The sequence below is a fragment of the Exilibacterium tricleocarpae genome (assembly GCF_007004655.1).
Taxonomy (GTDB): Bacteria; Pseudomonadota; Gammaproteobacteria; order Pseudomonadales; family Cellvibrionaceae; genus Exilibacterium; species Exilibacterium tricleocarpae.
The window spans coordinates 1-115,343 of sequence record NZ_ML660103.1; the positions used below are offsets into that span (position 1 = coordinate 1).

A 115,343-nucleotide genomic window follows, 5' to 3' on the forward strand; every position below is an offset into this window, starting at 1 on the left:
TCACCTGTATGTTCGGTATTTTTACATTTCCCCTCTGTATTGGCAGGAGATGTTCAATAATTTTGAATTGTGCTTTCGTGATTTCCATAGGCGCACATTCTATCAAAATTAGTGTGAACAGGCCCTAGCAGTTATTGCTGCTATTGACTGACGGCCGTGCTGTTTTTCTCCAATTTCTGCCACCCTTTCTGGTCCGGCGTTACTTGAAGTGCCTTGCCGATACTCTTTTTATTAAAAAAAGTCCCAGTCAAGAACGATATTTCTTTAAGCAAGACTGTGCCAATTGACCGGTCTGCCGCTGGGTGGAGCTTTCAGAAACACGCCGTAAACCCATCCCTGGGGGCTTCACGACAGCATCCCTGCTGTCGAGAGTTTCTGAAAGCTCCACCCAGCGGCAGACCTACCACCGGTATTTTGATCGAGATCAGTAAAGATAGCGCGGGGCTCGATGAATGGCACAAACTTTGTGAAGGAAGTGCCAATCACTTGTGTACTGATATTACCGTCACTGGGGTGGTAGGTCCTTGTCGAAAGTCGGGGTTATGGGTTCGGGACTTTCTGAGGCATGGATGCCGAAGAAAGCCCCATGGACGGGTTTACGCGTGTCCCGAACCCATAACCCCGGCTTTCGGCAAGGGCCGGCTTCCGAGGCATAAACTTCGCATCAACCAAAAACTAAAGTCCCTCCAAATACATAAGCTGGTGTATTGACCACTAAATCTTCTCACCGAAAAGCAGTTTGGTGTCTTTAAACTGGGCCGGCCTCAATGGGAGAATAGCCCGGTGAGACTCAAGTGCCACCGCGGTGAAAATATTGTCCGGCCAGAGCACTGGTTTCATTTCCGCCGAAAAATCCCGATAATACCGTTTTCGGATAGAGGACAATCTCATGCCGGCTCCACATCCCGTCTGTTAGCCAGAAAATGAAAGCCGTTGATCTGCCTCCCGATTACTATCTATCCAATTTTTTGTCGCTGGTGAATTTCGTTGCAGACCGGTACACGAGTTTGCTGTCCCCGGGGGAAAAAACGTTTTACGACAGTTTCCAGTCCGTCGACCCCGACGCGCAAAAACTCTATGTGCGCTTACTGTCCAGAAAAGGGCAATTATTTCGCCGCAGTAAACTGAGCTACAGCGAAATCGACTCGATAGAAACCGCGGCGCAGATACTGGCCGGTGCCGGCCTGCTGGACATCGACCCGGTTGTCGAACCCGCGGTATTGGTGCCGCTTTTTTCCAAGGCCGAGTTGCTGGCGTTGTGTGTGGAGCGTGGGGAACTAAAAACATTCAGGACCCTGGGGCGGGGCGCTTTGGAAAAGGCGCTGCTGGTACAAGCAGAATCCGTGGGGCTGCGCCTGTCCGGGGCCGACACCGTATACCGGATCAACGGCGAGGAGGCGTTCACGACGTTCAAACTCTGCTACTTCGGCAACCTGCGCCAGGACCTGACCGACTATGTGCTGCGCGACCTCGGGCTGCAGACCTACGAACGCTATTCGCTCGAACAGCGGCATTTACTGTTTCAGTCCCGCGCCCAGATAGAGCGCCACCTCCAGTATTACCGCTGTGCAGAGCAGCTCGATACCGTCATCGGTGCGGACGCCGATACCCTGGTCGACTTCCATGCCGGTTTGCCCGCCAAAGACCGTGCCGACAAAACCCTGAGCCGGCGCCTGGACCGCCTGACCTTGACACTGGCCCGGCAGTTGGAGCGGCTCGATGCCCTGGATCAGGCCGACATGCTCTATCGCGCCTGCGAGCGCCCCCCGGCGCGGGAGCGGCGTGCCCGCCTGGCCGCGAAGCAGGGCCGGCCGGCGGCGGCCCTGGCGTTTTGCCGCGATATACTGGCGGCGCCCCGCAGCGAGGAAGAGCTGACATTTGCCGGCGCCTTCGGTTACCGTATCGCCCGCCGCCACGGCGATGACTGGCCCCAGCCGCCGGCTTACCAGGTGCCCACCAAAACCGTCGTGCTGGCAGCCGGGCCGGCATCGGTGGAATGGGCGGCGGCGGAGTACCTGGCCGCTGAAGGACGCTGCTTCTATGTCGAAAACACACTGTTCAATGGCGTACTCGGCCTGTTTATCTGGGATATTGTGTTTGCACCGGTGGCCGGCGCGTTTTTCAATCCCTTCCAGACGGCGCCCGGGGATTTTTACGAGCCAGACTTTCACATCGCCCGGGCAGAGTTGCTGCAGGCGCGCTTTGAACAGTTGTCCGGCCCGGCGTTTACCGATACCGTAAAGCGCAACTTCCGGCACAAGCGCGGTATTGCCAACCCGCTGGTGGCCTGGCAATACCTGTCGGAGGAACTGATTGATCTCGCCCTGACACGCATTCCCGCCGCCCACTGGGAGAAAATCTTTCGCCGCCAACTGGCCGAGCTGCGCAACAATCGCGCCGGGCTGCCGGACCTGGTGCTATTTCCCCCGGACAGCGGCTATGAGCTGGTGGAAGTAAAAGGGCCGGGGGACCGCCTGCAAAAAAATCAGCTGCGCTGGATGTGTTTCTTTGCTGAACACAACATTGCCCACCGGGTGCTGGCGGTCGAGTGGGGTGACTGTGCCTGATATGCCCGCCGACACCCTGGCGCTGTCGGTCAGGCAGTTGGTGGAGTTTACCTGCCGGCGCGGCGACTTGCTGTCGTCGGCGGCGGCAGGGCCGAGTGCCCAGGAAGGAATCAAGGCACACAGTCGTTTGCAAAAACAACGACCCGCGGAGAGTCTCGCCGAATACCCCGTCGAGGTCACTATCGAGCGCCGCGGGTACCGGCTGCGGCTCGGTGGGCGGCTGGACTTGCTGCATCCGCAGCACACGCCGCCATTGCTGGAAGAGATAAAAACGACCTACAGTCCGCCGGCGGAGCTGGCCGACAGTCAGCGCTTTCTGCACTGGTCGCAGCTTAAGGTCTACGGCTACTGCTATCTTCGGCAACACAACGAGGCGCCTGCCACCCTGGACCTGGGCATGGTTTGGTACGACCTGCTGGCGGATCGGGTGCACCGGCAACAGCAGACTGCCGACCGCGCTGCCCTGGAGGCGTTCTGTCTGCCCCTGATCGACGCCTACCTGGACTGGCACGAGTTGATCGCGCGCCGGCGTGCGCAAATGCTCGACAGCGCCGCCCGGCTGGCGTTTCCGTTTCCGGACTACCGCCGCGGCCAGCGCCAGCTCGCCGTCGCAGTGTTCCGCAGCCTGCGCGACAGCGACAGCTTGCTGGCCGAGGCGCCCACGGGTATTGGCAAGACTGTCAGCAGTGTGTTCCCGGCTGTTAAGGTCATGGGTGAGAAACATATCGATCAAGTAACTTACCTGACCGCCAAGAAACAGGGGCGGGCGGTGGTGGCAGACTGCCTGGCGTTGTTGCGCCGTGGCGGCCTGCAGATGACCGCGCTGGTGTTGCAGGCCAAAAACGATATCTGCGAGTGTCGCAACGGCGGCTGCGAGCGCGATGGCGAGGGCAACTGTCCGCTGCTGCTCGGATTTTACGACCGACTGCCGACGGCGCGGCGGGCACTGCTGGAACAGGACGTTATCGACAGCGCCGCCGTGCGCCGCAGCGCCGCTGAACACCGGCTGTGTCCGTTCGAGTTGTCGTTGCAGTTACTGCCCTGGGTGCAGTTTGTGGTAGCCGATTTCAACTATGTCTTTGATCCGCTGGTGGGTCTCACCTATTTTCGCGATTCCGGGGGCTGGAATAAAGAGTTGCCGCACAATAAGTCTCGCCAGAGCGGCGCCGGCGAGCACCGCATCGGCCTGCTGGTGGACGAGGCCCACAACCTGGTCGAGCGATCGCGGGATATGTACTCGGTGCAGTTTTCCCGCGCTGATGTGCAGCGTATCGCACTGCTGTGTAAATCCTCTCACCCCCGCCTGGAGCGCGCGGTCAAAGGTGTGGCCCGCGCCATCAGTCGCTGGGCGAAGCCGCTGCCGGCCGGCACCTCCGTGACTGCCGAAAAGCCCCAGACCCTGACTCGCGCCGTCGAGAAGGTGAAAGCTGTTATCGACCTGTTGTCGCAACAGGGCGTGCGTTTTCCAGATGCCTTCGGTGAGTGGGTGCCGGAAATCTACCGCTATCTGAAGGTGGATGCGCTGGAGGACACCGTTTATCGCACCGTGACGGAACGGCAGCCGGCGCGCCGGGGTGATATCTGCGTGACCCGCAAGTGCCTGGATGCGAGCCGCTTTTTGACCGATATCTATGCGCGGTTTCATGGCGGTGTGCTGTTTTCCGGCACCTTGCGGCCGGCGTTTTTTTTCCGCCGGGTATTGGGCCTGCAACCGCAGACCGGTTACCTGACCCTGCCGTCGCCGTTTACCCCCGACCAGCAGGGGGTTTTTGTCTGCGAGTACATCGATACCCGCTATAGACACCGCGCTGCCGGGGTGGAGGGGATTGTGCTGTTGATTGCGGCGGCCTGCCAGTCCCGCCGGGGCAACTACCTGGTGTTTTTTCCCTCCTATCAGTACCTCGATCAGGTGTTTGCGGGTTTTGTCGCACGCTACCCCGATACGGCGGTCGTCAGGCAGGCGCCGGCTGCCAGCGACGCGTCCCGGGCCCGGTTTCTGGCTCATTTCGAGGGTGCCGGCGCCACTGTAGGGTTCGCCATCACGGGTGGTATCTACGGCGAGGCGGTGGACTACGTGGGCGATCGGTTGACCGGCGTCATCGCAGTGGGGGTAGGTTTGCCGCAGATTAATCCGCAGCGGCAACTGATCCGGGACTATTACCAGGGCGAAGGACTGGACGGCTTCGACTATGCCTACCGCTACCCGGGTATGACGCGGGTATTGCAGACCGCCGGGCGGGTGATCCGGCGGGAGACCGACCGGGGTATAATCCTGCTGGCGGACCACCGTTTCAGTGAACCCTTTTACCGGCACTTGTTTCCCGGGCACTGGCACCCGCAGCGCTGTCGCGACCAGACGCAGCTCGAGGCGGCACTGGCCGGTTTCTGGTGTGACGACAGCGGCGATGGGAGCCACAACCGCGATTGAATTAATCGCGGCGGGCGGACTCTACAGTGCATGGAAAACCGAAATGGTAAGAACCGGCCGCCGTACACAAACCAGCGGACTGATGCAGTCAGTATGAGCAGATTTTCCCTACCGGACCGCGATTGCTCGACACCCAACCGGTTTGGGGCCGCGGTCCTTGGCGGCTGTTTACTGTGGCTGTGTCAGGCCGCGCTCGCGGTGGCGGCGGTCCAAGGGGACGATCAACAGGAACCCCAGCAGACACCGCCCGCTTACTACCACACGGCGATTGCCGAGATTGAATCCGAGTTCGGACCCTATGCTGCGGACCTGAGTGAGCCGCTGCAAGGACTGGCCGCGACCTTGGCGCAGCAGGGCGATTACCGGGGTGCCGGCAGGGCTTACCGGCGGGCGATTCACCTGACCCGTATCAACGAAGGGCTGTATTCCAGTCGCCAGATTCCCCTGTTACAGGCATTGGTGACGGTGGATCAAAGTGCCGGGCGCTGGGACCGCGCCAACGATGGCTACGGCCACATGACCTGGCTCTATCGCCAGGCGTTCTCCCGCGGTGAGCGTCTGGATTATGCCGGGGGCCTGGGGCGGATCAGTGACTGGCATCTGGCGGTGGTGGGTCTGGACGCGGCGGCCCAACGCCACACTCACCTGCGGCGCGCCAATGAGATCAATCAACTGGCGCTCAGGGCGGCCCAACGGCAGTACGGCAACCTGGACGATCCCCGCCTGGTGCCCGTGCTCTACCGCTTGGCGTTGTCCCACTACTACCTGGCGCTGGCGCTGGCACGGGATGTGAAAGCCAATGCGCTGCTGCGGGAGTCCGATTTGCAGCGGGTTCCGCGCGATCGCAGCGGGCTTTTCGAAAACCGGATCGATACTGATACGGCGGAAGTGAACCGGCACTTGCAGAGTGGGCGCCAGGCGCTACAGCGCATCCAGTCCATTTACGGGCAGTCGTTGCGACCGACCGCGGCGCAGGCTGAGGCTATGACGCTGGTTTACCTGGCCGACTGGGAACTGCTGTCGGCACGGGTCAGAAGCTTTACGCGTTCCACCTATCTGCGCGGCAGTGTGGTGCGGCAGTCGATCAGTTATGGTTCAGTAAAAAAAGCCGTGCAGCAGTACAACGGCGCCCATCGGCAGTTGCTGGCGCTCGGCCTTGAACCGGCGGCGCTGCGCCAATTTTTCAGTCGCCCGGCGGCGCTGCCGGCGCCGGTTTTCTCGCCGCTGCCCGATACGCCCGCCGGCCCGGGTGACAGTGAGTCATCGCCGGGCAGCGCTATGCAATTCGTCAGTTGGGTGCCGGCGTTGCGCGGCGTCAGTTACCCGGGCGCCAGTCTGCTGTTGCCGACCCAGCGGCGACTGGTGCAGGCGACTGCCTCGCTCGATGTCGATGCGCTGGGCAGGGCCGCCCGCATCGAGTTTACCCAGCGCGACGACGGGGTGCGGATACCCTCGCGGGCGCGGGAAGAAATCAAAGCTATTCAGTTCCGCCCCGCCATTGTCGATGAGGCCGCCACCCGCAGCTCGGCGGTTACGCTGCATTATAAGTTTTCAAGCGGCTAAAGCACCCCGCAGATTTTCCTCGTTTGGATAGTGATCGGGGGACGGGCAAAATCCGCGTAATATGACTGTAACAATTACCTCCCTACCATAGCGTATTTACTTATCTGCCACAGCGCGGTGTAGAATACAGTCCTTTGCCCGGCGGGTATTCCGATCACTTCAAGCAGAGCAGTTTTTATGACAAGCAGCGGCAACGCCCGTGAAGCCTTCGGTCTGACGATTCTCAAAAACAACCACAAAGATATTCGGCGCCTGCGGCAAGAGACCGGCGCTGCTGAAATTCACGGCAATAAATTTTGGAAATCCAGCTTTTTGCTGATGGACTACCTGCAGGAGAGCCGCCCCAGGCAACGGTTGAAGATACTGGAAATCGGCTGCGGCTGGGGCCTTGGTGGGATTTTTTGCGCAAAACACTTCGCCGCCCGTGTCACGTCGCTCGATGCCGACGCCTCGGTATTTCCGTACCTGTTGCACCATGCCGATATCAACGGCGTAAAAGTGGAGACCTGGCGCAGCCGTTACGAAAACGTCAGGCGGGTCGACCTGTCCCGGTTTGATATGGTGATCGGGGCGGATATCTGTTTTTGGGATTCCATGGTCGATCCGCTGTTCAATCTGGTGCGGCGGGCACATCAGGCCGGCGTTGGGCGGATCGTGTTGAGCGATCCGGGGCGGCCGACTTTCCGCACCGTGGCGCAGCGCTGCGTCGACAAACTCGAGGCCGATTACCAGGCCTGGCACGTGCCGGCGCCGCACAATACCTCGGGCCTGATCCTGGAGGTATGACCTGCGGTTGTGATTGCTGCGGTCTGACTACTCAGAGCCGGGGCCTCAACCGCGGTAGTCGGCCTCTCGTTTCCAGTCGAAGTGGGAGCGGATAAAATCGCGCAGGCGCGGCTGCACTTCACTGCGAAAACGGCGGCCGTTGAAAACGCCGTAGTGGCCCACCCCCGGCTGCACATAATCAAAGCGTTTGGCGGCGGGAATATTGCCACACAGATCGTGTGCCGCCTGGGTTTGGCCGATGCCGGAAATATCGTCCTTTTCCCCTTCCACCGTCATCAGTGCCACGTCGGTAATGGCGCCGGGCTGCACCAGTTCGCCACGGTGTCGAAACACGCCGCGAGCCAGGTGGTGATCCTGAAACACCTCGCGAATAGTCTGCAGGTAAAACTCCTCGGTGAGGTCCAGCACTGCCAGGTACTCGTCGTAGAACTCGCGGTGTTTTTGAATACTGTCGCAGTCACCCTCCACCAGGTGGTTGAAATAATCTTCGTGGGCCTCCAGATGCGAGCGCGGGTTCATGGTGATAAACCCGCCCAGTTGCAGAAACCCCGGATAGACGCGGCGCATCACACCGGGGTTGGGCCATGGCACACTGTAAATCATATTTTGCTCAAACCAGGCGTAGGAGCGCTCCATGGCCAGCTTGTTAGGCACCGTCGGCGAGCGGCGGGTATCGATGGGCGACCCCATAAACGTCATGGTGGCGGGTCGATTCGGGTCTTGCGCTGCGGCCATCAGAGAGACCGCGGCCAGCACCGGCGGCCCGGGTTGGCAAATGCCGATCACATGGGCCGCGGGTCCGAGGTGATGCAGCATGTCGATAACGTAGTCGACATAGTCGTTGAGATCGAAACGGCCCAACCCCACCGGGACATTGCGGGCATCCTCCCAATCGGTGACATAGACCTCGTGCTCCGGCAGCATTGCCTCCACGGTGCCGCGCAGCAGTGTGGCGTAGTGGCCGGACAGCGGCGCCACCAGCAATACCCGCGGATCGTAGCGCCGGTGTCCGTGGGCGGCCAGCAGATCTTTCTTTTTACGCTTGAAGTGGAGCAGGCGGCAGAAGTCATTTTCCCAAACCACTTTCTCTTTGACCCGCACCGGGTAACCGTTGATGCGGGTCTGGTCTATGCCCCAATCGGGTTTGCCGTAGCGGCGGGTCACAGACAGAAAGAAGTTACTGGTGGCGGCCGAAAAGCGACCTGGTACCGAGTAGGCGGCGGGGTTAAAGGGCAGGCTGAGCAGATTGGCGTTGGTCTTGGCCAACACCCGCAGCGGCCGCACAGCCGCGTGACTGAGTTCATAAAGGTGGTAAAGCATAGGCAATTATCCGGCTATGCCCCAAAATCAAAATGCACCGTTTTGGCGCATGGGCAGTTGGGTCAAGAAGTCAACTGGGACTCCGGTTTATGCTGCACTGCAACAAAACAAGGGTGAGTATGGCAATCTTTGTCGTTGTGCGCAAACCTTTCGTGGGAGGTCTCTCCGCAAGCCCTTATCTGGGGTCTTGGCTACTGCTTTATGGGGCTTCTGTGGGCCTGCTTCGAATTGTACTGTGTCGATGCACGGTTCCAGGCTAGCGGCCATACTCGCAGCGCGCCATTGAGGCTTCACCGGTACCCGGGCTCCAAGGGGCGATCGGCACGGCAGATACAGAGTTTTTTGGTGAACCTTCAATAACCCGCTCGCTGTAAACCAGGTAAACAACGCTGTTACGTTTGGTATCGCAAAACCGCACGACTTGCAGCTTTTTGAAAATGAGCGATCGTCGCTCGCGAAATACGGGTTCGCCATACTCTAAGCTGCCCTGGATAACGATGGGTCCGACTTGGCGACAATCGAGTGAAGCATCCGACGTATCCTCTGCCACGCCGATAGCACCCTTATAGCCACCGGTCTTGGCCCGACTCAGATAACAAGCCACACCCGCTATCTTCGGATCGTCGAAAACTTCGAGCCTGATGGAATCATCAGGCGACAACAGCCTGAATTTAGTGTCCACACTGCCGATCTGCTCGGCCGATAGCACGGTGCTAAACAATAGCAACGCGGCAATTATCACACCGGGTCCAACTGCAATCATACGGTAAACCTCGACAAGCCTCTGATTGATCAAACTATACTGTAGTGGTCAGGTTTAGACTACCAACCTGTTTTATGGCTTGGACTTCGCATGATGCTTGGGGGGAGGCGTATCGGGGTGGGGTGACTATGGGAGATTTTGCCTGGTGTTTACCGACTGGCCTTCAGTGCGTCGTAGGCGGCTTTTACGGCGGCGAAGGTCTCGGCGTTGCCGCCCTTGTCGGGATGCGTGCGCGCTGCCAACTCGCGAAACCGTCGCTGCACCCGCGGCCAGGGTTCGGCGCCTTCGAGGCCGAGGGTGGCGTAAGGGTCGCTGACCGCTTCGGTTTTTTCAAAACGACGCCAAAAACGCTGGAGATAGTCTGCCACTGTATCCGGCGTAGCTGTGTAAAAGTTTGCCAGGTCCAGATAAAAGTCAGCCACCTGCTGCTGTGCCGCGACATTGAGCGTTTTAGTCTCAGCGTCCTCGGCGGCAGCCAGGGAAATCTCGACCGGCGCGATATGGAGCCACAGTTTGCGGGTGGAAAAATGCTGTCGCAGTTCGTACAGGCTGTGTTGCACGATAAAGTGCTTTTGAAACAGGGCCAGCGTGCTGTCGCCGGCCCATGGATAAACCTTCTCCGCCACCAGCAGTTGCACCAGTTCATATTCGGCGCACCGGCGCCGTTGCTCCAGATAGTTCCGTATCAGTCGGCGACAGTGCGCCAGCACCGCTGTAGTCAACGGTTGCTGTGCGCCTGCGGGGGCATGGGTTTGCGTCTCGGGTGGCTCGTAACTATCGATGGTGCCCTCGTTTATTCAGCCAGTTTCTCCAGGTAGTCAACCACAGCACTGCGTTCGACCGTGTGGTTGTCGCGGGCGCCGGCCCGGCGTACCTTGACGATTGCCTGGCGTTGTTCCCGGGCGCCCGCCAGCAGTAACACCGGTACGCGCAGTTGCGTTAAACGGCGAATTTTACGGCCCAGGCTCTCCTCGCCAAACGCGTTTTCGACCCTGAACGCCCGTGTTTCCAGTTCCCGGGACAATTGTTCGACGTAGGATAGCGACTCCCGGTCGACGTTGGCAACCGCCACCTGCACCGGGGCCACCCAAAACGGCAGTGCGCCACCGCTGGCTTCCAACATAATCCCCACCCAGCGCTCCAGCGACCCGAGGATCGCCTGGTGCAAAATGACAGGCGTCTGCTCGGGCGCCGCATCGCGGTAGCGCAGGCCGAATTTTACCGGCAAATTGAAGTCTAGCTGGATGGTGCCGCATTGCCACTGGCGCCCCTGGCCGTCGCTCAGACTCAGCTCCAGCTTGGGGCCGTAGAAGGCGCCTTCGCCGATCTGCGTTTGCGGGGCCAGGCCGGCACCGGCGCTGGCGTCGGCCAGGAGCTGTTCGGCGCGGCGCCACAGGGCTGCGCTGCCAAGGCTCTGTTGCGGTCGGGTCGACAGTTTGACACTCAACTGATCGTAGCCGTAAGCGCGGTAGACCTTTGTTACCCGGTCGAAAAAAGCCCGCACCTCCGCTGTCACATGCTCCCAACTGCAAAACACATGGGCGTCGTCCTGGGTGAACTGGCGCAGTCGCATACAGCCGCTAAGAGCGCCCGAGGCCTCGTTTCTGTGGACCAGGCCAAATTCAAAGAGCCGGTAAGGCAGCTTGCGGTAGCTGTGCACTCCGTGTTTGAACGACATAATATGGGCCGGGCAGGACATGGGTTTGAGGGCGTACTCAGCGGGTTGCGACGCCGCCAGTGCGCCGCCGACAAACATGTTGTCGGCAAACTTGTCCCAGTGGCCGGACTGCTGCCAAAGCTCCCGCTTCAGCAATTGCGGTGTCTTGATTTCATGAAAACCGCCGGCGCGGTAATGCGCGCGGATATGCTGCTCGATGGTGCGATAAAGCTGCCAACCCCTGGGGCGCCAAAACACCATGCCCGGTGCTGCGGCATCGAAGTGAAATAAATCCAGGCGCTTACCGATTTGCCGGTGGTCGCCCTCGATATGACTGGACTGTAACATGATTATGCCTCTTTGGTTTTAACGTTAGCGAGTGCCCGTCGCAAAAACCGGAGGCGTCGATAAAGAAAAACCCTCTGGCTTTCGCTCAGAGGGTTTTCAGTTAACTGGTCAATTCAACCTATCCACTACCCTCCAAACACGGCTCCGGTGGTGGTAGTGGTGGTGAATTGACGAGCTATTGATAAGTTCATAAGGTTTAAAATTTTTTACCGGTAAGCTTAGGAGTTGTTCGTAAGCCTAGTCCATCTATTCGTAAGCCTAAGGCTGTTTGTTTACGAGCTAAAAAGTTATCGCAATACACCGGCCCTGTCAACGGCGCTCGCCGCTGTGTTCGCCGGTTTTTTTCTTTTTCGGCCTGGCGCGGGGTTTGGCCGCGGCGCGCGGGTTCTCCGCCTGCCATTTGCGCAGGTTGAGCGGCCGCCCGGCGACACGGGCTTTTTTCAGTATCGCCAGAATTTCCTTCGGCATGCCCTTGGGCAGGTCCACCGTGGCGTAGCGGTCATGGATGGCAATATGGCCGATATACTGGCTGTCGAGGTCCGCTTCGTTGGCAATACAGCCGACGATATGGCCCGGTTTGGCGCCGTGGTCGCGGCCCACATCGAGCCGGTAGCGGTCCATATCTTTCTCCAGTGGGCGTTCAGCCGGTGCGCGGCGGTTGTCCCCGCCGCGGCCGTCGCCGTCTTCCCGAGTGCGTTTGGGGCGTGCGGGCAGCTCCTTCAGCAGCAACGGTGTTCCATCCTGGGCGATCAGGGCCAGGGCGGCGGCGACGTGCAGGGGATTTAACTGCTGTTCCTCCACCACGTCCTCGATCAGTGGCATAAACTCATCCAGCTGCTCGCTGGTCACCGTCTCGGTAATGCGCTGTTTGAAATCGGCGATCCGTTTCTGGTTGATATCCGCCGTGGAAGGTAGCGACATCGGCGTAATACTTTTATTGGTCGCTTTTTCGATGGCCCGCAGCAGGCGCTTTTCCCGCGGCGCCACAAACAAAATGGCCTCGCCGTTGCGACCGGCCCGCCCGGTGCGCCCAATGCGGTGGATATAGGCTTCGGTGTCATAGGGAATATCGTAGTTGATCACATGGGTGATACGGTCCACATCGAGGCCGCGGGCGGCGACATCGGTGGCCACCAGAATATCGACCTTGCCGGCTTTCAACTGATTCAGCGTTTGCTCGCGCTGGCTCTGGGCGATATCGCCGTTGAGCGGGGCGGCGCCGTAACCCCGGGCCCGCAGCCGTTCCGCCAGTTCCTGGGTGGCGATCTTGGTGCGCACGAAAATGATCACCGCATCGAAGTCCTCGGCCTCCAGGATGCGGGTCAGGGCATCGAGCTTATTGACACCGGTGACCGTCCAATAGCGCTGGGCGATGCGCTCGGTGGTTGCGGTCTTGACCTTGATGGTGATTTCTTCCGGCTCGCGCAGATGCGCTTTGGCGATGCGTTTGATCGCACTCGGCATGGTGGCGGAGAACAGAGCTGTCTGGCGCTGCGCGGGGGTTTGCTCGAGAATCCATTCGACGTCGTCGATAAAGCCCATACGCAGCATTTCATCGGCCTCGTCCAGCACCAGGTGGCGGATACGGGACAGGTCCAGGGTACCGCGGCGCATATGGTCCATCACCCTGCCCGGGGTGCCCACCACCAGTTGGGCGCCGCGGCGCAACTGTTTGATCTGGCCGCGGTAATCGGCGCCGCCATAGATCGGCACCACATGAAAATCGCGCATATGGCTGGCGTAGGACTGGCAGGCTTCGGCCACTTGTATAGCCAGCTCCCGGGTGGGGGCCAGAATCAGGCCCTGGGTGGCCGGGTCGGCGATATCGATCTTCGACAGCAGTGGCAGGGCGAACGCGGCAGTCTTGCCGGTACCGGTCTGCGCCTGGCCCAGCAGGTCGCGGCCCGCCAGCAGCGGCGGGATGGTGCGCGCCTGTATCGGCGAGGGCATTTCATAGCCGATTTTGCGCAGCGCGGGCAGCAGGGCATCGGCGAGGCCGAGCGCGTCGAAGCCAATGGCAACGGTCTCTGTATTGTTCATTTACGGGTCCAAATGGGGCGAGCAAAACGCGGTAATGCAGGCGGGCTGGGTCGCAGTGTAAAAAAGCGGCGGTAGTATACCGCAGGCGGCAGGTTATGTCTGGTTAAATTGAAGCCGTCAGGCCCGGTGTGACGGCCAGTCTTTTGCCGGGCAATTATATTTGGCGCGCTAGAGGGTGGATTTTTCTCTCTTGTACTGTATATTAATACAGTTATTGTAAAGCGCGTTAACTGAAAGCCCGGGAGGAGTTATGAACCGTCTGCGCAAACTGACCATCCTGGCGGATGCGGCGAAGTATGATGCTTCCTGCGCCAGCAGCGGGTCGGTGAAACGGGATTCGAGCGGCGGCAGGGGGGTCGGTTCCACCACCGGCATGGGCATCTGTCACAGCTACGCGCCGGACGGCCGCTGTATCTCGCTGCTGAAACTGTTGCTGACCAACTTTTGTATCTACGAGTGCAGCTACTGTATCAACCGGGCATCCAGCAATGTGCAGCGGGCCCGCTTCAGTGTCGAGGAGGTTGTCGACCTGACTCTGGACTTTTATAAGCGCAACTATATCGAGGGGCTGTTTCTGAGTTCAGGCATTATCCGTTCGGCGGATTACACCATGGAGCAACTGGTACGGGTCGCCCGCTGCTTGCGGGAAACGCATGATTTTCGCGGCTATATTCATTTAAAGACCATTCCCGACGCCAGCCCCGCACTGATCGAGCAGGCCGGTCTCTATGCCGACCGTTTGAGTATCAATATCGAGCTGCCCTCGGTGCATTCGCTGGCGCGTTTCGCGCCGGAAAAAAGTCTGCTGACCATCCGCAAGTCCATGGGACAAGTGCGCGAACATATCGATGAAGCGAAAGAAAGTCGCCACCGGCGGCGCCGGCGACGGGCCGCCGCTTCTACATTTCACTACTCCCCCGCCGGCCAGAGCACGCAAATGATTGTCGGCGCGGACGACTCCACCGACAGCGATATCCTCAGCCTCTCGCACAACCTCTACCGCACTTACGATATGCGCCGCGTCTACTATTCGGCGTTTAGCCCCATTCCCGATGCCGCGCAGACGCTACCGGCCAGGCCGCCGCCGTTGTTGCGGGAACACCGCCTGTATCAGGCCGACTGGCTGTTGCGGTTTTACGGATTCGGTATTGGTGAAATTGTCGAGACCGACCGCTCCGGCACCGGTATGCTGGACCTGGATGTCGACCCGAAGCTCGCCTGGGCGCTGCGTCACCGCGACCTGTTTCCGGTCAATGTCAACCGGGCACCGTTGGAGACATTGTTGCGGGTGCCGGGTATCGGCGCCATCGGTGCGGGGCGGATCGTACAGGCGCGGCAATTCTCCAGCTTGCGCTTTAAAGACCTGGCCAAGTGCGGTTTATCGACCGGGAAAATTGCCCCGTTTGTTGAAACTGCAGATCATCATCCCTCCCTGACGGTGCTGGAAGACCAGGATTTGAAACAGCGCTTTATGCGCGGGGCGTCGCCGCAATTGACGTTATTTAGCTAGACCATGTTTTATACCTGCCGGGCGTCGCGAGGTGAGGGTTGAAGTGCCGCCGGAGTAGTGCTTCGCCGACGTGCTATAACCGGTGCCTAGGCCGGACGTTTCAGGTGCCTGAAAGCGCGTGATATTAATCACCGGTAGCCTTTTAAGGATTTGTATTAAGGGCTTACATCGTCAAGGTTATCGGCAGGACATGTATTGTCGCCAAGGTGTTTACCATGTTTGTTCTCGAGGTTGACAGCTTTGCCCGGTGGCGCCAACAGGCGCGGGAACTGTTGAAGCGGGCGGTGGTGCCGGAGCAGATCGCCTGGCGCCAGGCAGGCCAGGCGGTTTTGGACTTTGGCGCCGGCGCGGGGGATTTCCTGAGCTTGCCGGTTCGAGATGCCAGCCCTAAAGTGCCGCAGCGCTTTTTAGCCCTGGCCGAGGAGGTGGCGTGTTTTGACGACGAGCGGCGCTGGTCCATGCTCTACCGGCTGGCTTGGCGGCTGGTATTTGAGGACCGACGCCTGCTGGATCTGAAAGTGGATGATCAGGTGGCCTGCCTGTATAGAATGCAAAAGTCGGTGGCCCGGGACAAGCATAAAATGAAAGCGTTCGTCAGGTTTCAACGCCTGGAGACCGAATTGGGCAGCGGTGAGCACGCCGCGCATTTTATCGCCTGGTTTGAACCGCAGCACCTTATCCTGCCGGCGCTGGCCCCTTTCTTTGTCAAACGGTTTACCACCATGCGCTGGTCCATTTTGACACCCCGGGCCTGCGCGCATTGGGACCTGCAACAACTGACGTTGACCGCGGGCGCGCAACGGCGGCGCGATACCGGTGATGATATTGAGCAGTTGTGGCTGCAATATTACAAGAGCATTTTCAATCCCGCGCGGTTGAAACTGAAAGCCATGCAGGCGGAAATGCCGAAAAAATACTGGCGCAACTTACCCGAGGCACCGTTGATTGGCGAACTTCAGCGCGATGCCCAACGCCGGGTAGATAAGATGCTCGACGACGGTTACTCGCAGACGCCCGGCAAAGCCGTGCAATCGCAGTATCTGCGCGCCCAGCAGCAGCGCTTGCGTAACAGGTAGAGCCGCCGTGCAAGCGACGCCGGCGCCGATCTTGGTATCCGGGTGGTGTTGAAGCTGCTCAGGCATCATCCACCCACTATCTCTATCAACTACGTCAAATAACGTAGCCCCTTGCGCCATTGAACGAATAGGCGCCACTGCCTCCGTGCTGAATAATGACCGGCGAATTCCAACAATAGAGGGCTGGGCATGCACAATAATAAACACCGTGGTCTGAGGTCCCTGCCGACTTTGGCGGCGAGTGCGGGGTTGGTTTGTCTGTCGATGGTCGCCGGTCCCGTCGCGGCGGGCAAGCGGCTGGACCTGGATGATACCCGCTGGATCAGTGTGGGTGCGGGACTGCGCGCCGCTTACACATCGGTCGAAGACGGCGCGCCGAGCGGCGATGCCCGCAGCAATGATTTCGACGTGCAGAATATGCGCCTCTATTTCAGCGGCCAGCTCCACGAAAATATCAAGTTTACCTTCAATACCGATGAAATCTTTTCCGATGGCCCGGTAGATGTGCTCGATGCCATTGCCCAATTTGAATTCTCCAAAGGGTTCAACCTGTGGGTGGGGCGTATGCTGACCCCGGCCGACCGCATCGAAATGAACGGCCCTTTCTACGGACTTACCTGGAATCAATACACCCAGCCGCTGTATCCGTCCGACCAGGGTGGCGCGGCGGGTACCTATGGCCGCGACGACGGTATTACGCTGTGGGGGGCGGCAGGCAAGTTTCAGTATGCGATCGGTGCGTTCGATGGTGTGCAGGGGTTCGGCAATCACGACGATGAGCTGCTGTTTGCGGGCCGGTTCGCCTACAACTTCCTCAATATGGAGGATAACCCCGCCTATTACACCAGCAGTACCTACTACGGCGGTCTCGGCAATGTGTTGACACTCGGGCTCAGTTTCCAGAGCCAGTCCGGCGCTACCGGCAGTTTTGCCGAATCGGGAGATTTCAGCGGCTATACCGTCGATCTGTTGTCGGAAACCGCTCTGGATAGCGGCGCTGTGGTGACGGTGGAGGCTGAGTATAAAGACTTCGATGCCGACTTCACCCTCGCCACACTGCCGGCCGGCGGTGGCGGATGTTTTTGCCTGTTTGACGGCGATTCCTACTTTGTCACGGCGGCTTATCTGTTTGCACAGGAAACGGGCGTCGGCAAGTTGCAGCCTTATGTGCGGGTAGTGGAAAACAGCCCGACCGACGCCGCTGACAGCGACTTGACCGAGGTCGGGCTGAACTATGTGATATCCGGCCACAACGCGCGTCTCAACTTCAATTACAGCAGTGGCGACGCCAATATCACCGGTTACCCGGGCGCCGACGTCGACAGTTTCTCCTTCGGTGTGCAGTGGCAGATTTAGATATCTTTTTTAGTCGATTATCAGGGGACTTTCTATGAAACCGAACAACTGGGCTATAAAACCGAAGAAACTAGCCACGAAACTGAATAAGCTGGCCTCAAAGATGGCGGTGGCACTATCGAGCTGTCTACTCAGCGTCGTTGTCTGTGCCGCCGACACCATCAAAGTCGGTGTGCTTCACTCGCTGTCGGGCACCATGGCAATCAGTGAGACGACGCTGAAAGACACTGTCTTGATGATGGTGGAGGCGCAAAATAAAAAGGGCGGGCTGCTCGGTAAAAAACTCGAGGCCGTGGTGGTGGACCCGGCTTCCAACTGGCCGTTGTTCGCCGAAAAAACTCGAGAGCTGCTGACCAAGCACCAGGTGGATGTGATTTTCGGTTGCTGGACGTCGGTATCGCGAAAGTCGGTTCTGCCAGTCGTCGAAGAGCTTAACGGCCTGCTGTTTTACCCGGTGCAGTACGAGGGAGAGGAATCCTCGAAAAATGTCTTCTACACCGGCGCGGCGCCCAATCAGCAGGCGATTCCCGCCGTCGACTATTTAAAGCAGGAATTGGAAGTGGAGCGCTGGGTGCTCGCCGGGACCGACTACGTGTACCCGCGCACTACCAATAAAATTCTCGAGGCTTACTTGAAAGCCAGCGGCGTCAGTGAGAAGGACATCATGATCAACTACACGCCTTTCGGGCATTCCGACTGGCAGAGCATTGTTGCCGAGATCAAAAAGTTCGGCGGTGCCGGCAAGAAAACCGCAGTGGTTTCCACCATCAATGGCGATGCCAACGTGCCTTTCTACAAAGAGCTGGGTAACCAGGGTATAGCTGCCGAGGATATCCCCGTGGTGGCCTTTTCGGTAGGTGAGGAGGAGCTGTCGGGCATAGATACCAAGCCCCTGGTCGGCCATCTCGCGGCCTGGAACTACTTTCAAAGTGTCGAGAGTGCTGCCAATGCCGATTTTATCAAACAGTGGAAAGCCTATATCAAGGACGACAAGCGGGTGACCAACGATCCTATGGAGGCGACTTACATCGGTTTCAATTTGTGGGCGGCGGCGGTTGAAAAAGCCGGCACTACCGCAGTGGACACGGTGGCAAAGGCGATGATCGGTATGACGGCGCCGAACCTGACCGGCACCACCGCGGTGATGAACCGCAATCACCATTTGTCCAAACCGGTGTTGATCGGTGAAATCCAGGACGACGGGCAGTTCGAAGTGGTGTGGGAAACCGAGTGGGTGGTACCGGGCGATGCCTGGTCCGATTACCTGCCCGGTTCGCGGGATATCGTGGCCGACTGGGTGGCGCCGATCAAATGCGGCAATTTCAATACCAAAACCGCCAAGTGTTCCGGCCAGAATTACTAGTGCTTTGGCTGATAAAGATTTTCATCCAAAACGGGTGTTGGTTTCCTTAGCTGACACGGTCTCGATCAGGCGCCCCCCTGCTCGAGACCTCAGTGCTAACGATGTGAAATTGTTTTCTGGTCGAAGCACTAATAGCCGTTGATCCGTTCGGCCCCTGTGCGCTTGAAAACGGCGCCCCCGTAAACGATGACCTTGCAAAAGCGAATAATGCAAAAGCAGATTTTACAAAATACCGCCCTATGGGCCATTGTGCTGGTTTTGATCGGTTACGTGTTTTGCCGGCCTGTGTATGGGGAAGGTGAGGCAGTCGAGTTGCCGGCGCTGGCGCAGCAGCTCGCCGGTGTCAAATTAAAGGAATTGCCGAACCTTGTCGGGCAACTGGAGGTGGCGGGTAAAACAGCCGTTGTACCTTTGTTTGAAGCCCTGCTCAACGGCGATTTATATTACCGCAAGGTCGATCGCCTGGTGGTGATCGCGCGCTTGTCGCCGGCTGGTGACTATCAGCTCCGCGATGCCCTGCTGGTAACACCCCTGGGGCGCGCAGAGAAGAAAGCGCTGAAAAAGATAAGAATCAGCAACCGGGTGCGGTCCGGCCTGCGCGACGCTATCGCGCGACTGACGCTGTTCAGCGATGATCCGACGCTGCGGCGCCCGGCGGTAGCAAACCTGTTCAACCGGCTCGACGACGACAGCGTAGCGCTGTTGCAAAGCGCCGCAGCGCGGGAAACCGATACCGATATTCTCGCCACCATCGAGCGGGCGCTGGCCCTGCATACACTGCTGGTCTCGCCCGATATCCCGGCCCAATTGCAGGCCCTGGACAAACTTGACGGCAGTCTCGAACCGGTGGTCCGCAATCGGCTGGCAGCGCTGCTGGAGAGCACAGAGAACACCGGTGCAACCCGGGACCCGGCGGTTATTCGCAAAGCCGCGGCCGTGCTGCACAGTATTCACGCAGACATCGAGTTTTATGAATTTTTAGAGACGCTGTTTTTCGGCTTGAGTCTCGGCTCGGTGTTGCTGCTGGTGGCGACCGGGCTGGCCATCACTTTCGGGGTGATGGGCGTGATCAATATGGCCCACGGCGAGCTGATTATGCTGGGTGCCTATACCACCTACGTTGTGCAACTGCTGATGCCCGACCATATCGGTTACTCGCTGCTGGTAGCGGTACCGGCGGCGTTTTTGGTGTCGGCCGCGACAGGTATTGTTATTGAGCGGTCGGTCATCCGTTTTTTGCACGGCCGGCCGCTGGAAACGCTGCTGGCCACATTCGGCATCAGCCTGCTATTGCAACAAACGGTGCGCAGCGTGTTTTCTCCGCTGAACCGGCAGGTTGAATCGCCGTCCTGGTTGAGCGGCTCGCTGGAGCTAAACGCGGTGTTCTCACTGACTTACAATCGTCTTTATATCCTGGTGTTTGCACTGTTGGTGTTTGTGGCGTTGTTGTTGGTATTGAAGCGAACGTCGCTGGGCCTGCAGGTACGGGCGGTTGCGCAAAACCGGGAGATGGCCAAAGCCATGGGCATTCGCACCGACTGGGTCGACGCGCTCACATTCGGGCTGGGTTCGGGTATTGCCGGCATTGCCGGTGTGGCCTTGAGCCAGTTGACCAATGTTGGCCCCAATCTGGGGCAGGCTTATATTATCGATTCGTTTATGGTGGTTGTTTTCGGCGGCGTGGGCAATTTGTGGGGCACCCTGGTCGGCAGTTTTTCCCTCGGTATCGTCAATAAATTTCTGGAGCCGGCCACCGGCGCGGTACTGGCCAATATTCTGGTATTGGTGTTCATCATCTTGTTTATACAAAAGCGCCCGCGCGGATTGTTTCCGCAGCGGGGGCGGGCGGGGCAGTCGTGATCACCGGCGGCAATATTTTCACAGTCGCTACTCTGCGCGCCCAGACGGCGCTGTTTGTCGCCGTGTTGTTTGGGGTAACCCTGTATGCCTCGGTGTGCAATTTACTCTTACCGCAGGACTCTGTTTTTTACGTCAGTACTTACACCGTCACCTTGATGGGCAAGTACCTGTGTTACGCGCTGCTGGCGCTGGCCGTGGATGTGATCTGGGGCTACTGTGGCATTTTGAGCCTTGGCCACGGCGCGTTTTTTGCGCTTGGCGGCTATGTGATGGGTATGTATTTGATGCGCCAGATCGGCGATCGCGGCGTCTACGGCAATTCGGAGCTGCCGGATTTTATGGTGTTTTTAAACTGGCAGGAGCTGCCCTGGTACTGGTGCGGCCTCGATCACTTCTGGCTTGCCGCGCTGCTGGTGTTGCTGGTGCCGGGGTTGCTCGCGTTTGGGTTTGGTTGGCTGGCATTTCGCTCGCGGGTGGCGGGCGTCTACCTGTCGATTATGACCCAGGCGCTGACCTATGCGCTGATGCTGGCGTTCTTTCGCAATGAAATGGGGTTTGGCGGCAACAACGGTTTGACCGACTTTAAAGATATACTGGGTTTCGATTTGCAGGCCGATACCACCCGCGTGGCCCTGATGTTGTGTTCGGCCCTGGCATTGGGGACGGCCTATCTGGCGAGCCGGCTGATTCTGGCATCGAAGTTTGGACGGGTGATCCTGGCGATTCGCGATGCCGAGGACCGCGCCCGCTTTCTCGGTTTCCGCACCCAGGACTACAAGGTCTGGCTGTTCGTTTACTCCGCACTGCTGGCGGCGCTGGCCGGCGCGCTCTACGTCCCGCAGGTGGGAATTATCAACCCCGGCGAGTTCTCCCCGCTCAACTCTATTGAAGTGGTGGTGTGGGTAGCCGTCGGCGGCCGCGGCACACTTTACGGCGCTGTGGTCGGCGCGCTGTTGGTCAACTACGCCAAGACCCGTTTTACCGGTGTGATGCCGGAAGCCTGGTTGTTTGCCCTCGGGTCACTGTTTGTGCTGGTTACCGTGTGTCTGCCGAAAGGGCTGGCCGGCCTGTTGTCCCGGCTCGGATCGCGGCGGCGTCGATTGGCGGCGGTGGACGCGTGAACGCCACACAACGGCGCCGCGCGCCGCGCATGCTCGAAGACTTGCGGCAACTGCTGCGCCGCGATCAGGTCTGGCCATTTCTGCTGGAACCCGTGCCACCGGCAATCGATGTATCGCATCGGATGATTCTCTATGTCGAAGGCCTGACCGTCAGCTTTGACGGCTTTAAAGCGCTTAACGACCTCAACCTGTATCTGGAGGATGGCGAACTGCGTTGCCTGATCGGGGCCAACGGTGCCGGTAAAACCACCTTGATGGATGTGATCACCGGCAAGACCCGCCCCGATGCCGGCGCGGTGTTTTTCGGCCAGACCCTGAATCTGCTGGAGCGGTCGGAGGCGGACATCGCGGCCCTGGGCGTCGGTCGTAAATTTCAAAAGCCCAGTGTGTTCGAGGCGCAGACGGTATACGCCAATCTTGAATTGGCGATGAAAATGAACAAAGGCATCTGGCCGACACTGCTGGCACGGCTCACCCCCGAACAGCGCGATCGTATCGATCAGGTGCTGGAGATTGTCGGTTTGGACCATCGCCGCGGGCTGGCCGCGGGCGCCCTGTCCCACGGCCAGAAACAGTGGCTGGAAATCGGTATGCTGCTGATTGCCGAACCGCGCCTGTTGTTGATTGACGAACCGGTGGCGGGCATGACTGCCCAGGAGACCGAACGCACGGCGCAGCTATTGACGTCGCTGGCCGGTGAGCACACGGTGGTGGTGGTGGAACACGATATGGAATTTGTCCGCAGTATTGCCAAGACGGTAACGGTGCTGCATCAGGGGGCGGTATTGGCCGAGGGCAGTATGGCGCAGGTGCAGAGCAACCCGGCGGTCGTGGAAGTCTACCTGGGCGACAGCCAATGATTGCCGTCACCGGGCTAAACCAGCGCTACGGCGGCACCCAGATACTCTGGGATGTCGGCCTGGATATCGCGGCCGGCTCGGTGACCTGTATCATGGGTCGCAATGGTGTCGGCAAGACCACGTTACTGAAATGCCTGATGGGCCTGCTGCCGATTGCGTCGGGTCGGGTGCTGTTAAACGGTACCGATTTCACCCGCAAAAGCGCCGCCAGTCGCGCCCGTGCGGGGATTGGTTATGTGCCCCAGGGGCGCGATATTTTTCCGCTGTTGAGCGTGGAGGAAAATCTGCGGGTGGGGCTCGGCGCCCGCCGCGACAAAGCAAAACAGATTCCCGCGCGGATTTTCGAGTTGTTTCCGGTGTTGGACGAGATGCGCCGGCGGCGCGGCGGCGATTTATCCGGTGGCCAGCAGCAGCAACTCGCCATCGGGCGCGCCCTGGTGCTGGAGCCCCGGGTGCTGTTACTCGACGAGCCCAACGAGGGCATACAGCCCAATATCGTCAGGGAAATCGGCGACATTATTCTACAGCTCAATCGGCACGAGGGTTTGACGGTTATACTGGTCGAGCAAAAACTAGCCTTTGCCAAACGGGTCGGCCGGGACTTTCGTCTGCTGGAAAAAGGCAGAGTGGTTGCCGCGGGTCCGATGGACAATCTCAACGATGATCTAATTGCCAAGCACCTGGCGGTGTGATATCGGTATGCAGCCTACACAAGAGGGGAATAGCAATCATGTCGATAAAGGCTTTACACAGGTTACTTTGCTGGCTGGCGCTGTGGCTGCCGGCGGCTAGTGCGCTGGCACATCATACAGACGCTGACAGTTTTCGCCATCCCGGTGCGGCTATCGGCTTCGACGGGGGCTTTTGGTGGTTGCTCGGGGCTGCTGCGCTGGCGCTGCTGTGGTTGATTCGCCACATCTGGCGCCGGCGCCGTGTCGACGGCGGTGGCGATGACCGCGGGCGTTAACATCGCCGGCGGCGAGGCGGTTGGGCAATGTTGGCCGGCGTCGCTGGAGTTGGTACTGACGGCCGCCCCCGCCACGCGCCTGAGTCGCTGTCGTCACCGCGGCCCGCTCTACGTACAAAAACCTTTTTATCCGGAAGGTGCTGACTGGGCGCATATTTACTTATTGCATCCGCCGGGGGGCATTGTCTCCGGCGACAGCCTGGAGATCAGCGTGCAGGCGCAGGCGGGGGCGGGTGCGCTGTTGACCACGCCGGGGGCGGCCAGGGTCTATCGCGCCCGCGCTGCGCCGGCCCTGTCTGAACAGCGCCAAAGCGTCCGCCTGCGGGTCGACGACGGCGCGGCGCTGGAATGGTTGCCGATGGAGACGATCGTTTTCGACGGCGCCCGGGTGCGACTGGATACCCAAATAGAGTTGGCGTCGAAGGGTCGCTGTATAGCCTGGGAAATCACTTGCTTTGGCCTGCCGGCGAGCGGAGAATGGTTCCGCCGTGGTACGTTTACCCAACACTATCAGGTGTCGCGCGACGGGCGTCCACTGTTTGTCGATCATCTGGCGCTGGCGGAAAATCGCGCTCGCTTTTTGGCCGCCAAGGCCGGCATGGGGGGACAGCCGGTGACCGGTTTCCTGTTGGCGGGACCCGTCGACGAGTCGTCGGTGCCACCTGAACAATTACAGGCGTTGCGCCAGGTGCCGGCGGCGCTGGCATTGCCGGACGCCGGTAGTATAACCCTGGTGAACGGATTTTATGTGGGCCGCTATCTCGGCGCCAGTGCCGCCGGTGCGCGGCGCCTGTTTATGGCCTGGTGGCAGTTATTGCGCCCGTTGCTGTTGCGGCGCGATGCCTGCGCCCCGCGCATCTGGTGCACCTGATCGGTGCACACTTTTTTGAGAACAGCTTGATCGTTATTTGACGATAGCAACACTGGCAGGTGAATTCCATGGAACTGTTACCGAGAGAGAAAGACAAGTTGTTGGTGTTTGCCGCCGCCCTGCTGGCCGAGCGGCGCCTTAAGCGGGGCTTGAAACTCAACTATCCGGAAGCTGTGGCCTACCTGACACTGGAAATTATGGAGGGGGCTCGCGACGGCAAATCGGTGGCCGAGTTGATGAGTGACGGGAAGGAGATTCTCAGCGCCGATCAGGTAATGGATGAAGTGCCGGCGCTGATTCCCGAAGTGCAGGTTGAGGCCACGTTTCCCGATGGTACCAAGTTAGTTACGGTGCATAACCCGATTAGCTAGTGAGGTTAGACTGGAGTGGCATTTCTTGAGTAAATTTGTGCTAATTGACCAGATCTGACTCTGGCAGAAGCCTTCAGAAACACGCTGTGAACCCATCCATGGGAGCTTCCCGACAGCATCCCTGCTGTCGAGAGTTTCTGAAGGCTTCCGCCAGAGCCAGATCTTCCTTCAGCACGCTTGATCGAAGTCGGTAGTAGTGGGGCGGTGATCGATAAAATAGTGCAAATACGCTCAAAGAAATGTCATTCGAGCTAGATTGGAATGGTACTTATTTAAGAAGGTTTGCAACAGTTTATTGATTTCTTCCTCAGTCGTGTTTGTCTCGATTAAGAACACTGAGGGTAGGTCTGCCTCGGGTTGGGGCTTTCAGAAACTCTCGACAGCAGGGATGCTGTCGGGAAGTCCCCATGGATGGGTTCACGACGTGTTTCTGAAAGCCCCAACCCGAGGCAGACCGATCAATTGGCACTCCTTTACGAAAGTAAATACTATTTAGATCAAACCGATCAATTGGCACCATGTCCCTTAAAAAGTGACACTCAAGCCCGGCCAACAAAACATAAAAGGAGCAGCGCCCACCATGATTCCCGGAGAAATACTTGTCGGCGCGGGTGATATCCCGTTGAACGAAGGTCTGGACACGCTCAGCCTGCGAGTGGAGAACACCGGCGACCGACCGGTGCAGGTGGGTTCGCATTATCACTTCTACGAGGTCAACCCGGCGCTGCGCTTCGCGCGCGACAAGACGCGGGGATTTCGTCTCAATATTGCTGCCGGCACGGCCGTGCGCTTCGAACCGGGCCAGGATCGCGACGTTGAACTGGTGGCGTTTGGCGGTGCGCGGCGGGTGTACGGTTTTCGCGGCGCGGTGATGGGGCCGCTCGATCCCGGGCCGGTAAACGGGGGAGACGGCGATCATGACTAAACTGGATCGACACACCTATGCCGCCATGTTCGGGCCCACCACCGGTGACCGCGTGCGCCTTGGCGACACCGCCCTGATTATCGAGGTGGAGCAGGACATGACCCGCTACGGCGACGAGGTGAAGTTCGGCGGCGGTAAAGTCATTCGCGACGGTATGGGGCAGAGCCAGCGCAGTTGCGCCGACACCGTCGACACGGTGATCACCAATGCGTTGATACTCGATCACTGGGGTATTGTCAAAGCGGATATCGGCCTCAAGCACGGTCGTATAGCGGCTATCGGTAAAGCGGGCAACCCCGATGTTCAGGACGGTGTCACCATCGCCATAGGTCCGGGCACCGAGGTGATTGCCGGGGAGGGGCAGATTGTTACCGCCGGCGCCGTCGATGCGCATATTCATTTTATCTGCCCCCAGCAGATCGAAGAGGCGCTGATGTCGGGGGTAACCACCATGCTCGGCGGCGGTACCGGGCCGGCGACCGGCACCAATGCCACCACCTGCACGCCGGGGCCGTGGAATATCGGCAAGATGTTACAGGCGACCGACAACCTGCCGATGAACTTCGGCTTCCTGGGCAAGGGCAATGCCAGCCTGCCGGTGGCGCTTGAAGAACAAATGCTCGGCGGCGCTTGCGGCTTAAAACTGCACGAGGACTGGGGTACCACGCCGGCGGCGATCGACAACTGCCTGAATGTCGCCGAACAGTTTGACGTGCAGGTGGCGATCCATACCGACACCCTCAACGAATCGGGCTTTGTCGACGATACCCTGGCGGCGTTCAAGGGGCGCGCCATTCACACCTATCACACCGAGGGCGCCGGCGGCGGCCACGCGCCGGATATCATTAAAGCCTGTGCCGAGCCCAATGTGTTGCCGTCGTCGACCAACCCGACCCGGCCCTACACCCGCAACACGGTGGATGAACACCTGGATATGTTGATGGTCTGCCACCACCTGGATACCACCATTCCCGAGGATGTGGCCTTTGCCGATTCCCGCATTCGCAAAGAGACCATTGCCGCGGAGGATATTTTTCACGACCTCGGCGCCTTCAGTATGATCGCCTCCGACTCCCAGGCCATGGGGCGGGTCGGCGAGGTGATCACCCGCACCTGGCAGACCGCGCACAAGATGAAAACCCAGCGCGGTGCGCTGGCGCAGGACAATGAGCGGATGGATAACTTCCGCGCCCGTCGCTATGTCGCCAAGTACACCATCAACCCGGCGATCACTCACGGTATCGACAGTGAAGTGGGTTCGGTGGAGGTGGGCAAACTGGCCGATCTGGTGCTGTGGAAACCGGCGTTTTTCGGCATCAAACCCGCGCTGATTATCAAAGGCGGGTTTATCGCCGCCGCGCCCATGGGTGACGCCAACGCGTCCATACCCACGCCGCAACCGGTGCATTACCGCCCCATGTTCGGCAGCTTCGGCGAGGCTCCGCGCCAGACTGCGGTGACGTTTAGCTGTGCGGCGGCCATCGACGCGGATATTGGCGCCGCACTGGGTCTGGGCCGGCGCCTGGTGGCGTGTCGCAATACGCGGGCGATTACCAAACACACTATGATTCACAACGCCTGGATGCCGGTCATCACCGTCGACCCGCAGACTTATGAGGTACGGGCCGACGGCCAATTACTGACCTGCGAGCCGGCCGAGCGTCTGCCCCTGGCCCAGTTGTACAGTTTATTTTGAGGACCGCTTCAGGAGACAGTCATGCTGGAAGTGTTTGAACGCCTGGCGCCGGCCGCCGGTATCCCGGTGCACGACAGGCTGATGCTCGATCACCAGCAGCGGGAAAAGGGTCGCTTCAAAGCGACCGCTGCTTCCGGTGAGGAAGTGCGGGTATTTCTCGAGCGCGGTAAAACACTGGCGATCGGCGAGATACTGCGCAGCCGCTGCGGCAAAAACCTGACCGTCGTCGGTGCCGTTGAAACGGTGGCAACCGCATCCAGCCACGACTGGTTGGCGTTTTCCCGCGCCTGCTATCACCTGGGCAACCGCCACGTAAAACTGCAGATCGGGGAGCGCTGGCTGCGCCTCAAACCCGACCATGTATTGCAGGCGATGTTACTGAACCTGGGGTTGCAGGTGATCGAAGAAGACGCTGTTTTCGTCCCCGAGGCGGGTGCCTATGCACATACCGGTAACCACACCCATGCCGGCGGCCATGGCCATGACCATCACCACCACTGACACCGGGCTGCTGCGCCTGCTGCAATTGAGCAGTGCCGCGCTGCCGGTGGGCGGCTACGCGTTTTCCCAGGGACTCGAACAGGCGGTCGAGCGGGGCTGGGTGGACAGCGCCGGGAGCGCCCGGGAATGGCTGTCGGTACAATTGGCAGAATCCCTGGCGCGCGTCGATCTGCCACTGTTACTGCGGCAATGGCATGCGGTGACTACCGGCGACTTGCAGGCCCAGCAGCACTGGAACGCCTATGCCTTGGCCTGTCGGGAAACGGCAGAGCTGCGTTTGACGGACACGGCGATGGGAGAGGCTCTGCGCAAACTGTTGCGTCAGCTCGAGGCGCTGAACCCGGAACCTGCCGTCGAGACAATCAGCTTTGTGACAGCGTTTGCACTGGCCGCCGGGTATTGGGACCTGGAGCGCCGGGCCTGTTGTTGCGGGTTTGCGTGGTCATGGTTGGAAAACCAGGTGGCGGCCGCTACCAAACTGGTGCCGCTCGGGCAAACCAGTGCCCAGAGGATATTAGGCGCGTTGATCGCAGAGGTGCCGCAAGCCATCGACCTGGCGCTGTCGATCGAGGACGGCGAGATCGGCGCATCGCTGCCGGGCGTGGCCATGGCCAGTGCCGGGCATGAGGTGCAGTATTCCCGGTTGTTTCGGTCTTAGGGGGTGCCCTTCGGTCCGGTCACTGACAGATACCGGGGTTAAGGTGTTAGAAACGACACTTCCTTAAGTCGGGACCCTGCGGAGGCAGGCCCAATAGCGCTTACCTGGGCGCCTGCCTTTGGTTCTTAAGTGAAAAAGTGCCAATTGAACGGTCTGCCTCTGGGCAGTGCTTTCAGAAACACGCCGTAAACCCATCCCTGGGGGCTTCACGACAGCATCCCTGCTGTCGAGAGTTTCTGAAAACACTGCCCAGAGGCAGACCTCCCCTCGGTATTCTTAATCCAAATTGCCGAGATTCGAGCCGGCACAATAAGTTGGTGCAAGTCTTCTTAAGTACCACCAAAAGTAGGCGGTCACGTGAGGGCCATTCAGGTCAGATCATGAATTCGAAGTGAAATTACAACAGGACAAACACAATGAAACAAAAGCAAACACTCAGAGTCGGCGTCGGCGGCCCGGTGGGCTCCGGCAAGACAGCCTTACTGAAAGCCCTCTGCACCGCCATGCGCAACCACTACGATATTGCCGTGGTAACCAACGATATCTACACCAAGGAAGACGCTAAATTTTTAACTCAACACCAGGCACTCAGCGCCGACCGCATTATGGGCGTCGAAACCGGCGGCTGTCCCCACACCGCCATCCGCGAAGATGCCTCTATGAACCTGGCGGCCATCGAGGCGTTACAGCAGCGCCACGGCGAGCTGGATATCGTCTTCGTCGAAAGCGGCGGCGACAACCTCAGCGCGACCTTCAGTCCCGAACTGTCCGATTTGACGCTCTACGTTATCGATGTCTCCGCCGGCGACAAGATTCCGCGCAAGGGCGGCCCGGGCATTACCAAATCCGATTTGCTGATTATCAACAAGATCGATCTGGCGCCCATGGTGGGTGCCTCACTGGAGGTGATGGATCGCGACGCCACCACCATGCGCGGCGAGCGGCCATTTGTGTTTTCCAATTTGAAGTCGGGTGAGGGTTTGCAGGCCATCATCGACTTTATTATCGAGGAGGGGATGTTGCCGCCGTTATCGGTGGTGGCCTAACACGCGAATGGCGATTGCCGCCGCCGAGGTGCGATTGTCCACCTCCAGCTTGCGGAAAATCTGCTCCAGGTGTTTGTTGACGGTGCGCGGGCTGGTGGATAGTATTTGGCCGATCTCGCGGTTGGTCTTGCCGTTGCCGATCCAGTAGAGCACCTCGGATTCACGGCCGGTGACCGGCAGCGCCTGGCGCAACCGCTCGGCGCCGCTCTCGCCTTGGCCAGCCAAGAGTTCCAACAGCACCTCCGCCCCGCGGGTGTGTTCCACCAGGCGTACCTCCAGTGGTTGTTCGAGACCGGTCAGCGTCAACGCCTGGTTCGGTTGCGGATGGTGTCGCAGCCACCGCAGCAGCTGGGCCGGCAATTGTGTGTGCTGCCAGGTGTCGCCGGCGCCGGCGCGGGCAAACAGTTCCCTGACCTGGGGCGTTGCCCAGAGGGTGTGCCCGGCGCTGTCGATGGTAAACAGGTGGTGGCCGGTATGGTCCAGCGCACACTGGGCGCTGTTGGTCCGGCGCGCATTGTTGAGGTGCACGCGCATACGCGCCATCAGTTCATCCGGGTCGACCGGTTTGGTAAGGTAGTCGACACCGCCGGCATTCAGACCTTTTACAATACTCTCCGTATCGCTCAAACCGGTCATGAAAATAATGGGCACGTCGCACAGATCGGGATTGGCTTTCAAACGCTCACAGGTTTCAAAACCGTCCAGATGGGGCATGATGGCATCGAGCAGGATAATATCCGGTGTGATTTTCCCGGCGATGGTGATGGCCTGCTTGCCTTCGAGCGCCACCAGCACCGTTAACCCGGCGGTTTCCAGCGCGTCGTTGAGCATGCCCAACGTTTCCGGCGAGTCGTCGACCACCAGCACGATAGCCTGGTCGGGGGTGTCGGGTATCACGGCTTTGTCTCCAGCAGTTGGACTATCTTATCGAACTGAATGTGTTGTGCCAGGTGTTGCAGACGATCGATCAGGGCGGGTTCGCCGAGTTGCATATTCTCGATCAGGGCCAGTTGCTCCTTAAAGCCCTTGCGATAGCCGATTTCCGCAAAATCGCGCAATTTCGCGAAGCTCGGGTGGTTGGGCACCCGGATAGCCCCGCCACCGGCCACGGGTACGGGTACGGGGTCGATGCGCAGGGGCCGGCGGTCGTCGTAGGTCCAGGTCAACCTCAGCAAGTCGGCGAGTGTATCCAGTAGGTGTTGCAGTTTAATCGGTTTTACCAGGTAGGCATCGTGATGGGTGCCCGATGCGTCGCTGCCGGGGTCGCCGGCGGCGAGACTGTTGTGGCGTTCCTGGGCATCGGCGGAGATCATCACAACAGGTGCTTTGACGCCCCGTTGCCGCAGTTGTCCGGCCAGGGTTATCCCGCTTATGCCGGGCATGGAGACGTCGATCAGGAACAGGTCGGGCGGGCACTGGCGCAGCAGGTCCAGGCAGGCCTCGGCATCGCAGGCCTCGGTTACCCCGAACCCCAGCGGGGTGAGCAGATCGTTGATCAGGCCGCGGTGAGTGGGTTCGTCATCGACCACTGCGATATTGCGGAGCGGTCCGGCGTAGCCTGTCACCGGGTTTTGTACCGGTGCCGGTATCCGCGGCGCGGCGACCGGTGACAACATCAGCATCAACGTAAAGCGGCTGCCGGTGCCCGGCGTGCTCTCGACGGCGATATCGCCGCCCATGATCTCCGCCAGCAGCCGCACGATCGTCAGGCCCAGGCCGGTGCCGGGAACATGGGGTACCCCGGGCTTGCGCACGCGCTCGAAAGGGTTGAACACACGCTGCAAATCCTCCGCGGCAATGCCCACGCCGGTGTCGGTCACCGTAAACTCCGCGACGTGACTGCGATAGCGGACCGCAAATTCAACGCTGCCCCGACAGGTGTATTTAACGGCATTGGACAGCAGGTTAATCAACACCTGGCGCAAGCGTTTTTCGTCGGCGATGACAAACCTCGGCAGCGCCGGTGCGCCCTGGTTGCCGGTACTGCCGCTGCCGATATTGTCTTTGAAAACGATGGACTTGGCCTGTGCCTGCAGGCGAAACATCTGCACCAGTTGCGCCAGCAATGCGTGCAGGTCGACCTGATCGCGGTGAATGTCCAGGCGGCCGGCTTCGATTTTGGAGATATCCAGCAGTCCCTCGATCAGGTCTGCCAGGTGCTCGCCGCTGCGCCGGATAACGTCGATCGCGTCTCGGCGTGCAGCCGGAATCGCATTGTCGCGGCCGAGCAGTTGGGCGTAGCCGAGAATCGACTGCAACGGTGTGCGCAACTCGTGGCTGATACCGGTCAGGTAACGGCTTTTCGCCTGGTTGGCCGCCTCGGCAAAATCCTTGGCCCGTTGCAGTTCCCGGTCGGTTTTGCGATGCGCCTCTATCTCCCGTACCAACAATCGGTTTTGCCGGTTGGATTCGTCCTGCGCCACCACGCGGCTCTCATGGGCCAGTAAAAACAGCCAGGCCAGCACGCCGGAGACTATCATCAGCACGAAAAACAGCGTCCAGAGCAGGTCCGCCAGCAGGCCGGCAAACGCCTGTTGCTGGGGGTTGATGTGGTAGTAAACCAGCGCCAGCAGCGCACCGTTGAGCAGGCAGATCATACTGAGAATAGCGAGGAAGTGGCCGAGCCGGGAATCGATCGCCGTCACGGCGCGGCGTGGCAGCAGACGCTGCAGAAGCTGCGCGATCTGGTTGGAAAAACGGCCATGGGGTTTACAGCTATCGCGGCAGCGCGCGTCGAGCGAACAACACAGTGAACAGATGGGGCCCCGATAGGCCGGGCACTGACTGATATCTTCCTGCTCGAAATGATTTTCGCAAATACAACACTGCCGGGTGTCGGTATTGTCGCAATCAGGCGCCGGCGACCGCGCGATATAGTAGCGCCCGCCGGTGAGCAGGGCGATCAGCGGCACCATCACAAAGGTGACGGCCAGGGTTATGAAATGGGCTAAAGCCTGAGACGTTGTGCCAAAGGCGCCCAGGTAGCACAGCAGGCCGAGGCCGGAGGCCGCCGCCATCGAACCCACCCCGACCGGGTTGATGTCGTACAGGTGGGCGCGTTTAAACTCGAGCAGCGCCGGACTGAGCCCGAATTTTTTGTTGATCATCAGATCGGCCGACAGCGAGCCGAGCCAACTGATGGCGATGATCGCGAACATGCCGAGAATATTTTCCAGCGCCCGATAGATGCCCAACTCCATCAACAGCAGGGCGATGGCGACATTAAACACCAGCCAGACCACCCGGCCCGGGTGGCTGTGGGTCAGGCGGGAAAAAAAATTCGACCAGGCGATGGAACCCGCATACGCATTGGTGACGTTGATTTTCATCTGCGAAATAATCACCATCACGCCGGCCAGCACCAGGGCCGGGGTGGGGGATTGGGTCATGTAGTTGGTAAGGTAGCTGAAGGCGGTTTGATACATTTGGGTGGGATCGGCGGCAAGTGCCATCGGCATGCCCTGTGTAAACGCCAGATAGGCGAGAAAGGACCCAAACAGCATCTTGACGATACCGATAAAAATCCACCCCGGACCGGCTGCGATCAACGCCGTCCACCAGCGCAGCGGCGCCGTGGTGTCTTTGGGTGGCAGGAAGCGCAGGTAGTCCACCTGTTCACCGATTTGCGCGATCATGGCGAACAGCACCGCCGAAGCCGCACCAAACAGGAGCAGGTCAAAGCCGGCGTGATCACTTTCGGTTCCCCGGTATTGGGTCCAGTCGGCAACGCTGTCGATCTCGGCGTAGACCACGGCGCCGAGCGCCAGGCATTGCAGCAGCAGCCACAACGGCTGGGTGCCGACCTGGAATTTACTGATAAACGTAATACCGTGGGTCACTATCGGGATCACGGCCAGGGCGCAAATGACATAGCCGATGGTCACAGGCAGACCGAACAATGCCTTTAATGCCATGGCCAGGATAGCAGCTTCAATGGCGAAAAAGATAAACGTGAAGGAGGCGTATATCAGCGAGGTAATGGTGGAACCGAGGTAGCCAAAGCCGGCACCGCGGGTTAGCAGGTCGATGTCCAGACCGTGTTTGGCGGCGTGATAGCTGATGGGAAAGCCGACGACAAAAATAACCGCGCCTACAGTAAGCATGGCCACCAGGGCGTTCACAAAACCGTAGTTAAGCGTAATGGCGCCGCCGATGGCCTCCAGGGCGAGAAAAGCCGTGGCGCCGAGCGCCGTAGTCGCCACCTGCCCGGAGCTCCAGCGGCGGGCTTTCTTGGCGGTAAAGCGCAGCGCGTAGTCTTCCAGGGTCTGGTTGGCGACCCACTGATTGTATTGGCGTCTGACCCGAAATATCTGTTGCGCTGCGCGCGTTGTCGTGGTGATCGCTAGCCTCCGGTGTTAACCGCGCCGGCCAGACCACGCCGGTGAAAAAATTTCTATCGAGTTTCCTTTGATAGCCCAATGCAACTTCCGGGCCGTTGCCGTTGGGATTGCACTTCAACGTGTTATTTCCTGGAGCAAAAGATGTTTTTCTGACCAAAAACTGCGCACGTATTGACGGCTTTTCAGGTGCTGTTGTGTCACTGCTGTTGCTTCGGAAAGGCGTGGATTTGAGTTGTGGAGATTTAGAAATGCTATTGAAATCAATCACTTTTATTGCGAGCCGGCGTGTTTAATGGTTTTTGTACCTATGGCATAAGCGTGTTGGTACCACTTTTGCTAAGAAGCGGTTAACTCTGATTTAAAACTTCACAAACTGTAGAGGTGTTAACCATGAAACTGACGAAAAAACTGCCCATTGTTTTCACGTTTTTATTAACCGCCGCCGGCGCTGCGGACGTCTTCGCATCATCGTGCGCCAAACAACGCATGCCCGACGCCCCGGCCATCCCGCCGGGAGAAGCGGCTACGGTACGGGAAATGTATGAAGCGCAGAACCATGTCAAAGCTTATATTAAAAGCGTCGAGAAACATTTGAATTGCGTCGCCAGTTCCTCTTTGTACAACGAGAGACTGGAGCAGGTTCAAAATGTAGCCGCTGCTTACAACCAGGCAGTGCGCGTATTCAAAGCCAAACACGCCAGCTTGTAGCATTCGCCACCGCGGGCTGATGGCGCCGGCGCGGCGGTGTAACAACCGCGCGCGCCGGGCTGTTGCGTTGAGGCGCTGTGCTGCGTCTCTATCCCTGCGGTTCAGACTCCGTCTCCGGGAGATTGTCAATAAACGTCGTCACTTCTGCTGCCGTGCGGCAGGCGGCTTTTAGTTCCGCCAGCACTGCCGTATGCTGATCGCTGCCTGCGACCTGGCCGGTTTTGCGGCTGATTGCCGCACTGGCAAAGGCCAGGGCCGTTGACGAGGACAGGTAGTGGCAACGTTCGTCGCTGCAGGACGGTAACGGAATCGACTCGGCCTTTGGTTTACTTGCATCGAAACTATTGGTAAACACGTGTTCGAATGTCGGTGCGGCGAAGGTGCGTCGGCCCAGATCATAGTTGTCGTTACCCGCCGGATTGTTGTAGGGAATACCTTTCCACTTGCACAGTGTTGCCAGAATCGATGTGTGGTCAAACGGCAGTTCCTGGGCGCAGCCGGCGGGATCGGGTCGAATGACGGTGCTGTTTTCGATATAAGGCGAGATCAATAAAAACGGCACTCTGACGCCGAACCGATCGAAGCCGAAGGTACTCGGGCTGTCGTCCGGCCTGGCCGCGCCGCGTGGTGGCGGGACGTGATCGTAGGTGCCCCCATGCTCGTCGAAATTGACAATCAACAGCGTATTTTTCCATTTCGGGCTGTTGCGTACCGCTTTGTAAATCTTGTGCAGAAATTTCTCGCCCTCCAGCAAACTGGTGGGCGGGTGGTAACTCGACACATCGGTGAGCAATCGCTCCCCGATAAAAACCGGCTCCAGGTAACTCAACGACGGCAGGGTACCGGCGGCGGCATCGGCAAGAAAAGTACCCCCAGTCGGGTCGCCCTCTTCACCGATACCGGCAAAATGGAGGCCGTCTTCTGAAAACTGCTGTAACGGTTTATACATATACCGGGTGTAAGCCTGTTCCCGCAGGGAGCACACCCAGTCGTGTGGGTAGTAGATTTTCCAGGTGGCGCTGTTGGGATGGGTTTTGTTCCACTCTTCAAAGGCGTTGAAAATGGTGGTTTTTGTCTCGAGTGTTTTGCCGCAGGCGCTCAGGTTGTTTATTCGGCCGAGGGAGGTTCCGGCCAGGCTGAAAGCGCGGTTGGGGTTGGTTTGGCTCGGCACTGAGCAAAAGTAGTCATCGGAGACGGCAAACGCTTTGGCGAGGTGGTGGAGCACCGGAACCTCGTGTTTGGTATTGCACTGGAGGATTTCATCCGCACCGGCGTCGCCGCGATGTTGCTGCCAGTTTAGCCAAAACCCCTGCATTTGGTATTGTCTCGGCAAGTCGGTGTTGTGCATAGTGCCGAAAATTTGTCGGGTCACCGGGTCGAACGCTTCTCCCGGGTCTTTCGACGGGGTGCAGCAGTATTGGCCGGAGGCTTTCTCGATACGCTTCCAGGGGCCGGTGTAAGCCGCGGGATTATCGTAAAAGCTGGCACTTGCAGGCAGTTGCGGCAGTGGCGACGGCAGGCCTTGGAAGGGTTTGAAGGGACTTTTGGGTATATAGTTGATCCTGTCATCGGGGCCGTACAAAAAGCCCAGCATATGGTCGAAACCGCGGTTTTCGAACATCACATAGACGACGTGGTGGATGTTTTCCTGCATAAGTTGCAATGCATTGCTGTTAGTCATAACACTATCCTTTTTTAATTATAGTTTTGCCTTTCCAACAACTGCACATCATAAAGGCGATGGTTTTTATATTTCTACTCATCTACTGTTTACGCTGCCGGCATTGAAGGCGCACGCAGCTTTCGGTCACCGGCAGGTGTCAGTGACTCAACGATAGCATGGCTTTGCAACAAAGTATCGAGACTATAGGCGAAGGGCCGGCGGGGATGGGGCGGCGTACTTGAATTAACCCCTGCGGGCTTGAAAGCGAAGACTATATATTCACTCTATATAATCTGTTTTACTCCGGCGTGGGGGCGTAGCACTCGGCCGGTGCCGCTCTGTTGTCAGGGTGAGAGACATTTTAACGTTTTTTAAACGGCGTGAATCCGTCGCCGAGATCGGCGCCAGGCCCGGCCTGCGTTCGCGGCGTTTTTCTCTTGCCGATATTCTTTTGGTCCCGCGCCCGCTGCTTGGGTTTTTTGGCGGTTGTTTTTTTATCGGCTTTCTTTTTCTTGCTGCCCGCAGACTTGCCGGAAGCCTTTACTTTTTTCGGGCCCTTGTAGCTGCCTTCCAATCCCTGAATCTTTCGCGGTTCTAACTTTTGATCCAGGTAGCGCTCGATGCCGGCTTTCAGGTTCCACTCCCGCGCCTCCACCAGCGAGATGGCCAGGCCATGTTCGCCGGCCCGGCCGGTGCGCCCGACGCGGTGGATATAATCGTCACCGCTGCGGGCAAACTCGTAGTTGATCACCAGCTCTACGCCTTTGATATCCAATCCCCGCGCGGCCACATCTGTCGCCACCAAGACATCGATCTGGCCGCGCCGGAACCGATCCAGCATGCGATTGCGTTCGACTTGCTCCATATCCCCGTGCAGCGCGCCGACCCGATGCTGGTGATAAGCCATCAGGCCCCGCAGGCGACTGGCCTGGGTTTTGGTATTGGTAAACACCAGGGCTTTGGCGAACTGTTCGCGGGCCAGCAGCCAGTTGAGCAACTGGTCCTTATGACGTTCACTGTCAGCCAGCACGACCTGGTGACGAATGTGCTCGGCGTCCATACGGGCGCTGTTGAGACTGATTTTGTGCGGGTCGTTTAAAACCTGCGCGGCCATGGCCGCCACCTGTTTGCCGGACAGGGTGGCAGAGAAAAGCAGGGTCTGGCGGTGCTTGCTGCACTGCTTTACCACTGCCAGCACGTCGTCGGCGAATCCCATATCCAGCATGCGGTCGGCCTCGTCGACCACCAGAACTGCCAACTCGTTGAAGTCGGCGTTATTGCGTTGGACATGCTCCAGCAGGCGGCCGGGAGTGGCGATGATAATGTCGGGGTCCTTGCGAAACACGGCGCGCTGGTAGGTGAAGTCGGCGCCACCGGTGATCGCCTCGGCCCGCAATCCGGTACCGGCGGCAAGTTGTTTGGTATGTTTCAGTACCTGCCGGGCGAGTTCACGGGTGGGTGACAGGATCAGTGCCCGCGTGCCGGTGGCCGGGGCGGTGGTGGTCAGCAGCCGGTGCAGTGTCGGCAGCATATAGGCGGCGGTTTTGCCGCTGCCGGTGGCGGCGCTAACCATCATATCGCGCCCGCCGGCAGCGGCGGGTAGGACCTGGCGCTGCACTGGGGTTGGCTGCTCGAAGCCCAGCGCTGCCAGTGCTTTCAATAATCTCGGATCGAGTGCCAGCGTTTCAAACCCGGCGCTCTCCGGGTTGTCGGTGTTGCTGTCGGTAGTACTATCGTTCATGAGCGGCCGCCTTGTCATACTTGCGCCGGTAGTAGTGCAGTGAGGCAAACGCGGCACCGACATAGATCAGGTCGATAGCGACCGCTTTGATAAAAACGTAAGACAGGCCCACGTCGGCACTCCGATTCAGATAAATCAGCACTGCGACATAAACGGCCGCCAGGCAGTGATAAGGATACTTTCTACAGCGCCTCGCCACGATATTGCCGCTGTAGATATCGGGCAGGGCCGCCGGAATGGAGGTGAGAACCTGGTAGCTGGTCAGGCTGTAAATGCCTTGTAAATAGACGGCACTCTCGCTCCGTGACAGGGCAAACAAGGTGGTCGAGATGTTGACGGCAAGCCAGTAGAGTTCCGACAGGATAACCGTCGCCGCCAGTGCCAGCAGAAATACGACAGGCAGCGGGTAGTACCTGGGTCGCCCGGCCAGCAGTGCCGACGCCTTTTTGCCGGAGTCCGGGGTGGCGTAAATATCGGGCTCTTTCAGGTCGGTCATCGAATCGCCACTAGGAATGGCCAGGTACTGTGGCACCATGGCCGCGCGGGATAAGCGCTATCGGCCAATATTCCTGATTGCTACTTTTCATATCTGCACCACTATCCTTCACAGGATGGTTTTTGTTAACCAGCGCTCTTTATAAGCATGGCTACCCTCGGTAGATTTGGCTACCCTTTTTAGATAGGCCGCCCTCGACTCGCGGCGGTATCGGAGCCGCTCAATGGCGCCGGTAACCGTAACGCCGACCAATAGCAATACACGCGAATGTGGATTATTCTTGATTTGGCAAGACGCCACCCCGATAACCGGGGCGGCCAGCCGGCCTATAGTAGCGATGAAACTCAGAAGCAGCAATATCCACAAGCTCAAACAGACGACTTACGATGTGTTGATTGTCGGTGGCGGTATCAACGGGGCCGTCTCCGCCGCCGCGCTGGCGGCCAGGGGGGTCAAGGTCGCGCTTATCGACAAGGCGGATTTTGCCGGCTGCACCAGCTCCAATTCATCGAATCTCGCCTGGGGCGGTATCAAGTATCTCGAGAGCCATGAGTACCTGCTGGTGAACGGGTTGTGCAAAAGCCGCAACCATCTGATGCGAAGTTACCCTTCGACTGTCAGGGAGATTCGCTTTCTCACCAGTATCCAGCGCGGCTTTCGCCTGCCTGCCGCGTTCGTGTTTCTCGGTACCCTGGTCTACTGGGTATTCGGGCGGTTTTTTACCCGACCGCCGCGTTATCTGTCGCGCCGCGCCATCAAACAGAGGGAAGCGGCGGTCAATACCGACCAGGTGGCGGGCGGTTTCGAGTATTCAGACAGCTATCTCTATGACAACGATGCGCGGTTTGTCTATAACTTTATCCGCTCGGCGATGAACTACGGTTGTATTGCGGCGAATTACGTGGAGTCGGTCGCTGCCCGATTCGAGGCGGGCTCGTGGCAGGTCACGGCCCGTGACACTATTTCCGGTGAGACTTTTGACCTGCGCGCCCGCGTCCTGGTCAATGCCTGCGGGCCCTTTGTCGACCGCCACAACGAGATGACCGGCGAGGAGACAGAACATCACCACCTGTTTTCCAAAGGGATACACCTTATCGTTGACCGCATTACTGAAAGCCAGCGGATACTGGCGTTCTTCGCCAGTGACGGCCGCCTGTTTTTCGTTATTCCCATGGGGCCGAAAACCTGCATCGGTACCACCGATACACAAGTCGACAGTCCTGACACCCGGGTGACAGAAGCGGACCGGCAGTTTGTGCTCGACAATGCCAATCGCCTGCTCAACCTGCCCGGACCGCTGACCGCAGGCGACATTATTGCCGAGCGCTGTGGCGTGCGCCCGCTGGCGCAGAAGGGACGGGGCGGCGTGGCCGACTGGATACAGCTCTCGCGCAAACATGCCGTCGACGTCAACGCCGCCACCCGCCATATCAGTATCTTCGGTGGCAAGTTGACCGACTGTCTTAACGTGGGGGAGGAGATCACGGGTATTGTCGAGCGCTTTGGCATTGCCGCGCCTTACCCCCGCCAGCGCTGGTACGGTGAAGCGGATGATTCTGTTAAACAGGAGTTTCTCCACCAGGCGCGCCTGATGGGGTTGGATGCGATGACGCCGGCATCGTCGTCAGAGCCCTTGACCGAGAGATTGTGGCGCCGTTACGGGCGCAGTGCCATCGGTATGCTGGAGACTATCCGGCAGGACCCGGCGGAGGCCGAACTGTTGATTGAAAACGCCGAGTACCTGCGCTGCGAAATTCGCCAGGCGGCCAGATTTGAAATGATCACCAAACTGGAAGATTTTTTGCGGCGGCGTTCAAAGATTGCGCAGGTGGTCAGACACCGGGATATTATTGCGGCGCCGGGCCTGAAAGAAGCCTGTGTGATTCTGTTCGGCGAGCAGGCTGAGGAGAAACTGCAGGAATATATTGATACAACGGGTTGAACCGTACCGGACCCACCAGTGTCGTCTCACCACCTTCAGAAAAATTCCAGCCAATTACTAACAACCGGGAGTGTGTATGAGTAAAAGTCTGTTTTGGAAAATGATGGACGGCGAGCTGCCGCTGCCGGCGGCTGCCCTGACTCTCGGCGCAACTATTACGCATATCTCCCGCGATGAAGGCACGATTACCGTCGAGTTTGAGGGTAAACCGGAATTCGCCAATCCCGTCGGCACTATTCAGGGCGGCTTTTTGGCGGCGATGCTGGATGACACTATGGGGCCGGCTTTGACCGCCACCTTGCCGGCCGGTGAGTTTGCTCCCACGCTGGAGTTGAAAACCAGTTTTTTCGCGCCCGCGACTGTGGGTAAACTGGTAGGCTACGGCAGGGTTGTCGCCAGGGGCGGCAGCGTTTGCTTTCTCGAAGGTGAGTTGAAACAGGGCGATAAGCTGGTGGCCCGGGCCTCAGCCACAGCGATTATCAAGAAAATCAGCCGTTAGCGGGTGAGGCGCGGCTGGCAGGTATGGAGTTGCAGATGCGGGCAGAAGTCAAATATTGCCGTGAGGCCGACGAGTATGTAACAGAAGAGCGCTGCGCGATTTTGGAGGTGGCGAACGATGCCGCAGACCCGGCGCTGTCCATCGCCCGCGCCCGGGTCGAGCCGGGGGTAACGACAGCCTGGCACAAACTCTCCGGCGTTACCGAGCGCTACCTGATCGTGTCCGGTTGCGGCGAGGTCGAGTTGGGAGCGGCGGCACCGGCCGCCGTGGGCCCCGGCGATGTGGTGCGGATTCCGGCGGACACGGCCCAGCGTATCACCAACACCGGGGCGGTGGATTTGGTGTTCTACGCCATCTGCTCGCCGCGTTTCGAGCAGCAGTGTTATATAGCGCTGGAGTAGGGGAGACAGGACACAGTGAGATTGCGCCGTTTCCGCGAGGCTGATCCCGGCGCTGCGGTTGCGCCGGTGCTGCCGGTTGTTGGCGCCGATCTTTTATGACAGCATTCGGGGCTGACGAATGTTCAACCTGGTGTATTTCGACTTATCGCCGCATCACGGATCGTATCTGCATTGCGCACTGAAGGGCTTACCCTGTATTGGCTCGCGCTGGCCTGTTTGCTGCTGCAACTGTTGCCCGCCGAGGCTCGCCTGTGGCTTGAATTGCACCCGGCAACCTGGTGGCAGGGCGAATACTGGCGCCTGCTGACCGGCCACCTGGTGCACGCCGGTTGGTGGCACTGGCTGCTCAACGCCCTGGGCATCGCCGTGTTGCAACAGTTATTGGGGCCTTATCTGGCCGTGCGGCACTGGATGGCTTGTTGCCTGTTCAGTGCGGTATTTGTCAGCGTGGGGTTGGGGTTGATTTCCTCGTTGAGTTACTACCTCGGTTTTTCGGGTCTTCTGCACGCGCTTTTTATTTTCGCCGCGCTGCAGGCGCTTGCCCGCGAAAAAGTTGTCGCGCTCGCCGTGTTGGCCATTGTGCTCGGCAAGGTGGTGTTGGAACAGATCGCCGGCCCGGCCGAATCCAGTGCCCGTTTGATCGGTATTGCGGTGGCGACCGACGCCCACTGGCTGGGAGCGGTTGCCGGATTGTGTTTCTACCTGGCGCGGGCGCTGTGGTCGGGCCCGTTGAAGCTACAATTTCGGTGAGCGGATCACGATCATCTTCTCGACTTGCATATCCTCATAAGTGTAGGGAATCCCACCGACGCCGTGGCCGGACTGCCTGAGTCCGGCAAACGGCATCCAGTCGACCCGAAACGCCGTGTGGTCGTTGACCATGACCGCCGCCGCGGCCAGGTGTCTGCTGGCGTGCATGGCGGTATCGATATCGCTGGTGAAGACCGATGCCTGAAAGGCGACGGGCAGACTGTTGGCCTGTTGCAGGGCCGTGTCGATATCCTCGTAAGCGTAGACGCAGATAACCGGGCCGAAAATTTCCTGGGTACTCACCTTGGCGGTGGCGGGCGGGTTTAATAAAATCGTCGGCGCAAAACTGTGCGCATCGATGCGTTTGCCGCCGCTCAACACTTCGGCGCCGCCGGCTACCGCCTCAGCGACCCACTGTTCGACCCGGTCGACCTCGGCACCGCGGATCAGTGGCCCGACGGTGGTATCGGCGGCGGCGGGATCGCCCACCACTGCAGCCTTTGCTTGTTGCGCGAGCTGATCAGCCAGGGTCCTGGCCACCGCCTGATGGGCAAACACCCGCTGCACCGATACGCAGACCTGGCCGGCGTGATAGAGACCGCCTTTGGCCAGCAGCGGCACAGCGCTGCCCAAATCCGCATCCGGCGCCACAATAACCGGCGCCGCGCCGCCGTGTTCGAGGGCGCAGCGGGTGCCGGGCGCCAGTTTCGAGCGCAGCATCCAACCGATTTTAGCCGAACCGATAAAACTGAAAAAAGCGACTCGGGGATCGGTTACCAACTGCTCCGCCACTCCGTGATCGGTGGTGAGCACGGCCTGACACCAGCCGTCCGGCAGGCCGGCCTCGCGCAACAACTCCAGCAGCGCAAAGCACGACAGCGGTGTGTCCTCCGCCGGTTTGACGATTACCGGGCAGCCACTGGCGATGGCCGGACCGATCTGGTGCACGATCAGGTTGAGCGGGTGATTGAACGCGCTGACCGCCACCACCACCCCGATGGGTTCGCGGGTGGTAAACGCCAGCCGGTTGGCGGAGGCGGGATTGAGTCGCATCGGGATTTCCCTACCGGATTCTGTGCGAATGCACTCAATGCAGTTTTTGATACCGTCAATAGCCCTGTCTACCTCGACACGGGTATCGATCAGGGGCTTGCCACCCTCACTGACGGCGATGGCGGCCAGGTGCTGGGCCCGCTCCGCCATCAATACCGCGGTTTTTTCCAGTATGGCAATGCGTTGGTGGGCGTCCAGCCATTGGTTTTTATCCGCAAACAGCGCACTGGCGATGCTCAGCGCCGTTTCGATGCCGGCGCTGTCCAGTGTCTCCACCCGTCCGACCTCGGCGCCGTCGTAGGGTGATGTGACCGTTACGTTACCGGCAGCGGTGGCGCCGGCGACCGTTACCGCGAATTCCATAGCCTGGCTCCGGGGTGGTGTGTTTGTGAGGGGGATAAGTTTGCCTGAGTATCGGCTGCAGGTATAGCTACAGAAGCAGTGAACTGCCCCAGCGGGGCAGGATGATGACCTGGGTGCCGGCTACCGACTCGGCGGCACCCAGGATAAAGTCCATCTCGACGGTGAAATCGTTGATCAACAGGTTCATGGGTTGCAGCGGTGTGCTGTAGGGCAGGGTGAAGTCGTCCCAGTGGATGGGAATCACCCGGCTGGCGCCGACCGCAGCAACGGTCTCCCGGTAATAGGCTTCACGGTAGGCGGCTGACTGTTTGCTCAAACCACCGATACCCAGGAATACGGTATCGGCCTGAATACCTTGCAACAACCCCGGCACGTAACCGGCGCTGCCCTGAACCAGCAGATTGCCCTCCGGGTGCTCAATCACCACGGCAAAGCTGCCGCCTTCTTTATAGTCGCCCAGGGCGGCCGGGTGTTGGAGCGGCTGTTCAATGGACTTGCCGTGGCCGCTGATGCGCGCGATCAGGCGCGGCATGGGCGCGTGTTTCGACACCAGCAGGGTGACGGTGAAACGGCCGAAGCGCAGCGGTTCGCCGGATCGCGGCACGCGGATTTGATGCTCGGGCAGCCCCCAGCCGCGGCCGATATTGGCGGTCGATTCCGAGCCCACCAGCAGCGCGCCGGTCTGGCGCGCCACTTCGGGTGCATCCATGGCGTGATCGTGGTGGGAGTGGACCGGGATGACGGCGGCCAGGCTGGTGATCCCGGCCTGGCGCAGCGCCCGGGTAATCAATTGTCTGTCCGGTGCCAGGCCGGCGAACAGCAGGGTGCCGAGGTCCGGTCGGGTGAAAAAACCATCTGTCATCAGGGCTGTCTCACCGTCGCTGATCAGCAGGGTGCTGGTGCCGAAGTAAGTCACTTCGAGTTGCGCGCCGGGCGGCGCGGCCGCGGCGCCGTCCCGGTGCGGGGCAAAGTACTCGCGGTAGTGATTCAGGTCGGGGCGTTGTCGCCACTGGTCGGCACTCCAGGCAACGGCTAAAACCAGGGCGGCGGCGAGAGTGATAAGAATGGGTTTTACCATGATCGTGTTAGTTTTCCGCTCTGTAGTTAAAAAATGTAGTTAAAAAATGTAATCAAACACTGTCACCAGCTACAACCGTCACCAGCTACCGGCACTGGCCAGGCCCTGTTCATCTTACCTGTGGCTGCACAGTGTACCGCTCTCCTGCGCTCTGCAGTAGTCGGTCTTGCACTGTCGGACAAACAAAAAAACCGCCGTACCGTGACCGGCCGTATGAGCAGCGCAGGTATACTAAAATAGCGTGCCCGATGGCAACAGAGCGGCCCTGTTGCCGCCGGCTTGCGCGTTGCCGAACGCGCAACTGTGTTGCATTAACGTCGTGTTCGCGGTTACTGTAATTACATATGGATACCCTATTAACATCTGCCATAGCTTTTGCCCTGTCTCAGGTAGTCCTGAGTGGTTTGTTGTTACTCGGCCACAACCGCTGGGCTGTGCAAGAGCGTCTTTACGGCCTGTTGTTGATCGCCATCACCAGTTATCTGCTCTGGCCGGTCACCCGCGATACCCAACTGGTTTTTTTGATGGAGCCGTTGCAAACGGCCGTGCCGGGCTTATTCTGGCTGTTCAGTGCGAGCCTGTTTGACGATCACTTTCGGTTGAAAAAGTGGCAAGTAACGCTGGTGGCCATCACCATCTTGTGCCCGAGCCTGGGGGAATGGCTGCTGCGACGTTATGGCGTAGACTGGCGGCTGGTGCTGGTGGAGCTGCCGCAGTTACTGGAGTTCGTGCTGCTGGGTTTGGCGCTGCTGGTGGTGGCCCGGCACTGGCGGGTGGACCTGATCGAACCGCGGCGGCACCTGCGCCTCTGGTTTTGCGGCCTCAACGGCTGTTATATCCTGGTGTTGATTTTTCTGCGCGAGATAGTGTTTCCCGAATCCGAGCGCCTGGCTTCGCTGCAGTACCTGCCGGTGGGCGGTATTCTGCTTGCCACCAATGCCCTGTTGCTGGAATACAAGTCATCCATCTGGACCCGGTCCACTGCCGAGGTGGTGGCAGCGCCGGCGGTGGCGGTGGAACCCGGTTTTGACGAGGAATCCCCCGAGTTGATCGGCACGCTGTTGAAACTGATGGAGACCGAGGCAGTGTACCGGGAGATGGGCCTGACCATCGGGCAACTGGCCGCGCGGATGAAACTGCCGGAGTATCGGCTGCGCCGCGCCATCAATGCCGGTCTCGGCTATCGCAATTTTAACGACTTTCTCAATCACTACCGCATCCGCGAGGCATCGCGCCGCCTGGGTGACCCGGGACAGGCGGATATCCCGGTGCTGACGATCGCCCTGGACACCGGATTTCGCTCGCTCAGTTCCTTCAATAAGGCGTTCAAGCAGACCTTCAAAGAGACGCCCACGGCTTATCGCCGCAGTCACGCTCAAGGCTGACCGGCGTATACGGCGGCGCATCACCGCGGTAATGCCGACGAATTCCGAACAAGCTGTCGGAATAGTACAAATGCCGACGAATTCTAAGAATGCGTAAGCAATTTGCCTCGAAAGTCCCATAATGCGGCCGAAAACCATCAGCCACGGCCTTGGGCGGGCGGCAGTTACGGAGGGTGAAATATGCCGGGCAGTACCGGAAACCGATTGCGCTTAGTGAAAATGATTGTCCTGATTTGCGGCCTGGGCCCCGCCACGGGATGGGCGCAGAAAGAGGCGCCCGGGGTCGAACAGGTGTTTGCCACCTGCGCGGTCTGCCACGGCCAGCGGGCTGAAGGCAAACGGGCGCTGCAGGCGCCGGGCCTGACGGCGCTGAGTGCGGCGTACATCGCTCGACAACTGCGCAATTTTGCCGCCGGCACGCGCGGCGCGCACCCCGAGGACACCCACGGCGCCCAGATGGCTGCGGCGGTGAGCCAACTCGGAGAGGGTCCGGTGCTGGAGCGGCTGGCGACTTATATCGCCGCGCTGCCGGCGGTGACTCCGGAGGCCACCGTCAGTGGCGATTTGAAGCGCGGCAAGGACTTTTACTCCATGGTCTGCGGCAGTTGTCACGGACCTGCGGCCGAGGGTAATGTTAAGTTGCAGGCACCGGCCCTGGCCGGCACCGACGACTGGTATCTGGTGCGGCAACTTGAGCATTTTCGCGCCGGTATCCGCGGCGGCGAGGGTGCCGATGCCCTGGATGTGCAGATGCGCTCCATGGCGCAGATCCTGCCCGATACGGCGGCGGTGCACAATGTGGTGGCCTATATCCAATCTCTGGTGGTTTCTCCATGAAGCGCTATTACGTGGCCAGAGTCACCGGTAGAGTTAAAACTATCGTGGTTAACACTTTTACAGCCAAAACCCTGGTTTTTAAAACCCTGGTGTTCAACCCCCTCAGTATTGTTAAAACCGTTATTGCCCCAGTGCTGCCCGGTGGCGTTGTCGCCGTCGCCTGGATGTTACCGGTGCTGTCCAGTGCGGCTGCGACAACGGTCGCAGCGCCCGCAGGCGGGCCGGCGGCAGTGCCGGAGCTGGCGCAGCACTGTCCCCCCGGATTTGAATTGCGGGCGGACAACGGCTGTTATCTGCGCAGTTTTTACCGCGACCTGCCGTCGTTGCAAAACGCCGGCGTCGGCGGCCCGCAGACCGGACTGCCGGCGCTGCGCGAGGGTTTTTCGCCGCAGCAGATCGATCTCGGGCGGCTGCTGTTTTTCGACCCGCTGTTGTCGGCCGACCACACGATTGCGTGTGCCAGTTGTCACCAGCCGCACCTGGGGTTTGCCGATGGCCGCGGCCGCAGTGTGGGGATCGGGGGGCAGGTGGTCTCGAGAAGTGCGCCGAGTCTCTGGAACGTGGGCCTGTTGAAGCGTTTTTTCTGGGACGGACGTGCCACCAGTCTCGAACAACAGGCGGTGGGACCGCTGTTCGCTGCCGATGAAATGGGCAACTCGCCGGCGCGTTTGCAAACCGATTTGAATGGAACCCCCGCCTATGTGGCGCTGTTTCGGCAGGTCTTCGACACCGATACCATCGCGCTGGAGCAGGTGTACCTGGCGCTGGCCGCGTTTCAATCCTCGCTGATCTCGCTCAACAGCCGCTACGATCTTTATGCCCAGGGCTTCGAAGAGGCGCTGACGCCGGCGGAAACCGAAGGCATGAATATCTTTCGCTCATTTGTGGCGCGCTGTGCCGAATGTCATACGCCACCGCTGTTTACCAATCAGCAGATCGCGGTGTTGGGTACCCCGGAGCCGGAGGGGTTGACGCTGGATATAGGTGCCGAGGGCCCCAGCGGCGACCCGTCGCAGCGCGGCGGGTTTAAAGTCCCGTCGCTGCGCAATATCACTCTCACGGCGCCTTATATGCACTCCGGCCGTTTCGCCACGCTGCGCGAAGCCGTCGAGTTCTATAACAAAGGCCGCGGGCACGCTGTACCGGAGGGGGAGAAACTGAGCCTGCACTGGCATATCTGGGAGCCCCAACTCGAGGCTCGCGAGTTGGACCGGCTGGTTGATTTTCTCGGCGCCCTGACCGACGAAGGTTTTAAACCGGCCATTCCGGCAGCGGTGCCGTCGGGTTTGCCGGTGCCGGTTTTGAGTCACAGTAAGTCTGAACAACAGTAACAATGCGCAAACTGCAGTAACGAGGTAGGGACAGCAATGAAAAAGATAATCTTAGGTTTTGGTTGTTTGCTTGGGCTACTGGTGGCGGTGACCGTGCCGGCGGCGGAGATCAAAGTGAAAGACGGCGACTCGATTCAGGCCGCCGTGAAAAAGGCGCAGCCGGGTGACACCATTTTGGTGTACCCCGGCACCTACAACGAGAGCGTCTATATCGACAAAGACAGCATCACCGTCAGAGGCGTGATCGAAGAGGGGGAATGGCCGACCCTGGACGGCGAAAAGAAATTGAACGATGCGGTGTTGTACTCCGGTAACAATATCACCATCGAGCAGCTCAAAATCATTCGCTATAAAGGCAATGCGATTATGGGGCAGGCCGGCAACAATTATGTGATTCGTCACAACTGGGTCATCGATACCGGGGTTTACGGTATCTTTCCCCAGTTCGGCGAAAACGGCCTGATTGAATACAATGTGCTCAGTGGTATTGAAGATGCGGCCATCTATGTCGGCATGTGCGATCACGTCGATGTGCGTCACAATGAGGTTTTCAACAACGTGGCTGGTATCGAGATCGAAAATACCCGCCATGCGATTGTGGAAAACAACTATGTCCACAACAACACCGGCGGCATTCTCACCTTTATCACCCCGGGCCTGCCCATCAAGACCACCTATGATGTGATCATTCGCAACAACTTCGTCGTCAACAACAACACGCCCAACTTTGGCGTCGAGGGTTCCCTGGTGTCGAAAGTCCCGGCGGGCACCGGCATCATCGTGATGGCCGGCGATGATGTGGTGATCGAGGGCAATATCATCTCCGGCAACAACACCGCCGGTATCGTGATTACCGACCTGACCTTTGTCACCGATATCGCCAGCGATCCCGACTCGGAGCCGAATCCGGACCGCATCAAGATACTGCGCAACTTCATGGTCAACAACGGCGCCGAGCCGGTGGCGGCGGTGCGGGCGCTGGCGCTGACCCACTTCACCACCAAAGGGCCGGATGTGCTCGCCGACGGCTCGGCCAAAGACAAGGCCCGCGGCAGTTGTATCGTCGACAACAACAGCTACCGCACGTTCGGCTTGCGCCACTGGGGGGAGTGCGATGCGACTGCGACCACCGCCGCGATCCGCAGCCACCGCCTGGACAAACCCGTGCCGGCGCGCAAGATCACCAACGACGCCGATCGGGTTGAAAAACTCTATAACGGCATCTGTGCCGGTTGCCATGCCTACAACGTGCGCATGGTCGGACCGCCCACCCAGGTGATACAGGCCATTCACCGCAATAACCCCCAGGCGATTGCCGACTATATCGCCAAGCCGGTCAAGAAGCGGCCGGACTACCCGGAGATGCCGCCGCAGGATCACCTGTCGGCAGAGATTCGCTTTAAGGTTGCCGAGCATATGCTGAAGCTTGAGAAGTAAGGTGAAATAGAGTCTTACGTAAATGGCATTTCCTTAAGCCAATATTATGCTAATTGACCGGTCTGGCTCTGGCTAAAGCCTTCAGAAACACGGGCTATGCCCGGAGCGAGACCGTGTCGGCTAGGACACCAAAGTCTGTTTTAAGTGAAAACCTTCATTTGTCGAAGCACTAGCTTTAACGAATTACTCTCTGGAGTCATGCCGTCATCAACCGGACTTCAAGGCAATCGCAGAAGTCTCTTTGACATCCTCCATCACCGCATAACTGGTGGATTCATGGACGTCCGGTAAAGTCAGCAGAGTCTCCACCAGAAACTGGTGATACTCCGTCATATCGGCGACCCGGGCCTTGATCAGGTAGTCGAAGTTACCCGATACCAGAAAACACTCCTGCACCTCCGGCACGTTCTGGATCGCCTCCTTGAACTGGCGGAAGATATCCTTGGAGGAGCGCTGCAGGCGAATCTGCACAAAGACCACCAGGCCGGCGTTCAGTTTCTTCGGGTCCAGCACCGTGCTGTAGTTCTTGATAATGCCTTCGCGCTCCATGCGTTTGACCCGCTCCACACAGGGGGAGGTGCTGAGGCCGACCCGCTTGGCCAGCTCCGAGTAGGTGATGCGGGCATCCCGCTGCAATTCCCGCAATATATTGAGATCGATTCTATTGATATGTGTTTTTTCCATGATGCTGTTATATAGAGGTGGATTTTTCTGTTGAGATTTGCATTTTATAGAAAATATACTGCTAGAGGGGAAAAATAAAGAAAAAACACTGTGTCAGCAGCTCTATACTGGCGTCTATTGAATCCGCGATCCAGGAGAGCGACAGCGATGTTGATCGGTGTACCCAAAGAAATCAAAAATCACGAATATCGTATCGGCCTCACCCCTGCCGGGGTGCGCGAACTGGTCGCCAATGGCCACCAGGTGATGGTGGAAACCAAAGGCGGCGAAGGAGTCGGCATCAGCGATGAAGACTACACCCAGGCCGGTGCCAGTATCGCCCCGGATGCCGGGACCGTCTTTGCCCGGGCGGAGATGATCGTCAAGGTTAAAGAACCCCAGCCCCAGGAATGCCGGCAATTGCGCGCCGGCCAAACCCTTTTCACCTACCTGCACCTGGCCCCGGACCCCACCCAGACACAATTGCTGGTGGAATCAGGGGCAACCTGTATTGCCTACGAAACCATTACCGATGAGCGCGGCGGGTTGCCGCTGCTGGCGCCCATGTCCGAAGTGGCCGGGCGCATGTCGGTGCAGGAGGGGGCCCGCTGTCTGGAGAAGGCCGCGGGTGGCTCCGGTGTGCTGCTCGGTGGTGTGCCGGGGGTAGAGCCGGCCAGGGTGCTGGTTATCGGCGGCGGTGTGGTGGGTCTGAATGCGGCGCGTATTGCCGCCGGCATGGGGGCCCGGGTCACTATTCTCGATCGCAATATTAAGCGCCTGAAGGAAATTGATGATCTCTACGGCAGCCAGATAACCACCATCTACTCGACGCTGGACGCCCTGGAAAGGTACCTGGCGGAGGCAGACCTGGTAATTGGCGCCGTGCTGATCCCCGGCGCCGCGGCTCCCAAGCTGGTTAAGAAGTCGATGCTGTCATTGATGAAACCCGGCTCAGTGATGGTCGATGTGGCTATCGATCAGGGCGGCTGTTTTGAAACCAGTCGCGCCACCACTCACCAGGACCCGATTTACACCGTCGACGGCATCATTCACTACTGCGTCGCCAATATGCCCGGCGGGGTCGCCCGCACCGCCACCTTTGCCCTCACCAATGCGACGCTGCCCTATGTATTGGAGCTGGCCAACAAAGGACCCGGCCCGGCGCTACAGGGCAACCGACACCTGCTGAACGGTTTGAATGTCCACGAGGGGCTGGTGACGTGTGAAGGGGTAGCCGTGGCACTGGGCTACGACTATGTCGAGGCCGGCAGCGCACTGGCCAAGCACAAGTTGCAGAAGTCTGCATAGCGTTCACGGCCCGGCGACCACCGCCACGGCCGAGTACAGCTTCAACTGCTGTCGTAATTTTTAATGTCCTCCTAGGGTAAGTTCAGTTTTTTGGACTTACCTTTTTTTTGCAGCGCAGTTTTTTGCAATTCGGCTTTTCGTCCTTCAATCTTCCGTCCCGAATGGCGCTGCCTTAAGCAAATATGTGCTAACTACCTAGCGGCAAACCTACCGCCGATATTCTTAACCAAGATCGATCGGGACGGTGCGGGGGCTGATAAACCGCGCAAATTTGCTTAAGGCAGCGTTATTACTTCCGTCCCTCTTTTCTTTCGCGAATCGGCAGTCCGGTGCCGCCTTTGACCTCCTCAATCACCATGTAGGTGTGGGTCTGCGCCACACCCGGCAAATCCACCAGTTGGCTCAATACCTGGCGGTAGGTTTCCATGCCGGAAATCTGCAACTTGAGCAGATAGTCGAAACCGCCCGCCACCATATGGCACTCCATTACATCCGCAATGTCGACTACCGCCGCACGGAAGTTGTCGAAGACGTCGCCGGTGGTGCGGTCGAGGGTGACCTGGATAAACGCCGCGGTGCCCATGCCCAACAGGGTCGGGTTGAGCTTGGCTGCATAGCCCTCGATATAGCCGTCAGCCTCGAGCCGGCGCACCCGATCCAGGCAGGGGCTGGGGCTCAGGTTGACCTGGCGGGACAACTCCACGTTGGACATGCGGCCGTCGCTTTGCAGGGCGGCCAGTATGGCATAGTCGATTCTATCGAGATCACGGACAGGCATTCTTGTAAAATCCTGAATAATAGATAAAAGACAAAATAATATACGGCAAAATTACCAATAAAGCCAAATAATGCTGTGCCTGAGGACCTATAATTCCCACAATCAAATAGGCTGAATATAGGCACTTGAAATGCTGGTCGAACAAGAAACCCTCACTGTTGCGGCGCCGATCAGGCAGCGTATCCGGGCGCTGTATCGGGCCGATGAATCCGAGCTGTTAACTGACCTGGCGGAGCTGGCCCGGGTGGATGCCGGCGCCACCCGCCAGATAGGTGCCCGGGCCCGACAACTGGCCCAGGGAATTCGCCTGGCGCAGACGGGCAAGGGTGGTCTCGATGCGCTGTTGACGGAGTTCTCCCTGTCGACCGAAGAGGGGATTGTGCTGATGTGTCTGGCCGAGGCGCTGTTACGGGTGCCGGATTCACACAATGTCGACCAGTTGATTCGCGACAAGCTGAGCGCCGGCGACTGGGCGGCCCATCTCGGCAAAAGCGACTCACTGTTTGTCAACGCTTCGGCCTGGGGCCTGTTGCTCACCGGCAAGGTAGTGCAATTGAATCATACCGATGACCAGCGACAACTGACCCTGCTGCACCGCACACTGGGGCGCCTGGGCGAACCGGTGATTCGCCAGGCGGTGCGTTCCGCATTGCGGGTTATGGGCACCCAGTTTGTCCTTGGCACCCGCATTCAAACCGCTATGCAACGGGCCAGGAAACAGGAGGAACTGGGATTTCGCTATTCCTATGACATGCTGGGGGAGGGGGCTCGTACCGAGGCGGACGCGCAGCGCTATCTGCACAGTTATGCCGAGGCCATCGAACATATCGGCCGCGCCGCCGGGGGCCGCGGCCCTGTCGCCAGCCCCGGTATCTCGGTCAAACTGTCCGCCCTGCACCCGCGCTACGAGTTTGGCCAGCGCCGGCGGGTGATGGAAGAACTGGTGCCGCGGCTGAAGCAGTTGGCGTTGTTGGCGAAGGCCTGCGATATCGGGCTGACGGTGGACGCCGAAGAGGCGGACCGGCTCGAGTTGTCGCTGGAGGTCATCGAAGCGGTGTTTACCGATGCGGAGCTGGGTGCCTGGGAAGGGTTCGGGCTCGCTATCCAGGCCTATCAGAAACGCGCGGTCGCGGTGGTCGACTGGGCCAGGGAACTGGCCGTCTCGACGGGGCGACGATTGATGGTGCGCCTGGTGAAGGGCGCTTATTGGGATACCGAAATCAAACGGGCCCAGGTGGAGGGTGACAGTGACTATCCCGTATTCACGTCAAAACCCGCCACCGATGTCGCCTACCTGGCCTGCGCCAAAAAACTGTTGGCCTATCGCGATCACCTCTACCCGCAGTTCGCAACTCACAACGCCTACACCGTGGCCGCGATTTTGACTTACGACCGGGAGCGCACCGGTTACGAGTTTCAGCGCCTGCACGGGATGGGCGAAGCGCTGTTTGTGGATGTGATGAAAACCGACAACATTCCCTGCCGCATCTACGCGCCGGTGGGAGAACATGCCGATTTGCTCGCCTACCTGGTACGGCGCCTGCTGGAGAACGGCGCCAACACCTCGTTTGTCAATAATATTGTCGACAAGGCGGTGTCGATCGACTCCCTGTTGGTCGATCCGGTTGCTACGGTGGAGGCCTGGCCTGTCAAACGCAATACGGCCATTCCCCTGCCGGCCGATTTGTATGGCGTGGCACGGCGCAACTCCGCCGGCCTCGACCTGACGGATCCGGTAGCGGTGGCCGCCGCCGCGCAGGGTCTGGATCAATGGTGGCAGGCTAACAAACGCAAGCAGGGACCGTTGCAAGACGCGCCGGTGGCAATTACCAACCCCGCCGATCGCGACCAGCGGGTTGGCAGCCTGCACTACGACATTGCCGCGGACATAGCGCAGAAACTCGAGCGCGCCCACGCTGCGTTTGCGTCCTGGAATCAAACGGATGTGTCGGTACGCGCGACTGTCTTGCAGCGCCTGGCCGACGCTGTCGAGGAACACCGCGATACCTTTATGGGACTGTGTATCAAAGAGGCGGGTAAGACCGCCGATGACGGTGTTGCCGAAGTCCGTGAGGCTGTCGATTTCTGCCGCTATTACGCCGATCAGGCGCTGCAGCAGGTCGATATGCGCAGCGACAGCGGTCGCGGTGTCGTACTCTGCATCAGCCCCTGGAACTTTCCCCTGGCAATTTTTATCGGCCAGGTTGCCGCCGCGCTGGTGACGGGCAATACCGTTGTGGCCAAAGCGGCGGAACAAACCGGACTGATCGCCCTGGCGGTGTTCGAACTGATACAGCGCTGCGGTCTGCCCGCCGGTGTGCTGGAAGTGATCGTGGCGCCGGGGCGGGCGGTGGGCGAGCAGTTGGTACCCGATCCGCGCATTCAGGCGGTGATGTTTACCGGCTCCACCGGGGTGGCCAAGTGGTTGTCGAGCACCCTCGCCGGGCGCGCCGACGGGGGTATTCCCCTGATTGCCGAAACCGGGGGCCAGAATGCGATGCTGGTGGATTCCACTGCGCTGCCGGAACAGGTGGTGGACGACGTCATTCAATCGGCCTTCCACAGCGCCGGGCAGCGTTGCTCCGCGCTGCGGGTGTTGTTTTTACAGGAGGAAATTGCGGACAAGGTCACCAGCATGTTGATCGGGGCTATGGGCGAACTCGCCATCGGCGACCCCGCGGCCCTGGCCACCGACGTGGGGCCGGTGATCGATCAGCGCGCGCTCGAGCGGTTACAGCGTCACACCGAGCGACTCAGCCGTGAGGGCCGGCTGCACTATCGATGCGAATTGCCGGACGCTTGTCAGGCCGGCAGTTTTATTGCGCCGCATTTGTTTGAAATCGACAGCCTGGCGCAATTGCCGGAGGAAGTGTTCGGACCGGTGGTGCATATTATTCGATACCGCGCCGCGCAGCTCGATGAGGTTATCGAGCAGATAAACGGCTGCGGCTTTGGTTTGACGCTCGGGGTACACAGTCGCATTCAGGCGGTGCAGGCAAGAGTTGTCGCTGCCGCGGCCGTCGGCAATGTGTATGTCAACCGCAATATGGTGGGCGCCGTAGTGGGGGTGCAACCCTTTGGTGGCCGGGGCCTGTCCGGCACCGGGCCCAAAGCCGGTGGTCCCCATTATTTGAGCCGGCTGCTGTGCGCCGGGCCGCTGGCGTCGCCGCCGGCTCCTGCCGCAATGCAAGCCGGTGACGATGGCTCCGCGATCAGCCTGGCTGATGCAGCGGCCGTAAAATCGGATAAACCTTCTGTTCAGGCGGCCGATAAAGAACAGTGGCACAGTCTGCCGGTGTGGCAGCGCGCCGCCGTGCTGCGGGATTGGACCCGGCAGTGGGCGACCGCGGCACCGGTGGAACAGGAAACGGCGGGCGTCGCCCGACAGCTGCTGGCCCGGGCTGAAGCGCATTGGGCTACTGAGACGGTGTTGCCGGGACCTACCGGAGAGCTAAACCGCCTGTTCGTCGAGCCCCGCGGTGCACTGGTAGCCTACCTGGATAAGGCTGACCCGCTTGCCGGACTCTTGACGGCTGCGGTGGCGGCGCTGGTTACGGGCAACAGTCTGGTGTGCGTAACCGGCGCCGGCGTTGCGCGCGCGCTGCCGGCGGAATTATTTGCCGCAGTGCCGCAAAGTGTCCCCCTGACCTGGGTGGAAACGGAGGACGCGGCAGCGGACTTGTCTGTCCGCCTGGCACAGGGCAGTGTTATGGGCGTTGTGGTAAGTGCGGGTTCCCAGTGGCACCGGCCGCTGCGACAGGTGCTGGCGGATTGCGACGGCCCGCTGCTGCCGCTGATTGACGAGCCGGTAAGCCGCTTTTACTTACAGCGTTTCGTGCAGGAAAAAACCGTATCCGAGGATACCACGGCGGCCGGCGGCAATGCTTCGCTGATGACGCTCGGGGAATCCCACGAGGCACAACAGCCATTGCGGCAGGCAGTTTAGTCACAGCGGCTGCGAAACTGTGACCGGGTAGTGATTTTTTTTATGAAGGGTTTGCCGGGGCATACGTCTTCGGTAAACATGGGAGTAGATAGTAGGCTGCGCCGCCGCCGGCGGTTTTAGGCCCACACAATCGCAAGACGACGGATGGAGAAGATGTTAACCAAATACCGCGGGCACTATTCGCTGACAACGGTTTCCGAGCAGGGGGAGGTGGACAAGTGTTCCCGCTCGACCGAGTTCGAAGTGGATGAGTTTGAACACCCGGGCGCAAGGCTGCGCCGCATCGCCTATGCGGCGATGGAGAAATACAACGCGCTGGGCGTCAGCATCGGAGACTTCAGAGAGGTCACCTGATGACGCCCGACCCGCGCCAGGGGTCTGGCCCCCGGACCGCGCTGATGCCGCGAGGCGTCTACGTCGAAAAAGCGCCGGCAAAGGCCTGATCGGTCTTCGCCGCCATAATAAAGTCATTCTTGTGGAGCCCCTTGATCTTGTGGGTCCACCAGGTGACCGTTACCTTGCCCCATTCGGTCAGCAGCGCGGGGTGATGGGCCTCACTCTCGGCCAGGGCACCGATCTGATTGGTGAAAGCCAGCGCCCGCTCGAAATTCTCGAACGTAAAAAGCCGCTCTAACTGATCGATTCCGTCCCGGGTCTGCACCGACCAGTCCGGTAGCTGGCCGAGCAACCCCTCCCGTTCGCCCGCTTCCACCCGCGGAGCGCCGGCCCGGCAGGCTTCGCAACTTTGTTGATTGAGGTCCTGCATTGCATTTTCTCCTGGTTAGCTTTTCGTTGGATGACTGAGTCAATACCTGCCCGCCGCTCACCAGGGCCGGCACCAGGCCCGGGGGTGCTTCTCCCGATAGCTGTCGCTGTGCTGCTCGTCGCCCGCCAGATCGACCGGGACGATCTTATGGTTAAGGTGTTTCAGGTTCAGCCCGATACGGACGCGGTATGAGGCCGAAGAGCGAAAGTAGCTGTAGAGTTCCACCACTGTATCTCCAGTTGCCCTGCGTGGGCGGGCCAGTATAGCCTATCGGCGGTTTCTCCGGCAGTGGTGGAACTCGCTATCCGCTTTCAAAGCGTGCCGCGACGAATCTGGTCCAGTTCAATCGACTCGAACAGCGCCTGGAAGTTACCCTCGCCAAAACCCTCGTTCCCCTTGCGCTGAATGATCTCGAAAAAAATCGGACCGATAACATTTTTGGTAAAAATTTGCAGCAGTGTGCCCTGGCCCTCGGTGGGCGCGCCGTCGATCAACACCCGCAGCGCCCGCAGCCGCGCCAGGTCCTCGCCGTGACCCGCCACCCGCTCGTCGACCTTGTCGTAGTAGGTGTCCGGCGTATCCTGGAAATCCACGTGTTGCTGCGACAAGACCTCCACCATGGTGTAGATATCGTCGGTACCGAGGGCAATATGCTGGATACCTTCGCCCTGATACTCGTGCAGGTATTCCTCAATCTGGGACTTTTCGTCGGAGGATTCGTTAATGGGGATGCGAATTTTGCCGCAGGGGCTGGTCATGGCGCGGCTGGTCAGGCCGGTCAGCTTGCCCTCGATATCGAAATAGCGCACTTCGCGGAAGTTGAATATGCGTTCGTAGAAGCCCGCCCAGACATCCATATTGCCGCGATACACGTTGTGGGTCAGGTGATCGATATAGGTGAGCCCGGCATTAAAGGGCGCGGATTTTCCGGTCGACACGAAATCCACGTCATAAATGGTGCTGTCGCCATAGCGGTCGACCAGGTAAATGCGGCTGCCGCCGATGCCCTCGATACAGGGGATATTCAATTCCATCGGACCCGGATCGGTGGTGATAGGCGTGGCGCCCCGCTCGACTGCCTGGCGGTAGGCCGCCGCCGCGTCCTTGACCCGAAAGGCCATGGCGCAGGCGCAGGGGCCGTGAGCCTTGGCAAATTGCTGGGCAAAGCTGTCGGGCTCGGCATTGATAATAAAGTTGACATCGCCCTGCTGGTGGAGGGTGACGTCTTTGCTGCGGTGGCGCGCCACTTCCACAAAACCCAGTTGCTCAAACAGCGAGCGCAGCAACAGTGGTTCCGGGGCGGCGTATTCGACAAACTCAAAACCGTCGGTGTTCAGTGGGTTTTCAAAGAGATCGGCCATGATTTTCTCCTCATTACTCGACCGGCAGAGCGGGGCGGGTACACAGTTTCCCGGCTCTGGCGCCATATTTAGCCCTATACTTGGCAGGTTTTTATAGGTTCAGCCTATTAGTGACCCCAGGACCCTGCGCTCAGGGCTATAATCCTGCTCAGGACTTCACGCTGCTTACCGGGACCTAAGAGCCGGCAAAGCACTAAAAACACTAATCACTAATAAAGGTACTCGCTGTATAAGGTACCAACTAAGAAAGACACCAAGCCGGCTGTAGAAAGCCAGCAAGGTTACAGTTGAAACCAATATTAGTTACATGAGAAACTAATCGCAAGCCCCGGGGGAAAATATGTCTGACCAAGTGATCGATGAGCTGCATTTGGAGCACTTCTTACCGTACCGCCTCTCCATCTTGTCGAACCGGGTCAGCAACGCCATCGCCGCCGATTACGGCGAGCAGTTTGAAGTGACCATGCCGGCGTGGCGGGTGATGGCGATACTGGGGCGCTATCCGGGGCTGGTGGCGGCGGAGCTGGCGGAGCGCACCGCCATGGACAAGGTGGCCATCAGCAGGGCGGTGGCGCTGTTGCTCGAGAAGGGTTATATCACCCGGGATGAACACGGCAGTGACCGGCGTCGCTGGATTCTCAATCTGTCGGCCGCCGGTGAGGCTATCTACCGCCGTATCGTGCCGCTGGCAAAAGCCTACGAGCGGGACCTGATCGGCGGCCTGAGCGAGGCGGAAGTGGCCCTGTTACACGATATTCTCGACCGTATGAACGCCCGCGCCCTGGACTGGCTCGAGCGCGGCCTGGATGCGGAGGTCAGCGCCGGCCGTTAACCGCTTTGGATATTTCTGTGTGGTGGCTGAGGCAATCCAAGGCTGACCGGGGTGCAGCCGCCGGCGTCAGGCGAGCATCTATTCGCAAAGGTATTGACTATGTCCATCACCTACGGTGATTATTTGAAAATCAACGAACTGTTGGATTTACAACAGCCGTTGTCCCCGGGGCCGGAACACGACGAACTCCTGTTTATTGTTATCCATCAGACCTACGAACTCTGGTTCAAGCAGGTCATCCATGAACTCGATCACCTGACGGCGCTGTTCAATGCCGGCGAACGCAATCGCGCCCTGCATACGCTGAAGCGGGTCGATACCATTTTTCGCACGCTCACCCAACAGGTGGATATTCTCGAAACACTGACACCGCTCGAGTTTATGTCGTTTCGCGACCGCCTGCAGTCGGCCAGCGGTTTTCAGTCGGTGCAGTTTCGGGAATTGGAAATGCTGCTGGGGTTGAAAGAGCCGAAGAAGTTCGAGCATCTGCCCGCCGGCAGTGCCGAACGGGCACGGCTTGAACTGCGCTTCGATCGCCCGACGCTGTGGGACGCATTTTTGCGTTTTTTGCACAGCCTGAATTACCGCGTCCCCCAGGCGTCCCTGTCTCGCGATTTGACCCGGAGCGTCGAACCCAGTGCCGAGGTTCAAAAACTGTTGATCGAGGTGTATCGTAAGGACCCGTTAGTAGCCGAGATTTGCGAGGCACTGGTCGACCTGGACACCTCTCTGCAACAGTGGCGCTATCGCCACGTGAAAATGGTGGAGCGTACTATCGGCAGCAAAATCGGCACCGGCGGTTCCGCCGGCGCCGACTATCTCAAAACTACATTGTTCACACCCGTATGGCCGGATTTGTGGCATATCAGGGCGGAGTTCTGATGCAATACGATTTAAATCAATACCGGCAGCACCCCAATCGGCTGGCGCAGCACTACCGGCACTTCAACGTGGCCGAGCGGCTGCTGTTGACCGGGCACTCGCACCAGGCCTGGCCCGACTGCGGCCTGGCCGGACACCAGCAGGCCTGGCTCGATGCGGCCGAGTGGGTGGACGCCAAATGGGAGCGGGCCGCCGCCCGGGCCGCGGATGTCCGGCGGGGCTTTGCCGCGCTGTTGGACGACCGGGACGGGCATATCGCCCTGGGCCAGAATACGTTCGAGTTGGTGTTGCGGTTTCTCTCGGCGCTGGACCTGCGCAAGCGACCGCGGGTGGTGACCAGCGCCAACGAATTTCATACGTTGCGGCGTTTGCTGGGTCGCCTGGAGGAAGAGGGGCTTGAAGTCGTGCGCGTGCCCGCCGAACCCTTCGATAGCTTTATTGAGCGTTTGGCCGGCGAAGTCAACGATGCCACCGCCGCCGTTTTGTGTTCCCACGTTTTTTTCGATTCCGCTATTATCGCCGGTAATTTCTCCCCGGTCGCCGCCGCCTGTGAGCGGGTGGGCTGCGAGCTGTTGATCGATGCCTACCACAGTCTGAACGTGGTGCCCTTTGCCCTGGCGGAACACGGCCTCGAGCGGGCCTTTGTGGTGAGCGGCGGTTACAAATACTGCCAGCTTGGCGAGGGTAATTGCTTTTTGCGTTTTCCCCGCGACTGCACCCTGCGCCCGATCGCCACCGGCTGGTTCGGCGAATTCGAACAACTCGCCGAGGCCGGCGGCGGGCAGACTGCCTACGGCACGGGCCCGGAACGCTTTGCGGGGTCGACCTACGATCCGACCAGCCACTACCGGGCGGCGGAGGTGTTGCAGTTCTTTCGCAACGAGGGCTTGGTGCCGGCGCTGCTGAGACAGATTTCCCAGCACCAGGTGGGGGTATTGGCGGCGGAGTTTGAAGCACTCGATATCGACAGCAGCCTTGTCGATTTGCGCCACCGTGTCGAACTGGACCGGCGGGCAGGATTTCTCGCGTTGAACAGTCCGCAGGCCAAGCGCCTTCACCTGGGGTTGAAGGAGCGGGGTGTGATGACCGACCACCGCGGCGAGATCCTGCGGTTCGGACCCGCACCCTACCTCTCCGATCAGCAACTCACCGAAGCGATGGCCGCGCTGGGGGAAGTCGCTGGCAACCTCGGCAGACGTTGACGTTTTTTCTTCTGTTTATAATGGGTCAGTGAAGTGAATACCATAAAAATACTAACGACCGGCGGTACCATCGATAAAATCTACTTCGATGCCAACAGCGAGTTCCAGGTCGGCGATTCGCCGCTGCACGAATGTCTGTTGGAGGCCAATGTCACCTTCGACTACAGCATCGAATCGGTTCTGAAAAAAGACAGCCTCGAGATCACGGAGGCGGATCGGCAGCAGCTTCGACAGAAAGTCGCGGAGGCGACCGAGAGCCGCATACTGGTGACCCACGGCACCGACACCATGGTCGATACTGCCGTGGCGCTGGCGGGTATTGCCGGCAAAACCATCGTCCTCACCGGCGCCATGCAACCGGCGCGGTTGCGCTTTACCGACGCCATTTTCAACATCGGCTATGCAGTGGCCACCTTGCAGTTGTTGGGTGAGGGGGTCTATATCGCTATGAACGGCCAGGTATTTGATCCCGCCAATGTCAGGAAAAACCTGGCGGGCCAGCGATTTGAACCGGTGCGCCCGGGCTGATTGCCGGCGGGCGGCTCCTGGTGCGAGCGAGAGATCAAGGTTATGGCCATAGAGTTTCCCGAGACGTTTAATCTGGCTGACTACTACCTCAACCGGCGTATTGATGAAGGGATGGGTGCAAAAACCGCCGTGCTGTTCGGGCGCCGCGCCTACAGTTATGCCGAGGTGGCGCAGCGCACCGGGGCGCTGTCGCGCTATCTGCTGGATCTCGGCCTGCGACGCGATGAGCGGGTGTATATCGTGCTGCCGGATTCACCGGCATTTGTGTGGTCGCTGTTTGCAACCTGGAAGGCCGGCGCCGTGGTCGCCATGGGCAATCCGCTGGCGCCCGCCGCCGATCTCGCCTATGTGCTCGATTACATTCACGCGCGGGTGCTGATCACGGTACCGGCGGTGGCCGAGGCGCTGGCGCCGCAACTAAACGAACATCGGGACCTGGACGCGATCTTATTGGTACCTGATGTGGCCACCGGTGAAGATCCTGAAGAGTTGTTGATGTTGACGGCTTCGCTGAGAGAGGCCGCGGAGAGTAGCGGTATACTTGTCGGCACCCTCGCCGCAGCGGTAGCGGAGGGCGAGTCTTCAAGTCACCGGGCGCCGCTGGTACAGCGCGACGACATGGCTTGTTGGCTGTTTACCTCCGGTTCCACCGGGCGTCCCAAGGCCGCCATGCACAGCCATCGGGATTTTGCGTTCAATACCGAAGTTTACGCCAAGGCCACGCTCGGTTACCGGGCCGACGATATCACCGTGAGCGTGCCGCGGTTGTTTTTCGGTTACGCCACCGGCACTAACTTGTTGTTCCCGTTTGCGGTGGGGGCCACCGCGGCACTGTTCTCTGAACCGCCCGAGCCCCAGTCCCTGGCGCGGGCTATCGCCTTGTACCGGCCCTCCATTGTGACCAATGTGCCCACCATGCTGGGCAAGTTGCTGGCGTCGGCCCCCGATCTCGACTGGTCCAGTGTGCGCTTTCAATTGTCCGCCGGGGAGGCGTTGCCGCCGACTTTACTGGCGCGGTTTATGGAACATCACGGCACCGATATTTACGACGGCATCGGTTCGGCGGAAATGTTCCATATCTACTGCACCAATCGACCGGGGGATATCAAACCTGGTTCGCTGGGGCGGGTAGTGGCGGGGTATGAGCTGAAAGTGTTACCCACCGATGCCGAGGGACCGGGAGCTGCCGAAGTGACCCCCGGAGACACCGGCGTGCTCTGGGTGAAAGGCGACAGCGTGGCGCTGGGTTACTACGGCGACCGCGATAAAAGCTGGCGGACTTTTTACGGTCACTGGTGTCGCACGGGGGATTTATTCAGTTGTGACGCCGAGGGATATTTATGGTTTCGCGGTCGCGCCGACGATTTGTTCAAGGTAAATGGTCGCTGGATGGCGCCGCAGGAAGTGGAAGAGTGTCTGTTGCAGCATCCGGCGGTGGCTGCCTGTGCGGTGGTGCCGATACAAATTGACGGCCTGACCAAACCCAAGGCGCTGGTGGTGCGAACCGCCGCCTATGCCGAAGGCGATATCACGACGGAGTTACAACGGCATGTGCGGGATCATATCGCCAGGCACAAGTATCCCCGAGTGGTGGAATATGTTGCCGATTTGCCTAAAAACGATCGCGGCAAACTGGATCGAAAAGCGCTGAAGGCGGGGGCAACGGCGACATGAAAACTGATTTTTGCCTGACCGGTGTCACCACGGAAATGTTCGCCGACTGGGTTGTCGGTGACAAGCCGCTGGTGGTGTTACTGCCGATCGGCTCGGTGGAACCTCACGGACCTCATCTCGGATTACTGACCGACACGATTATTTCCCAGGCGAGTGCAGAGAGAGCGGCCGCGCGGCTCAACGCTCAGGATATTGTCGCCGTGATTGCCCCCGGTATCCCCTATGGTGTTACCGACTGTGCCGCCGGGTTCGCCGGCGCGGTGAGTATCCCCAAGTCGGCGTTAGTGGCTTATATCGAGGCTGTGATAAACGGCTTTCTCGCCAACGGCACGGATCATGTCTGCGTTATCAATAATCATCTCGAGCCCGATCAGTATGCGGCGGCCACCGAAGCGATGACGTCCTTTGGCCAGCGGGCGTCAGTGGCCTGTCCGTTGCAGCGGCGCTGGGCCAGGACCCTGTCCGACGAGTTTAAAAAGGGCGAGTGTCACGCCGGGCGTTATGAGACGGCGATTGTCCTGGCGGCGGACAGCCGGGGCGTGAAGCCGGGTGTGATGGCGGAGTTGCCGGAAGTGCCGGTCAGCCTGTCGGATCAACTGCGGGCGGGTGTCAACACCTTCAAAGAAATGGGCATGGCCCAAGCTTATGCGGGTGCGCCGGCGCTGGCTAGTGTGGAGGAGGGAGAAGCGCTGCTGGACAAATTGGCGGAGATGATCGTTACCGAGGTGCGGGAGGGGTTGTCGCTGCAGCCTTGACCGGTTGACTCTTCTGTTTCGGGGTTGATGGAAATGGCGCGGCTTCGAGCCGGTGCAGTGGGGGTTGATTTTCCGAGCGTGTAAACCCAGTTGGGCTTACAGGCTCGGAGAGTGATCCTCAGACTCGATTGTATATTAAAGTCTCGAGTGGCAATCAGCTATTTCTAAAAAGGTCTTCTATATATTTAAGTGTAATCGGTACGCCCGGGCCGCTCATGATTTCTCCTCCAAACCAAATACCTTGTTTTCCTTGTGCCCTGTGTAGTTTTTCTATCTTATCAAAGTCACCTACTTGAACAAACGGGCTATTCCATTTTACAACTCGCCATCCGTAAGGCTTAACTTGAGAGGGTGATATGTCGAATTTAAACTCTGTCGTGGCTTGATACCATTTGTCGTGAATGAACGTCTCGTCTATTTTTTCACGGTCAATGTCGTTGACCATTGTTAAGGACTGGAACATTGTATCTGCATGAAAGCACTTAAATAGTCCATATTTTGAGCCATCTTTTTTGACCTTGCTCGTTCCTATTTTATGCGGGTTATTATAGTCAAGGTAAATCCCTTTTTCTAAATACTTCAATTTTTCAGATTCCAGGTTACAGAAAGAGGTTAGCACATAATTATGCCTTTCAGATCTTATAGGCGCGACTAAGTCATTTATATAGTGGTACCTGAATTTTTTCAATTGTTGCATGGGTAAAGCCAAGACTACCTCATTAAAACCGGAAAACACCTCATTTTTATCATTGATCACATGATATTGCTCTTTTGCATCAGCATCTTTATCTATATCCACTATGGTCTGATTCAACATAATGTCTGCATTTTCAACATTATCAAGCAGTGATTGTAGGAAAATGTCATACCCGGTAGTCAGCATTAGAAATTTAAAGGGCAAAGCTGTGTGCTTATTTAACAAATCACTCTTGTCAATGAATGATCCCGCCAATTCCAGCAGTCTGTTTTTTGTGAAGAGCTTTTTAAGATAATTATAATTCGTATAACTATTTCTGGACGTAACTACAGAAAGCGCTTCTGCGCCCTCAATAGAGTTTCCAAAAATTGTAGAAAAGTAATCTATGGCCTTCGGATAGGTGGTCAATCCAAGCTGTTTGAAAAGATCATGGAAAGTTTGGTTGCGCTCAAAGCCATCAATGTTTTCTAAATCTATCATATTTGAATATTGATCGATATCAGAAAAATATTTGTAGATCCCTATTGCTTCTTTTAGCAATTGAAATTTTGATACTTTTTCAAAAAAAGGCGGGAGATCAGCTTTCTCGTTGTCTTTCAGGAAATGATAATCCCCTATGTCTTCTAATAACACATCCTTTTGTTTTAACAGATGATTCAAAGGAGAGTATATGCCAGGTTTGCCGAATTGATTGCAGGGGATAAACTTTGTGGTATAGTCCAAATATTGGCCTTTGTATTTCTCTGATGCGGCAAGGCCGCCCAGCTTGTTTGAACTTTCAAATAACACCACCTGGTTGTCTTTTTTTTCAGAAAGTTTGAGCGCAGAAAAGATGCCAAATGGTCCCCCTCCAATGACAGCGATTTTCTTCATAAGTATACCTTTAGGTCAGTGCGGGAGTTTGGTATCCCATTTGCATTCTCTTTGTTTGGCGGATGCCCAAAAACACTAATCACTTCTTTTTCTGTGGGTTCTCGGTAAACCGGTTTGCTATGGTTTTTATAGTACGCTCCGTAAAGAAGCATCGCAGGTCCCAAATTAAGTGGATAAGAGTATCCTAATTTTTTACCAATGCTGTCGACCAGCTTTAAGTAGTTCATAAGGTTTTTGATGTCAGAGATCACTCTTGCTAATTGAGGTTTGAAATCGTTTGTCTTAAAAAATCTCTTTAGCAGTTTCTGCTCTTGTTTCGTTTTTATTTTTACTTCATCATCAGTCATCCTTTTAGATAAGTATATAATGGCATGCTGTACAGCATGGTAACCATTGAGCATGCCCAAGCCTCGGAGGGCTATTGGCCCCATGAAGTACAGGCGAGGAAGTTTTTGATGGATGGAAAATTGGAAGAGGTGCTTGGCTTTTAAAATATCTACCTTTTCACCATTGGCTTTGAACTCCGGGTAATTTGGGGCTACCTCTGTACCAAAGCAAGCTATAATAGCGCTACACGATATTAATTTCTGCGTAGCATCACCCTTCCGCTGGATTACCACTTTATCTTTTTGCAGGGCCACTATTTCGCCCTGGGTAAATGGCACACTCCTTGCCACTTTTACCATGTCGTAATCTACTACTCCCAAATGATAGTCGGCTGCAGATGTTTCTGGATGCACATTGAGCATAAGATCGCTCAACCTTAAAAGACGCATACTGGTTTTAGGGAGAAAACCAAAGGCCAGGTGGCCGATCAGTGCTTTTAGTCTGTCAAATGGTTTTGATCGTCTGCCTTTTTTTCTATGATAGATGCCTTTATCATAGTTATACATCCAGTAAGTTTTCCGAGCCACCCACTCTACCGGAATGTCGTGGGCGACAAGGGTGTTTATAATATCATGGGCCGCTTTCGAGCCGCCTGCCACTACAACCGGACGATTCGATTTCTTTAATTTTTCTAGTGCTGCTTCACTTACATCGTGACTTGTATATATCGATCCCTCAAAATCGCTTGCCCCGGGAATATTTGGGAACTTTCTTGCCTTAAAGCCAAAACCACTTAGCATGACAAACTCGCCATCTTCAGTGTATTTCTCACCTGAGATCGCATTGCGCACGATACAGCGGACCTCTTTTTCAGAAATCTGATGGATTGTTTCCACTTGGCTGTTCAGCCTGATATCATCACCAAGCCCCGTATCGTCAACATACCTTTTCATGTACTCTACTACATCTGATGTCGGGACTCTGTCCAAAGGGTTTGAAACTATATCTTTAGGGAATGGATATCCAACAAACTCAATAGTGCTCGCAGCGGCGTGAGTGGTTAAGTGGCTGTAAGCAATACCTTTCGCCCAGGTTCCACCTATATTGGCGTTTTGATCGAAAATAACAACTTCACAGCCATACCTGTTTTTTAACATGGCTGCTGCCTGTATACCGGACCAGCCAGCCCCAATGATTAGCACTTTCATAAATTCCACTTCAAAAAGAGGGACGCCTGCAACTTAGCAACTCTAAGAGAATAATAGTTGAGTGACTGCATAACACGTCCGGAGAGCCGGCAATTGTCGTGTCTGTTCGGCAGATACCGCTGGATAATTATTTTTGTGCACTAAGTTGCTAAGTTGCAGGCGTCCCACCTAGGGTATCGAGCCTTGTAATCTTCTATAGGTGGCAGTTAGCCGATAAAGATTCCATGTAGGTGGTTATTTGGGAACTCTTATGGCTCGATGGCCACTTGTTTGTAGAACCTAATAGTATTACATCTTGTCAATGGAGAGAGCATATGCCTGATTTCCCAACCCGGACATCCTCCCCACCTCCGCTGTCGAGTCGGGTAAGAGCTGGTAAGCCTTCAAAAACCAAGGGTCATCCGTCGACATCGAAGTCACGAAGAAGGCCGTTAGTCCCAGAAAGGTCAGGCCCTTCCAGCCAGCTCTCCAATGAGCAGGCGAGCGGATACTCACAAACTGCTTTGGGATTGAGGCCCACGACCAATCCACTTGTGTTGACTGAGTCACCGTATGACAAAGAGGCTTTCAATAGATACATACAAACAGGTATGGATGCCAGGTACCGAACCGACGAGGGAAAAAGGGTTATAGAAGAACACAAGGCCAATCCCCAGCAGCATCCCGCGGTTTTCACGCATACAAAGTCTTTCGTGTACCCTCAAACAGAACCTCTGTTACCGTACAGCGATAGACAAAACAAGATTCATATCGATTCTCAGGACAGAGATGAAGCTTGGGCAAGAGCACACCAGCCAGGTGTGGGCACTATGGCAAGAGTTGTGGTGAATCCGCAAGTTAAACCCTATTATGATCCCGAGACAGGGCAAATGGAAGTCGCTACTTTTGATTCTGTGGAGGCTGCAATAGAGAATATTGGAGATGGAGATATCGGTGAGCACCATGAAATGGCACATGTTGCAGAAATCACCAACGGCACTGTGCTTCCGGGAACCATGCGCGGGTCAAAAGGCACAGTGATACCAGCCCGAGAATACACCCCATACCAGTCAGAGGTAAAATTCGCCGAACAAAGTGGACAAGATGCTCGCCCAAGCTACAACACGCCGTTTTCGCCCGAATTTATACAGAGAGAAGAGGATAACTATTCCGGAGAAGACGAATATTTCAGAGCTGATGCAGCCAGTTTCCTGCAACGGACTTGGGACCGTTTTGATGAATGAGTGTAGGAAGCGGGACGCCGATAACCATTAACGGTTTCAAAGTCAATTTACGCATCTTTATTGTCCCGGCCAAACGCTAAATAGCCACACAGATAACACTGATATCGACGGTTACGATATTGACGAGTAAAAACATCTCTGCATATCTTCTCTTTCATAACCGCAAGATGGTAGTTAAGTGTGCATTTTGTGGCCTGGTTCCTACCCGATAGGCCTCAATTGACGGATTATTCGATGAAATCACCGCCAATTTGAGGTCCCAATGAAATACTTTGTCAGCGCCTTTGCCCTTGCGGCCATGCTTAGCACCAGCGCCTGTGGTTATCTGCTCCACCCGGAACGGGTAGGGCAGAAGTCAGGCCGCATCGACCCCACCATTGTCCTGCTCGATGCGGCCGGACTGCTGATCGGTATCCTGCCCGGTGTAGTGGCCTTTGCGGTCGACTTTACCACCGGGGCGATCTACCTGCAGCCGGGGCAAAAATCGGCGATCGAACGGCATACAAGCCGGCCTGGCGATACGAGTGACCTCGAACTGGAACCTGTCGCAAAGGTCGACCTTACCCTCGATAGGCAGCGCATCGCACGGCAGCTTTCGCAACTGCTCGGGCAGCCGGTGGATGCCGATGCTATCGAGTTTTACAGACCCACCGATACCCATGCGGTAGTCATGGCCAGCAGAGGTCCGAACCGCCACCTGCTCTGACGTTTTATGTCACAGTAGGATTTGTCACCGCGGGCCCTCCGCAGGGAGCGCTGCGGTTGGCGGATCCGGCACCCAGGTGGGTCAGCGGTCCGAGTTGCTTACTCTCCCCCTTTCCCGGCATAATCAGCGCCGCTGTCTCAGCACAGGTGCACGAGCTTGAGTGCGGGCGCTGTGGTGGCGGTACCGGGAGTCTCGTGTTGCTACGGGAATTACCCGGAGTGCCATCACCGGTAAAGGATACTAAAGATGTTCAGTGATGAGAAAATACTGGATTCATGGCAAAAAAATGTCCAGCCCTGGACCACCGCCGTCAGGGATAAACAGATACCGAGCCGCAACCTGGTAACCGATGGTGCCATTGTCGATGCGGTGGCCGTCGCCGCGGGTCATACCGCGCTCGATATAGGCTGTGGCGAGGGCTGGCTGGTGCGAGAGCTGGCGGCCCGGGGGCTGTCGGTAACCGGACTCGATGCCGTGGCCGATCTGATTGCCCGGGCACGCCAGTGCAGCGATGAAGACTACCTTGTCCTGTCTTACGAAGCGCTGGCCCGCGAGGGGCTCGATCGGCGTTTCGATCTGGTGGTATGTAATTTTTCATTGTTGGGCGATAAATCGGTAGAAGGTGTCTTTGGCACTGTACCCGCGCTGCTCAATCCGGGCGGCAGCTTTATTGTCCAAACCATTCACCCGCTGGTTGCCTGTGGCGAGTACAGATACGAGGATGGTTGGCGCGAAGGCTCCTGGCAGGGATTCAGCGAGGACTTTACCGATCCGGCTCCCTGGTATTTCCGAACGCTCGAAAGCTGGGTGGCGATGTTCGGCAGGCACAACCTGGTATTGTCAAAGATTGCAGAGCCCCTGCACCCCGAAACCGGTAAGCCGGCGTCAATCCTGTTTACCGCGCAGTTGCGGCCTTGAAAACGCGCCGGCTTTGAAATCCTCCGGGCCTCACCCTTGACACCCCGGTGCTGAAAACCATTGACATTGAAAATATAGGTTGTCGCAAAATACCCCGAGCCGATTCCCCCGTGCCGGCTTTGACACCGACATTGGCACGCCCGGACCGTGCAAAACAATCGGTGCGTTGTTTTATAGCCCTGAAAAATTACCACAATTCCCTTTACTTCCAAAGAGTCTACCCGGTGGTTTAACAGTCACAAATTTGATTTCTATACTCGAGTCGTTTTAGACGTGGTTTCTAATAATCAAAAAATACCGACGCGAGGTGAGAAATGCAAAAATTAAATATCCCCGTAAAAAAATATCCGCTGCTTTTTTCGATCTTGACCGCCGCTGCCCTTACCACAGCGTCGGCCTCCTGGGCAGATACCCCGGCCCGCACCACGGCCGCCGGCGACAGTATTACCATGGCGTTTGCCGCCAACTGCAAGGGCAATGTATTTTTCTGGGAGCTGTTTTGCCTGCTCGGCGGCGATCAGCCCCGGCGCTCCTGGTTTGACGGCAATCGCAGTGAGGTCGACAGCGTACACGACAAATACAAACGCCTGGACCCAGGCATCACCGCCAACAAGAATGCCGCGGCCTCGGGATCGGAACTGCGCGGCGGCGGCAATAATTTTTCCGTTCAAGCCAATAACATCGTTGCCCAGACCAATACCCCGGACCATGTGGAAGTGCTGCTCGGCGGTAACGATATCTGCAACCGCGATTGCACCGACCCCGCCAATTGCGGCGATCCCCTCTACACCGAGGGCCAGTGGCGCAGTTCCGTGCAGGCCGGGCTCGATATTCTGGTGGCCGGCCTGCCCACGGGCTCCACCGTTTACTTCGGCAGCGTGCCGCGGGTGCAGGACCTGCGGGCGGCGGGGCTGGCCAAACAGGCCTCAACCATCAGGGTCAATTGTGAAAGTATCTGGAACACTTTCAATATTTGCGGCATCGCCACCAGCGGCGGCACTGTCAACGGTGAAGGTGTAGCGCAGCGGCTGGCGTCGATTGCCGCAACCCAGCGTCGTTACAATGAAATTCTGCTGGAGGAATCGAACGCCTATAACAGCAACAGTAACGGACGCAACCCCAGAGGCATTGAAGTGGTCGCCGATTATGTGGATGAAACCACACCCTCGACCGGTACCTTTCAGTTCAATAAAGATGATATTGACGGCGGTGACTGCTTCCACCCCAGTGTGCAGGGGCAAAATACGATTGCCGACCTGATGTGGAATGCCAATCCGGATAAGTAACCCTACTGCGGTAACCGGCGAGGTCTGGCCGGTTACCGCCGCTTACTCATCATCAGCTTGAATGTCGTATTGATACACCACCGGCAGGCCCCTGCGCATAACCACCGCCGTCACGCTGTCCTGTGTTCTCAAGGCTTCCCACAGCGGGTTGTGTCCGCTGTGCACCCACTGCTCGTTCACCATCATCAACACGTCGCCGGGTTCCATGCCCAGTAGCTGGTAGAACTCGTCCAGGTCCTGTTGCGAGAGTTTCATCAGGTTGTGGCCTTCGACCACATGCTCGCCCGTTTCAATTTGTTGTTCGAGTTGCAGCTGTTCCATCAGCTTATCGTCCACCCAGCGCCGCGCCAACGGCAGTATGGCGGTCGGGGCCGGCAGCACAGGCGCATCGTCGGCAGTTTCCTCCGGCGGGTTTTCAGCGTCGCTCCCGGCGGGCGCAGCGGTGCTCCGGTCGGTGGCGTAAAGGGATGTATTACCGGATCGCGAGGGGCTGTCGCCAGTATCGGTGACCCAGAGCTTGATCATCTCCAGCTTGCCGCGGTTATCGATGACGATAGCGCCGTGGTCGATCATATACAGTGTTACCTGCTGCATCAGCGTGTCGCCGATGCCAAAAAAATCCGCGCTGTTTTCGCCGATCTCCAGCAGCGCCCGGGACGCCGCCGGATCGTTGTTGACGCTCGAAGCGATCATCTTGATCGGCAGCTCAGAGAGGCCGAGCGCCTGGTGCAGTGTTTTGTTCGGGGTCAACCCCAGCGAAATCAATTCCCTGTCGATAATGTCCCGAAACATCTCCACCGGTTGTGGGCCGCGCAAATAAATACCGTTGACAAAAGAGGTCGGCACGCCCTTGACGCCAAGTCGGCGCGCCAGGGAGCGATCCGCCTCGATGCTGCCCCGGTGGCGCCCCGCGGTTAAGCAGTTGTCGAGGGCGGCGTGATCCATTTGCAGTTGGCCGGCGATATCGAGCACCTTGGCGCGGTCGATATGTGCCACCCGCGCCAGCAAATGGTCCTGATACTGCCACATGGCCTGTTGCTCGCCGGCGCAGCGAACGGCCTCGGCGAGCAGTGGTCCCTGTTTGTGGAAGTGTTGCGGAAAGTCGTAGTAAGCGATATTGACGAGGTCTTCATACTCTTGCAGTAAAGTGAGTAGCGTCGGTTGTAAACGCACGCAGTGGGCGGACTGGTAGCTGCAAAATACCGATAAGGTGACCGCGGCTGCCGCCGAGCCCCGCAGCGAGCGGGTCTTCCCGTCGAGGGTAATACGGGGCCGTTCGGGCGGCGTCAGGTGCAGCGTGGGAGCGATGCGCGAGCCGCGGGTGCCGGCGGTCTCCTCCAGCAACTTTTGCAGGCTCGCCCGCCGCAGTTGATAGATGGATTCCCTGAGATCATAGAGCTGAAACTGGATCGCCGCATCGACTTCTGTCAGCGTAATCAGCCGATCGCCGACGCGGGCGGCAATGTCGTGACCATTGTTGGCCGGGGTTGCCGGAGCCGGGGTAGCCGGCGCAGGCGTATCACTGCAACCGCTGAGCAGTGCCAGCACTGCCACAAAAAACAAAGAGGTGCCCGAGACACGATGGCTGCAAGCGTGACGGTTGTTGCTGCGAAGATTGCGGTGAAACAGGCGGCTGTTGTTCACAGTTTCTCCCCTTAATTATTATTATGACTGGAGTGAGTGTAGAACTGTTTGCGCCGAAGTGCGACCCCGTCCGGTAACCGCTGGGCGCGGGAGGCAGCCTGACCGGGCGCAGCCGTGGGTACGCCGCTCGTTGCGGATAGGGCTTGTGCTTTTTTTGTTGTATGATTTGCAACGTCTCCTCTTTTGCTTGCTAGTGTTAGCGCCGCTCCTGGCGTCCAAGTGAACAACTTATCCACACAAATTATCGGTGATTGCGATCGACTCGCGACACCTGACAGGTAGGTATCTCTTATGGCTATTACTTTGAAAATCAATGGCGCGGAACGCCAGGTCGAGGTGGAACCGGATACGCCACTGTTGTGGGTGATCCGCGATCATCTGCAGCTCACTGGTACCAAATTCGGCTGCGGTATTGCGCAGTGCGGTGCCTGTACCGTACATATGAGCGGCCAGGCCGTGCGTTCGTGTGTCATACCGGTGAGTGCTGCCGCCGGGCAGGAGATCACCACTATCGAAGGGCTGGGGTCAACAACCGCTGCGGCGGTGCAGGAGGCCTGGGAGGCGCTGTCGGTGGTGCAGTGCGGCTACTGCCAGTCGGGGCAGGTGATGTCGGCGACGGCGTTGTTGGAACAAAATGCCAATCCCAGCGATGCGGATATCGATCGATTTATGACGGGCAATATCTGCCGCTGTTCCACCTATGTGCGGATTCGCGCGGCGATTAAGCAGGCCGCGTCACAACTGGCGCAGGAGGCATAGATCATGAATGAGCGACAGCAAACGTCTATCAGCCGGCGGTCTTTTCTGCAAAAAACCGCTGGCGCCGGCGCCGGTCTGACGCTGGCGGTCTATCTCAGTGGCTGCAGTCGGGAGGAACCTGCGTCGACGCCACCGGCTTCGGCGACCGGCGCCGCCACGGCTGTGGAACCGCTGGTGGCCAACGCCTTTGTAAAAATCGGCACCGACAATCGCGTCACTGTGGTGATTAAACATTTGGAAATGGGGCAGGGGGTCTACACCGGCCTGGCCACGCTGGTGGCCGAAGAAATGGATGCCGACTGGGGACAAATCGTCGCCGCAAGCGCACCGGCGGATGCGACGCGTTATGCCAACCTTCACTGGGGCCCGGTACAGGGCACCGGCGGCAGCTCCGCCATTGCCAATGCCTACCTGCAGATGCGTGAGGCCGGTGCGGCGGCGCGGCAGATGCTGATCGGCGCGGCGGCAACCGCCTGGGAGGTACCCGCCGGCGAGATTGAGGTGGCGCGCGGGCAGGTCTCACACCGGCAGTCCGGCCGCCAGGCCAGTTTTGGCGAACTGGCTGAAGCTGCGGTGCGGCAGCCTGTACCTGAAAACGTAACGCTGAAAGACCCCGCCGCGTTCACACTGATCGGCCGCCACCTGTCACGTAAGGATGTGGGCAAGGTCGACGGTAGCGCCATCTTTACCCAGGATATTCAATTGGACGGCATGTTGACCGCGGTCGTGGCGCACCCGCCGGTCTTCGGCGCCCGTCTCAAAGGTTTTGACGACAGCGCTGCCCGCCAGGTCAAAGGTGTCGTCAATGTGGTACAGGTACCCACCGGTGTGGCGGTGCTTGCCGATACTTTCTGGCACGCCAAACGCGGGCGCGATGCCCTGCAATTGGAGTGGGATGACAGCGAGGCTTTCACCCGGAGTTCGGCTGATTTGATGATGCAGTACAAGGAGCTGGCAAAGCAACCCGGTGCCCCGGCGCGGGTGGAGGGTGATGTTGAGAAGGGTTTTGCCGGCGCCGCCAAGGTGCTCGAAGCCAGCTATGAATTCCCGTTTCTGGCCCACGCCACTATGGAGCCGATGAACTGCGTGGCACGGATAACCGGCAAGGGTGCGGAAATCTGGAACGGCTGCCAGCTCCAGACCGGTGATCAGATGGCGGTTGCCGCGGCGCTTGGGTGTCGGCCTGAAGACATCATCATTCACACGCTGCTGGCGGGCGGCAGCTTTGGCCGGCGCGCCAGCGGCGACGCGGACTATGTAATAGAGGCGGTGGAGATCGCCAAGGCCCACGGCCGGGATGTACCGGTGAAGTTGGTCTGGACCCGCGAGGACGATACCCGGGCCGGCTATTTCCGGCCGCTGTATTTTCATCACCTGAAGGCCGGTCTCGACCAGGACGGAAAGGTTGTCGCCTGGCAACACCGTATTGTCGGCCAGTCGATCCTGGATGGAACACCGTTTTCCGGCATGATTCGCGATGGCATCGACCTCTCTTCAGTCGAGGGCGCCCTGCATCTGCCTTACCATATCGACAATTTTTCGCTCGAACTCCACACCGTCGATGTCGGGGTGCCGGTGCTGTGGTGGCGCAGCGTCGGCTCCACCCATACGGCCTATGCAACCGAGACCTTTATCGACGAACTGGCCGCCGCCGCCGGGCGCGACCCGGTGGCGTTCCGTCTGCAGATGTTAGGTGAAGACCCCCGCTACGAAGCCGTGCTGAAGCTGGCCGCCGAGCGCGGTGGCTGGCAGTCGCCGCTGCCGGAGGGACGCGCCAGGGGCTTTGCGGTGCATAAATCTTTCGGTAGCTATGTGGCGCAATTGGCGGAGGTGTCAATTGCGGCGGACGGCGGCTATCGGGTTGATAAGGTAACCTGCGCTGTGGACTGCGGTGTGGCGGTCAACCCCGATGTTATTCGCGCGCAGATGGAGGGGGGTATCGGTTACGGTCTGTCGCCGACGCTGATAAGCGAAACCACGCTGGAGCAAGGCCAGGTGGTGGAAGCCAACTTCGACCGCTACCAGGTGGTGCGCATGGAGCATATGCCGGCAGTGGAGGTACATATCGTGCCATCCGCCGAGGCGCCCACCGGCGTCGGGGAGCCGGGCACGCCGGTGATTGGGCCGGCGGTGGCCAACGCACTATTTGCCGCCAGCGGCAAACCGCGCCACCGCCTGCCGTTGGGAATGAAGGTTTAGGGAAGCTTGGAGACTAACGCTCGACGAAGGCCCGCTCGATCACGTAGTGGGCCTGCTGGCCGTGGCGGGATTCCTGGAATCCCCTCGCGTCCAGGATCGCGCAGGTGTCTTTTAACATACTTGGGCTGCCGCAAATCATGAACCGGTCGTCGGCCGGATTGATTGGCGGCAGTCCCGCCGCCCGGGCCAGTTCGCCGCTTTCGAGGAGGTCGGTGAGGCGGCCCTGATTGCGGAACGGCTCCCGGGTCACCGTGGGGTAGTAGACCAGCTTCTCTCTGACCTCATCGCCAAAGAATTCATTTTGCGGCAGCTCGTTTTCGATATAGGCAGCATACGCCAGTTCGCTGGTGTAGCGCACACCGTGGGTCAACACCACCCGCTCGTAGCGCTCGTAGATCGCGGGGTCTTTGATAATACTCATAAACGGCGCCAGCCCCGTGCCGGTACTGATCAGGTAGAGGTGCCGCCCGGGCAGCAGGTGGTCGGCCACCAAGGTGCCGGTAGGTTTACTGCTCACTAGTATTTGGTCGCCGACAGCCACATTTTGCAGGCGCGAGGTCAGGGGGCCATCGGGCACTTTGATACTGAAAAACTCTAACTCGTCGTCGTAGTTGGCACTGGCGATACTGTAGGCCCGCATCAGCGGCTTGCCCTCCAGTTCCAGTCCCACCATCACAAAGTGGCCGTTTTCAAAACGCAAGCCGGTATTGCGGCTGGTTTTGAAACTGAACAGGGTATCGTTCCAGTGGTGGACACTGATGACGGTTTCTTTGTGCAGGCTGGCCATGGTTCGGTTATATCCTAATAGCTGACTCGAATAAGAGGATGGGTCACGATCTGTACTATACGCTATAACCACAAATCGGCAAAATAGGATATTCCGATTTGCCTTATCTATAAAAACGATTATGCATTTTACCCTGCGTCAATTGCAGATTTTCCTGGCCGCTGCCGACCACGAGAACATTACCCGGGCGGCGCAGTCGCTCGCCATGTCCCAGTCCGCTGCCAGCAGCGCGCTCAAGGAGCTGGAGCAGCAGTTCGATATTCAGTTGTTTGATCGGGTGGGCAAGCGGTTGCAGCTCAACGAATTGGGGCGTTTGATGCGTCCCAGGGCCGAGGCGCTGCTGGCGCGGGCCGCTGAACTGGAGGCGGCGCTGGCGCGCCACGCCGATGCCGGCCCGATCAAGGTGGGTGCCACGATGTCGATTGGCAACTACCTGGCGGTGGGTATCATGGCCGGGTATATGGCCCGCTATCCGGATGCCAAGGTGGAGCTGGCGGTTGCCAATACCGAGTCCATTGTCGCCAAGGTGGCCAATTTCGAGCTGGACCTGGGCTTGATCGAAGGTGAGTTCCAGCACCCGGAGCTGGAGGTCATACCCTGGCGGGACGATGAACTGGTGGTATTCAGTGCGCCGTCGCACCCGCTGGCGCAGCAGCCGGCACTGGCGGATACCGATTTGCTGGCGGTCAAATGGATTCTGCGCGAGCATGGCTCGGGCACCCGCCAGACTTTCGATCGGGCCATGCACGACCTGTTGCCCAATATGCATCTGCTGCTGGAACTCCAACACACGGAAGCGATCAAGCGCGCGGTGGAGGCGGGCCTGGGCGTGGGATGCATTTCGCGCATCACCCTGGAGGTGGCGTTTGCGCGCCGGACGCTGGTGCCGCTGAACGTGCCTGGCCGGGACCTGCGGCGGCGTTTTTATTTTATTCTGCACAAACAAAAGTACCGCAGCGCGGGGATCGATCACTGGCTGCGGTTGTGCCGGGAGATGACGCCTGCGGATAAGCTGATCGATGATCCCCGGTGTGCCCGCTAACGATCCAGTAGACTTGCCAAAAAATTGGTGCATGTTCGCTTAAGTCGGTGAGGCCATTAAGCTGTGAGGGTTAATGTGTGCTGGGAGAACACAGCTTGGACAATATTGCGTTCCAAACTTTTCCTGTGCCACTCCACGGCCCGGCGGGGGTGCGCTGTTCCGATCGGGCGCAAGGTGGCTGTTGCGTGCTGCGAGAAGTCTGCCTGGGTAGTTTAGCGCTCTAAACCTTTTCTGTGCCACTCCACGGCCCGGCGGGGGTGCGCTGTCCCGATCGGGCGCAAGCTTGCCTGTTGTCCCGGCGGCTGCGGAACTCAACCATTTTTTTGCTGCGCAAAAAAATTGGGATTCGAACAGTCCTCGCCTAAAAACGCCGGGACAACAGGCAAGCTTAAACGCGCCCTGATTGATCGGGACAGCGCACCCCCGCCGGGCCTTACCCTCTGCATACTTTATTTTGTATCGAGAAAACCCTAACAGGTAGGACAAAGTCTGTCTTGAGGGACGCCTGCAACTTAGCAACTAACTAAAATTTGCCGCTTTTTGCTAACCCGACGACATGCGCTTAAGTAGCAAAGTTGCAGGCGTCCCTTGTGGCTTGAAAAGTCCTCGCTCAAAAACGCCGGCGCGGCCCGTGCCGGGTGGCACGGATGCTGCCGGGACCACCACCAAAAGCAGGCGCTTTAAGCGAAGGTAGGCGCCCTAGGCGGAAAGCAGGCACCTTAAGTGAAAGTAGGCACCACAAGCGAAAACAGGCGCCTGAAGCGAGTGATATTAATATCTACACCTTTTTGTACAACGTGACCGCTTTGTAATCCCGGACCAGGTCAAAACCGATCGCCAGGCTATCCAGGTAAGCGCTGTTGCGCGCCGGTTCATCGTTGATGGTGTCTATCTGGATATGCTTCAAAGGGCGACTTGCCCGAAACAGCAGATGACGCAGCGCGACGAGGTACTGCGGTAGCTGCGGATCGTCCGGCGCCACCTTGAACGTCAGTTGCCGGCCGTTGCGCTGGGACACCAGTACCAGCTCGGTGCCGCGATACACCAGATGGTTTGAATCCAGCCGTTTCGGCAATTGCTCGCGCAGGCCGCGCAGGGCGCTGCCGCAAAAGGACACAGGGTCCTTGGCGTTGATCCAGTAGACGGCGTCCGCAGGCAATTGTCGTTGCAGCGCGCGCAACGCGGCGTGGGAGACAAACTGCGGGCCGGGGATACCTTCGAAGAAATAGCCCGACACCACCTCCCGGGACAACTCCATCAGGCGCAGCGAGCGAAACACGGCGCGCCACTGAAACAGCGGGTGTTCGTGCAACAGGAGTTCGCGAAACACTATGCCGTAGCGCTCGAGCAGTATCCGCACCCGGTCTTTATTGCGCTCCTGGACTGTGATCAGGTCCGCGTCCGCCGCGGGGTAGTCGAGGCGATACCAGTTGCCGACAAACGGCGAACTCTGCCGCCATTGGGAAAAGGCGCCGCGCTTCAGGGAACGGCGCCCGCCGGCGGACTTCGACCGGCCCGCGAACTGCTCGGCATCAGGGTAGCGAAACCTGGCGTCGATGCCTTTGCGAACCGCCGCAAAACCGTCGTTGGCAACCCGGCCGGCCCAGACCCACTGCCACAGCTTCGGTACCAGACGGGAGCCGGGCAGATCGGTTTTTTGTTGCAGGTGTTGCAGTTCATGGCGACTCAATACATCGGGAAACACCCGCTCCAGTTCGGTGTCCGCCGGCACGTCGCCGTCCTGCAGCAGATCCAGATCGCTGTCGAAACAAAAACCCAGGTGTTCTCTCGGCTGTCCCAGCCAGTGCAAATCCGCCTCCCGCAGAATATGGTCGAGTCGGTTGGGGTCGTAGTCGGGCAGGCGCGCCGGGAGCAGTTCCGTCTCCCACAGTGCGGCCGGCGCGAAGTAACAGGCCTGTCGTTGCAATACCTGGAACAGGCTATCGGTGGCGTCGATTTGAGTCGCAGCGGCATCGATGGGACCGCCCAAGTGTTGCCAGCGGGCCAGAAACAGGGGCAGGGCTTGCAATGGCAAGGGTTTGAAACTGGGGCGGGCGGCCCGTTTGGCCAGATGGAGCAAAATCTCAAAATTGTCGCTGTCGCAGAAGTGGACTGTCTCACTGTCTTCTACGAGTTCGCCGGCCACCAGCACCCCGGCGGTCGCCAGATCGCTCAGGATCACGGATAGGGGACCGTTTTCCAGCCCGAGTTTAGCACCTATGGTTTCGGCATCGAGCGGGCCGTAAAACTGTAGCCAATTGGTCATCATCACCGAGGCCAGTTCGTCGGCATCTTGGGGCCCGGAGGTCACTTCCGGGAGGGTGGTAGTGTCGATAGCTGTGTCCCGGTCAAGTGCCAACACTTGGTAGTTATTGTCGCGGTGGTAAAGGCCCCTGAGCAGCGCCGGCACCCTCTCCCGCGCTACCACCACTGCCGATGCAGCCGAGGCACCCTGCAAGCGCGCCAGCTTCGGTTCGACGGCGCCCAGCAGGGTTTGCGTTATGCCATCCGAATGGTCCGCAGCGATACGGGTCAGCAACTGTTGCCACTCCGGCAACGGAATGGCGACCCGCTCCTTGACCCAGTCCAGCAGGTCGATGTCAGTATCCGGGGCATAGCCCGCGGCCAGGCGCTGGCGCCGCTGCTGGAAATCCGCACACAGCTCTGCGCCGACCCGGGGCCGCAGGGTCGGGTTGAAAATCAAGTCTTGCAACAGGTCGTTGCGCAGATTGGAGACCTTGTCGGCTTTGGCCGAGTCGTCCATATACATGTACTGGTTGACCTGTTCCCAGGCGATATTTCTGGCCATGGGGCTGGGGGTTTTGGCGCGGGTGACGCTCCAGCGGATTTCGCCGCTGTCGAGTTCGAGCAGCAGTTGGCGCAGATGTTCCAGGTCGAATTCATCCTGCAGGCAATCGCGCCAGGTCTCCAGCAGGATGGGAAAGTCCGGATATTTCAGCACTGTGTCGAGCAGCTTTTGGGAGCGCAGGCGGCTGATCCACAGCGGCTGGCGCTGGTTGAACCTGCCCTTGCTGATCAGCAGGGCCCGGCCGGCACACTCGCGAAAACGCGCGCCGAAGAAACCCGATCCCTCCAGTCGCTGGCGCAACAACTGCTCAAGGCGATCGACCGTTACCAGCGTCAGCAGCGATTCGACCGCGACCGCATGCGGCAACTGCAACACCAGGCTTTCGTTGCTGGTGTAGATTTCCAGTTGTTCGCCGTATTGATTGCGCCAGGCCGCTTCCATCGCCATGGCCCAGGGCCGGTTTACCGCCGCGCCCCAACCGGTGTGAATCACCACCTGATTGGCTTCGCCGTAGCCGAGCAGGGAGCTGACGCTTTCGATCAACAGGTGGTGGCGGTGGGGCAGGTCGCAGCCGGTGTGCCGGCGCTGGCGCAGCAGGTAGTCGGTCACCGCCGTGGCGGCTGCCGGCGAGAGGGTGAACTCCTCGAGCAACCGCTCCCGCAAGGTGCCGTCCTGCAGCTCGCGGTTGGCGGTCTCCAGAAATGACGCTATGCGCTCGGAAAAGTAGAAGTTGCGGCTGATACTCTCCGCTTTCCAAAACGGCGGCGGTGTCGGCCCGGGTTTGCCCGGGCGCACGAAGACATCGTTGTGGGTAATTTTTTCGATGCGCCAGTACTGGGTGCCGAGGGTAAATGTCTGGCCGATTTTGGCCTCCCAGACAAATTCCTCATCCAACTCGCCGATGCGGGCCGAACCCTCGGCGTGGCGCAACTGGAAGTAACCCCGATTGGGTATCACGCCGCCGGACAGGTACAGCGACAGCAGCGCGCCCTTGCGCGCCTGAATCGTGTTATCGAGCCGGTCGATACTGACTTTGGCCTGCAGTTCGCGAATCCGGTGATCGGCGTAGCGCCCGGCCAGCATCGTGATCACCAGGTCGAACTGCTCGCGGGTCAACGGATGGTAGACGCTGCCGGCGCGCAGGTGGGCGTAGAGTTGGTCGATATCCCAGGTGGCGGTGCCGGTCATGGAAATGATCACCTGCGCCAGCACGTCCAGCGGACAGGTTATCGGTCGCGTCGGTTCGATGTCTCTGTCCTGCACCGCCCGGGCCAGTACCACCGCCTCCAGAAAATCCTGGGCGTGGGTCGGGTAGATCACGCCCCGGCTGACTTCCCCGACCTGATGCCCGGCGCGGCCGATACGCTGGATGGCAGCCGCCATAGAGCCGGCGGTCTCGATCAGCAGCACCTCGTCGAGGGTGCCGATATCGATCCCCATCTCCAGCGATGCGGTGGCGACTATGGCGGCCAACTCGCCGGCTTTGAGCTTTTGTTCCACCGCCTGGCGAATGGCCCGGGACAGCGAACCGTGATGGGCGTAAGCGAGGGTCTCACCGGCGGCGTGATTGATTTTATGGGTCAGTTTTTCGCACAGGGCGCGATTGTTGACGAAGATCAGGGTCGAGCGGTTGGCGCGGACCCGATCTAACAACTCTTCCGCCAGAGCCTCCCAGAGTTGCTTTTCCGCCGGGCGCTCGGCGATGGCCGCCGGGTAGCGGATAGCGACGCGATAGCGCTTCTCCAGGGTCGATTCGACAATGCTGATAGCGCGGCGCTGGTAGCGTGGCCGGGTGGCGTAGTCGGCCGCATCGGTATCGAGGCGATACCCCGCCACATACCCGGCAATTTCCTCCAGCGGTTTCACGGTGGCCGACAGGGCGATGCGCTGGAACTCGCCGGACAGGGCGACTAAACGCTCCACAGCGGAAAACAGGTAGGCGCCGCGCTTGTTGTCGATCACGGCGTGAACCTCGTCGACAATGACTGTGTCGAGATTGCCCAGCAGCGACAGGCCGCTTTTTGAACTGAGCAGCAGGTTTAGGCTTTCCGGCGTGGTAATCAGGATTTCCGGCGGTCGCCGAATCATCTGGCGGCGCTCGCCGGGTTCGGTATCGCCGCTGCGGGTCTGCACGCGGATACTGGGAAACGCCAACCCCGCGGCGCTGAAACGCCGGCTCAGCTCCTGTAGCGGCCGGCTCAGGTTGTTGCGGATATCGTTGTTCAGCGCCTTCAGCGGCGACACGTAGAGTATACGGGTGTGGCCGCTGTCGAGGTCGCCGGTGATAAAGCGGTTGAGTGCCCACAAAAAGGCGGTCAGCGTCTTGCCGCTGCCGGTCGGGGCACTGATCAGGCAGTGGTGACCGGCGGCGATAGGCGGCCAGGCTTTGGTCTGGATATCCGTCGGGCGGCCCAGTTGTTCGAACCACTGGGTGACAAGTGGGTGAAAATCGGGCAATTCCGGAGTCATTACCGCTGTTCTCCTTGACCTGGCGAGGTGTCCGGTGCGGGGCACAGAGTCGGTATTCTCCCGTTTACTTTGATCTCTATCAATCTCTCGCCCGCTTATTCGATCTATAAAGAACCTTTCAGATCACGCAACCGGAGAGGGAGAGAGGCGGATGTATAAAAACATTCTAACTGCAATCGATATTTCAGCGGAGAGCGAGCAGGTCCTGCAGGCCGCTAAACGGCTGGGCGACGTCTATGGTGCCGAGATTTCGGTCATCCATGTCGCCGATAACCCGAGAACCTTCTACCCCTCGGTTTACGGTGAGATTGCCGGCTACGATTTCACCTTTGACGAACAGACGTTTCGCCAGTCCCTGGTCGAGCGCGTCGCCAAGCTGGCGCAACCGTTCGGTATTGAGAGTGATCACGTCAGTGTTGAATTCGGCAGTGTGACCAATCAGGTGGTCGAGAAAGCCGCAAACCTGGGGACGGATTTGATCGTGCTCGGCAGCCACGGCCGCCACGGGATTCAGTTGTTGCTGGGCTCCACCGCCAATGGTGTGTTGCACCACGCCGAGTGTGATGTTCTGGCCGTCAGAGTCAAAGAAGACAGCTAGCGACAATCCATCCGCGGCGCCGGGTTACGGCGCCGCAGCGGCCTGGCCATTATGGCTGGGTGGCGGTGATCGGTTGTAACATCTTTTCCGGCTTCAAGATATCGTCGAGTGCTTCTGCCGACATAATGCCGTTTTCGAGGATCAGGTCCCGCACCGAGGCCTCAGTTTCTAACGCCTGTTTGGCGAGTTTGCTGGTGAGTTCATAGCCCAGATGCGGCGACAGCGCCGTGATCAGGGCCATGCTGTTATTCATCACCGCCAGGCAGTGATCCGTATTGGCGCTGATGCCGCGGATACAGCGTTCCTCCAGCATATCGATGGCGCGGGTCATCAGTTGTATCGAATCCAGCAGACTGTAAACGATCAGCGGCTCCATGGCGTTGAGCTGCAACTGTCCGGCCTCCGCCGCCATCGACACCGACAGGTCGTTGCCCATCACCCGGTAGGCGACCTGGTTGACCGCTTCGGGGATGACCGGATTGACCTTGCCGGGCATGATCGAGGAACCCGGCTGCACCGGCGGCAAGTTGATCTCGCCGAAGCCGCCGCGCGGCCCGCTGCTGAGCAGGCGCAGGTCGTTACAGAACTTCGACAGCTTGATGGCAATGCGGCGCAGCACGCCCGACAGCATCACAAAGGCGCCGGTATCGGAGGTGGCCTCGATTAAATCGGGAGCCAGCGTAAACGGCATGCCGGCGATGGCGGACAGTTTGGCCACCGCCAGATCGGCATAGCGGGAATCGGTATTGATACCGGTGCCGATGGCGGTGGCGCCCAGGTTGATTTCCCGGCCCAGGACCGCGACTTCGTGCAGGCGACTGATATCTTCCTGCAAGGTGGTGCGGCAGGCGTTGAATTCCTGGCCCAGGGTCATGGGCACGGCATCCTGCAACTGGGTGCGGCCGAGTTTCAGGACACCGGAAAATTCCTCGGCTTTTACCGCCAGCGTCTCGCTGATACGTTCCAGTGCGGAAATCAGCTCCGGGCAGGATAGCTGAATGGCGAGTTTGATCGCTGTCGGGTAGACGTCGTTGGTGGACTGCGACAGGTTGACGTGGTTGTTGGGGTGCAGTTTGTCATAGCTGCCGCGCTCGTGTCCCAGCAACTCCAGGGCGCGGTTGGCGATAACTTCATTGGCGTTCATATTGGTCGAGGTACCGGCGCCGCCCTGCACCATATCCACGAGGAACTGGTCGTGCAGTTGGCCGTCGATAATATCGTCGCAGGCGGCACTGATGGCGTTTACCAGGTCCGGCCCCAGGCCGCCCAGTTCGCCGTTGGCCTGGCAGCAGGCTTTTTTGACCATCGCCAGCGCCACCACCAGACGCGGGTAATGGTGGAGGGGCACGCCGGTAAGCTGGAAATTGTCCCGCGCCCGCAGGGTTTGAATACCGTAGTAGGCATCGGCGTCCACGGTTTTGCTGCCGAGGCTGTCATGTTCGAGTCGGGTAGATACCGCGTTTTCCATTTTCTTGGTTATCTCATCTGGTTACATCAAGGCCGTGCTGCGCGGGCGATTCTAGCACAATGGAGATCGACTGCGGGGTATCAATCCCCTTGACTTAAATTTTGTTATGAAAATAGGTAAACTGTCAGCCCGGGGTTCTTAAAAGTACCTAGACTTGAAGTTAATTGGCTGGATATCGTGGTTAGCCACGGAACTTTAAGCTAGTGCGTGCTAATTCGCCGGTCTGGCTCTGGAGCGGGCTTTCAGAAACACGCCGTAGACCCATCCATGGGGGCTCGCCTAAAGCGCCTACTTTTGGTCACGACAGCATCCCTGCTGTCGAGAGTTTCTGAAAGCCCGCTCCAGAGCCAGACCTACCCCGCGGTGTTCTTAACTGGTGCTTTGACCGGAAAGTATTTTCACTTCGGTGGCACTGAGGTCTCGAGCCGGGCCTAGCCCTTCGGGACCTTCGCCCGCAGGGATGCTGGCGTAGAGCCTACAAGGATGTATGCACGGCGTGTCCCGAAGGGCGAAGCCCCGCGCGAGACCCGGTCGGCGAAGGCCGCCAAAACCCGTTAATTAGGTGAAAACCTTTAATTTGTAAGTACTAGAACCAAAGCGACAAACACCGGTGGCGCAACGGCTCCCTAACCCTGCCGCCTGAGTACGATCCATACAATCCGAAAACACAGGAGCGCAATCTATATGTCCGTCGATAATGTCACCTATGGCGATACCTCTACCGTTACCGGAGGATTGCTGTCTGAAATCCGCGAGGACCAACAGGCCGGTGCACTCAAGGGGGCTCAATTGCTGGCTAAATGCCTGCGGGAAGAGGGCGTCGAGCTGTTGTTTGGTTATCCGGGCGGCGCCAACCTGGAGATTTTCGATGTCCTGCGCCAATACGATATCCGCTGCATCCGCGTCGAGCACGAGCAGGGGGCGGTGCATGCGGCCCAGGGCTATGCCAGGGCCACCGGCCGGGTTGGCGTTTGTCTGGCCACCTCCGGTCCCGGCGCCACCAACCTGGTGACCGGTATCGCCGACGCCAACAGCGATTCGACCCCGATCGTCGCCATCACCGGCAATGTGCCCAGTGGGCTGCTCGGCAAAAACGCGTTCCAGGAAGTGGATATCGTCGGTATCACACAACCCATCACCAAGCGCAGTTACCTGGTGGACCGGGTGCGGCGGATTCCGGAAGTGGTGCGCGAAGCGTTTGCCCTGGCCGGCGGCAACCGGCCCGGGCCGGTGTTGATCGATATCCCCAAAGATATTCAACAACACTATCCCAGGGACCCCGAGGGCAACTATCGCCCGCCGCGTATTCCCGCCGTTATCGAGGCGCCGGAGACGGTGGTGGCGGGGCTCACCGATACGCAACTGCAGGAGTGCGTGCGGCTGATCGCCGAGGCCCGCAGACCGGTGATTTATGCGGGCGGCGGCATTGTCAGCGCCGGTGTCGAGACGGCGTTGCTGGCGCTGGCCGAAAAGTTGGACTGCCCGGTGACCAACACCCTGATGGGTATCGGCTGTTTTCCTCCCGATCACGAACTGGCCCTGCATGTGTTGGGTATGCACGGCAGTAAGTACGCCAACACGGCCATCAATGAGGCCGACCTGGTGCTGGCCCTGGGTGTGCGCTTTGACGATCGGGTGACGGGCAAGGTCAGCGAATTTATCAAACACGGAAAAATTATTCATATCGATGTCGACCGCGACGAGTTGAACAAAAACAAGACGGTGACACTGCCGATTTGTGCGGACCTGGCCGTCGCCCTGGAACAACTGGTGCAGGCGGTGAATCCGGGTGATTTTGCCGAGTGGCGCCGCTATCTCGACCAGTTGCAACAAAGCTATCCGTTCAGCTATAGCGGCGGCACCGGACTCAGGCCGCAGTTTGCCATCGAAACCCTCAGCGATATGACCGCCGGCGAGGCCGTCGTCAGTCTCGGTGTCGGCCAACACCAGATGTGGGCGATGCAGTACTACCGGGCCTGTCGCACCCGCTCGTTTCTCAGCAGTTCGGGCTTCGGCACCATGGGCTATGGCCTGCCGGCGGCCATGGGCGCGAAAATGGGATGCCCGCAACGGCAGGTCATTGATATCGATGGCGACGGCAGTCTCAATATGACCATCCACGAACTCAGCACCTGTCATCGCTACGGTATCGGGGTCAAGGTGGTGGTGATCAATAACCAGTGGCTGGGTATGGTGCGCCAGTGGCAGGACATGATCTACGAGGGCCACCGCGCCCACTCGGCGTTGTCGGCGCCTGACCCGGCGCCGCGCGCCGCTGTCTACCCGGACTTTGTCACCATTGCCGCCGGCTACGGCGTCAAGGCCGAGCGGGTGACCGAGACCGGCGAGTTGGTGGCCGCCTTTGAGCGCATGCTGGCCGACCCCGATGAACCCTACCTGGTGGATATCGTGGTGGAGAGAGAGGAAAACGTGTTTCCCATGATACCCGCCGGTGCCACCTACAAAGACATCATCATGAGCGCCGAGGATTTGGCACGCGTGGGTAAAGATGAGCAGGGTGCTAATATTTAGCATCCTGTCAGGCAGATTATTGTGCCTAACTCGGTTGGGTTGTTGGGGCTCCCAGCCCCTCACCTCTGACCACTTTTACGGCAACGCAATTCTCACCGTTAAACCACCGCCGGGGCTGTTGTGCAGCGACAGCCTGCCGTCGTGGGCCTCGATAATTTCCTGGCACAGCGCCAACCCTAAGCCGGAACCCGAGGGTTTGGTCGAGTAAAACGGCACCAGGGCGCTCTCCATTACGGTCGATGACATGCCCGGCCCGCCATCGGAGACTTCCAGCACGGTGTGCTGCTGCTGGCGCGCAACGGCAAGGCCGATAGCCCCGGGCGGCGAACCCGACTCGTGGGCGTTTTTCAACAGGTTGACCACTACCTGCTGCAACTGCGAGACATCGACCTCCAAGGGCCAATCCGGCACCGGTGTACTCAGCGTAAAGCTGTATTGATCTTTGAGGCTGCGAATCCAAATGTCCCAGTCAATTGGGGATTTCTGCGGCAGCGGCAAACGCGCGAAACCGGCATAACGTTGAATAAAGTGGTGCAGGTGTTTGACGTTTTCCTCAATGCGCTCAAGTACGCCCTTCAACTGCTCGATCTTGCCCGTGTCGGCCAGCACTTTCGAGGAATGGGTCATGGAGGAGATCGGGGCCAGCGAGTTGTTGAGTTCGTGGCTGATAACCCGGATGACTTTTTTCCAGGTGGCGATTTCCTGGCGGTTAATCTGGCGGGTCAGGTCTTTGAACAGGTGCAGGTAGTGGTGCCGGGTGTGGAGGGTAAAGCGTCCGGTCGAATAGTGATAGGTGGTTTTGCCCTGCTCGCTGTCGAGCTGAAACAGGGTTTCGCGGTTGTCGTCCACCGCTTTGGTAAAAGCCTCGGGCAACTGTGCCGCGAGTGCCGGGAAGTGATTGCCCTCCAGCGGGCGGTGTTGCTTAACCAGTTTGCGGGCCGCCAGATTGGCGTAGACAATCACTCCGTGGTCATCGGTCAGCACGACGGCTATGGGCGAGTTCTGCATAACCTTATCGAGCAACAACTCTCGCTGGTAAATACTCTGGCGTTCGTTGCGCAGTTGGTCGAACACCTGGTTGAACAGCCGCGCCATGCGCTGTATTTCCGGCATTTGCGGGGTGGCGATGGAGACGCTGAAGTTTTGGTCTTTGAGGTTGAACAGGGCTATTTCCAGACTGGTAAGGTCCCGGGTGATCACCCGTCCCATCCAAATGGCGGCGCCCAGGGCGACGGCGAGCACTGCGATAAACGCCACCGGCAACAGCGCCGGGCGCCCGGCAAAGTAAGTCAACAGAATAAACGCCAGCAGGCTGGTGCCGAGCGTGATGACCGTCGCGAATACCACCAGGCGGGAGACAAAACTTTTTGTAATTGTCATGCTTCAGGTTTTCTTTTCCAGGCGCCGGTACAGGGCCTGGCGGCTGATGCCCAGTTGGCGCGCGGCCCTGGCGACCACACCGTCGTGGGCGTCCAGCACCTGCTGGATATACTCAAACGACAGGTCGCCCGCGCGAATGTCTCCGCCGCCGTCGCCGGGATCAGCATCGATCAAGCCGAAATCGGCAGCCTGCAACAGCGGCTGTTTGGCGAGCAGACAGGCCCGCTGCACGCTATTGTACAGTTCCCTGACGTTGCCCGGCCAGTTGTGCCGGCGCAGTGCCGCTGTCGCCCGGGTGGAAAGGCGGTAGTCCTTATCGGTGTCGAGGGCGGCGATAAACCGTTCCGCCAGCGGCAAAATATCCTCCCGCCGCTCGCTCAGCGGCGGCACCTTTAACTCCACTACGTTGAGGCGATAGTACAAGTCCTGGCGGAAGCGGCCGGCCGCGATAGCCGCGTCCAGATCCTCGTTGGTGGCGGTGATCACCCGCACGTCCACCCGCTGGGTCACCGAACTGCCGATACGCTCGAATTCGCCGCTCTGGAGCACCCGCAGCAATTTGTGCTGGCCCGCCAAAGGCAGGTTGCCGATTTCGTCCAAAAACAGCGTGCCCCCGTCGGCGGCCTCAAAGCGACCGATACGACGTTTGTCGCTGCCGGTAAAGGCGCCTTTTTCAGCGCCGAACAACTCCGCCTCGAGCAGATCGGCGGGCAGGGCACCGGCATTGACGCGGATAAAAGGCCCCTGGGCGCGGCGCGAATTGGCCTGTACGATTTCGGCGATTTTTTCTTTGCCGGCGCCGTTGGGGCCGGTGATCAGTATCGGCACTTCCGCCGGTGCCACCTGGATCGCCATATCCACCAGCCGGTGCATCAACGGGCTGGCAAAGGTGGTGCCGCACAGGTCGTGCTGCGCTTCCAGTTCCGAGCGCATCTGGTCGTGCACCGACTCTTTCTCGCGCAGGCGGCGGTTTTCCTGCTGCAACTCGGTAATTTCCAACAGGTTGGCGATGCTGACCAGCAGTTTGCCGTCCTCCCAGGGTTTGCCGATATAGTCGGCGGCACCGGCTTTGACCAGCTCCACTGCCATGCCCAGGTTGGTCCAGGCGGTCATCAGGATAATCGGCAGGTCCGGGTTGACGGTACGCAACTGGTAAAACAGTGCCTGGCCATCCTCGCCGGAGGTGGTGTCGGCGTGGAAGTTCATATCCTGGATAACCAGCCGGATATCCTCCCGGGCCACGACTTCCAGGGCTTCCTGCGGGCTGGCCGCGCTGAGGGTGTCGTAGTGATGGATACTGAGCAGTAGTGCCAGTGCTTCGCAAACTGCGGGGTTGTCGTCGACGATTAAAATCACAACGCCGGGCCTGTCGTACAGTGAGTATTCAAAACCGATTCCTTAACTCTGCATTATTTAATCGACCCCGACGCTACCTTTACCGAACTCGGTTAAAAATACCGGGGGTAGGTCTGCCTCTGGGTGGCGCTTTCAAAAACTCTCGACAGCAGGGATGCTGTCGGGAAGTCCCCAAGGATGGGTTCATCGAGGGGACGCCTAGTCCGTGTTTTTGAAAGCGCCACCCAGAGGCAGACCGGTTGATTGGCACCTTTTTGCTAAAGTACCACCACCACCAAAAGAGCACCGGGGTGAGAGTCATTGCCTCATTGCCCTATCGCCGCTCACTATCGGTCAAACACAAAACCCGGCTGCAGTACCTTATCACCAGCGACCGGACCTGTCAGTTGTCACCCGCTCTATACCGTACGGGTCGCCACGGCTGGCGATACGGTTGAAGCGCGCAGTGCCGGAAAGTAAGACGCCGACTGCCCGATCAGCAGTAGCAGCACCACGGTTGCCGCCACATACTCCAGGCCGATACGCGGCAGCTCGTAGCTCTGCATGAGGTACTGATTCAGAGCGATCGCCAGGGCGCAGCCGAGCGCGGCGCCGGCGCCGCTGATAAGACCGTTCTCCAGCAGGAAGTAGCCGAGAATGTCCACCTTCCTGGCGCCCAGCGCCCGCCGCGTGCCGATTTGTTTCTGGCGTCTGGCGACGGTGAAACTCACCAGTCCCGCGGTACCCAGGCCGGTGATCACCACCAGCAGGACGATAACGCATATCAATATAACCAGCATAGCCTGGTCGTCGGCATAGATCCTGTCGCGCATCTCCTTGACGGTGTGAATGCGGGAGATAACCCGGCGGTCGTTCAGCTTCAACAGATCGCGCTCCAGATTCTGTTTTAGTGCGGGAATGGCGTCGGACTCGGCCCGGATCACCAGGCGGGAAAAGAAGTCGTGGTTGTAGACCGGCAACAACCCGGCCATCTCTGCTTCCTCCTCCGAGCCGTGGACCCAATAGCTCTGCAGGCGTTCGACAATACCGATAATCGTATGGGGCTTCTCAGCCACGTACAGCGTTTTGCCCAGGGCGTCGCCGGCCGGAAAATACTTGTCTGCAGTGGCTTTGGACAGAATAATCAACTGTGATTTGATGGTACCGCCGAAGGTGTTGCCAAGAATTTCCTCCACCCGAAAGTCTCTACCCTCGAGCAGGTTCAGGCCGAGCGTATCGAGCAATCGATAGCCGCCGTTATAGATGGCAGCGCTGTAGGGGCAGCCCTCCTCACCCCGGGAGTCGGCCGTATAGCAGATAGTCGAGGTGCTGCCCCCCTGGGCGAGTGGCAGGGAGTTGGTGTGGGTGGCGTTCATGACGCCCGGTTGCTGTAGAAGAAAATCGAGGTCGCGCCGCGCCTGTGCAGCGTAATCGATGTTCTTGCCGAAATACATCACCCGCGCCGTCAGAATTTGCTCCTCCGGCATGCCGGTCGGCCGCGCCATTTTATCGACGCGCTCTTTAATGATAAAGATCGAGTTGCTGACGATGGCCAGTGTCAGCGCGATCTGTAAACTAATGAGAACGGCACCGGCGGGGCTGCGCAGTACACTGCGAAAAATAGGTGCAATAGCCATGGTCATCTCCTTACTGGGCTTTTAAAAATAGCGAGGGTTGGGCAGCGCAGACTCGATACGCCGGATAGGTGCCGGCGATCAGGCTCGAGGCCAGCGAAATGGCCACCGCCGCTGCCACCATGGTGGCATCGAGGTAGGCGATGGTGGCGTACTGTGTGTACAGGCTGCGAATGCCCCACAGCCCCACCATGCTCAACAGCAAACCGGCACCGCCGCCCAGTAGACCGAGCAAACTGACCTCTGTGATGTATTGTTGGAATATCTGCAGTTTGCTGGCCCCGAGCGCACGGCGCACACCGGTTTCGTTCATGCGGCGCAGAAACCTGGCCAGCAACAGGCCCACGGTGTTGACCAGGCAGACCAGCAGGAACATAAAGCTCAAACCCACCATGACCCGGTTGTCGTCTTTGATAACGCGGTTATAGGTGAGCCACTGCTGGACATCGCGAATATGACCGCGTGCCTGGCCGTTTTGAAAACGGCCCAGTTGCTGTTGTTGATCGACATAGCCTGCCAGGTAGTCCCGATAGGCGGCAACCGCCTGCGCGTCCGGCAGCTCCACCCAGTAGACCTGCCAGACAAACTCGGTCTGCAACAGGTCGGCAAACTCGTTGACCGGCTCGGCAGCCCACCCCGAAATATTGCCGTTCGGAAACGATTCCAGTTGCGGTGCCAGGGAGTAGGGAATAAACACCGAGTCGGGCGTGATCGGATAGGCGCCACTGGTGAGATCGTAGTAGCGCGGCAGCGGATTCGAGTCTTCTGTGATACCCACGACCCGGTATTCCGTTTCATTCATCAAGAGTATCTTGCCGACGTTGTTGCCACCGCCGAAGGCGTATTCGTTGACCGACTGATTGATCACGGCAACCCGCGCGGTATCCAGGTCTATGGTCTTATCCCAGGGGCCCCCGTAAACAAAATTGACGCCGAACATCTCGAAAAAATCCCGGTCGGCTACCCGCACAACAAAATCGGCCGACGGCGGCATGTCCTGGCGGTGGCTCTCGAGCGTGAGAGCCATCCTGAACATCGGGGTCTGGCGCAGGGGAATGGTGCTTTCCCGCAGGTTCATGGCGTCCCGGTGGGTTACCTGTATCGGCAGCCCGTCCTCCTCACCCCAGGTTTCCATGTCATTGCCGTAGGCCGCCAGCTGTACGGCAAACAGCCGGCCGCTTTTTTCCTCCGCCGGGTTGTAGGCCATGGCGTGATGCAGCGCCAACATGGTCACGGAAACCGCAATTCCCAGGGCCATGGCCATCAGGATAAGCAGGGTCAGTACGGGGGTTTCACCCAGGCGTTTTAGACCCAGTTTTATGTAGTAACTTAGCATGGTAGTGTTTCCCGTTACGCAGTCTGGTGGATGGATGCCGTTACACTAAGGGCTCTACGGCGGCCGGGGCACTGGAAAAATCCGACACCTGGCCGTCGATAATCTGGATGTTGCGCTGGGAGCGCAGCGCCAGCTCCGGATCGTGGGTGACCATCACGATAGTGGTGCCCTCGCGATTGATACCTTCGAGCAACTCCATGACCTGCCGCGCCATTAACGAATCGAGGTTGCCGGTAGGTTCGTCGGCCAGCAGGAACTTGGGTTCGCCGGCCAGGGCCCGGGCAATGGCCACGCGCTGCTGTTGGCCGCCGGACAATTGCGCCGGCAGGTGGTTGGCCCGCGCCGCCAGGCCCACCCGTTCGAGCGCCTGCATAATGCGCCGGCGGCGCTCTTTGGCAGGGAAGCCGCGATAGCGCAGCGGCACGTCGACGTTATCGAATAAATCGAGGTCGGGTATCAGGTTAAAACTCTGGAAAATAAAACCGATTTTTTGGTTCCTGAGACGCGAGCGATCATTGTCCGACATCTGGCTGACGTCCTGACCGTCGAGTGAGTAGCGACCGGAAGAAAACGGCTCCAATAAGCCCGCAATATTCAGAAAAGTGGTTTTCCCCGAACCTGACGGTCCCGTCACGGTAATAAACTCACCCTCCTCAACCTCCAGATTGAAGTCTCTCAGCGCGTGGGTTTCGATCAGGTCGGTGGTGAATATCTTGTTGATGGATTGCATCTCGAGCATAAGTGGCTCCCAGTAGTCGCAGTAGCTCAGTTAATTTGAATAGCGTGGTGATCTTTAAAGTCACTGACAGAAGAGGTCACTATTTCATCTCCGGCCACCAGGCCCGAGACAATCTCGACCTTGTCCACCGAGCGTGAACCCAGGGTAATGGGCCGGCGCTCGGCAATGCCGTCTTTAATAACGTAGGCGAAGTCACCGGCTTGCAGAAACGGACCCTTTACCACCTGGATAACATCGGGTCTGCTTTCCAACAATACGCGGGCGGAAATACGCTGGTTTTGGCGTATGTTCAAGTTGCTGTCGTCGAGAAACTGCACCCGGGCTTTCACGGTGCTGTTGATGACCTCGGGTGAGACAGAGCGCAATTCGGCCTTGATGTTGGTGGCGCCGATGCGCACTTCCACCGGCATGCCCGGTGCCAGCTCATCGGCGTAGGACTCGGCGATATCCAACTCGCCCTCATAGGCCGAGAGATCCACGATAATCAACAGCGGCTCACTCTCGCTGACGTTACTGTCCTGATCCACCAGCCAGTTGCCCATCATGCCGTTGACGGGCGCCCGCAGGGTCAACTGCCGCAGGCGGCGTTCGAACTCGTCGACCACCAGCTGCTGGCGCTCCACCGATACCTCCCGGGTCTGGTATTCGAACTCGATCATATCCGAGTTGATCTTCTCGGCACGGGCGGCGTTATCCAGTTCCAGCTCCGCGGTGGCGAGGTCGTCTCGCGCTTTCTCGTAGTCGAAGGTGGAGATCACTCTGAGGGCGTAGGAGGACTCGGCCCGTTTCAACTCGCGCCTGGCGGCGGTGCGCCGGACGCTGGCCATATCCACGTCTTTTTTCAAGTTGAGTTTCTCCTGGCGTCCCTGCAGGCGCATGCGCTCCAGTTCAATTTTGGCCGTTTGCAGGTTGGCCTTTTCCTGCTCCAGTTGGCTGATCAACTCGGGGCTCCGCACCCGCGCGACGATATCGCCTTGCGCTACCGGTTCGCCGGGACGTTTGATAAACGTAATCATACCGGTGGCGGAGCTGTACAACGTGGGGGCATTGGTGGCCACCACCCGGCCGGTGGCGTTGATATCGCGAACCAGCGTATCTCTGAAAACCACGGCGGTGCGGATACTGTCCCGCGCGACCGAAACGCTGGTACCGGCCCATTGCAGGGCCAGATAAGTCACCGCTACGCCGGCCAGGGCGACAGTGGCCGCGAGTTTGAGGCGGTTTTTCGGTTTTGGCGCAACGGCCTTGTCCTGGGCGGAAGTGTCTCGAATCATGGTGTTTAATCAACCTGGGCTATAGGGTTTACAGCTACTCAAACGGTGTTTCTTAACGCACTTGCCAAACTGGCTTTTCATGATGTAGACAAAAGCCGTGCCAACTTTCTAATTGTTTGAATTATAAAGAAATACTGGGTTTTAACGGTGTGTGTTGTTGTCCGTTACCGTGTCCGGACAGAACTGTCAGGTGTCCGCGGACACTGTAAAAGAGCGGGTGCCTGTGAGGGGCAGGTGTGGCGGGTGTTTTGCCAGAGCAGGAGCGGCAGTGTGATCGGGCGTCGGGGGATACTCCTCATGCCGGCAGAATGATCGTGCCGAGGGTCGGCAATTTGCCGAAGTGACATAACGGTTTGTATTAGCGACTGCCACAGGGAATGTTTGTGTTCAACCTAAATCGGTGAGCGTTACACGCTTCGTGCTAAAAATACCAGCGGCTGTTTTAGTGAAGAGGTCGTTGCAATAGTAAAGATATCTGACGCCGACAAAAGGCGGCACTGGAAAAATATGCAGACCTTAAAAAAGTGTAAAGCCCGTCTGCCAAAAAGAACTGTTTTTTAACAAAAGTCCCGGTGCTTTTTTTGCGCCGCAGGGTGCCAGCCTCATTTCAATAGACCCCGATCGATGCAACGCTCGCCGCTCAGCTAGGTTAGGCGGAAATTTTCATCGGCGTTCTGGCTGCCGGTCCGCCGGCAACTGGGGATAAGTGATTATCGATCTATGCGGAGGTGTGAAGCCTGAGCGTATTTTTTTGTTCCGGTCTATTACATTTATTAACAGTGTCTTCCTTTCCCAAATCGGTTATTGACACTAATATCTCCGGCAACTCGATAATAGTTAATTTATAAATTAGGCATCAAATTTTTTACTGGGGAACTTCAAAGATACTTGATCTGAAATAATTGTGTTTCAGTCGCGCATCAGCGTTCGCTGTACAGAACGCGAAGGTGTGGTCCACCTATCTCATGACTAATTTTTGTTTTTGCTCCACTCTTATCGGTGGTGTGTTGGTTGTGTTCGTTCGAATGACAGACAGGTGGGTTAATGCAATCCTGTAACACAAGAACCGGAATAGTTGGCCTTTATTGCGAAGTTTCTCGTAAAAATTCCATAGTTGCAGCAATTAACGCAAGCGCCGATTGGTTTATCCAACCTATTCAAGCCTATAGACAACTTCACACGTTAGTGGGATATCAACATGCAAAAGATCGAACAAATGATTCGATTTTCGTCGGATGTGGATGAATACCATGCATTATTAGCCGATGAAGTGATCGGCAATCTGGCGCAAAAGCGGCTGAAAAGCATTCGTGAAGATGGTTACCGCAGAGATCTTTTAGGCAACAGTTTGCGAATCACCCCAAGTATTGCTCCCGATCTTTACAGTATCGTTCAAGACGCCCAGAGTAAACTGGGCCTGGAGGAGAAAAAGATCGAAATATACATTTACAGCAGCCCGGAACCGAATGCCTCCTGCGCCTATCTCGGCGGTGAGCGCGTTATCCTGACGTTTAGCTCCGGTTTGCTCAAAACCATGAACAGAGACGAGCTTAAGTTCGTTGCCGGGCATGAATTGGGCCACTCATTGTTTAAACACAGCGCCCTGCCTTTTCACGGTATTTTGGAAAGTGGTGAACTCAGTGCCGAAAGTGCCATGCGGCTGATGGCTTGGAGTCGCCGCGCTGAGGTGTCGGCAGACCGCGCGGGGCTTTACGTCTGCCAGGACCCCGAGGCGGCCATCAGTTCTTTTTTAAAGCTGTCCTGCGGTGTTTCCTATCCAATTATCAGCTTTGATTTAAGGGAATATTCCAAACAGATTCAGGATCTGGAGGAAATGGCGGACAACCTGGCGGATACCTCACACTGCTACTCCAGCCACCCTTTCAACCCCATCAGGGTGGTGGCGGTCGAGCTGTATTCACGCTCCCGCGACTTTCACCGGCTAACCGGGCAGGGCAGTGGCATGCTGACCATTGATCAGGTAGACGAGGAGATCAATAAAGTACTCAGCTTTATGGAGCCTGTTCCCAAGGATAAAGAAAAAGAGATTATCGATGAGTGCGTATTCTGGGCCGGTGCGTGGATCGCCCATGCCGACGGCGAGTTTGTCGAGGTGGAAGCCGAGAATTTAAAGCAACAAATCGACAGCGCTGTCTTCGCCCGGCACATTGGGTTGCTCGAGCAGGTGGACGATCCCGGCGCACTGGCTCGGGAAAGGTTTTTCAACAGCGTCAAGCCACTGAAGACTCTGCCGGCACCGGATCGCTGTTCAATTGTTCAGCGCCTGGTAGTGGTCGCCCGCGCGGATCAGCGGATGGATGACAAAGAGTTCGACGTTTTAAATACAGTCTGTGACGAGTTAGCGGTAGAGCGGTCTTTTGTTCAACAAATTCTGATGTTTTTGAATTAAGGAAGGTGAATATGGTGGGGAGATTGTTGAGAAGCTTTCTGGCTGATCCGAGACGCTTTGATATTTTCGGACTGCACAGGCTGGGTATTTTTAGAGGAATGATCAAAGGCTGGATAGCAGACGGAGAGCTTAGCCTGAACCCCTATCCGACACCGTTTACTAAAAAGATACTGGCTTTAAGCACGGAGTTGGACTGGAAAATCAATATCCTGTCCGAGGATAATATCGTTATTAACTTCGGGCTGGATGAGGAACGCAGTCAACTGGTTTTTGTGTTTTTGGCCGGTACCATTGCCGATACGCATATCGTGCAGGTCAGTTCGCCGGCGGCCAAACTGAGCGATATCGAAGGGGGGATAAGTCAGGAGCTGGGCAACGAGTTGCTTGAGGACAACGCCCGTGCCACAAACTTCGGCTGGGCCATCGCCACCAGCAAAGACAGCGATCTCCTGGTGGCTACAGCGGACCTGGCTCTGGAAACCATCGATGTGGAAGAGCTGCGTGCGGCGGTGCTCAATGTGGCGATAGTGGCCGATAAGATGGAGGAACGTTTTGGTCTCGATAATTTCTGAAATTGTGCCCGTTGTGTTTGCTCTGTCGTTGAACCCTTTTTGAATCGTTAGTTGAGCTTTTGTCGAATCAGGCTATGGAATTACTATGTCTCAATTTTTAACCAAGATTAAGTCCTATGCGAAAGACCTGCAATGGGACGATTCACTGCAGCAGGTAAGTGAGCGCTTTCTGCGCCTGGGTTTCAATATGGGAGAAGGGCGCACCCAAATGGTTATCATTATTCACTATCCCGATGACGACCAGCAAAACAACGGTGTGATCGAGGTATCCTCCGCCGTGGTAAAAATGGACGGTATGCCGGACGGTAAACTGGGCGCTGAAATGGCGCGGAAACTGTTGCGGGAGAATGCTTCCTACGGTTTTGCCAACTGGGCGATTCAGGATATACCCTCGGAGGGGCGCTATCTGATCGCGACCTCCGGCTGGTTGCTTGACGAACTCGACCTGGATGAATTGAAACTGGCCGTCCATATCGTCGCCAAAATGGCTGACGATATGGAGAAAACGCTCGGTGTCGATAACTTCTAACCGATAACAAGATAGAGCGACAATGAGCGTAAAAACGATTGATAAAGAGTTCTGGTTGGGGCATATATTCACCCTGGTGGCGACCGTGCTGGGTGTTTACCTGGCTGCGAATTCGGGTTTCGAGAAGGCTGTGGAGTTCGATCTTATGCAGCGCGAGCGCGACAGCTACTATATACAGATCGCCCTGTTGAACGAACTCAAAGGCAATGCCGATGCTATAGACAGTTGGCTGGACGAATTCGACCGCGATGAAAATCGGGATGATATGCACTTGCGCAAGGAAAAGTACCGGTTGAATCAGTTTTTCTGGGACACCATCCCCGAGAGTTCGGCGGTGTTTGAAGTGCCTTACCCGCGTATCGGCCAGGTGTCTGAATTCTATGATACTGCCCAGTATCAACTGGATATTCTGTTGTCGGGTAATCCGTTCGAAGCACCGAAAGCAGCGCTGAAACTGCGTGCGCTTACCAAGCAACTGCGCACGGACTTTTTGAGCCGGTTTGAGCAGCAACTCAGCGATCTCAGGCGCGAGATAGAGAGGGGAGGTGTCTCGATTTAGGGGCATAACTGCTGTCTGTGTGCAGATGCTGTTCTCTTTCCAGGTCATGCCGCTTGATTGAATAGTCTCTCCATTGGGCCGCACGCCGGCGGTTAAAACTTCGGCACTTTCACCCAGGGTAGTCGCCGCCGGGATGTCGGCCGTGAGAGGGGGTGGCCAGCAGACCGGTAAGCGGCACTTATAAGTGCTGAGGTGTGAAAGGCATGCTGTCTCTTTGGCGGTCGTGGTAACTGTTGGCCGCTGTTTCGAGCCTGCCGCTGCCTGCCGCCGGCAAACACCGATCGACCGGGTAACCCGCTGCGGGCCGACGGCGGCTATCGCTGCATCCGCAGTTATTGTTTTACCTGTATTTATCGCCTATTATTTATCCGCATACGCTAGTGATAATCCTGCTGCTGAATAATCCAGGGCCGGGTTGGACGTTTTTTAGCAATTCTGCACATCTACTGATCTGTTTTGCGGACAATCTCCGCATAAGGGCGATGATGAGATTGATCGAATTGGCGGTACCGGTGGTAAAAAAGCGCACGGCAGGGCGCGCATGACCCCGTTACCCGATCCCGGTCCCGGTTGGTTGGAGCGGTTGGTCGGGGGCCGGTTGCTTGGAGACCGGTTGAGTTAGAGGAGTAGTAATGATCACGAAAATCATAATAACAGGCGTTTTCGCCCTGGCGTTACTGCACCCGACACAGCAGGCCACAGCGGTCGAGGCGCTGTCGACGCAGGAGCCTGCCGAGCATTGTGTGCACTACTTCGATGACAAAGACGGGAAAGATGCCATTTTCGGCATCCGCCACAGCCGGGGTCTTATCGATGAGCAACAACCGGCCCGGGACGCAGTTTTCTCTACCTTGCGCGCGGAGTATTCCCGCAAGTCTGACACGACGGATGAGCCCGGGCGGTGAGTCGCCGGCCCGCGCTTACGGCGAGAATACTGCTTCTTCTCGTCCTACTGGTTATCGCCTGGCTGCTGTGGTCGGGCCTGTATAAGCCGCTGTTGCTTGCACTCGGCGCATTTTCCTGCCTGATTACCGTTTATCTCGCCCGTCGCATGGGCTACTTCGAGAACGATCTTTTCGCGCTGCGCTTCGGCCCGCGGTTGTTTCATTATTGGGGTTGGCTGGCAAAAGAGGTCGTTCGCTCCAGTATGGAAGTCACCCGTATCGTGCTCGATCCGCGTTTACCCATCAGTCCCCAGGTGGTCGATGTTAAAGCCACTTGCAAGCACCCTGTCAGCCAGGCGTTACTCGGTAATTCCATCACCTTGACGCCGGGCACACTGACTGTCGATCTCCACAATGGTGTTATCAAGGTCCACTGTCTCACGCGCAGTGGCGCCGAGGGTTTGATGGCGGGCGAAATGGATCGGCGTGTCGCGGCACTGGAGGAAAATTGACAGTGTACTACGTTGTTACTATAGCAACCGTACTGACCATGGCCCTGGCGCTGGTGCGGGCATTGCTCGGGCCCAGTATTTACGACCGCCTGCTGGCGGTAAATATGTTTGGCACTAAAACCGTGTTGTTGCTGTCGCTGATCGCCTTTCTCTACGGCCGGCCGGACTTTCTCGATCTGGCGCTGGCCTATGCGCTGATCAACTTTATCGGGGTGCTGGCGGTGCTTGAATTCATTCGCCAGCGCACAGCGCGCAACCTGGCCAGAGGGGAGAACGAAGGGTTATGACAATCGACATGCTCATCGATATCGGCAGTTGGGTGCTTTTGTCGCTCGGCGGCTTCTTTGTTTTTGTCGGTGGGGTCGGGGTGCTGCGTATGCCCAATCTGTACACCCGCATGCACGCGGCGAGTGTGACCGACACTATGGGGGCGATCCTGATCATCGTCGGTATCATGTTGCAAGCCGGTGCCTCGCTGGCGACCGTCAAGCTTGCGGCGATCCTGCTGTTTTTACTGCTGACCAGCCCCACTGCCTCGAATGCGCTGGCCAGTGCCGCGCTGCTGGCGGGTTTGCGACCCAGTGAGTCCACAGCGGCGGATACGGAGCGCCACCAGTGAGCGTAGTGTTCAGCGTGTTTATGCTCACCTTGTTGGTGATTACCACCTTTGCCATAGTGCGCACCCGGCATCTTTTCGTGGCCGTGGTCCTCACCGGTATCTTCAGTTTGTTGATAGCGGCAATTTTTTTTCTCCTCGATGCCGCCGATGTGGCGCTTACCGAGGCGGCGATCGGTGCCGGCATAGCCACAGTACTGTTTCTCGGCGCCCTGGCACTGACAGGCGAACACGAGCGCGGCGGCTCCCGCAACCGTTTGCTGAGTTTGGCCGTGGTGGCGGTCATCGCATCGATTCTTATCTACGCGACTTTCGACAACCCGCGTTTCGGCGACCCCCAGGCGCCGGTGCATCAACATGTTTCACCCTGGTATCTCGACGGTACGCGCGAGTATATCGATATTCCCAATGTCGTGACGGCCGTACTCGGCAGCTTCCGCGGCTACGATACCCTGGGTGAAGTCTTTGTGGTGTTTACGGCGGGCATCGGCGTTTTGTTCCTGTTCAGTGCGCAGCCGCGGCGCAGGCGCTCGTCATCACAACCGGCTACCGGGCCTATCGAGGGCGAGGGGCTGCGCCACTACCTGATTCCGCGGGTGGTCGGGCGCATGTTGATCCCGTTTATTCTCCTGTTCGGGCTCTATGTGCAGTTCCACGGTGAGTATGGACCCGGCGGCGGTTTTCAGGCCGGCGCCATTTTTGCCGCCGCGGTGATTCTCTACGCCCTGCTCGAGGGGGAGACGCGGGCGCTGCGGGCTCTGCCGGCGAGTGTGCTCACCGGGCTGATGGCCGGTGGCGCACTGCTCTACAGTGCGGTCGGTGTTGCCGGCATGCTGCTTGGCAGTCATTTTCTCGATTATTCCGTGTTGGCTGCCGATCCCGTCGTCGGCCAGCAAATCGGCATTGTGTTGATTGAAGCCGGTGTGGGTATCACCGTCGCCGGGGTTTTGATCAGCGTGTTCCACGCCTTTGCCGCCCGCGAGAGTGTCTGATGGAACTACTAGGTCTTTACCACTACTGGGTTTTTGCGATTTTGCTGATGACCGGCTTTTACGCCGTTATTGCCAAGTACAATCTGATCAAGAAGTTACTCGGGCTGTCCATATTCCAGTCGGCGGTGTTTCTGCTTTATATCACCATGGGGAAGATCGAGGGGGGCACAGCGCCCATCCTGCAAGCCTATGGCGAAGGTCAATTATTCTCTAATCCGTTGCCGCAAGTGCTGATACTCACCGCCATCGTCGTCGGTATTTCAACCATGGCGCTGGGGCTTGGCGTGGTTGTGCGCATCAAGGAAGAGTACGGCACCATCGAAGAGCACGAGATACGAGAGATCGACCGGCAGTGATCGAATTCAACCACCACTTACCGGCGCTGCAAGTCGTCGTTCCGCTGCTGAGCGCACCACTGGTGATGCTGCTGCGTCCGGCAGGTCTCGCCTGGGCGGCGACCACCGCAGCCAGTGTCTGTGCTTTCGCAATTGCCGTGGCACTGACGCTCGGTGTGCTCGCCGGACATGAATACAGCTACCAGATGGGCAATTGGCCTGCGCCTTACGGCATTGAACTGGGCGTTGATGCATTCACCGCGCTGGTGTTACTGGTAGTCACCGGCGCCTCGACACTGGCGCTGCTGGCCGGGCGCACCAGTGTCGATGCCGAGATCGAGCAGCCGCGACAACCACTTTTTTACACCGCCTGGCTGCTGGCCCTGGCGGGGTTGGTCGGCATGCCGGTGTCGGCGGATGCGTTTAATATCTTCGTTTTCATGGAAATCTCCTCACTGGCGAGCTATATCCTGATTTCCGGCGGCGCCGATCGGCGCGCGCTGCCCGCCGTATTCAAGTATCTGGTGATGGGAACCATCGGCGCGACCTGTTACCTGATCGGCATCGGTTTGATTTATTTGATGACCGGTACCCTGAACCTGGCTGATATGGAACTCAGAATCCACGAGGTTGCCGACAAGCGACCCACGCTGGTGGCCGCCGGTTTTATCACCGTCGGGCTGGCGCTGAAAGCCGCCGTGTTCCCGCTGCATGTGTGGCTGCCCAACGCCTATACCTACGCCCCGAACGCGGTGACGGTTTTTCTCGCCGCCTGCGCGACCAAGGTGGCGTTGTACCTGTTGCTGCGTTTTGACTTCTTTGTGTTTCAGCCCAACCTGGACGGGCACGCTGTGCAGTTTGCGTATTTTCTGATGCCGCTGGCCGTGCTCGCCATTCTGGTGGGGTCCGGGGTCGCCCTGTTCGAACGCAACCTCAAGCGCCTGCTGGCGTATTCGTCCGTCGCCCAGATCGGTTATATCCTGCTCGGCGCGAGTCTTGTCAGCCTGGCCGGGCTCGGCGCCGGCATCCTCCATATCTTCAATCACGCGCTCGCCAAGGGCGCACTGTTTCTGGCGGTTGCCTGTCTGGCGAGCCGCTGTGCGGGGGTGCGCTTCGAGGATATCGCCGGTGTCGCGCAGCGCATGCCCTGGACCATGGGGGCGTTTGTGCTGGCAGGTCTGAGTTTGATCGGCGTACCCGGCACCGCGGGCTTCATCAGTAAGTGGTACCTGATTTCGGCCGCTCTCGGTGAGGGGGTGATCGGCGGCTTACTGGTGGCCGTTATTGTGGTCAGTTCCCTGATGGCGGTTGTGTATATCTGGCGCGTGGTGGAAACGGCTTACTTTGGTATGGATTCGGCGGCCGCGGCGGGGCCGGGGGAAAGTGCTGCCGGGGTGGAAAGTGCCACTGGGGTTGAAAGTGCCACTGGGGTTGAAAGTGCCGCTGAGTTTGAAAGTGCCGCCAAGGTGGAAAGTGCCGCCAAGGTGGAAAGTCCCGCCAAGGTGGAAAGCAACGAGAATACGAACAGCAGCGGGGCGATAAAAAGCATCGGCAAGGTTGACGGCGCCGCAGGCGCGGCGGTGCCCGGTGAAGCACCGGCAATGTTGCTGGCGGTCACCTGGGCGGCGGCACTCGCCAACCTTTACTTCGGTTTGCAGTCCTACCTGCCGGTGGCACTGTCCTCATCCGCCGCCGAATCGCTGCTGAGGTACGTACCTTGAGCGCGCAACACGCCATCCTCGCCGCGCTGGTGTTGCCGCTGGTCGGTGCGCTCGGTATCGCCCTGGCCGCCCGCATCAGCGCCAATCTCCGCGAGGCTGTCACCCTGGCGACGGCGGCGGCGCTGGCGGTCGTGGTCTGGGGACTGTTACCGGAACTCATGGCCGGTGAGCGCCCCGCGCTGCGCCTGGCGGAGATAGTGCCGGGCATCGAGATTGCGCTGCGCGTCGAGCCCCTGGGCATGCTGTTTGCCGCGTTGGCGTCGGGACTCTGGATTATCAATTCCATTTACTCCATCGGTTATATGCGGGGCAACCGTGAAGCGAAGCAAACCCGCTTTTATATCTTCTTCGCCATTGCCATTGCCGCTGCCATGGGCATTGCGTTTGCCGGCAATCTCATTACGCTGTTTCTGTTTTACGAGATATTGACGCTCTCGACCTATCCGCTGGTGTCGCACAAGGGCGATGCCAACACGGTGCGTTCGGCGCGGGTTTACCTCGGTGTCTTATTGACCACCTCGATCGGGCTGTTGTTGCCGGCGATTGTCTGGACTTACTACGTTGCCGGTACCGGCGACTTCGTGGCCGGCGGCATACTGGCCGGCAAGATCGAGGGGCCCGCAATCGGCCTGTTGCTGGGGTTGTTCGTATTCGGTGTCGGTAAAGCCGCCATCATGCCTATGCACCGCTGGCTGCCTGCCGCGATGGTGGCCCCCACGCCGGTGAGCGCATTGCTGCATGCGGTCGCCGTGGTCAAGGCCGGCGTCTTCACTATCGTCAAGATCATCATCTATCTGTTCGGTGTGGATTTCCTGTTTGCGGCGCCGTCGAGCGGCTGGCTTTTATACGCCGCCGCGTTCACGATTATTGCGGCCAGCGTCGTCGCACTGCGACAGCAGAACCTCAAGCGACTGCTTGCCTATTCCACCATCGCCCAGTTGTCTTACGTGGTCATGGCAACCGCGATTCTCAAGCCGCTGGCGGAGATCGGTGCCGCCACCCACATGGTGGCGCACGCATTCGGCAAGATTACCTTGTTCTTTGCGGCCGGGGCGATCTATGTTGCCGCCAAGAAGACCGAACTGCAGCAGTTGCGCGGCATCGGCCGGCGCATGCCCTGGACGATGACCGCGTTTACGATCGGCGCCTTGAGCATGATCGGCGTACCGCCGACCGGCGGCTTCGTCTCGAAGTGGTATATTCTCGCCGGGGCTTTCCAGGCCGATAACTACATCGCCATCGGCACCATTATCGCCAGCACGGTGCTCAATGCCGCTTATTTCCTGCCGATCGTTTATATGGCCTGGTTCTCGCGCGAATCGACACCGCCGCAGCGAGACCATGGCGAGGCGCCGTTTTCGATGGTGTTGGCGCTGACCGTGACCGCGGCGCTGACCATCGCCCTGTTTCTGTTTAACGGACCCGTGCTCGAACTGGAGCGACAACTGGTGGAGGGTACACTGTGACCGAGCCCGTTGAGAAAGATCACTGGTTGGTGAGGCCGACCACTATCCGCTGGTTGTGGCTGGGTTTTATTGCCGTGCTGATCCTCACGGTATTTGCACAGCTGCTGTTTCCGGCCAAAGGCTATTTCGGGGTTGATGGCTGGTTGGGGTTCGGCGCCGTGTTCGGTTTCCTGGCCTGCCTGGCCATGGTGCTGGTGGCCAAAGGGCTTGGTCTGTTTCTAAAGCGCGACCAGGATTACTACCAGCGCCATGACGCGGAGCCCCCGACCGATGACTGAGTTCCTGCCCCCCGCGCTGATTCTGCTCACCGGTGCGCTGTTAATCGGGCCGCTGCGCGGCCACTGGCGCACGGCGGTGGTTTTGGCCGCGCCGCTGGCCACTTTATGGGCGGTTTGGCAAATACCCGACGGTGTGGTTGCCACCGTTACTTTCCTTGACTATCAAATTGAACCGCTCGAGGGCAGCCCACTGCGGCGACTGTTCGCCACTATCTTTGCGCTGATGACATTCACCGGCGGGCTTTACGCGTTCCGCCAGGCCCGTGCCGTGGAGCTTGCCGCCGCTTACGCTTACGCGGCGGGGGCGATCGGCGTCTGTTTCGCGGGCGACCTGATCACCATGTTCCTGTACTGGGAACTGATGGCGCTTTTCTCGACCCTCGTGGTCTGGTGCGGCGGCACGCCGGCGGCGCGCGCGGCGGGTATTCGCTACGCGATCATGCACCTGCTCGGCGGCGTGATTCTCAAAGTCGGCATCGAGGGTGTGGTGGTGCACACGGGCTCGATCGATATCCAGCCGATGCTGGCCACCGACTTTGATACCTGGATGATTCTCACCGGTATTCTGATCAATGCCGCCGCGCCGCCGGTCTCGGCCTGGCTCGCAGACGCCTATCCCGAGGCCAGTCCCACCGGCTCGGTGTTCCTCTCCGCCTTTACCACCAAGACGGCAGTGCTGGCGTTAATCCTGTTGTTCCCCGGCGAGCCCGTGCTGATCGGGGTGGGTTTATTTATGGTGATGTACGGCATTATCTATGCGCTGCTGGAGAACGACGCGCGCCGTATTCTGGCCTATTCGATTGTCAACCAGGTGGGTTTTATGGTCTGTGCCGTCGGTATCGGCACGCAGATGGCGCTGAACGGTGCTGCGGCACATGCGTTTGCCCATATTATCTATAAAGCGCTGCTGTTTATGAGTGCAGGGGTCGTGATTTACCGGACCGGCAAATCCAAGTGTACCGATCTCGGCGGCCTGTTTCGGACCATGCCGGTGACGGCTGTGTGCGGTATCGTGGGCGCGCTGGCAATCTCCGGCTTTCCGATGACTTCGGGCTTTACCACCAAGACCATGATCTCCCAGGCCGCTGCCGATGAAAGCCTGATGACCGTGTATCTGTTGTTGGCGGCAGCTTCGGCGGGGGTTTTCCTGCACGCCGGCATAAAGTTTCCCTGGTTTGTGTTTTTTCAAAAAGACTCGGGACTGCGGCCCAAGGACGCGCCCTGGAATATGGCGGCGGCGATGGGGCTGTTTGCTGCCCTGTGCCTGTTGATCGGTATTTTCCCGGACGTTTTCTATCGCTTTCTGCCCTATACCGTGGACTATGAACCCTATAAGATCGGCAAGGTCGTGTTCTATCTGCAGTTGCTGTTGTTTTCCGGGCTGGCCTTTTTCCTGTTGTTGCCATTGATGCGCCGTACCCTCACCATCAGTCTGGATACCGACTGGCTCTGGCGCGTCATGCTGTACCGGGCGGCGACCGCTGTGCAGGCGGGCCTGAGCGCTCTTGGGGCCGGCTTGCATACACGGCGACTCCAGTGGTTTGCGGCGCTGCGCGACCGTGGCGGGTATCATTTCGGTGCCCTGGCAACCAGGAAGCGCGCGGGTGTCTTCTCGCGCACCTGGTCTATCGGCACCACCGGGCTGTGGATTGCCGTGCTGCTGACTGCTTATTTGCTGGTATACGTGATCTGACACGCGCTATTGTCTTCAATCCGCTCGCCTGCAACGGAGTTAGTTGTGACTGCGAACACGATACAAGTCAGAAGAGCCTCCTTGCACGACCTGCCACAACTGCTTGAATTCGAGCAGGGTGTTATCGCCGTTGAACGTCCATTTGCCAAAAACCTGAAAAGCGGAAAGATTACATACTACGAACTGGAGCAGCTGATTGCAGACCCGAACGCCGAATTACTGGTAGCTGAACTTGAGGGCGCCTTGATCGGTTCCGGTTATGCGGAGATCAGAAAATCCAAGCCGCATTTCAAACATCCGTACTTTTCGTACCTGGGGTTTATGTATGTCGATCCCGGCTACAGAGGAATGGGGGTTAACAAACAGCTGATCGAGGCGTTGATGGCGTGGAGCAAAAGCCGGGGCGTGTATGAAGTCAGTTTAGACGTATACAGCGAAAACGCTGCGGCCATTCGCGCGTATGAAAAAGCGGGTTTTCGCAAAAATCTAGTTCAGATGTGTGTTGAGCTGGAGTAGGGACAGTGCTCGATTAAGCCTGCCGGGTATACGCTATTGACTTGATATCGGTTTTGCCATTGGACAGTGTATAGACTGCACTCCCGGTTCCCCTGTTTCCATACTCCGGCTTTCAGGTCGAGTTTCAATCCAGTCTGTTATTTCATCTTAAAACACTAATTTGTGCATGGACATTAGCGGGGCAGCCTTCGTTTTTTCGGCTCCTGTTGCCGCCCTGTTTTGTTTCGAAATCTGTTTTGGCTCGACAATTGTCAGGACAATCATTGACCTGCGTCAATCATGGCGGAGATCTGTTGCTGTGTCGCTATTAAGTCGCCGGTTTTGCTTGTGTTTGTATTGTCTTGTACCCCGGGATAAGTATAGAGTACCGCGCGTAAGTCCGATCAATAAAGCGAACACGAAATCACTCAACACATACCTGTGAAGGTTTTGTGAAAATTTTCTGGCAGAAAAGTTTCAAATTTGTGACTGACTTTTTATCTTGCTTAGTGTGCTTTTTCAATAAATTATTTCTTAAGTTTTGAAAATTTTCAAAAAAAGCATGGAGTTCTATGTGAAAAAAATCATCAGGTGTTCGACAGCTTTTTTTATAGCGTTAGCTTCTCACATTACTGTGGCCGATCAGCTTGACGAACTTATCGATGCCGGTGCGCAGCGTTTGGGGGAAAACCAACAGGCGCAGGCGACGGTAGGCCGTATTCATGAGCAAACCGATGCCCTTGTCACCGAATACCAGGAGCAGTTAAAGGCCCTCGATGGGCTAAAGGTCTACAACCAATTACTGGCGCTTCAGATAACCGGACAAGAGGAGGAGCGCGCGACCTTGAGTGCCTCCATTGCCAATGCCACGGTGATCGAACGCCAGATAGTACCGCTGCTGTTGAGAATGGTTGATAGTCTGGAAACCTTTATAGGTCTGGATGTGCCGTTTTTATTTGATGAGCGACTGCAGCGCACTCATGCTCTACGTCGTCTTTTACAGCGTCCGGACTTGTCTGTGGCGGAAAAGTGCCGGCGGGTATTTGAAGCTTATCAGATCGAGAACGAGTATGGCCGCACACTGGAATCCTACAAGGGTAAGTTAAACCTGGCCGACAGAACTTATGATGTGGACTACCTGCGTATCGGCCGCATAGCGCTGCTCTATCGCAGCGTTGGCAATGACGAGTTCGGTTACTGGGACCAACAGCAGCGCGACTGGGTGCCGGTGACTGCCAGCCACTACCGGCGAAACATTGACAAAGGTTTAAAAATGGCGCGCCAGGAAATGGCGCCGGATCTATTGACTATTCCCATAACGCCGGTGGAGAGCGTGGTGCAATGAAAATGAAAATTTGGATAGGTGCTCTAGCGTTTTTTGCCACCGCCTGCCTCGCCCAAGCGGAGCGACAGCCGGCTATTTCATTGCAGGAACTGCTGCAGCAAGTTGAGCGCGGAACGGTTGCGGATAAACGTGAAAACGCCGAGCGGCTGGAATTTTTTCGACAGGCTCGCGCCGGCCGCCAGCAACAACTTACGCAGGTCAAGCGGGATGTGCAGGCACAAGAGACCCGCAGTGAACAGCTCGAGCAGACTTTCGAAAACAATGAGCAGGACCTGGCAAACTTACAGCAGCGCCTGGATGAGCGCCTGGGCTCATTGAAAGAGCTGTTTGGCGTATTGCAACAGGTGGCGAGCGATGCCCAGGCCCAGTTTTCCAATTCCGTTACTGAAATCCAGTACCCCGATCGCTCCGAGTATTTGCTGGCGTTTGCTCAGAAGATGGGACAGACGGCGGATTTGCCCTCCATTAAAGAGATTGAGCGGGTCTGGTTTGAACTGCAGCGTGAGATGACCGCTTCCGGCCAGGTAGTAAAAGCAACCATGCCGGTTGTGAAAAAGAATGGTGAGGAGACTACCGCCGAGGTGATTCGGGTCGGGAATTTTAACTTGATTGCGGATGGAAAGTACTATCAGTTTGTACCCGAGACCAGCCGGGTGGTCGAGTATGGACGGCAGCCCCGTGCCCGCTATATGGAGGGCGCCCAAAACATTGCCGATGCCGGCGAGCCTGTGTTTTTCACCATCGACCCGCTGCGCGGACAACTGTTGAGCTTGCTGGTACTGGCGCCAAAGTTAACTGAGCGGGTGGCGCAGGGCGGTGCTATTGGCTATGTCATTATCAGTCTCGGCGTGTTTGGCATTCTGCTTGCCCTTTTTAAACTGGTTGCCCTGTCATTTGTCAATCATAGAATGAATCGACAAAAACAGGACCTGCAGCGTCCGGCGGACAACCCGCTCGGGCGGGTGATCAAAGCCTATCAGAACCTGCCCAGCCGCGATCCGGAACTGGTGGAGTTGAAACTGGGGGAGGCCATCCTGCGCGAGGTGCCGCGGGTCAATCGCGGTATTGCCCTGTTGAAAATCATCGCCGCCGTGGCGCCGCTGATGGGCCTGTTGGGTACTGTGACCGGGATGATTATTACCTTCCAGGCAATCACCCTGTTCGGGGCGGGTGACCCCAAACTGATGGCCGGCGGTATTTCCCAGGCTCTGGTGACAACGGTGCTGGGGCTTTGCGTCGCCATTCCCGTGCTGTTGCTGCACACGCTGGTACAATCCCGCGCCCAGCAGATCAGTGAAGTGCTGGAGCAGGAATCCGTCGCGTTGATTGCCACCGATTGCGAACCCAGTAAAGATTGAGTGCTATCGGAATTATTGCCATGACAAGAATCATTGAAGGCTTTTTTCCGTGGGCGGGGACCATGATCGACCTGGGCGGTAATATCCTGGTGGCCATCGTGGTGATTGCAGCGATAATCTGGTGCTTTATTTTTGAGCGGCTTTACTATCTGTTTTATGTGCATCCTGCCCGCGTGGACGCCGCCCGCCGGCTCTGGCTCCATGACTGTGAGCGAACCCACTGGCTGACCCAACACTGGCGGCAGTTGCTATGTGCGCGACTCTATCGAAATCTTATGCGCAATATCGCTCTGGTGAAAGCGTTGATCAAGCTCTGTCCCCTGTTGGGCCTGCTGGGCACGGTCATGGGGATGTTGGAAGTGTTTGATGCCGTGGCGATTACCGGCTCCAATAATCCGCGCGCTACCGCCTCTGGGGTTTCCAAAGCCACGGTGTCGACGATGGCGGGTATGGTAGTGGCCATCTCGGGGCTGCTGGTGCTGAGCCTGGTGAGCCGCCGCATCGAGACTGAGAAAGGCAGGTTCAATGATTTGTTTTCGATCAGCATCACAACAGAGAGAAAAGAGGCGACTGCGTCATGAAACGGCTTATCAATGCGGCTGGCGGTGAACAGGAAGCCAGTGTCGATATCACCCCCATGCTCGATGTCGTATTTATCATGCTGATTTTCTTTATCGTGACGGCCACCTTTGTCAAAGAATCCGGTATTGAGGTCGACAGGCCCCAGGCTACCACCGCGGTAGTGCAGGAAAAGGCCAATATACTTATCGCCATCGATGCTCAGGACAAGGTGTGGGTCAATCGCAGGGAGGTCGATTTGCGCGCGGTGCGGCCCAATATCGAACGACTGCATGCGGAAAACCCCAAAGGTACGGTGGTCATCCAGGCCGACCGGGATTCCCGCAACGAAGTGTTGGTGAAAGTCATGGACGCCTCGCGTCAGGCCGGTGTCTATGCCATAGCCATAGCGGCACAAGACTGAACAGCGGGGGATGTGCTGTGGATACCAGCGTTCTCGACGATAAACACTATGCCTATCGCCTGCCGCTGGTGGCGGCCGCCGGCGCCGCCTGCGCGCTGTTGTTAACCTGGTTTATGTATGCGTTGATCCAGTCCTCTCACCCCGAGCTGGATGAGAGCGAGCGGGTGCATCTGCTTGATTTCGTGCGGATAAAGAAAGCCGAGCAGTCCGAGCGGGTCGACCGCAAGCCGCAGCGACCGCTGCAGGCCCCAAAACCACCGGCGCCGGCGCTGCGACAGGCGCAAAGCAATACCGATACCGGTGCGTCTTTAACGATTGAGGCGCCTGATGCGAGTCAGCTCACAGCCGGCCTCGGCGGACTTGCGATCGGCGCCGGCGAGGGCGAGTATCTGCCCTTGATAAAGGTCGCGCCGGTGTATCCGCCCAAGGCGATGGCTAAACGCCTGCAGGGTACCTGCGCGGTCTCTTATACGGTGACCAAAAACGGTTCGGTGCGCGATGTCCGCGTCCTGGAAGGTGAGTGTGAACACGATGTCTTCGAACGCCCGTCGATCAAGGCTGCTGAAAAATTTAAATACAAGCCGCGTATTGTCAACGGCGAAGCCGTTGAGGTGCAAGGTGTTCTGAACCGGTTTACCTACGAGCTTATGATAGACGATGAAAGCGTTAAATAGGCAGTGCGAGTCGAATCGACTTCGGTCTCTATCCCGGTGCCATAAAAAGTGGCTCACACACCTGCTGGCAAGCTTTTTGTTGTTTGCCTGTGCCGCCGACAGCTACGCCGACAGGCCCCAGGTTATGCGCGCCAGGGTTATAAAACAATTACAGGAAATTCAAACACTGTTTGAGCAGGAACAATACGCTCAGGTATTGGCGGCAACGACCCGGCTAAAGGACACCGACTTACCTGAATATGAACTTTGGCAAGTACTGACTATCGAGGCTTATACTCACATTAACCTAGCGGCCAACACAGCGGCGATAGCGATATTAAGACAAATACTCACTTATGACGGCCTGCCACAGGAGCTACGCCAGAATACGTTGAATACCCTCGTTCAGCTTTACATGATGGAAGAACAACATTCACTGGCACTGGCGACAGCCGATGAGCTGATTGCCGTCGCCCTGGCTCCGGAGCCCGGCCATGCGATATTCAAAGGGCAGGCGCTTTATTATCTCGAGCGTCACGAACAGGCGCTGGCGGAGATTGACCGGGCGCTGACATTGGCCCGGGACAAAAGCCTGCCGCTGCTCGAACCCTGGTTGCTGTTGAAAAACGCCGCCCTGTTTGAGCTGGACAGAGTGGCAGATATGATTGAAGTGATGCGGCTGCTGTTGACGCTCTATCCCAAAGACCGCTATATCACCAACCTCTCTGCCCTTTATTCCCAACTCGACATGCCGGAGAAACAATTAACCCTGCTGGAGCCCCTTTACGAGCAGGGCGGTTTGAGCCAGGCCTACCACCTCATCAGCCTTGCCAGTTTGTATATGGCATTGGGTACACCTTACAAAGCCGGCAAGGTGTTGCAGCAGTCGCTGGAGGAGGGGCGCATTGAAGCGGACTTTGACAACCTGGACCTGTTGGGTAAAGCCTGGCAATTGGCCGATGAGCGCGCGCGCGCCATCGATGCCTACAATGCCGCCGCTGAGTTGAGTGAGGGCGGCGATATTCTGGTGCGCATCGCTCACTTGCATATCGCCGCCGGCGACTGGCGGCGGGCCGAGGCCAGCCTCGACCGCGCCTTTGCAAAAGGTGATCTCAGCGAGCCCGGTAACGCGCATATTCTTCGCGGCATGGCGCGGTTTAGCCAAAAGAAACTGCCGGCCGCACGTCGCGCGTTTATTCAGGCTGCGAAGTTCAGCGAGGCACAGCTCCACGCTGAACAATGGCTCGGTTACGTCGATGCCGAAATCAAAAGCCGCCGGAGCCTGCCGGCGGTTCTGTAGATGGTCCGGTCCGCCGTGGCGGCACGTAAATCAACATGTTGCTGGTTTCAGTTTGGGTGACAGAGGCTTTTGCACACGCCCGGGAGCGGGCCGCCTGTGGTGATCAGCGACACTGGGGGAGGGCGGTGCAGGCCGCGGGTGGCCCAGCTAGCCCCCGGGGCTGTGCTGCCAACGCTCCGGCAGCCTGCGCGTAACGGCGAAAACCGGCGCAGATGCAGATGAGCTTTACCGCACAGACCGCCCTCCCGCCATTTGCACCGCAACCCCGAAAGTGGTTATGCTCTGTTCCCCTCCGGCGGCGCCCGGCGGTACGGGAACGATAACGATATGGCAACACAGAGACAGCACAAAAAGACCACAACCCGGCCCAACAACACACCACAACAGGGCCACAGCCAGAGCACAACAAGACCACCACAGACCGTCACCAGCACAGGGGGAAACTAAACCATGGTGAGATTTATCAGTAAACATATTCTTACCGGATTAGTGACCATCCTGCCGGTGGTGTTGACGCTGTATCTGCTTTATTGGTTGGCGATTTCGGTGGAGAGTGCGCTCGGCGGTGTGATTCGCTGGGTAATCCCCGAGAGCTTTTACTGGCCCGGCATGGGGCTGGTGGCCGGGCTGGGTGTGATTTTTATGGTAGGGCTGCTGATGCACGCCTACGTGGTGCAGCGCCTGTTTGCCATGGGCGAGCAACTGCTCTACCACGTTCCGATCATTAAAACCGTGTACGGGGGCATTCGGGAATTCTTCGATTACTTTTCCCCGAACCGCAAGCGGGATTTTCAGCAAGTGGTGTCGGTAACCTTCGGCGATACCGGTATGCGGGCAATCGGCTTTGTCACCCAGGCCATGCCGGAACATCTGCCGGGTGATTTCGGCACAGACGGCGACGACAGTGTGCTGGTCTACCTGCCCATGAGTTATATGATCGGCGGCTATGCGGTGCTGGTGCCGCGCAATGCCGTGCGGCCGCTCAATATCAGTATGGAAGAAGCCATGCGTTTTATCCTTTCCGCCGG

At 58.3% G+C, this 115,343-nt stretch carries 98 protein-coding genes (1 of these 98 running past the window's edge); 69 read left to right on the top strand and 29 right to left on the bottom strand.

The genetic code is table 11. The features are described 5' to 3' along the window. The first annotated feature begins 923 nt into the window (after nt 1–923). The 4 genes from FKG94_RS21530 (at nt 924) to FKG94_RS21545 (ending at nt 7,344) form a co-directional block, all read left to right on the top strand. The gene (locus FKG94_RS21530; protein WP_142929014.1) at nt 924–2,567 is read left to right on the top strand and encodes a VRR-NUC domain-containing protein; all 1,644 of its coding nucleotides are present in this window, start codon (nt 924–926) and stop codon (nt 2,565–2,567) included. Between the two features lies 1 nt (nt 2,568). Then, a complete protein-coding gene (locus FKG94_RS21535; protein ID WP_142929015.1) occupies nt 2,569–4,995 on the top strand; it encodes an ATP-dependent DNA helicase in 2,427 nt (808 codons plus the stop codon). A 93-nt stretch (nt 4,996–5,088) separates the two neighbouring features. After that, nucleotides 5,089–6,558, top strand: a complete 1,470-nt coding sequence (locus FKG94_RS21540) for a hypothetical protein (RefSeq protein ID WP_142929016.1) — start codon at nt 5,089–5,091, stop codon at nt 6,556–6,558. A gap of 177 nt (nt 6,559–6,735) precedes the next feature. Beyond that, entirely contained in the window at nt 6,736–7,344 is a 609-nt protein-coding gene (locus tag FKG94_RS21545) for a class I SAM-dependent methyltransferase (RefSeq protein WP_142929017.1), read from the top strand. Nucleotides 7,345–7,389: 45 nt separating this feature from the next. Here FKG94_RS21545 and FKG94_RS21550 read toward each other — a convergent pair whose 3' ends face one another. The 5 genes from FKG94_RS21550 to FKG94_RS21570 form a co-directional block, all read right to left on the bottom strand. Next, nucleotides 7,390–8,664: a polyhydroxyalkanoate depolymerase gene (locus FKG94_RS21550; RefSeq protein ID WP_142929018.1), complete on the bottom strand. Its 1,275-nt coding sequence runs from the start codon at nt 8,662–8,664 to the stop codon at nt 7,390–7,392. Between the two features lie 256 nt (nt 8,665–8,920). Continuing rightward, nucleotides 8,921–9,427, bottom strand: coding sequence for a CreA family protein (locus tag FKG94_RS21555; protein ID WP_142929019.1), 507 nt, complete (start codon nt 9,425–9,427; stop codon nt 8,921–8,923). Nucleotides 9,428–9,576: 149 nt separating this feature from the next. Next, nucleotides 9,577–10,149: a DNA-J related domain-containing protein gene (locus FKG94_RS21560; protein ID WP_179957754.1), complete on the bottom strand. Its 573-nt coding sequence runs from the start codon at nt 10,147–10,149 to the stop codon at nt 9,577–9,579. A 71-nt stretch (nt 10,150–10,220) separates the two neighbouring features. Further along, nucleotides 10,221–11,432 carry a threonine--tRNA ligase gene (gene thrS, locus FKG94_RS21565; protein WP_142929021.1) on the bottom strand — a complete coding sequence of 404 codons (1,212 nt, stop codon included), beginning with the start codon at nt 11,430–11,432 and terminating at the stop codon, nt 10,221–10,223. A 309-nt stretch (nt 11,433–11,741) separates the two neighbouring features. After that, nucleotides 11,742–13,472 carry a DEAD/DEAH box helicase gene (locus tag FKG94_RS21570; protein ID WP_142929022.1) on the bottom strand — a complete coding sequence of 577 codons (1,731 nt, stop codon included), beginning with the start codon at nt 13,470–13,472 and terminating at the stop codon, nt 11,742–11,744. A 250-nt stretch (nt 13,473–13,722) separates the two neighbouring features. On the opposite strand from FKG94_RS21570, the gene FKG94_RS21575 reads away from it, so the two are divergent. The 16 genes from FKG94_RS21575 to ureG all read left to right on the top strand — a co-directional run bounded on the left by FKG94_RS21575 (nt 13,723) and on the right by ureG (nt 29,653). Further along, nucleotides 13,723–14,982: a putative DNA modification/repair radical SAM protein gene (locus FKG94_RS21575; RefSeq protein WP_142929023.1), complete on the top strand. Its 1,260-nt coding sequence runs from the start codon at nt 13,723–13,725 to the stop codon at nt 14,980–14,982. A 215-nt stretch (nt 14,983–15,197) separates the two neighbouring features. Next, nucleotides 15,198–16,058 carry a TIGR03915 family putative DNA repair protein gene (locus FKG94_RS21580; protein WP_142929024.1) on the top strand — a complete coding sequence of 287 codons (861 nt, stop codon included), beginning with the start codon at nt 15,198–15,200 and terminating at the stop codon, nt 16,056–16,058. Nucleotides 16,059–16,247: 189 nt separating this feature from the next. Continuing rightward, a complete protein-coding gene (locus FKG94_RS21585; protein ID WP_142929025.1) occupies nt 16,248–17,414 on the top strand; it encodes a porin in 1,167 nt (388 codons plus the stop codon). 82 nt (nt 17,415–17,496) lie between these two features. Next, nucleotides 17,497–18,777 (top strand): urea ABC transporter substrate-binding protein, encoded by a 1,281-nt coding sequence (gene urtA / locus FKG94_RS21590; RefSeq protein WP_218943611.1) that lies wholly within the window; start codon nt 17,497–17,499, stop codon nt 18,775–18,777. Between the two features lie 207 nt (nt 18,778–18,984). After that, nucleotides 18,985–20,637, top strand: a complete 1,653-nt coding sequence (urtB, locus tag FKG94_RS21595; protein WP_142929027.1) for an urea ABC transporter permease subunit UrtB — start codon at nt 18,985–18,987, stop codon at nt 20,635–20,637. Nucleotides 20,638–20,669: 32 nt separating this feature from the next. Continuing rightward, nucleotides 20,670–21,758, top strand: coding sequence for an urea ABC transporter permease subunit UrtC (gene urtC / locus FKG94_RS21600; RefSeq protein ID WP_425460065.1), 1,089 nt, complete (start codon nt 20,670–20,672; stop codon nt 21,756–21,758). A 122-nt stretch (nt 21,759–21,880) separates the two neighbouring features. After that, nucleotides 21,881–22,618: an urea ABC transporter ATP-binding protein UrtD gene (gene urtD, locus FKG94_RS21605; RefSeq protein ID WP_246125328.1), complete on the top strand. Its 738-nt coding sequence runs from the start codon at nt 21,881–21,883 to the stop codon at nt 22,616–22,618. Further along, nucleotides 22,615–23,310, top strand: coding sequence for an urea ABC transporter ATP-binding subunit UrtE (gene urtE / locus FKG94_RS21610; RefSeq protein WP_142929028.1), 696 nt, complete (start codon nt 22,615–22,617; stop codon nt 23,308–23,310). The genes urtD and urtE overlap by 4 nt, the downstream gene beginning before the upstream one ends. A 38-nt stretch (nt 23,311–23,348) precedes the next feature. Then, on the top strand, nt 23,349–23,585 hold the full coding sequence (locus tag FKG94_RS21615) for a hypothetical protein (protein WP_142929029.1): 237 nt from the start codon (nt 23,349–23,351) through the stop codon (nt 23,583–23,585). Next, nucleotides 23,569–24,456 (top strand): urease accessory protein UreD, encoded by an 888-nt coding sequence (locus FKG94_RS21620; RefSeq protein ID WP_142929030.1) that lies wholly within the window; start codon nt 23,569–23,571, stop codon nt 24,454–24,456. The genes FKG94_RS21615 and FKG94_RS21620 overlap by 17 nt, the downstream gene beginning before the upstream one ends. Nucleotides 24,457–24,524: 68 nt before the next feature. Beyond that, nucleotides 24,525–24,827: an urease subunit gamma gene (locus tag FKG94_RS21625; RefSeq protein WP_142929031.1), complete on the top strand. Its 303-nt coding sequence runs from the start codon at nt 24,525–24,527 to the stop codon at nt 24,825–24,827. 580 nt (nt 24,828–25,407) lie between these two features. Next, complete coding sequence (locus tag FKG94_RS21630) at nt 25,408–25,752, top strand: urease subunit beta (protein WP_142929032.1); 345 nt, start codon at nt 25,408–25,410, stop codon at nt 25,750–25,752. Beyond that, on the top strand, nt 25,745–27,448 hold the full coding sequence (gene ureC, locus FKG94_RS21635; protein WP_142929033.1) for an urease subunit alpha: 1,704 nt from the start codon (nt 25,745–25,747) through the stop codon (nt 27,446–27,448). Before FKG94_RS21630 ends, ureC begins: the two co-directional genes overlap by 8 nt. Nucleotides 27,449–27,469: 21 nt before the next feature. Continuing rightward, a complete protein-coding gene (gene ureE / locus FKG94_RS21640; protein WP_142929034.1) occupies nt 27,470–27,949 on the top strand; it encodes an urease accessory protein UreE in 480 nt (159 codons plus the stop codon). Next, a complete protein-coding gene (locus FKG94_RS21645; RefSeq protein WP_246125312.1) occupies nt 27,888–28,607 on the top strand; it encodes an urease accessory protein UreF in 720 nt (239 codons plus the stop codon). Before ureE ends, FKG94_RS21645 begins: the two co-directional genes overlap by 62 nt. A 416-nt stretch (nt 28,608–29,023) precedes the next feature. Next, complete coding sequence (gene ureG / locus FKG94_RS21650) at nt 29,024–29,653, top strand: urease accessory protein UreG (protein WP_142929035.1); 630 nt, start codon at nt 29,024–29,026, stop codon at nt 29,651–29,653. Here ureG and FKG94_RS21655 read toward each other — a convergent pair. Together FKG94_RS21655 and FKG94_RS21660 are read right to left on the bottom strand one after the other, a co-directional pair. Then, nucleotides 29,636–30,550 (bottom strand): response regulator transcription factor, encoded by a 915-nt coding sequence (locus FKG94_RS21655; protein ID WP_218943604.1) that lies wholly within the window; start codon nt 30,548–30,550, stop codon nt 29,636–29,638. The genes ureG and FKG94_RS21655 overlap by 18 nt on opposite strands. Beyond that, on the bottom strand, nt 30,547–33,993 hold the full coding sequence (locus FKG94_RS21660) for an ATP-binding protein (protein WP_142929036.1): 3,447 nt from the start codon (nt 33,991–33,993) through the stop codon (nt 30,547–30,549). Before FKG94_RS21660 ends, FKG94_RS21655 begins: the two co-directional genes overlap by 4 nt. Nucleotides 33,994–34,383: 390 nt before the next feature. Between FKG94_RS21660 and FKG94_RS21665 the strand changes: the two genes are divergently transcribed. After that, the gene (locus tag FKG94_RS21665; protein WP_142929037.1) at nt 34,384–34,701 is read left to right on the top strand and encodes a hypothetical protein; all 318 of its coding nucleotides are present in this window, start codon (nt 34,384–34,386) and stop codon (nt 34,699–34,701) included. An 88-nt stretch (nt 34,702–34,789) separates the two neighbouring features. Here FKG94_RS21665 and FKG94_RS21670 read toward each other — a convergent pair whose 3' ends face one another. The 3 genes from FKG94_RS21670 to FKG94_RS21680 form a co-directional block, all read right to left on the bottom strand. Beyond that, entirely contained in the window at nt 34,790–36,382 is a 1,593-nt protein-coding gene (locus FKG94_RS21670) for an alkaline phosphatase family protein (RefSeq protein WP_142929038.1), read from the bottom strand. A 343-nt stretch (nt 36,383–36,725) separates the two neighbouring features. Beyond that, entirely contained in the window at nt 36,726–38,105 is a 1,380-nt protein-coding gene (locus FKG94_RS21675) for a DEAD/DEAH box helicase (protein ID WP_142929039.1), read from the bottom strand. After that, nucleotides 38,095–38,601, bottom strand: a complete 507-nt coding sequence (locus tag FKG94_RS21680; RefSeq protein WP_142929040.1) for a hypothetical protein — start codon at nt 38,599–38,601, stop codon at nt 38,095–38,097. The genes FKG94_RS21675 and FKG94_RS21680 overlap by 11 nt, the downstream gene beginning before the upstream one ends. Nucleotides 38,602–38,938: 337 nt before the next feature. Between FKG94_RS21680 and FKG94_RS21685 the strand changes: the two genes are divergently transcribed. The 4 genes from FKG94_RS21685 (at nt 38,939) to rrtA (ending at nt 42,193) form a co-directional block, all read left to right on the top strand. Further along, on the top strand, nt 38,939–40,543 hold the full coding sequence (locus FKG94_RS21685) for a glycerol-3-phosphate dehydrogenase/oxidase (RefSeq protein ID WP_142929041.1): 1,605 nt from the start codon (nt 38,939–38,941) through the stop codon (nt 40,541–40,543). 76 nt (nt 40,544–40,619) lie between these two features. Beyond that, nucleotides 40,620–41,042: a PaaI family thioesterase gene (locus tag FKG94_RS21690; protein WP_142929042.1), complete on the top strand. Its 423-nt coding sequence runs from the start codon at nt 40,620–40,622 to the stop codon at nt 41,040–41,042. 35 nt (nt 41,043–41,077) lie between these two features. Continuing rightward, nucleotides 41,078–41,443: a cupin domain-containing protein gene (locus FKG94_RS21695; protein ID WP_142929043.1), complete on the top strand. Its 366-nt coding sequence runs from the start codon at nt 41,078–41,080 to the stop codon at nt 41,441–41,443. A 171-nt stretch (nt 41,444–41,614) separates the two neighbouring features. Then, nucleotides 41,615–42,193 carry a rhombosortase gene (gene rrtA / locus FKG94_RS21700; RefSeq protein WP_179957755.1) on the top strand — a complete coding sequence of 193 codons (579 nt, stop codon included), beginning with the start codon at nt 41,615–41,617 and terminating at the stop codon, nt 42,191–42,193. Here the strand turns inward: rrtA and FKG94_RS21705 are convergent. Both FKG94_RS21705 and FKG94_RS21710 read right to left on the bottom strand, forming a co-directional pair. Continuing rightward, nucleotides 42,179–43,609, bottom strand: coding sequence for an aldehyde dehydrogenase family protein (locus FKG94_RS21705; protein ID WP_142929045.1), 1,431 nt, complete (start codon nt 43,607–43,609; stop codon nt 42,179–42,181). The genes rrtA and FKG94_RS21705 overlap by 15 nt on opposite strands. Before the next feature lie 67 nt (nt 43,610–43,676). Next, the gene (locus FKG94_RS21710; RefSeq protein ID WP_142929046.1) at nt 43,677–44,687 is read right to left on the bottom strand and encodes an MBL fold metallo-hydrolase; all 1,011 of its coding nucleotides are present in this window, start codon (nt 44,685–44,687) and stop codon (nt 43,677–43,679) included. Nucleotides 44,688–45,031: 344 nt separating this feature from the next. On the opposite strand from FKG94_RS21710, the gene FKG94_RS21715 reads away from it, so the two are divergent. From FKG94_RS21715 to FKG94_RS21730, 4 genes are all read left to right on the top strand, one after another. Beyond that, the gene (locus FKG94_RS21715; RefSeq protein ID WP_142929047.1) at nt 45,032–46,072 is read left to right on the top strand and encodes an AraC family transcriptional regulator; all 1,041 of its coding nucleotides are present in this window, start codon (nt 45,032–45,034) and stop codon (nt 46,070–46,072) included. A 213-nt stretch (nt 46,073–46,285) separates the two neighbouring features. After that, complete coding sequence (locus FKG94_RS21720) at nt 46,286–46,909, top strand: c-type cytochrome (RefSeq protein WP_246125330.1); 624 nt, start codon at nt 46,286–46,288, stop codon at nt 46,907–46,909. Continuing rightward, nucleotides 46,906–48,240: a cytochrome-c peroxidase gene (locus FKG94_RS21725; protein WP_246125313.1), complete on the top strand. Its 1,335-nt coding sequence runs from the start codon at nt 46,906–46,908 to the stop codon at nt 48,238–48,240. The genes FKG94_RS21720 and FKG94_RS21725 overlap by 4 nt, the downstream gene beginning before the upstream one ends. Nucleotides 48,241–48,276: 36 nt before the next feature. Then, nucleotides 48,277–49,677: a parallel beta-helix domain-containing protein gene (locus FKG94_RS21730; RefSeq protein ID WP_142929049.1), complete on the top strand. Its 1,401-nt coding sequence runs from the start codon at nt 48,277–48,279 to the stop codon at nt 49,675–49,677. A 207-nt stretch (nt 49,678–49,884) separates the two neighbouring features. Here the strand turns inward: FKG94_RS21730 and FKG94_RS21735 are convergent, their stop codons facing one another. Further along, nucleotides 49,885–50,361, bottom strand: a complete 477-nt coding sequence (locus FKG94_RS21735) for an Lrp/AsnC ligand binding domain-containing protein (RefSeq protein WP_142929050.1) — start codon at nt 50,359–50,361, stop codon at nt 49,885–49,887. A gap of 147 nt (nt 50,362–50,508) precedes the next feature. On the opposite strand from FKG94_RS21735, the gene ald reads away from it, so the two are divergent. Next, nucleotides 50,509–51,648, top strand: a complete 1,140-nt coding sequence (gene ald / locus FKG94_RS21740) for an alanine dehydrogenase (protein WP_142929051.1) — start codon at nt 50,509–50,511, stop codon at nt 51,646–51,648. Nucleotides 51,649–51,937: 289 nt separating this feature from the next. Here ald and FKG94_RS21745 read toward each other — a convergent pair whose 3' ends face one another. After that, a complete protein-coding gene (locus FKG94_RS21745; RefSeq protein WP_142929052.1) occupies nt 51,938–52,426 on the bottom strand; it encodes a winged helix-turn-helix transcriptional regulator in 489 nt (162 codons plus the stop codon). A 130-nt stretch (nt 52,427–52,556) separates the two neighbouring features. On the opposite strand from FKG94_RS21745, the gene putA reads away from it, so the two are divergent. Together putA and FKG94_RS21755 are read left to right on the top strand one after the other, a co-directional pair. Further along, nucleotides 52,557–56,372 carry a bifunctional proline dehydrogenase/L-glutamate gamma-semialdehyde dehydrogenase PutA gene (gene putA / locus FKG94_RS21750; RefSeq protein ID WP_142929053.1) on the top strand — a complete coding sequence of 1,272 codons (3,816 nt, stop codon included), beginning with the start codon at nt 52,557–52,559 and terminating at the stop codon, nt 56,370–56,372. A 153-nt stretch (nt 56,373–56,525) separates the two neighbouring features. Then, nucleotides 56,526–56,726 (top strand): hypothetical protein, encoded by a 201-nt coding sequence (locus FKG94_RS21755; RefSeq protein ID WP_142929054.1) that lies wholly within the window; start codon nt 56,526–56,528, stop codon nt 56,724–56,726. A gap of 58 nt (nt 56,727–56,784) precedes the next feature. Here FKG94_RS21755 and FKG94_RS21760 read toward each other — a convergent pair whose 3' ends face one another. The 3 genes from FKG94_RS21760 to hppD all read right to left on the bottom strand — a co-directional run bounded on the left by FKG94_RS21760 (nt 56,785) and on the right by hppD (nt 58,499). Beyond that, complete coding sequence (locus FKG94_RS21760; protein WP_142929055.1) at nt 56,785–57,138, bottom strand: 4a-hydroxytetrahydrobiopterin dehydratase; 354 nt, start codon at nt 57,136–57,138, stop codon at nt 56,785–56,787. A gap of 57 nt (nt 57,139–57,195) precedes the next feature. Next, complete coding sequence (locus tag FKG94_RS21765; RefSeq protein ID WP_246125314.1) at nt 57,196–57,366, bottom strand: glutathione S-transferase N-terminal domain-containing protein; 171 nt, start codon at nt 57,364–57,366, stop codon at nt 57,196–57,198. A gap of 83 nt (nt 57,367–57,449) precedes the next feature. Next, nucleotides 57,450–58,499 carry a 4-hydroxyphenylpyruvate dioxygenase gene (gene hppD / locus FKG94_RS21770; RefSeq protein WP_142929056.1) on the bottom strand — a complete coding sequence of 350 codons (1,050 nt, stop codon included), beginning with the start codon at nt 58,497–58,499 and terminating at the stop codon, nt 57,450–57,452. A 340-nt stretch (nt 58,500–58,839) separates the two neighbouring features. Here hppD and FKG94_RS21775 point away from each other — a divergent pair, with 340 nt between their 5' ends. From FKG94_RS21775 to FKG94_RS21800, 6 genes are all read left to right on the top strand, one after another. Next, entirely contained in the window at nt 58,840–59,331 is a 492-nt protein-coding gene (locus FKG94_RS21775) for a MarR family winged helix-turn-helix transcriptional regulator (protein ID WP_142929057.1), read from the top strand. Nucleotides 59,332–59,430: 99 nt separating this feature from the next. After that, nucleotides 59,431–60,213: a tryptophan 2,3-dioxygenase gene (locus FKG94_RS21780; RefSeq protein WP_142929058.1), complete on the top strand. Its 783-nt coding sequence runs from the start codon at nt 59,431–59,433 to the stop codon at nt 60,211–60,213. Beyond that, nucleotides 60,213–61,415 (top strand): kynureninase/PvdN C-terminal domain-containing protein, encoded by a 1,203-nt coding sequence (locus FKG94_RS21785; protein WP_142929059.1) that lies wholly within the window; start codon nt 60,213–60,215, stop codon nt 61,413–61,415. The genes FKG94_RS21780 and FKG94_RS21785 overlap by 1 nt, the downstream gene beginning before the upstream one ends. A 33-nt stretch (nt 61,416–61,448) precedes the next feature. After that, nucleotides 61,449–61,943 carry an asparaginase domain-containing protein gene (locus FKG94_RS21790; protein WP_218943605.1) on the top strand — a complete coding sequence of 165 codons (495 nt, stop codon included), beginning with the start codon at nt 61,449–61,451 and terminating at the stop codon, nt 61,941–61,943. A 42-nt stretch (nt 61,944–61,985) separates the two neighbouring features. After that, complete coding sequence (locus FKG94_RS21795) at nt 61,986–63,617, top strand: benzoate-CoA ligase family protein (RefSeq protein ID WP_142929060.1); 1,632 nt, start codon at nt 61,986–61,988, stop codon at nt 63,615–63,617. Beyond that, nucleotides 63,614–64,372 (top strand): creatininase family protein, encoded by a 759-nt coding sequence (locus FKG94_RS21800; protein ID WP_142929061.1) that lies wholly within the window; start codon nt 63,614–63,616, stop codon nt 64,370–64,372. Before FKG94_RS21795 ends, FKG94_RS21800 begins: the two co-directional genes overlap by 4 nt. A gap of 154 nt (nt 64,373–64,526) precedes the next feature. Here the strand turns inward: FKG94_RS21800 and FKG94_RS21805 are convergent, their stop codons facing one another. Next, a complete protein-coding gene (locus FKG94_RS21805) occupies nt 64,527–65,942 on the bottom strand; it encodes an FAD-dependent oxidoreductase (RefSeq protein WP_142929062.1) in 1,416 nt (471 codons plus the stop codon). Further along, nucleotides 65,939–67,477 (bottom strand): FAD-dependent oxidoreductase, encoded by a 1,539-nt coding sequence (locus FKG94_RS21810; RefSeq protein ID WP_142929063.1) that lies wholly within the window; start codon nt 67,475–67,477, stop codon nt 65,939–65,941. Before FKG94_RS21810 ends, FKG94_RS21805 begins: the two co-directional genes overlap by 4 nt. Before the next feature lie 809 nt (nt 67,478–68,286). Between FKG94_RS21810 and FKG94_RS21815 the strand changes: the two genes are divergently transcribed. The 4 genes from FKG94_RS21815 to FKG94_RS21830 all read left to right on the top strand — a co-directional run bounded on the left by FKG94_RS21815 (nt 68,287) and on the right by FKG94_RS21830 (nt 71,610). Next, entirely contained in the window at nt 68,287–68,700 is a 414-nt protein-coding gene (locus FKG94_RS21815; RefSeq protein WP_142929064.1) for a hypothetical protein, read from the top strand. Nucleotides 68,701–68,962: 262 nt separating this feature from the next. Next, entirely contained in the window at nt 68,963–69,406 is a 444-nt protein-coding gene (locus FKG94_RS21820; protein ID WP_142929065.1) for a hypothetical protein, read from the top strand. 246 nt (nt 69,407–69,652) lie between these two features. Further along, nucleotides 69,653–70,324, top strand: a complete 672-nt coding sequence (locus FKG94_RS21825) for a class I SAM-dependent methyltransferase (RefSeq protein WP_142929066.1) — start codon at nt 69,653–69,655, stop codon at nt 70,322–70,324. A gap of 314 nt (nt 70,325–70,638) precedes the next feature. Next, nucleotides 70,639–71,610, top strand: coding sequence for an SGNH/GDSL hydrolase family protein (locus FKG94_RS21830; protein WP_218943606.1), 972 nt, complete (start codon nt 70,639–70,641; stop codon nt 71,608–71,610). Nucleotides 71,611–71,652: 42 nt separating this feature from the next. Here FKG94_RS21830 and FKG94_RS21835 read toward each other — a convergent pair whose 3' ends face one another. Then, entirely contained in the window at nt 71,653–73,254 is a 1,602-nt protein-coding gene (locus FKG94_RS21835) for a thioredoxin domain-containing protein (protein ID WP_142929067.1), read from the bottom strand. Between the two features lie 291 nt (nt 73,255–73,545). Here FKG94_RS21835 and FKG94_RS21840 point away from each other — a divergent pair, with 291 nt between their 5' ends. Both FKG94_RS21840 and FKG94_RS21845 read left to right on the top strand, forming a co-directional pair. After that, nucleotides 73,546–74,013, top strand: coding sequence for a (2Fe-2S)-binding protein (locus tag FKG94_RS21840; RefSeq protein WP_142929068.1), 468 nt, complete (start codon nt 73,546–73,548; stop codon nt 74,011–74,013). 3 nt (nt 74,014–74,016) lie between these two features. Beyond that, a complete protein-coding gene (locus tag FKG94_RS21845) occupies nt 74,017–76,212 on the top strand; it encodes a xanthine dehydrogenase family protein molybdopterin-binding subunit (RefSeq protein WP_142929069.1) in 2,196 nt (731 codons plus the stop codon). 13 nt (nt 76,213–76,225) lie between these two features. Here FKG94_RS21845 and FKG94_RS21850 read toward each other — a convergent pair whose 3' ends face one another. Next, nucleotides 76,226–76,999 carry a ferredoxin--NADP reductase gene (locus tag FKG94_RS21850; protein ID WP_142929070.1) on the bottom strand — a complete coding sequence of 258 codons (774 nt, stop codon included), beginning with the start codon at nt 76,997–76,999 and terminating at the stop codon, nt 76,226–76,228. A 121-nt stretch (nt 77,000–77,120) separates the two neighbouring features. On the opposite strand from FKG94_RS21850, the gene FKG94_RS21855 reads away from it, so the two are divergent. After that, on the top strand, nt 77,121–78,041 hold the full coding sequence (locus FKG94_RS21855) for a LysR family transcriptional regulator (RefSeq protein ID WP_142929071.1): 921 nt from the start codon (nt 77,121–77,123) through the stop codon (nt 78,039–78,041). 778 nt (nt 78,042–78,819) lie between these two features. Here the strand turns inward: FKG94_RS21855 and FKG94_RS21860 are convergent. Then, nucleotides 78,820–83,319 (bottom strand): DEAD/DEAH box helicase, encoded by a 4,500-nt coding sequence (locus FKG94_RS21860; RefSeq protein ID WP_142929072.1) that lies wholly within the window; start codon nt 83,317–83,319, stop codon nt 78,820–78,822. A 151-nt stretch (nt 83,320–83,470) separates the two neighbouring features. Here FKG94_RS21860 and FKG94_RS21865 point away from each other — a divergent pair, with 151 nt between their 5' ends. Then, entirely contained in the window at nt 83,471–83,917 is a 447-nt protein-coding gene (locus tag FKG94_RS21865) for a universal stress protein (protein ID WP_142929073.1), read from the top strand. A 49-nt stretch (nt 83,918–83,966) separates the two neighbouring features. Here FKG94_RS21865 and FKG94_RS21870 read toward each other — a convergent pair whose 3' ends face one another. Next, a complete protein-coding gene (locus FKG94_RS21870; protein WP_142929074.1) occupies nt 83,967–85,385 on the bottom strand; it encodes an aspartate ammonia-lyase in 1,419 nt (472 codons plus the stop codon). A 684-nt stretch (nt 85,386–86,069) separates the two neighbouring features. Here FKG94_RS21870 and ilvB point away from each other — a divergent pair. Next, nucleotides 86,070–87,917, top strand: a complete 1,848-nt coding sequence (gene ilvB, locus FKG94_RS21875; RefSeq protein WP_142929075.1) for a biosynthetic-type acetolactate synthase large subunit — start codon at nt 86,070–86,072, stop codon at nt 87,915–87,917. Between the two features lie 75 nt (nt 87,918–87,992). Here the strand turns inward: ilvB and FKG94_RS21880 are convergent, their stop codons facing one another. The 6 genes from FKG94_RS21880 to FKG94_RS21905 all read right to left on the bottom strand — a co-directional run bounded on the left by FKG94_RS21880 (nt 87,993) and on the right by FKG94_RS21905 (nt 95,615). Beyond that, the gene (locus tag FKG94_RS21880; RefSeq protein WP_142929076.1) at nt 87,993–89,297 is read right to left on the bottom strand and encodes a sensor histidine kinase; all 1,305 of its coding nucleotides are present in this window, start codon (nt 89,295–89,297) and stop codon (nt 87,993–87,995) included. A 3-nt stretch (nt 89,298–89,300) separates the two neighbouring features. Then, nucleotides 89,301–90,653 (bottom strand): sigma-54-dependent transcriptional regulator, encoded by a 1,353-nt coding sequence (locus tag FKG94_RS21885; RefSeq protein WP_142929077.1) that lies wholly within the window; start codon nt 90,651–90,653, stop codon nt 89,301–89,303. A gap of 398 nt (nt 90,654–91,051) precedes the next feature. Then, entirely contained in the window at nt 91,052–92,269 is a 1,218-nt protein-coding gene (locus FKG94_RS21890) for an ABC transporter permease (protein ID WP_179957757.1), read from the bottom strand. Between the two features lie 10 nt (nt 92,270–92,279). Then, a complete protein-coding gene (locus FKG94_RS21895) occupies nt 92,280–93,602 on the bottom strand; it encodes an ABC transporter permease (RefSeq protein ID WP_142929079.1) in 1,323 nt (440 codons plus the stop codon). Nucleotides 93,603–93,642: 40 nt separating this feature from the next. Continuing rightward, nucleotides 93,643–94,341 (bottom strand): ABC transporter ATP-binding protein, encoded by a 699-nt coding sequence (locus tag FKG94_RS21900; RefSeq protein ID WP_142929080.1) that lies wholly within the window; start codon nt 94,339–94,341, stop codon nt 93,643–93,645. A gap of 26 nt (nt 94,342–94,367) precedes the next feature. Further along, the gene (locus FKG94_RS21905) at nt 94,368–95,615 is read right to left on the bottom strand and encodes an efflux RND transporter periplasmic adaptor subunit (protein ID WP_142929081.1); all 1,248 of its coding nucleotides are present in this window, start codon (nt 95,613–95,615) and stop codon (nt 94,368–94,370) included. Between the two features lie 1,198 nt (nt 95,616–96,813). Here FKG94_RS21905 and FKG94_RS21910 point away from each other — a divergent pair. The 22 genes from FKG94_RS21910 to FKG94_RS22015 all read left to right on the top strand — a co-directional run. Continuing rightward, complete coding sequence (locus tag FKG94_RS21910; protein WP_142929082.1) at nt 96,814–98,025, top strand: M48 family metallopeptidase; 1,212 nt, start codon at nt 96,814–96,816, stop codon at nt 98,023–98,025. Nucleotides 98,026–98,036: 11 nt separating this feature from the next. Further along, nucleotides 98,037–98,597, top strand: coding sequence for a type III secretion system chaperone family protein (locus FKG94_RS21915; protein ID WP_142929083.1), 561 nt, complete (start codon nt 98,037–98,039; stop codon nt 98,595–98,597). 85 nt (nt 98,598–98,682) lie between these two features. Then, on the top strand, nt 98,683–99,126 hold the full coding sequence (locus FKG94_RS21920) for a hypothetical protein (protein WP_142929084.1): 444 nt from the start codon (nt 98,683–98,685) through the stop codon (nt 99,124–99,126). 22 nt (nt 99,127–99,148) lie between these two features. Beyond that, nucleotides 99,149–99,685, top strand: a complete 537-nt coding sequence (locus FKG94_RS21925) for a hypothetical protein (protein WP_142929085.1) — start codon at nt 99,149–99,151, stop codon at nt 99,683–99,685. A gap of 632 nt (nt 99,686–100,317) precedes the next feature. Continuing rightward, entirely contained in the window at nt 100,318–100,590 is a 273-nt protein-coding gene (locus tag FKG94_RS21930) for a hypothetical protein (protein ID WP_142929086.1), read from the top strand. Beyond that, on the top strand, nt 100,587–101,081 hold the full coding sequence (locus tag FKG94_RS21935) for a Na+/H+ antiporter subunit E (protein WP_218943607.1): 495 nt from the start codon (nt 100,587–100,589) through the stop codon (nt 101,079–101,081). The genes FKG94_RS21930 and FKG94_RS21935 overlap by 4 nt, the downstream gene beginning before the upstream one ends. Before the next feature lie 2 nt (nt 101,082–101,083). Then, the gene (locus tag FKG94_RS21940; RefSeq protein WP_246125315.1) at nt 101,084–101,368 is read left to right on the top strand and encodes an MrpF/PhaF family protein; all 285 of its coding nucleotides are present in this window, start codon (nt 101,084–101,086) and stop codon (nt 101,366–101,368) included. Beyond that, on the top strand, nt 101,365–101,700 hold the full coding sequence (gene mnhG, locus FKG94_RS21945) for a monovalent cation/H(+) antiporter subunit G (protein ID WP_246125316.1): 336 nt from the start codon (nt 101,365–101,367) through the stop codon (nt 101,698–101,700). The genes FKG94_RS21940 and mnhG overlap by 4 nt, the downstream gene beginning before the upstream one ends. Next, complete coding sequence (locus FKG94_RS21950; RefSeq protein WP_142929087.1) at nt 101,697–102,689, top strand: DUF4040 domain-containing protein; 993 nt, start codon at nt 101,697–101,699, stop codon at nt 102,687–102,689. The genes mnhG and FKG94_RS21950 overlap by 4 nt, the downstream gene beginning before the upstream one ends. After that, the gene (locus tag FKG94_RS21955) at nt 102,689–103,045 is read left to right on the top strand and encodes a cation:proton antiporter subunit C (RefSeq protein WP_142929088.1); all 357 of its coding nucleotides are present in this window, start codon (nt 102,689–102,691) and stop codon (nt 103,043–103,045) included. The genes FKG94_RS21950 and FKG94_RS21955 overlap by 1 nt, the downstream gene beginning before the upstream one ends. Next, nucleotides 103,042–104,745: a monovalent cation/H+ antiporter subunit D family protein gene (locus tag FKG94_RS21960; RefSeq protein ID WP_246125318.1), complete on the top strand. Its 1,704-nt coding sequence runs from the start codon at nt 103,042–103,044 to the stop codon at nt 104,743–104,745. Before FKG94_RS21955 ends, FKG94_RS21960 begins: the two co-directional genes overlap by 4 nt. Beyond that, nucleotides 104,742–106,211: a proton-conducting transporter transmembrane domain-containing protein gene (locus FKG94_RS21965; RefSeq protein WP_142929089.1), complete on the top strand. Its 1,470-nt coding sequence runs from the start codon at nt 104,742–104,744 to the stop codon at nt 106,209–106,211. Before FKG94_RS21960 ends, FKG94_RS21965 begins: the two co-directional genes overlap by 4 nt. Then, nucleotides 106,208–106,489, top strand: coding sequence for a hypothetical protein (locus FKG94_RS21970; RefSeq protein WP_142929090.1), 282 nt, complete (start codon nt 106,208–106,210; stop codon nt 106,487–106,489). Before FKG94_RS21965 ends, FKG94_RS21970 begins: the two co-directional genes overlap by 4 nt. Further along, the gene (locus tag FKG94_RS21975; RefSeq protein ID WP_142929091.1) at nt 106,482–108,182 is read left to right on the top strand and encodes a Na(+)/H(+) antiporter subunit D; all 1,701 of its coding nucleotides are present in this window, start codon (nt 106,482–106,484) and stop codon (nt 108,180–108,182) included. The genes FKG94_RS21970 and FKG94_RS21975 overlap by 8 nt, the downstream gene beginning before the upstream one ends. Nucleotides 108,183–108,227: 45 nt before the next feature. Further along, on the top strand, nt 108,228–108,698 hold the full coding sequence (locus FKG94_RS21980) for a GNAT family N-acetyltransferase (protein WP_246125320.1): 471 nt from the start codon (nt 108,228–108,230) through the stop codon (nt 108,696–108,698). Nucleotides 108,699–109,239: 541 nt separating this feature from the next. After that, nucleotides 109,240–110,022 (top strand): DUF3450 domain-containing protein, encoded by a 783-nt coding sequence (locus FKG94_RS21985; protein WP_281284275.1) that lies wholly within the window; start codon nt 109,240–109,242, stop codon nt 110,020–110,022. Continuing rightward, complete coding sequence (locus tag FKG94_RS21990; protein ID WP_218943608.1) at nt 110,019–111,380, top strand: DUF3450 family protein; 1,362 nt, start codon at nt 110,019–110,021, stop codon at nt 111,378–111,380. The genes FKG94_RS21985 and FKG94_RS21990 overlap by 4 nt, the downstream gene beginning before the upstream one ends. Nucleotides 111,381–111,400: 20 nt before the next feature. After that, nucleotides 111,401–111,961, top strand: coding sequence for a MotA/TolQ/ExbB proton channel family protein (locus tag FKG94_RS21995; protein WP_142929093.1), 561 nt, complete (start codon nt 111,401–111,403; stop codon nt 111,959–111,961). Continuing rightward, nucleotides 111,958–112,362: an ExbD/TolR family protein gene (locus FKG94_RS22000; protein ID WP_142929094.1), complete on the top strand. Its 405-nt coding sequence runs from the start codon at nt 111,958–111,960 to the stop codon at nt 112,360–112,362. The genes FKG94_RS21995 and FKG94_RS22000 overlap by 4 nt, the downstream gene beginning before the upstream one ends. Before the next feature lie 17 nt (nt 112,363–112,379). Further along, nucleotides 112,380–113,036 carry an energy transducer TonB gene (locus tag FKG94_RS22005; protein WP_142929095.1) on the top strand — a complete coding sequence of 219 codons (657 nt, stop codon included), beginning with the start codon at nt 112,380–112,382 and terminating at the stop codon, nt 113,034–113,036. Between the two features lie 76 nt (nt 113,037–113,112). Continuing rightward, nucleotides 113,113–114,315 (top strand): tetratricopeptide repeat protein, encoded by a 1,203-nt coding sequence (locus FKG94_RS22010; RefSeq protein ID WP_142929096.1) that lies wholly within the window; start codon nt 113,113–113,115, stop codon nt 114,313–114,315. 450 nt (nt 114,316–114,765) lie between these two features. Next, a protein-coding gene (locus FKG94_RS22015; protein WP_142929097.1) for a DUF502 domain-containing protein crosses the window boundary here: on the top strand, nt 114,766–115,343 show its 5' portion. The gene runs 40 nt beyond the window's last position; only the first 578 of its 618 coding nucleotides appear in the window; the start codon lies at nt 114,766–114,768; its stop codon lies off the right edge, out of view.

Bases quoted from the DNA above. Each gene is read 5' to 3' on its own strand.
- FKG94_RS21530 (WP_142929014.1), top strand. From the start codon at position 924: ATGAAAGCCGTTGATCTGCCTCCCGATTACTATCTATCCAATTTTTTG.
- FKG94_RS21535 (WP_142929015.1), top strand. From the start codon at position 2,569: ATGCCCGCCGACACCCTGGCGCTGTCGGTCAGGCAGTTGGTGGAGTTT.
- FKG94_RS21540 (WP_142929016.1), top strand. From the start codon at position 5,089: ATGAGCAGATTTTCCCTACCGGACCGCGATTGCTCGACACCCAACCGG.
- FKG94_RS21545 (WP_142929017.1), top strand. From the start codon at position 6,736: ATGACAAGCAGCGGCAACGCCCGTGAAGCCTTCGGTCTGACGATTCTC.
- FKG94_RS21550 (WP_142929018.1), bottom strand. From the start codon at position 8,664: ATGCTTTACCACCTTTATGAACTCAGTCACGCGGCTGTGCGGCCGCTG.
- FKG94_RS21555 (WP_142929019.1), bottom strand. From the start codon at position 9,427: ATGATTGCAGTTGGACCCGGTGTGATAATTGCCGCGTTGCTATTGTTT.
- thrS (WP_142929021.1), bottom strand. From the start codon at position 11,432: ATGTTACAGTCCAGTCATATCGAGGGCGACCACCGGCAAATCGGTAAG.
- FKG94_RS21570 (WP_142929022.1), bottom strand. From the start codon at position 13,472: ATGAACAATACAGAGACCGTTGCCATTGGCTTCGACGCGCTCGGCCTC.
- FKG94_RS21575 (WP_142929023.1), top strand. From the start codon at position 13,723: ATGAACCGTCTGCGCAAACTGACCATCCTGGCGGATGCGGCGAAGTAT.
- FKG94_RS21580 (WP_142929024.1), top strand. From the start codon at position 15,198: ATGTTTGTTCTCGAGGTTGACAGCTTTGCCCGGTGGCGCCAACAGGCG.
- FKG94_RS21585 (WP_142929025.1), top strand. From the start codon at position 16,248: ATGCACAATAATAAACACCGTGGTCTGAGGTCCCTGCCGACTTTGGCG.
- urtB (WP_142929027.1), top strand. From the start codon at position 18,985: ATGCAAAAGCAGATTTTACAAAATACCGCCCTATGGGCCATTGTGCTG.
- urtD (WP_246125328.1), top strand. From the start codon at position 21,881: ATGATTCTCTATGTCGAAGGCCTGACCGTCAGCTTTGACGGCTTTAAA.
- urtE (WP_142929028.1), top strand. From the start codon at position 22,615: ATGATTGCCGTCACCGGGCTAAACCAGCGCTACGGCGGCACCCAGATA.
- FKG94_RS21615 (WP_142929029.1), top strand. From the start codon at position 23,349: ATGTCGATAAAGGCTTTACACAGGTTACTTTGCTGGCTGGCGCTGTGG.
- FKG94_RS21620 (WP_142929030.1), top strand. From the start codon at position 23,569: ATGACCGCGGGCGTTAACATCGCCGGCGGCGAGGCGGTTGGGCAATGT.
- FKG94_RS21625 (WP_142929031.1), top strand. From the start codon at position 24,525: ATGGAACTGTTACCGAGAGAGAAAGACAAGTTGTTGGTGTTTGCCGCC.
- FKG94_RS21630 (WP_142929032.1), top strand. From the start codon at position 25,408: ATGATTCCCGGAGAAATACTTGTCGGCGCGGGTGATATCCCGTTGAAC.
- ureC (WP_142929033.1), top strand. From the start codon at position 25,745: ATGACTAAACTGGATCGACACACCTATGCCGCCATGTTCGGGCCCACC.
- ureE (WP_142929034.1), top strand. From the start codon at position 27,470: ATGCTGGAAGTGTTTGAACGCCTGGCGCCGGCCGCCGGTATCCCGGTG.
- FKG94_RS21645 (WP_246125312.1), top strand. From the start codon at position 27,888: ATGCACATACCGGTAACCACACCCATGCCGGCGGCCATGGCCATGACC.
- ureG (WP_142929035.1), top strand. From the start codon at position 29,024: ATGAAACAAAAGCAAACACTCAGAGTCGGCGTCGGCGGCCCGGTGGGC.
- FKG94_RS21665 (WP_142929037.1), top strand. From the start codon at position 34,384: ATGAAACTGACGAAAAAACTGCCCATTGTTTTCACGTTTTTATTAACC.
- FKG94_RS21670 (WP_142929038.1), bottom strand. From the start codon at position 36,382: ATGACTAACAGCAATGCATTGCAACTTATGCAGGAAAACATCCACCAC.
- FKG94_RS21675 (WP_142929039.1), bottom strand. From the start codon at position 38,105: ATGAACGATAGTACTACCGACAGCAACACCGACAACCCGGAGAGCGCC.
- FKG94_RS21680 (WP_142929040.1), bottom strand. From the start codon at position 38,601: ATGACCGACCTGAAAGAGCCCGATATTTACGCCACCCCGGACTCCGGC.
- FKG94_RS21685 (WP_142929041.1), top strand. From the start codon at position 38,939: ATGAAACTCAGAAGCAGCAATATCCACAAGCTCAAACAGACGACTTAC.
- FKG94_RS21690 (WP_142929042.1), top strand. From the start codon at position 40,620: ATGAGTAAAAGTCTGTTTTGGAAAATGATGGACGGCGAGCTGCCGCTG.
- FKG94_RS21695 (WP_142929043.1), top strand. From the start codon at position 41,078: ATGCGGGCAGAAGTCAAATATTGCCGTGAGGCCGACGAGTATGTAACA.
- FKG94_RS21705 (WP_142929045.1), bottom strand. From the start codon at position 43,609: ATGGAATTCGCGGTAACGGTCGCCGGCGCCACCGCTGCCGGTAACGTA.
- FKG94_RS21710 (WP_142929046.1), bottom strand. From the start codon at position 44,687: ATGGTAAAACCCATTCTTATCACTCTCGCCGCCGCCCTGGTTTTAGCC.
- FKG94_RS21715 (WP_142929047.1), top strand. From the start codon at position 45,032: ATGGATACCCTATTAACATCTGCCATAGCTTTTGCCCTGTCTCAGGTA.
- FKG94_RS21725 (WP_246125313.1), top strand. From the start codon at position 46,906: ATGAAGCGCTATTACGTGGCCAGAGTCACCGGTAGAGTTAAAACTATC.
- FKG94_RS21730 (WP_142929049.1), top strand. From the start codon at position 48,277: ATGAAAAAGATAATCTTAGGTTTTGGTTGTTTGCTTGGGCTACTGGTG.
- FKG94_RS21735 (WP_142929050.1), bottom strand. From the start codon at position 50,361: ATGGAAAAAACACATATCAATAGAATCGATCTCAATATATTGCGGGAA.
- ald (WP_142929051.1), top strand. From the start codon at position 50,509: ATGTTGATCGGTGTACCCAAAGAAATCAAAAATCACGAATATCGTATC.
- FKG94_RS21745 (WP_142929052.1), bottom strand. From the start codon at position 52,426: ATGCCTGTCCGTGATCTCGATAGAATCGACTATGCCATACTGGCCGCC.
- putA (WP_142929053.1), top strand. From the start codon at position 52,557: ATGCTGGTCGAACAAGAAACCCTCACTGTTGCGGCGCCGATCAGGCAG.
- FKG94_RS21755 (WP_142929054.1), top strand. From the start codon at position 56,526: ATGTTAACCAAATACCGCGGGCACTATTCGCTGACAACGGTTTCCGAG.
- FKG94_RS21760 (WP_142929055.1), bottom strand. From the start codon at position 57,138: ATGCAGGACCTCAATCAACAAAGTTGCGAAGCCTGCCGGGCCGGCGCT.
- hppD (WP_142929056.1), bottom strand. From the start codon at position 58,499: ATGGCCGATCTCTTTGAAAACCCACTGAACACCGACGGTTTTGAGTTT.
- FKG94_RS21775 (WP_142929057.1), top strand. From the start codon at position 58,840: ATGTCTGACCAAGTGATCGATGAGCTGCATTTGGAGCACTTCTTACCG.
- FKG94_RS21780 (WP_142929058.1), top strand. From the start codon at position 59,431: ATGTCCATCACCTACGGTGATTATTTGAAAATCAACGAACTGTTGGAT.
- FKG94_RS21785 (WP_142929059.1), top strand. From the start codon at position 60,213: ATGCAATACGATTTAAATCAATACCGGCAGCACCCCAATCGGCTGGCG.
- FKG94_RS21795 (WP_142929060.1), top strand. From the start codon at position 61,986: ATGGCCATAGAGTTTCCCGAGACGTTTAATCTGGCTGACTACTACCTC.
- FKG94_RS21800 (WP_142929061.1), top strand. From the start codon at position 63,614: ATGAAAACTGATTTTTGCCTGACCGGTGTCACCACGGAAATGTTCGCC.
- FKG94_RS21805 (WP_142929062.1), bottom strand. From the start codon at position 65,942: ATGAAGAAAATCGCTGTCATTGGAGGGGGACCATTTGGCATCTTTTCT.
- FKG94_RS21810 (WP_142929063.1), bottom strand. From the start codon at position 67,477: ATGAAAGTGCTAATCATTGGGGCTGGCTGGTCCGGTATACAGGCAGCA.
- FKG94_RS21815 (WP_142929064.1), top strand. From the start codon at position 68,287: ATGGCAAGAGTTGTGGTGAATCCGCAAGTTAAACCCTATTATGATCCC.
- FKG94_RS21820 (WP_142929065.1), top strand. From the start codon at position 68,963: ATGAAATACTTTGTCAGCGCCTTTGCCCTTGCGGCCATGCTTAGCACC.
- FKG94_RS21825 (WP_142929066.1), top strand. From the start codon at position 69,653: ATGTTCAGTGATGAGAAAATACTGGATTCATGGCAAAAAAATGTCCAG.
- FKG94_RS21830 (WP_218943606.1), top strand. From the start codon at position 70,639: ATGCAAAAATTAAATATCCCCGTAAAAAAATATCCGCTGCTTTTTTCG.
- FKG94_RS21840 (WP_142929068.1), top strand. From the start codon at position 73,546: ATGGCTATTACTTTGAAAATCAATGGCGCGGAACGCCAGGTCGAGGTG.
- FKG94_RS21845 (WP_142929069.1), top strand. From the start codon at position 74,017: ATGAATGAGCGACAGCAAACGTCTATCAGCCGGCGGTCTTTTCTGCAA.
- FKG94_RS21850 (WP_142929070.1), bottom strand. From the start codon at position 76,999: ATGGCCAGCCTGCACAAAGAAACCGTCATCAGTGTCCACCACTGGAAC.
- FKG94_RS21855 (WP_142929071.1), top strand. From the start codon at position 77,121: ATGCATTTTACCCTGCGTCAATTGCAGATTTTCCTGGCCGCTGCCGAC.
- FKG94_RS21860 (WP_142929072.1), bottom strand. From the start codon at position 83,319: ATGACTCCGGAATTGCCCGATTTTCACCCACTTGTCACCCAGTGGTTC.
- FKG94_RS21865 (WP_142929073.1), top strand. From the start codon at position 83,471: ATGTATAAAAACATTCTAACTGCAATCGATATTTCAGCGGAGAGCGAG.
- FKG94_RS21870 (WP_142929074.1), bottom strand. From the start codon at position 85,385: ATGGAAAACGCGGTATCTACCCGACTCGAACATGACAGCCTCGGCAGC.
- ilvB (WP_142929075.1), top strand. From the start codon at position 86,070: ATGTCCGTCGATAATGTCACCTATGGCGATACCTCTACCGTTACCGGA.
- FKG94_RS21880 (WP_142929076.1), bottom strand. From the start codon at position 89,297: ATGACAATTACAAAAAGTTTTGTCTCCCGCCTGGTGGTATTCGCGACG.
- FKG94_RS21890 (WP_179957757.1), bottom strand. From the start codon at position 92,269: ATGGCTATTGCACCTATTTTTCGCAGTGTACTGCGCAGCCCCGCCGGT.
- FKG94_RS21895 (WP_142929079.1), bottom strand. From the start codon at position 93,602: ATGCTAAGTTACTACATAAAACTGGGTCTAAAACGCCTGGGTGAAACC.
- FKG94_RS21900 (WP_142929080.1), bottom strand. From the start codon at position 94,341: ATGCTCGAGATGCAATCCATCAACAAGATATTCACCACCGACCTGATC.
- FKG94_RS21905 (WP_142929081.1), bottom strand. From the start codon at position 95,615: ATGATTCGAGACACTTCCGCCCAGGACAAGGCCGTTGCGCCAAAACCG.
- FKG94_RS21910 (WP_142929082.1), top strand. From the start codon at position 96,814: ATGCAAAAGATCGAACAAATGATTCGATTTTCGTCGGATGTGGATGAA.
- FKG94_RS21915 (WP_142929083.1), top strand. From the start codon at position 98,037: ATGGTGGGGAGATTGTTGAGAAGCTTTCTGGCTGATCCGAGACGCTTT.
- FKG94_RS21920 (WP_142929084.1), top strand. From the start codon at position 98,683: ATGTCTCAATTTTTAACCAAGATTAAGTCCTATGCGAAAGACCTGCAA.
- FKG94_RS21925 (WP_142929085.1), top strand. From the start codon at position 99,149: ATGAGCGTAAAAACGATTGATAAAGAGTTCTGGTTGGGGCATATATTC.
- FKG94_RS21930 (WP_142929086.1), top strand. From the start codon at position 100,318: ATGATCACGAAAATCATAATAACAGGCGTTTTCGCCCTGGCGTTACTG.
- mnhG (WP_246125316.1), top strand. From the start codon at position 101,365: ATGACAATCGACATGCTCATCGATATCGGCAGTTGGGTGCTTTTGTCG.
- FKG94_RS21955 (WP_142929088.1), top strand. From the start codon at position 102,689: ATGGAACTACTAGGTCTTTACCACTACTGGGTTTTTGCGATTTTGCTG.
- FKG94_RS21975 (WP_142929091.1), top strand. From the start codon at position 106,482: ATGACTGAGTTCCTGCCCCCCGCGCTGATTCTGCTCACCGGTGCGCTG.
- FKG94_RS21985 (WP_281284275.1), top strand. From the start codon at position 109,240: ATGGAGTTCTATGTGAAAAAAATCATCAGGTGTTCGACAGCTTTTTTT.
- FKG94_RS21990 (WP_218943608.1), top strand. From the start codon at position 110,019: ATGAAAATGAAAATTTGGATAGGTGCTCTAGCGTTTTTTGCCACCGCC.
- FKG94_RS21995 (WP_142929093.1), top strand. From the start codon at position 111,401: ATGACAAGAATCATTGAAGGCTTTTTTCCGTGGGCGGGGACCATGATC.
- FKG94_RS22000 (WP_142929094.1), top strand. From the start codon at position 111,958: ATGAAACGGCTTATCAATGCGGCTGGCGGTGAACAGGAAGCCAGTGTC.